Origin of the sequence: Desulfofustis glycolicus DSM 9705, from assembly GCF_900130015.1 — a bacterium.
In the GTDB taxonomy this organism is placed as follows: domain Bacteria; phylum Desulfobacterota; class Desulfobulbia; order Desulfobulbales; family Desulfocapsaceae; genus Desulfofustis; species Desulfofustis glycolicus.
On record NZ_FQXS01000016.1, the window covers coordinates 1 to 115343 of the forward strand.

Genomic DNA, 115343 nt, shown 5'->3' on the forward strand with positions numbered 1-115343 from the left:
AACACCGAATCGTGTTTACGACTGGTGACGGCTGTGGCCATGGAGATCTCTGACGAGTGGGAAGCTGGGAAAGCATATTTAACCTTTGAATAATTGCTGGAACTTGGTGCTGGCTCTGCTCCACAGCCTTTTTGTTGGAGCCCCGTCGGAGACGCCTCTCCGTCATCGCCATCTTCAGGTCCAGCGCTGAAGGTTGAGGTTGTCAAGGCTGCGAGGAACGAGCACCCGAAGGGCTTGGCCTGGACGATCTCAGCTGTCCGCGCTACTCAGGAGTGCATGTGTTGAAAGAATTGAAAGGATAGTGAATTTACAGAAAGGATGTTGCTTTATCGGTGAGGGAATATGGCGAGTGTATTTTCGGCAAAAGTTGTTAGGATACTTTGACGAAAAGAGCCTTCGAATCCAGGATGAAAAAGGCCGTTTAAAGAGAAACTATGTGTAAGCGATGTGGTGACATAGTTGTAAATGATGTCCAGTACTGAACATTGGGTGCGTCACTACTAATCACTTTTTATAGATTTTACTGCGGAGAAAACATGACAAATTCCATCGTTCGCCTTAATCCGCCGACATTGCCTAATGCCGGCGAAATGGGATATTCACAGATCTCGATAGTCGAGCCGGGTCGTATAGCTTATATATCGGGGCAAGTGGCTTGGCAGTCAAACGGCGCGCCTGTACCAGAAGGTTTGGTAGAGCAAATGAAGATAGTTTCAAAAAATGCGCGCGCGGCTTTAGATGCTGTAGCTGCAAAACCTGAGCATGTGGTGGTGGCACGTATTTATATGGTTGATCTCACGGCCGAAAGATTAGAGGAACTGATGCCACCGTTTATAGCCACCTTCGACGGTGCTCAACCTTGTGTTACTGGTGTTGGCGTTGAAGCGCTGGCAGCCCCGGATCTACAAGTCGAAATGGAGCTGGTTGTCAGACTCCCTGATTAACAAACTATTGCTTTCAGGGCGCGGAAATTGTGAATATTTGTAGGGCTGAGTTGTATGGCCTGGCAAGTCAATGAACTACGCACCTTCGGCGCCGGACGGCTTACACTGCACTTCGCTTCGTTCTAGACACCGGTTATTGAAGCGTTGGCCTTGAAAAGCGCGATGTAAACAGAACTAATACTGAAGATTCAAAACCAAAAAGATATTGAAAGCGATCTGGTTAAGATTGATGACATTGGAAAAGGATATCCTCACATGCTGCCATATCTGATTCGACGGAAACTGGCGCAGGCCTGGCGGGATCTGGATGTGACGGTTGAGGAAGGTCTAAAAAAGCTGTCGACCTTGTTCACGATGGAGCATGAAATCAACGGCAGCCAGACCGGCGGCATGCTCAGCATATCGCAGCCACGGCCGAGCCTAGCTCAGTTATTCTCAGCCCTGGCGATTACTCCGCCCAGTGCTCTGCCACGTCGAAACGATCGTGTAGGCAGCAGGAAGAAGCTGATCGACAGGAGAAAAGCGAAATAAATTCGATTCCTTGGGTGCCAACTGTGGCTGCCCTATATGTGGAACATCCGTCTCAAGTGGCGCGAGTGTTTATTGCGCCAGAAAAGCAAACTATTATGGCGCGATTCCGAAAATTGCGCCATAATAGTTTTATCATGCCAGCACAAATCTCTCCCAAAGACCTTGATAGTATCGTAGAAGCCGTGAGTTCCTTTCCGAATGGTGGTGGAATTGAAGAAATTAATTCGGCACTAGAAGGGAGGATACCTCGTCGAACCTTGCAGCGACGTCTATCACTGCTTGTCGAACAGCAACGTCTCATAGCAGAAGGCAGAGGTAGAGCTCGTCGCTATCGAGTGCCAAATACCATTGCTGCCGAAATCTCTGCCCCAATTCCGGTCATATCTAGTGAAATAGAAACGTACATCCCTATATCTCCCGAAGGTCAAGAGATAAAAAGGCTAATTCGTGCACCAATCCAGAGTCGGAATCCAGTGGGGTACAATCGCGCCTTTCTTGATATATACCAACCAAACCAGACATTCTATCTTGCTGAGGACATTCGGCATAGGCTTTACGAGCTGGGACGATCGTCGGATGATCAGCAAGTAGCCGGAACCTATGCACAGCAGATATTCAATCGATTATTGATCGACCTTTCCTGGAACTCAAGCCGATTGGAAGGAAATACCTATTCGCTATTAGAAACAGAACGACTTCTTGAGCAAGGTGAAACGGCGGAAGGCAAAAATGCGATGGAAACACAGATGCTTCTGAACCATAAGGATGCCATTGAACTTTTGGTTGAGCAGGCAGCTGAAGTAGGTTTCAATAGATATACTATTCTCAATCTGCATGCCTTGCTGTCCAACAACCTTTTGGCAGACCCACAGGCATGCGGTCGATTAAGAACCACTCCGGTAAAGATCGGAGGGAGTGTGTATCATCCTTTAGAAGTACCTCAACTGATTGATGAATGTTTCAGGCAAATACTTACCCTTACATCAGAAATTGAGGATCCTTTCGAACAAGCCTTTTTTGCAATGGTACATCTGCCATATCTGCAGCCGTTTTTGGATGTTAACAAACGTGTTTCGCGCCTTGCCGCCAATATCCCCTTGATTCGTCGGAACCTCTGTCCCCTCTCCTTTCTCGATGTGCCAACTCAGGCCTACATTGACGGCACTGTGGCCGTTTATGAGGTGAATAAGGTTGAACTCCTCCGTGATGTCTTTGTGTGGGCTTATGAACGATCCTACAAGAGGTACTCTGCTATCCGGCAGTCCATGGGCGAGCCTGATCCTTTCAGGCTGCAGTACCGGCAGCAGATCAAAAAACTCGTGGCTGAGGTAGTGCGTGATGGCATGGACAAGCGAAGGGCCGCTAACTGGATAGCAAAGATGTCTGGAAGAGAGATCCCAATCAACGATAAGGCCCGCTTTGTAGAAGTGGTCGAGACAGAGCTTATCAATCTGCACGAGGGGAATTTTGCTCGCTACCAATTGCGCCCCTCAGAATTCTCGGATTGGAAAAAGGTATGGTCTTGAGAAATGGTACAGGGGTCAGGTCTCAACACTTAACATATTGAACAGTGCGATGCTTAAAGGAAGCTGAAGTCAAAAACTTGATGTGTCAGATGTTGAGACTCTTTATTAACTGGGTCATAAATCTTTTCGGAGCGGGAGTTGCTACAGATATCTCCGAGGTCTTGCGGGGGAGGGCAGCTGGAGCGGACGGGTTTTCGCTATTGGTTGCGTTCAAATATCGTACGGCGGATCTCACCTGAAGCGTTCTGTTTACGAAGGATTTGATCTTCATCTTTGTCAGGGTTTCAAACCGAGCGGTGACGAAAGAGCCAGGCAGCCAAAGGCAGGGTCACCGCGGCCATCAACAGCAGGGGCCAGAGCTGGGGCCAGACCATGGCACTGTTTGCCCCTTCAAGAAAGATAGTGCGAAGGGCAATGATGATGTAGCGTACCGGATTGATGAGATCTGCATTTTGCAGCCAAGAGGGCATATTCTCGATAGGTGTGGCGAATCCTGAAAGGGTGACGGCGGGCATGATAAAGAGAAACGAGCCGAGCAGTCCCTGCTGCATGGTCATGGCCAGCGATGAGACAAGCAAGCCGACACCGACAATGGTGATGATAAAGGCGAGCAGGGAGAGGACGAGTGCGGTGATCGTGCCGCGAAACGGCACGCCGAACCAGTAGATGGCACCGACCGCAAAAATGAGCGCATCCAAGAGGCCGAAGACGATACCCGGCAGCGATTTCCCGATCAGGATCTCTCCGGCGCTGAAGGGGGCGACCAGCAACTGGTCGAAGGTGCCGAACTCACGCTCCCTGGCCACCGAGAGGCTGGTCAGGATCATGACCACTACCATGCTGATGATACCGCCGAGTGCTGAGACGAAAAACCACCGCGAGCGCAGGTTCTCGTTGAACCAGGCCCGGTCATCGAGCCGCAGGCCCGGGCCGGTGGTGGCGACCATCCCTCGTTCAACCAACTCCTGATTGAACTGCTCGACCATGGAGCTGAAGTAGCCCATGGCGATGAGCGCCACGTTGGGATTGCGGCCATCGGCGATAACCTGAATGGTTGCCGGTCTGCCGTTTTGCAGGGCGTTGTCGAATTCCGGTCCGATATGGATGGCCAGGCGGGCGTCTTGGTTGTCGATGATTTCGTTCAGCTGATGCTGGTCTTCGAGGTACCCGGCCGGCCGGAAGATGCCGGATCCCTCGACATGGACCAGCAACTGCCGGGAGAGGGCGGTGCGGGATTCATCAAAGACCGCATAACGGACATTCTGCAGGTCATAGGTGGCGGCATAACCGAACACGAAAAACTGGATGAGTGGCGGGCCGATGATGACAAATCGGCTCTTCTTGTCTTTTAATACCATCATGAATTCTTTCTGGACGATGGCCAGTATCCTGAGGAGAAATGCTTTCATTTTTCCAGCCTCTTGGTGATGTTGCCATAGGCCAGACGGAGAAAGATTATTGCCATCGCCGCCAGGACCAGTCCACCCGGGACGAGTACCGGCCAGACGTCGCCGGCCATGAACAGGGTGTGACTGATATCGACAAAATAGCGGGCAGGCACGATATGGCTGATGACCTGAATCGGCAGCGGTGTGGACTCCAGATCAAATATCAGGCCGGAGAGAAAGAATGCGGGCAGAAAACCGGCGACAATCGAGACCTGGGCCGCAACGAACTGGATGCGGATCGCTGCCGAAAGCAGCAGGCCGAAGCCGAGCGATGCCAGCATGAACAGCGAACTGAACAGGAGAAGGGCTGGCACCGAGCCGCGAAAGGGTACCTGGAAAACCAGTATTGCCACCAGCACCGACATCCCCATGCCGAGCATGCCGAGAATATAGTAAGGGAAGATCTTGCCGATCAGGATCTCGATGCGCCTCAGAGGGGTGACCAGCAGAGCCTCCATGGTGCCGCGTTCCCATTCCCGTGCCACCACCAGGGCGGTGAGGAGAATACCGATCAGGGTCATGATGAGCGTGATAAGACCGGGAATGATGAAGTTGCGGCTTTCCGTGCTCTCGTTGAACCAGACCCGCGGCGAGACCATCACCGCCGGCAGCCCGGCCGTCTCGCCGCGTGCCAGTCGCATGGATGACCAGTTGCCCAGTGCCGTCCGCACATAACCCTGGATCAGCCGGGCCCGGTTGGCGTCAATACCGTTGACGATGAGCTGTACCGGCGCCTCTTGTCCACTGAGCATTTGGGCACTGAAATCGGACTGCAAGCGGATAATGGCATGGGCCGTGCGATTTCTGATCAGTTCCTCCGCCTCGGCCATGGTGCGGGTCGGCAGCAGTTCGAAATTGGGAGAGAGATCAAACCGTGCGATCAGCTCCCTGGCAACACTGCTGCCGTCATCATCGACCAGGGCGGTGGGAATATGGTCGGCGTCCAGCGTTACCCCATAACCGAAGAGAAAAAGCAGGACCATCGGCATCACGATTGCGAGGGCAATGCTGCTTGGATCACGCAGAATCTGTAACGTCTCCTTTTGCAGGATACCGCGGAGCCGCATGAGAAAAAGGAGTTTGCCCTTCATGGCCTCTTGCCCTCCCCCATGGGTGTCGCCGGGGCGGACTGCGGCGTGATCACCGTTCCTTCGGCCAGAGCGATAAAAGCGTCATCCATGGTGGGGTGCGGGGTGTCGGCGGTTTTTGCCAGTTCGCGAATTTCTGTCGGTGTGCCGAAGGCGAGCGTGTCGCCCTGGCTCATGATCAGCATCCGGTCGCAGTATTCCGCCTCTTCCATGAAATGGGTGGTGACCACCACGGTGGTGCCCTGTTCGGCAAAGGTATTGATGCGCAGCCAGAATTCACGGCGGGCGAAGGGGTCGACTCCGGAGGTCGGTTCATCGAGAAAGAGGATATCCGGCTCATGCAGCAGCGCCACCGCCATGGCCAGACGCTGTTTGTTGCCACCGGGCAGGGCCCCGGCCGGGGTGTCGGCCCATTTGGCCAGCGAGAATTCGGCAAAGGCCCATTCTATCCTGGTCTTCAACCGTTTACCGGAAAGCCCGTAGGCCTTGCCGAAAAAACCGAGGTTTTCCCGGGTGGTGAGCTGGCCGTAGAGGGAGAACTGCTGGGCCATGTATCCCAGGCGGGACCTGGCCCGGGCACGGGAGCGGCGCAGGTCGTGACCGGCCACGGAGATTTCCCCACCGCTGGCCGGCAGCAGGCCGCAGAGTATGCGGAAGGTGGTGCTCTTGCCGGCACCATTGGGGCCGAGCAAGCCAAAGATTTCCCCACGCCTCACGGTAAAGGTGAGTTTTTTCACCGCTTCGAACGTGCCGAACAGCTTCTGCAGGTTATCGGCACGAACGATCTCGTCTTGATCGTGACCGGGGTGCGTTGATCCCACCGACGAAGGTCGGTGCTGATGGTCTGAACGGGGAATCAAGGCCATGAAGGCATCTTCAAAGGTGGGTTGTGCCTGGTGGGTGGTAATCGGCCCCAGGGTATCGGTAAGTGTCGTTGCGTCCACCTTTTCGGCAAGGACGGTTCGTACTTTTCCGGAACGAATAGTGACATCGACAACATCGGCCCTGCCGGAAAGGTGCGTGTAGATGGTACGTAAGTTCCTGTCGGGTGAGGCGTCGAGCAGCAGCGTCCGGCCGGCCATGGGCTTGATGAATGCGTCGGCGGTGCCCTCGGCGAGCACTTTCCCTTCGTGGAGTACCACCACCTGGTCGCATTTTTCGGCCTCATCGAGGTAGGCGGTGGAGACCAGCACGCCGATGCCATCTCTTTCGACCAGCTCATTGACGATCTTCCACAACTCCCGGCGGGAGACGGGATCAACACCCACCGTCGGCTCATCAAGGAGCAGAATTTCCGGGGATTTGATCAGGGCGCAGGCCAGGCCCAGCTTCTGCTTCATCCCGCCGGAGAGCGCCCCGGCCCGCCGACCTGTGTAGGCGCCCAGACTGGTCATCTGCAGCAGCCGGGTAAACTTTTCCGTGCGCTCCGTGCCGGCAACACCCTGCAGATCGGCGTAGAGAGTCATATTCTCCGCCACGGTCAGGTCTTGGTAGAGTCCAAATTTCTGCGGCATATAACCGACCCGGCTCTGGATCTCCAGGGTGTCGGCGATGCTGTCCCGACCCAACACCGTGACGCTGCCGGAGGTGGGTACCAGAAGGCCGGCGCTGATACGGATAAGGGTCGTCTTGCCGGCACCGTCCGCCCCGACCAGTCCGGTGATGCAGCCACGGTGAACAACGAAACTGACGCTATCCAGGGCCTTGACTTCCGGCTTGTTTTTGTCGGAGAAAGATTTGCAGAGTTCCCGGACCAGCAGTATGCCCTTTGCCTGTGTTTCAGCGGGCTGTGGGGTTATTTGCGGTGGGCTGCTCATTATTGCCGGTTCGTCGCAGGCGAGGCCGAAACTGCATCGCTCGGTATGGTTTCCGTTTCGAGAGTGACGGTGACCGGCATGCCGAGGCGAAGCCGATTTTCCGGATCAGGCACCATGACCCTCGTTTCGTACACCAGCTTGGTTCGCAGGTCTTCGGTTTGCACCGTACGCGGAGTGAATTCGGCAATCGGTGCAATAGAGCCGATCCAGCCTTCAATGGGTTCACCCGGCCAGGAGTCGCCGGCAATGCTCGCCTTCATGCCGAGTCGGACCCGGCCCAGCTGCGGTTCGGGCAGATAGGCCCGTACCCATTTGGGATTGGTCAGGGCCAGGGTAAAGACCGGCCGGGTCGGGCCGGCCATTTCACCCGGTTCGAGGATCCGGCTCTGAATGATGCCGTTGGCGGGGGAGATCAGGGTCCTGTCGGCAAAACGGATGGTGAGGAGCCGGAGGTTGGCCTGTAAGGCTTCAAGTTGATGCTCGGCGGCGGCAATGTCTTCCTTGCGTGAGCCTTCGACCAGCAGATCGAGCTTTTTCTCCATCACCTTGAGCCGGGCCTGGGCCATCATGAAGCGGGCCTTGGCGTCATCGAGATCCTGCTGGCTCGAGGCGCCGGTCCGGGAGGTGTTGTTGACCCGGCGGAGGACCTGTTCGGCATTGGTCACCTCTACCTGGGCCGCCTCGACCTCTGCTTGCGCCTGGGATATTTCCTGGGGGCGAAAACCGGTAGTGAGTCGGGCAAGCACCTGTTTCTGAGCGGCTATTCTGGCTTCCGTTTCGGCGATGGAGGCTTCGAGGCGATAGGTGTTCAGCCGTGCCACAACCTGGCCTGCCGCCACGCTGTCCCCCTCATCCACCAGGACTTCGGTCAGTCGTTCCTGTTCGGTGAAGGCCAGGCTGGCATCACGGATATCGATGGTGCCGTAAATCTTCAGCGTTCCGTTGTCCTGTTGTCCATCCCGTCCTTTCCACAGGTTGCTCTGGTAGCCGGCTAATGCCAGGCCGGCAATGAGCAGCAGGAGGATGATTCGTTTCTTCATCTTAAGACACCATTGTTATTGTTGGGCGTGAGCGCTGGGCGCACTGTTATCCGGAGGATTGACTGTTGTTGTCTGTTCCCAGCCGCCGCCAAGAGCGCGGTAGAGCTGGATCACATCGGCGAGGGCCTGATGCCTGGCAATTTCCAGGGCCTCCTGGCTTGCGACCAGCTGCTGTTGGTTGTCCAGCACCTGGAAGAAATCCACCAAGCCGCTCCGGTACAGTGTTGCAGACATGGTGACGCTCCTTTTCGCAGCGTTTGCCGCCGTTTTCAGCCGTTCAACCTGCTGCAGGCTGGACACGACCCCGTGGGTGCTGCTTTCGACCTCGGCCAGTGCTTCGATAATACTTTGTTCAAGAGCGAAGCGGGCCTGCTCCGTTTGGGAGGCGCGGACGGCGATGTTGCTCTCGATGCGACCGCCGGAAAAAACGGGCACCTGAAGGCTGGGGCCGAGGGTGTAAAAAAAGGCATCCGGATCGAAGACGCCGCCCAGGGTATCGCTTGAAATGGTGAGGGTGCCGGAAAGGGTCAGGGTCGGGTATCGTTCCGCTTCTGCCGCAGCTGTCCGTGCCACCGCCGCCTGATAACGGTACAGTCCCTGCCGGATATCGGCGCGACGGGTGAGCAGGTCGGCGGGCAGGCCAAGGCCTAAGATCGGTGGTACATCGGGCATCTTTCCCGGCTGATTGATTTCATAACCGGGCGGTTTCCCGAGCAACACCTTGATACGGTTGCCGGTTTTGATGATAGCGCGTTCCAGTTCCGGCAGGCGGGCTCTGGTACTTTCCAGCAGCCGCTCACTGCGCGCGACTGTCAATCCTGCGGTGCTGCCGGCCTGGTAGAGGTCCCGGGCGAGGTGCAGGCTTTTTTGCTGCAAACCGATATTCTCGGAGATAATGGCGGCTCTTGCCTCAAGAGAGCGCATCTCCACATAGGCCAGGGTTATCTCGGCGGCAAGAGAGACCAGCATGGCCTGATGGTCGCTGTAGGCACTCCGTACATCGGCTTCGGCCGCCTCGATGAGGCGGGCGGTCCGTCCCCACAGTTCCAGTTCCCAGCCGGCAACAACCCCGGCAGAAAAGAAATCCATTGTTTTCCCGGGCACGTTCATCTGCATCGATACCGCTTCATCGCCGGTCTCGGCCCGGGTGTACCCGAGGGCGGCCGCCAGCTGCAACTGTTTGTCGGCAGAGACGATTCCCTGGCGGGCCATTGCCTCGGCTACTCGCTCCCTGGATGCCTTCAGGGCGAGATTTGAAGAGAAAAGCTGATCGATCAGAGCCGTCAGGTGCGGGTCGTTGAACTGGTTCCACCAGCGGCTATCCGGCTGCTTTGCCGTATAGCGATCGTTTTTTGCGGTCTGCCAGCTGTTCTGCATGAACGGCGAGAGGTCCGGAGGTGAGTAATCCGGAGCCACGGCGCAACCCTGACCACAGAGCAGGAGGGCGAGGTAAAAAGAGAGTAAAGGTTTCTGTGAATGAATGGTCATGCAGTCTGCTCCTCGGAGAGAAGGCCGTTCAATGGGACTGGAGTGCAGCCATCAGGGAACGGGTTTGTTCGATAATTATGTTTTGAATCTCAGCCGTCTCGATTCGGGTGTAGCCTTTCATGGCAAGTCCACGGACGACGGTCTCCCGCGCCACCCGGAAAATGAGGACCTGGCCGATCAGGGTCATGGCCCGGATTTTGGCGGTGCGTTCCGAATCGTTTTCGCTGATCACCTGAATGAGGGTGGTGAGTGTATCGAGTGCTGCTTCCATGAAACCGGCGAAGATCCGGTCGAAGGCCGCGGAAGGGTCGAGCTGTTCCCGCAGAACAATCCTGGCAACCCGATGGGCTTCAGGTGAGCCGATCATGAAACCGACGATGCCGGCAAGGAACTGCTCCAGAAGACTTGTCGCCTTTTCTTTTGCATCCGGCCCGGAAAATGAACTGGCGGAAACTATTGCGATGATGGGCTGCACCTGGCGCAAAACGAGGCCAACGATGTGATCGATAACCGCAAAATACAGACCCTCCTTGCCGTTGAAATAGTAGGGAATGGCGGCAATGTTGACGTGTGCTTCCCTGGCTATCATGCGGGTGGTGGCTGTGTCATAGCCATAACGGCCAAAGATATCGGTTGCCGCTTCCAGCAGCCTTTCCTTGGCACCCGGTAACGGTTCGTCCTGAATTGTAGGTTTGGGCATAACGTCTCCTTATTGTATGTGCCGCATTTTAATCAATCGATTGATTAAGTCAAGCGATTATCTGCAGGCGTATTTGACATAATCTCCATGGACGGGGCGTCACAACGAAGCATGAAAATCAGCACCATGGTCGGAAGATCTGGTCAATGAAAGTGAGCGGGGGACAGGTTAAAACCTGTCCCGCCGATTTTCGTATAAAAAATTCCTAGGAGATGCGCTCTTCAACTCGGCTGAGAGGAGGCGTGGCTGTTTCCCTGCGGGAATAGATCCTGCCCTGCTCAAGGGTGACTGAAGGGGGTAGAACATTACGAGTCCCTCCAGATTGCTGACATTTCCGGGGGGTTGGGTCTATGAAAACAAAGGAAAAGGAACAATCACAGGGTTGGCTGCAAAACAAAATCGGGGACAGACCACGTTTTATGCATATAAAACGTGATCTGTCCCTGATTGTGCTTGATGATTTCCTGGCCGCTATTATTTTCGCGCTTCAAAAATCAAATTAAACGGAGTTTGGGCAGCGCGGCGAAACTTGTTGAATCCGGCCTGAAAGACAATTTCAGCGACCTTGGACTCACCCGCCTGCGCCCCGAGGGCCGCCCCTCCTTCCTGCGAGAGTGAATTGGGTGTGCAGAATGCCGTTGACGCGGCGTAAAAGATCCGGCCGACGGGGTTAAAGTTCTGCTCGACCCGGTCTCCGGCATGCGGTTCGACCAACAGGACGCTGCCTCCATCCGCAACGGCCTGTCGGGCATGGCTGGCAGCTCCGAGAGGATCTCCCAGATCGTGCAGACAGTCCATGAAACAGATCAGATCATAATCCTTACCGGGAAAGTTTTTTGCCGTAGCGACCTCGAAACGAACTCTCTCCGCAACTCCCGCCTCCCGTGCACGCATACGAGCCACCTGAACCGAAGCCTCATGGTAATCAAAACCGATAAAGGTGGAATTGGGATAAGCCTCGGCCAGGATAATGGTCGAGGCGCCGTGACCACAGCCGATGTCCGCCACTTTGCCCCCTGCCTTGAGTTTTTCGTCCACACCGGTCAGGGCCGGAATCCATTCTGATGTCAGATGTGCCCGATAACCGGTGCGAAACAAATACTCGGTACCGTAAAACAGACTCTCATGATGTTCGTGCCAGCCGATGCCTTCTCCCGATTTGAAGGCCTCGACCAACCGATCCTCTATCCCGTAAATGGCTCTGAGGCCGCCCATCCCCCCGGCCAAAAAGATCGGGCTGTTCTCATCGACCAAAACGGGCGCGTGCTCGGCCGGCAAATGATATGTCTGATCAGCCGGGTTATAGTTTACATACCCTCCCGCTGCCTGATTGTTCAGCCATTCACGAACGTACCGTTCGCTGACTGCAGCCTTTACTGCGAGTTCAGCGGCACTCAGCGGCCCATTTTGGGCGAGTACCTTGTAGAGCCCCAGCCGGTGTCCCACCGTGGTCATGGCGCATGAATAGGCGGCGGCGACATCGTTTACCACCTGGCCAAGAAAATTCTCGATTTTCTGCTGTTCACTGACGGTATCGATTAAGGTGTTCATGGTTTTTCTCCTCGTGCATTGATTTGTTGCTTTGTAAAAAAAACTTCCACGGGCGATGTTTATCGGTCCTTGCGAGAGGTCCAGGTAAACCACCAGCACCGATTACCTTATCGCTGCTTTCTTGAAGCCGGCAGGTGCCGTTGAAGATACTCCTGAAAAGCAGGATTACCTGAGATAACGCAACATGCGTGCCAAAGCGCATCATTATTCCGGATATGGAGCAATTCATGTTTGATATTAGGCTGTTAAAATGATCCGGTAAATCAATCCACCGTTTTATCGCTGGGATTTGCAGGAAATAAAAAGAAGAAAATGCTGGCATATCAGCACGTGCCGAGAATTCGGCACCACGCTCACCAATTGCGGCAGGCTGCTATCGATGCGGGTTCTTGCAACTCAGAGAAGAGGGCGGCACAGGGAGCGGGCCAAACGGTTCCGGCAAGTCGGGGAGATGGGCGCCTACTCCGGGCCGGAGCAGATAAGCGACAGATCTATAAAGGTGGGTCCGGAGACAGGCAGAACAGGCATCGGTTAGCTGCAAGCTCCTGCCGGCTCGTCACCCAATTTTTCTGGAGATGTCGATTCCTAACTTGTGCATGCGGGACCAGAGGGTGGATCGATTCACTCCGAGTATTGCAGCGGCGCCTTTTGGTCCCGATAGCCGTCCGTCACATTTTTCAAGGGCTCGCAGTATCAGGCGATACTCGCTTTCAGCCAACGTCGGCACGTCGTCATCGAGCTGAACCACACCCGCATCCACTCCGATATGCTGCGGCTGCAGTGTCCTCCCCGGGCACAGGATCACCGCCCGTTCGAGAATGTTTGCCAGCTCGCGGACATTGCCCGGCCAGGGATATGAAACCAGTTTCTCGATAACCTTCCGGTTGATGTTGGGAATTTTTTTCCCGATATGCTGTGCGAATTTGTCGACAAAGTGGTTGGTAAGAAGCGGAATGTCATCAATTCTGTCGCGTAGGGGGGGCATCCGTATTGGGAAAATATTGAGTCGGTAATACAGGTCGGCCCGGAAATTCCCTTTGCTCACCTCCACCTCCAGAGGACGGTTGGTGGCGGCGATGATACGGACGTCGATGCCGACGGTTTCTGTTCCTCCGACCCGTTCCACTTCCTGTTCCTGAAGCACTCGCAAGAGCTTGCTCTGGGCCTCGAGGGAGAGTTCGCCGACTTCATCAAGAAAGATGGTGCTGTGGTCGGCCAGTTCGAAACGACCTTTTTTGGTGGTCAACGCCCCGGTAAACGCTCCTTTCTCGTGTCCGAACAATTCACTTTCCACCAGGTTCGGCTGCAACGCCGCGCAATTAACCGTGATCATAACGGATTTGCTGCGATCGCTTCGTTCGTGAATAGCACGGGCAGCCAGCTCCTTGCCGGTTCCTGTCTCACCGAGCAGCAAGACAGTGGCATCGGTGCCGGCTACCATGTCAATTGCCTGGAACACCTCCTGCAGCGGTGGCGAGTGACCGATTATTTCAGCGAAATCGGCGGCTCCGCTCAATTCCTCGCGCAGGAAGACGTTCTGCGATTCCAGACGTTCGGCACGCTTGCGGTCGGAAATCGGCAGGATCATCGAAAGTGTTCTGATAATGTCCCCATCACTGTCCCGCTCGGACACTGCTGTCAAGGCAACGTCGAGAACCTGGCCGTTTTTCTTCACCATTTGGTATTCGAAATCATGAATACTCCCTGACTCGAGAAGAACCGGAATGACACGGTGAATGACATTGTCGCGCGAAGCCTCCGTCATGAACTCTCGGGTTTGTCTGCCTTTGACCTCCTCCCACTCATAGCCGAGCGTTTCAAGCCAATACTTGTTCGCGCTGTAGAGCCTTGTCTCATGATCGCAGGCCTGCAGCATGACCGGGGTGTTATTGTAAAGGGTGCGAAACCGTGCCTCGCTTGCCCGAAGCTCGGCCAGCAGTGGCTCTGTCTCCCGATGCGGGTCGACCAAATCACGCACGAAAGCGCACATCAGCTGATCTCCATCGATAGGCAGCAGACAAGCCCTGATCTCGACAATGACGCTTTCCTGCAGCTTCGTGGCGAGACCGCCTTCATGGCGAAGGCCGCCTGGCTTGCCCGCTTGCCGCCAGAAAACGTCCCACTGCGCCTTTTCCAGATCAATTGCAACGTCGCAGACATGCAGGGCCCGCAATTCCTCCTCTGAATAACCCAGCAATCTATAAAACCACTCATTGGCCTGGTAAAAAAATCCGGTGGCCCGAACCCAGAAAATTCCTTCCGGTGCTCTCTCAATTGTGTTGACCGCGAGCCTGTTGCGAGCAGTATTCGATTTCGATGAGATGGTCACATGAGGCCTCAATTCACTTCGGGCCACCCGCCGGAAGAACTCCATCCTCCTGACACCCCGGGCATTGCCGAAAATGCCTTTCTTGCTACATTGCTCACGAAACCGTAAATCTCAAGAGTGCGAAATCGGGACCCGACATTGACATGCCGTGATCGTCCCGCTCTAAAATAGTAGGCTTTTATCTAACGTTAATTCCACAACAGAGCCGAGTAACCGGTGGCAGCGGGGATGATCAAGTCGAGAAACTGCTCGACTGCGGTGTAGCTTGTGAGAATTACATTCAGTACTGTTCCGAAGCACATTTCGTGAAAGGTTGACAATGGGAAACCGGGAATTGTCGTTGCGTTCACGATGTTGATTCATGCATGCGTCGTCATGGCACAGGAGAGGAAAACGCCAAACCTGTCGTTCAACGGCTTCGGCACGGTGGGCATGGTCTGTTCCGATGAAACCCAGGCCGGATTATGTCTCCAATGGGTTTGTCCCTGACGGGGCCGGTTACACCCGTAGCTGGAGTCCCGAGGTCGACAGTCGGCTTGGACTGCAAATGGCTGCCAATCTCCTGCTCCGACTCACCGGCATCGTGCAGGTTGTTGCCGAACAGCGTTACGATGATACCTATACACCAACCATTGAGTGGGCCAATCTCGCGTTTGCTATCACTCCGGACCTGAATGTGCGCGTCGGGCGTATGGTTCTGCCCGTTTCCATTGTTTCCGAGTGCCGTAAGGCAGGGAATGCGAATCCGCGGGTCCGTCCTCCCGAAGAAGTGTATCGTTTGATACCGGTTACCAACTTTGACGGTATCGATTTGAGTTACCGTTGTAATGCCCTGATAAATCAGTAACTTAGTATTTTTTTACCAGTCGAAACAGGACATGAATACCGGCCGTATTGCCGGAATTGAAGCACTGCTGCGCTGGCAACATCCTGATCTTGGATTGATTATGCCAAGGCAGTTCATCCCGCTGGCTGAAGAAAACGGACTTATCATTTCGATCGGGCGTTGGGTTCTCAACACTGCTTGTCGCCAGAATGTCGCCTGGCAGCAGGAGGGGTTTCCGACGTTGACCATGGCCGTGAATCTTTCCAGACGCCAGTTCTTCGGTAAAGATCTTCTGAAGGATATCAAAGGGGCGCTCCAGGAGTCCGGCATGGCGCCGTGCTGATCCCGCTCGAAGTTCTTAACCTTTCAGCTTCAAGGCGATACGTGCCACATGGGCGGCCTGGTAGCGGGCGCCGGCCAGTTCATTTTCACTTGGCATCCGTTCTCCCTGGCCACCGGCGATGGTTGATGCACCGTAGGGCGAACAGCCGGTTATCTCGGTAACGCCCATCTGCCCGGCAAAGGAATACGGCAGGCCGACCACCACCATGCCCTGATGGAGCAAGGTGATGTGAAAACTGAGAATAGTGGATTCCTGGCCGCCATGTTGCGTAGCCGAACTGGTAAAGACACTGCCAACTTTCCCGACAAGTGCTCCCTTCAGCCAGAGCTGACCGGTGCCATCCAGGTACTGGCGCATCTGGCCGCACATGTTGCCAAAACGAGTCGGTGTGCCGAAGATAATCGCATCGGCATCCGCCAGGTCGTTCACCGTGGCTATCGGGATATCGGCCAGTTTCTGTTGCGCTTCTACGGCGCCCATGGCTTCCAACACCTCGCCGGGCAACGTTTCCGGTACGCGTTTGATGATCGCCGAGCATTCGGTCACTTCACCGACCCCTTCGGCAGCGGCTTCGGCCATCTTGTAGATATGTCCATACATGCTGTAAATGACGATCAATACCTTGCACATGGGTTCTTGTCTCCTGTCAGGTTAGGTTGTCGAGGAAAAGCCCCTATCCGCCCAGTCGGAAGAGGACATTTTCAATCCCTTCCGGATTATGGCTTCTCGCCCCCTGCTGAAGAACTGAGGGGCGATCCTCCGTTGCCGCCGTCAGGCAGGTTGGGCCTCCCTTGATTTAGTACTACAAAGTAGTTATCAAGAATATTGATGGGCGGCGGATATTGGTTCTGCGCCCGGGATTTTAACGAAAACTCCATTACTTTGATTAAGGAGGTTGCCATGAAGCACTTTGCCAGATTGGTATTGAAGCCATTTCCTGCGGTACTTTTTGTTATCTTGCTTGTCTCAGCTGCCCCCTCTGGAGCAGAGGAGTATGCAGCCCTGGAAGGGGTGGACAGGGTTCAAGCTGTCTTTGACGTGACCCTTGGATCGGCACAGGCAGCTCCTGTTGTTTTCTGGGCGGTGCGCAATGTGTATGAAGATCAGAGTGTTCGGGGACTGTCCGAACCTCCACGCATTGCCGTCGTCTTCCATGGTCCTGCCGTGAGGCTCATCTCTGCCAACCGGGATGGGTACACTGATGAGGAGAATAAGGCTCTTGACGAATTTGCCGAAATGCTTCGGCAGATGAAACGTGACGGGGTTACGCTTGAGGTCTGTCTTTATGCGGTCAAGGTGCTCGGTGTAGATCCCGCTTCCATTCTTCCGGAAATCGATCAGGTCGGCAATGGCTTCATTTCCGTGGCTGGCTATCAGGCTCAAGGATACTCGGTGGTTGGCATTCAGTAATTCTTTTTCTTCTGTGGGACCGTATCCGGCGACTTCCTTTGAGGATGCCTCCAAAAACCCCGCATGCGGAGTGCTTTGCCGATGGAGGCATTCTCTCTGTTCCCGGAGATGGGACTGCTCAATGATAACCACAACGGCTTCTATCGCCGAGTTAGTAGTTTATCCATCAGAGAGAGAAGGGACATGAAGGAAAGGAAAGTAATCACAGCCAAAGAAACAACCGGTTTTGACTTCGGGGGGCTGGCTGTCCAATGGAAAATAGAAGGTGGTGATACCGGTAACCGTTTCGCGGTCGTACATCACCCGATGCAACCCCACGCTCTTGCGGCTCCATTGCATTACCACCATAATGAAGATGAGATATCCTATGTTCTTCAGGGCAGGCTGGGGGCGCTCCTGGGGGATGATGTCATCTTTGCCGAAGCAGGCGCCTGGGTTTTCAAGCCGCGGCGACAATGGCACACCTTCTGGAATGCCGGAGAAACAACATGCGAGATCATCGAAATCATATCACCGGCAGGGTTTGAGAATTATTTCCGAGAGGTTGCCGCCTCCTGGGGAGATGTCCAAAAATTTGCCGAAATCAACCGGAAATACTCACTGGAAATGGATTTTGAAAGCATTCCGGGTCTCTGCGATCGCTTCGGTCTGACCTTCCCACAGCTCTAGAAAACCCCTCTGATACGCTGGGGGCAACACGGGATAACAAGAGCAACAAGACGGTCAAATCTCTATTCTTGACAGTCGGTACAACAAAAACGGACGGATCGGCCCTGAAGGTCTGCGGATTCTGAAGATTCTGTCGCTGAAGCTGACCCGTACAAGGCCGAGGCGTTATCCCATGATCTTGGACTGCCTTTTCCGCGGCCGCGGGAGCTGTCTATTTACCTGCCGGATCACGATTACCTTCAGCCCCGCTTGTTTTGTTGCCCAGCAATGCACTGGAACAATTACCGCTGACCTTTGTCCGTGAACTGCACGCACTGGAATCAACCGGCGCATACGAAAGGCAATTGCTTGACGAACTGCGTGATGAGCTGTTCCGGTTAGTCCAGATCTCCCTCGAACGGCGAGAGAGCCTGACAGAAGGTAGGTATGGGTCAGGTCTCAACACTTGACATGCCGGACGGTGGGATACTTAAGGGAAGCTGAAGTCAAAAACTTGATGTGTCAGATCTTGAGACCCTTTATTCACCGGGGCACAAATCTTTTCGGGGTTGGAGTCTCTATAGATATCTGCGAGGTCTGTTCCCGATTTTCGTTACGATTTTTTTCTTAAATCCATCACCTTATACGCACAGTATTCACCGCACATGGTGCAGGCTCCATGGTCGTCTGCAGCGAGCGTTTCACAGCGTCTCTTTCGTGCGAGTGCCGGATCCAGAGACAGGGAAAATTGTTTCTCCCAATCAAGAGCCCGCCGGGCTTTGGACATTTCTCCGTCCCGCTCCCGGGCGCCTGGGACTTTTTTCACGATATCCGCTGCATGAGCAGCCAAGCGGGCAGCCATGACGCCATCATGAACATCCTGTATCGTTGGTAGGCAAAGGTGCTCACTGGGCGTCACATAGCAGAGGAAATCCGCCCCGGCACTCCCCGCAATCGCACCGCCGATGGCACTGGAGATATGGTCGTAGCCGGGCGCGATATCCGTCACCAATGGACCGAGTACGTAGAAAGGTGCTCCGTGACAAAGGCGCTTCTGCAGTGTGATATTGGCTTCAATCTGATCGATCGGCATATGGCCGGGTCCTTCTATCATGACCTGAACGCCGGCCTCCCAGGCTCGCTGGGTGAGTTCTCCCAAGGTCAGTAACTCATGAATCTGCGCTCGATCGGTGGCATCTTCAATACATCCCGGACGAAAGCCATCGCCGAGCGAAAGTGTCGCATCATACGGTCGTACCAATTCGAGCAAGCGATCGAAATGTTCGAACAAGGGATTCTCCGCGTGATTATGCTCCATCCATGCGCAGGTAAACGAACCGCCCCGAGAAACAACATCCATGACCCGTCCCTCGCGGTCCATATGCTGCAGGGTGCTCCTGGTCACACCGCAATGTACGGTTATAAAGTCGACACCGTCCTCGAGATGACGTTCGATGCCGGCAAAGATCTCATCAACTGTCATATCGACGATCGCCTTTCCCCGGTTCACCACGGCATCGCACGCTGCTTGGTACAACGGCACGCTGCCGACGCAAAGATCGGTCTCAGCAATAATGGCCCGGCGGATGGCATCGATCGGACCGCCGGTCGATAGATCCATGATGGCGTCGGCCCCTGCCGCCAGGGCCGCCCGCGCTTTCGCCAGTTCCCGATCGATACTCGTGTCGTCTCTGCTGGTGCCGATATTGGCATTGACCCTGGTACGGATTCCTTTGCCGATCGCCAGCGGACGGCCGTCCGCATGGCGATTGTTATGACAAATAATTGCCGTTCCCTCCGCTATCCGCTCGCACAATTGCCTGGCAGAGACACCAGCGTCGTCAGCGGCAGCAGCGCCAAGATCACTGATTCGACCCTCTCGGGCCAGTTCCATCGTTGTCTGGTACATGAATTTCTCCGGACAGAATTTCCGCAGGAAGCGGACCGGAAATACAGGAGAAGCGAGATACAGGTTCTCGGTCCGTTCCCTCCGCCGGTATTAACCGGATCAGGTTCAAAGGGTCATCTCACGTAGGTGAGATTCTCAGTCGGAAGACTCCCCTCGGCCACCGTTGTTGAGGCGGGACTCTAAAAGGATAGCGCCGTGCTGTCAAGGGTTTTCAATCCCGGCACCCTTCACACGTCACTCGAAAACCAGGATTCAGAGGCATCCGGTGCAACGAGATCTTTGATCTCCCTTGACTTTCGTCAGGATGCCTGCTGTTAATATGGGTAAGGCACTATTTCATTGACTGTATTTGATTGCAAAAAAAGGCGGAGAATTTCATGGGAAACGACCGCGATCCGGAAGCGATCGACGATAACCGAGAAGGAAGACTGGCTTGGTATTGCCTGGAGCATGCAACGGTTTGTTCCTTCAGGCTGGACCGAGAAGGCAACATCCTCTACGCCAACCACAAAGCGTGCGATTCCCTTGGCTATGTGAAGACAGAGCTTTTGGAAATGTCGCTTTATGATATTGATCCCGTCATGGATCGGGAGCGGTGGTTGCACGCGTGGAAGACGTTAGCCGATGACGGCTACCTAACTATCGAAAGCCGGCATCGTCGGAAAGACGGCACCATCTCTCCTGTTACCATGACCGCGACTCTGATCGATTTCGAAGGGTGTCAGTATTGCATGGCCCTCAGCAGTGACATTACGGAACGAAAACAGGTTGAAGATTCGTTGCGCATTACTCAGTTTATGTTCGACAAGGCTCCGCTCGGCATTTTTCTGATCAGGAGCGGCGGCGACATCGTCAACGTCAACGATCATGCCTGCCGCTATCTCGGGTACACCAGGGAAGATCTGTGCCAGATGAATGTCGTGGAACTCGACCGGGGCTACACGCCGCAGGAAATCGACCAGATATGGACCCGGCAGCAGCAGATCAGTGGTATAAACACGTTTGAGACCACTCACCGCCGGAAAGACGGCACCACTGTCCCCGTCGAAATCAGCGGAATCGTTTTGGAGTTCGACAACGCTCCCTATAGCGTCTCTTTTGTCAAGGACATCTCCGAGCGAAAAGAAGCCGAGAAGCATCGAGCCAAAATGGAAGCCCATCTGCGTGAGGCCCAGAAGATGGAGTCGTTGGGAACGCTCGCTGGCGGAATTGCGCACGATTTCAACAATATTCTGAGCGCAATTGTCGGTTATGCAGAGCTTTTGCAACTCACCTGTCCGGTGGATTCCACCCACAGGAATTATGCCGCCCAAATCACCAAGGCAGGTCATCGTGCGAGGGAACTGGTTCAGCAAATCCTTTTGTTCAGCCGTCAGGGGCGTTCGGAGAAGGGGCCGATGGATGTCGGTCGGGTTGTCGAGGAGGCTTTAAAGCTTATCAAAGCCTCGTTACCGGCGAATATTGAAATCCAGGCAAACATCTCAAATAATCTTGCTCCGGTGTTCGCGAATGAAACCAACATCCACCAGATTGTGATGAACCTATGCGCCAACGCCTATCACGTAATGAAATCCGCCGGTGGCCTGCTGAGTGTGAGCCTGACGGCTGTTACCATCCAGGATCATGATGCGCTGAGCTTTCCTGAGATGAAGCCGGGAGGCTACCTCAAGCTTTCCATTGCCGACAACGGATGTGGCATTCCCCCGAATCTGATCAATCGGATTTTCGATCCATATTTCACAACAAAACCAACCGGAGAAGGCACCGGTCTCGGGCTTTCCACCATACACGGCATTGTCAAGGACCATGGCGGTTATATCAAGGTGTATAGCGAAGTGGGGATCGGTACGGCGTTTCACGTATTTCTGCCGTCAGTCGAGTCGCCCGCTGCAACCACGAGCGAAAAAGCGGAGGAACTCCCAAAGGGCAGAGGGTGCATACTCTTTGTGGATGACGAACAAACGCTGATCGACCTTGGTCGTGTTTTGTTGGGGAGGTTGGGGTACCGGGTGGAAACTAGGGCTAGCGCTCTTGACGCTCTTGAAGCCTTTCGAGTCGATCCCTCAAGGTTCGATCTGGTCATCAGCGATATGACTATGCCGAAGATGACCGGTGATGAAATGGCTCGACACATGAGGGCAATCCGGCCCGGTATTCCGATTATATTATGCAGCGGATTCAGTGAACGGCTTCACACCCGGGCATTGGAAGCCCTTGGCATAAACGCAGTGCTCATGAAGCCGGTACTCTATATGGACTTGGCCCATACTGTTCATCGGGTGCTGAACAACGATTAGCCAATGAGCATGAATGCCTGAAAGTTTCTAATATCTCTGTAGGCGGTCCTGAGAATTGACGCTTTGTTTTGCTTTTCCTCCGATTATGATATCCTTTAAGCCTGTTCTGATCGGTTTGCTTTCCAGCTAACCGATGGACAACCATCGGATGGAGGTCAGCGTCGCGGCAGCGCAGTTTTGTCCGTTGCCAGCCAATACCCTGGAGCAGACGATCATGCCACCACATCCCCATTCAGGAAAATGGATGGTTACTGCGCCTGCCGAGAGCGATCTGCGGCGGGGTAACTATTCGCTGGCTGACATTATCAGCATCGACGATCTGCAAAATCTCCAGGACTCTTTTGCCAAGGCCAACCGGGTCGCTTCGACCATCATCAATCTCGATGGGTCACCGATCACCAGCTTCAGCAATTACAGTGCTGTTTGTGCACTGGTTAGACAAACCGAAAAGGGCAATGCCAATTGTGCCCGTTCCGGCAGGATTCTCGGAGAGCTGTCGTTGCAGGGACAACAACCGGCCTGCCATTTTTGCCACAGCATCGGCTTTATGGACGCCGCCGCCCCCATTGTCATCGACGGGGTCCATCTGGCCAACTGGTTGATCGGGCAAAACTGTATCGGCACGGTTGATGCCGAGCGGGTTGCCGCCTACGCTGAAGAAATTGGTGCCAACAAACGGCAGCTACTGGCCGCTTTTGACAGCATGGAGAAAATCTCCGAGAAGGAGTTCAGGGACAAACTGGATTTTCTCTGGCTCATGGCCAACCAGATTTCCAACCAGGCCTACCAGCACCTCAGATACCAGACCATGCTGGTCTCGCTCGAACAGTCCAAGGAAGAGCTCACCGTCTATAAGGATAAACTGGAGGAGTTGGTTAACCAACGAACTGCAGAGCTGGAAAAAGCCATTGAAAAAATCCAGCAGATTTCCATAACCGATGCATTGACCGGATGTTTCAACCGGGGCGGCATCAACAGCAATCTTCCCCGTGAGATCAAACGAGCACGACGCTATAACAATCCGCTGTCGATCCTGCTGTTTGATCTCGATCACTTCAAGAAAATCAATGACACCTACGGCCATCAGTCCGGGGACACTGTCCTTCAACAGGTTGTTGCCACTATCCAGCCGTTGGTTCGTGACGGAGTCGACTGGCTGGCTCGCTACGGAGGGGAAGAGTTTCTGCTGGTCATGCCCCTGACCAGCCGCGCAGAAGGCAGGTTTGTCGCCGAACGATTACGGCAGGCCATAGCCGACATTTCGTTAGCCTGCGTCGAGGAGCAGGTATCCATAACCGCAAGTTTTGGGATAACCGGCATTGATTCTTGGGAGGGCATCGACACGATCTCACATGAGACCCTCTTGCAAAGTGCCGACAACTATCTATACAGAGCCAAGAAGGGTGGGCGCAACCAGGTGGTTTCCGGTCCCCTGGTCATCAATAGTCAAGATTAACGGGCAAAACAACGCTGCGAGTCAACCGGTCCATCCCCTCGGTTCGTTGTCCATGTCTCTGGTGCCATTTCAAAGTGGATAGTCCTTCTCCAGTCAGAGAAGAAAGCGTTATAGAAATGATCGAAGACCAGGAATATCATCGATCACCGGCGAGATAGGCGACAGTGATGGTCAAAGACAATACGGTTACTACGCTTTGATAATATAAGGAATAATCGGACAAGAAGTGATCGATTTGCTACACTGCAGGTACAGGAAAAGGACGGTTTTGCGGGTCCTGGAGTTGGAAGTACAGCGCTACACGCAGCGGAAGAGGTCTCTTCTATGACGGACAAACCCACCTATGAAGCCCTGCAGGAGCGTGTCCGGGAACTCGAGGCGGAAAATCACCGCCTGGCCGGCATGGAGGCGGAACTCAAGAGGAACTTGAAGTTCACCGATTCCCTGCTGGCGGCCATTCCCACGGCGGTATTCTACAAGGATGTTCAGGGTCGCTATCTGGGCTGCAATCCGGCCTTTTCCGAACTGATGGGCTTTACCCCGGAGCAGCTGTCCGGCAAGACTGTCCAGGAGCTGTGGCCTGGTGAGCATGCCGCTGTCTATCATCAAAAGGACCTTGAACTGATCCGGAATCAGACCCGTCAAATCTACGAGTTTGAGGTCCTGGATCGGCACGGCATCAATCGCCCGGTGATTTTCTATAAAGATGTCTTCCGGGATGAGCAGGGACGGGTGGCCGGTCTGGTGGGCGGGTTTGTTGATATCAGTGAACTTCGCCAGGCCGAGGCGGAGTTTCAGGCTATCTTCAGCATGTCCTTGGACATGCTCTGCATCGCCGATATCCAAACCGCAACCTTCCTCAAGGTTAATCCTGCTTTTATGGCGACCCTTGGCTACAGCGAGACCGAGTTGCTGGGACAGCCCTTTTCCGCTTTCATCCACCCGAAGGACGTCGCTTCCACCCAGGCAGTCGTGACAGAGCGGCTGCAGCAGGGCGAGAAGGTCATTAATTTCAGGAATCGCTACCGCTGTAAAAACGGCACCTACCGTTGGCTGAACTGGGCCTCCCACCCGTTACCCGAAAATGGAGTGACTTACGCCGTGGCTCACGATATCACGGCGGAAATTGAAGCTCATGAAAATCTGCAACGCCAGCACGATCTTCTGGACAGCCTCTTTGACAACATAGCACTGGGGATTACGGTTTGGAGCGCTGATGGTCGGTTACTGATGGCCAACCGGGGATTTTGGACGTTGACCGGCTACACCCCTGGGGAACTCAGCGGATTGGACGATTGGCTTGCCAGGGCCTACCCTGATCCGGACTATCGCCGGCAGGTGATGGCCGACTGGCCCGTGGCCCACAGCGCGGCCAACGCGGTGCGTGAATTCAAAGTCGTATGCAAGGGGGGCGTCGTCAAGGAGATCGAGTTCCGCAGCACTTTTTTGAAAGACAAGCGGGCGCTCGTCACGCTTGCGGACGTGACCGAACGTCGACGCATCGGGGAGGAGCGTGAAGCAGCACACCAACTGCTGCAAAGCGTGCTGGATGCCGTGCCCGACCTGCTGATAGTCGTCGACCGCGATTTCACTATTCTCTACACCAACAGCAAAGGGCATGATCACATCTCGTCTCCGCCGGAGGCGGGCCGGCAAAACACCTGCTACGGCCGCTTCAAGCATCTGGACGCCCCGTGCGAAGATTGCAGCGCCCAGCCGGTTTTTGCCAGCGGGACCAGTATCAGCCGGGAGATAGTCAACCCGGCCGATGGGTGCCTCCGTGAGGTGCGCGTTTTCCCCATCCGCGACGCCTCCGGCGACGTGACCCGCGTGGTCGAGTATGTCCGGGACATCACCGAGATTCGCCAGGCCCAGGAGGAGATCCGCGAGCGCCGAACGTTTCTCGAGTCGGTACTCTATCACGCCCCCGATGCCATTGTCACCATGGATGCCCAACACCGGGTGATCGATTGGAATCCCGGTGCGGAGAAGATGTTCGGCTATTCCCCCGCCGAAGCCTTCGGGCGACAGCTGGACGATCTGGTGGCCGACCAGTCTCACCAAGACGAAGCGGGTGCCAAGACGAGCCAGGTGCTATCCGGCCGGCGGGTCGAGGCTTTTGAAACGGTCCGCCGCCACAAGGACGGTACGCCGCGGCACGTGATCGCCGCCGGATCGCCCATCGTCGTGGACGGAGTCTTGAAAGGCGTGATGGCCGTTTATACCGACATTACCGGCCGTGTGCAGGCCGAGCAGGCGCTGCGAGCTACTCACCAGCGCTTTCTGGCCGTTATGGACAGCATCGATGCCACGATATACGTGGCCGATATGGAGAGCTACGAGATCCTTTACATGAATCGCAACATGATTGCGAGCCTTGGGCGAGACGTGACCGGCGAGATCTGCTGGCAGGCCTTCCGTAGCGGCACCGGTCCCTGCGCCGACTGCACCAACGCCAAATTGCTCGATGCCGAAGGTCAACCGATGGGGGTCGTGACATGGAAGGGAATAAACCCCATCAACAAGAGATGGTACATGAATTATGATCGTGCCATCGAATGGGTTGACGGCCGCCTGGTTCGGCTCCAGATCGCTGTCGACATAACCGAAAACCAAAAGATGGAGGAAGCCTTCCAGCGGGCCCAGAAAATGGAGGCCATTGGCACGCTTGCCGGCGGTATCGCCCACGACTTCAACAACCTCCTGACTGGTATTCAGGGGAATGCTTCCCTGATGTGGATGAATCCCGATATTCCTGACCTTTGCAAGGATCATGTCGTGGCTATCGAGAGCTATGTCAACAGCGCCAAGGACCTGACCGCACAACTGCTGGGCGTCGCTCGTGGCGGTAAGTATGAAATCAGCCCCGTTGATATCAACCATCTGGCCTCCGGTGTTATGGCCATGTTCGGCCGCACCCATAAAGAAATTCGACTTCATCATCAGCTCCGAGCGTCTCCGTTGATCGTGGATGTCGACCGACGGCAGATCGAACAGGTTCTGCTGAACATATTCATCAACGCCATGCATGCCATGCCGGCAGGCGGTGATCTCTACCTGAAAGCCACTTCGGTCAGCCTGGACAAATCCTTAAGCCAGGTACACGGGATTGCAGTGGGCCGCTATGTCAAGCTTTCAATTACTGATACGGGTATCGGTATGGATGATGATACCCGGCAGCGTATCTTTGACCCGTTTTTTACCACCAAGGAGAAGGGCCGCGGCACAGGCTTGGAATTGGCGTCGGCGTTCGGTATTATCAAAAACCATGGCGGGACGATTACCGTCTATAGCGAGCTGGGTCGCGGGGCGACGTTCAATGTGTACCTCCCGGTGTCCGACAGGACACCGGAACCGCAAGTGGTTGCCACCGATCAGATCATCACCGGTATCGAGACGATCCTGCTGGTGGACGACGAGGAGATGATTCGGACGGTAGCGGACGCCATGCTGACGAAATTGGGGTACCGAGTTCTCGTAGCCACCGGTGGCAGTGAAGCTTTGGCGATCGTTGCCGAGCAGGGTGACGCCGTCGACCTGGTCATTCTGGATATGATCATGCCGGGAATGGACGGGGGGCAAACCTACGATCGACTGCGAGAGTTGCATCCCCTGCTAACGGTTTTGCTTTCCAGCGGATATGCCATCAACGGTCATGCCATTGAAATCATGCAGCGGGGCTGTGACGGCTTTATCCAAAAACCTTTCAGCATCGCCGAACTGTCACAGAAGATACGCCGTGTTCTGGATGGGAGTAACAACTCCGGGTAATCGCGAAAAAAGGGGGCAGTGCCCATTTTTCGCGAATGCCTTTCCGCAATCGCAAAGGCGATCAGTTTTTGGTCAGGCGATTTCTTCATCATTCAGCGGGCGGCCCAGAAATAAAGCAGTCGGGCGACGCGATACGCCTCGACGGCCAGGACAACCGCCCAGATAAGGATGCTGATACCCGCAGCGGCTGCGGATATGTCCTTTATTACTTTGATTTTGTGGCTCTCCCGGGTGGTTATGAAGTCGCAGACGGCCTCGATGGCACTGTTGAACAATTCGGCCTGCAGCATCATCGCCGTGACGGCGAGCAGCAGCAGGAAATCGATCCATTGCCGGAAAAAAGAGAAAAAAAGCAGCACGCCCAATGAAGCGACAAGCTTGTAGGTGACGCTGAAATCATAACGGACGGCAAAGGCGAGACCGGACAGAACGACCTTGATCTTCCTGATCGGATGATAGCCGTCTTCACCGGTGCCGAGGAATTTATTTCGCATTTTCTTTCCTTTTTCCGAGTAGCCCGGAAACCTACGATCGCGGCAGCCAAAGTCCGAGCAGGCGGGAGAGCAACAGCACCCAGCAGCCACCGAGCAGGGCCCCGACCAGGACGTCGGAAAGGTAGTGTACCTGGAGGTATACCCGTGAGACGCCAACCAAGACAGCAAAAGCCAGCAACATTCCCCATATAACGAGTGCACCGGTGAGCTCGTTCTGCCGCGAGAGAATGAGGGCGCAGGCGATCGAGAAAGCGACGGCTTGGCCGGTGTGGGCGCTGGGAAAAGAAAAGTCCGGAGGCATTGCCACCAGCAGGTTCTCGACCTCCGGTCTCGGCCTGGCAAAAAGCCGTTTGAGAATGTGTACGAAAAGCGATGCCCCGAGGAGTCCGCCGAGCAGCAGGGCGGCATCACCGATCCTGCCCCGGGCGTAAAAAAGCAAGGATATGAGCAGTGCCAGCGGCAACAGGACCATCAGCGAACCGCCCCAGGTTATCGTCCTGAAAAACAGATCCATCATCACCCTCTTTCTCTTTTCTTCCCTGGTCCTTACAATGACGCCACCATATGGTTCTGTCAAGTCGAAGAGCAGTAATGGATGGCGCGTGCCGAAGAGCGCACGGCAAGGAAAAACAGGTGTCAGCAATAGCGGTTGTCGCCGGATCGCCTGTCGTCACCGATACCGGGGTACTGCAAGTCAGGTAATATCGTGTTTATTCGTATCGATCTCGGAGATCAACCGCAGAATTGCCAGTTCCTTGGCCTTTGCTTCGATATCGACGGTCATCGCTCGATCAAACCAACTGGACGGAATATCCTCCGGCTCGATGTAATCGGCGTGCGGCTTGGGATCTCGCCCGTTCCATCCGGCCTTGGGCGATGACAGGTGGCAATATTGCTCCCTACCGAGTCGGTGCCATGTCTCGCCGGCGAGCCGGGTTGCCTCTTCGACGGATAATCCGTCGGGAAGACAGCGATGGTGGTGGATGTCGTAGACGAGCGGCAGAGAAAGATTTTCGCAGACCGGCAGCAAGTCGCTGACGCTATAGCTGATATCATCATTTTCCAAGGTCAGGCGGCTCCTGACCGGTTGCGGCAGGTCGTCGATAACACGGCGGAGACGTTGCAGTGCCGACTTCTTGTCGCCATAGACGCCGCCGGCATGCAGGTTGATCACATCGGCACCGACCGCCTCGGCTAAAAACGCCTGATACTCTAGCTCCCGGATGGAATTGGCAACTACTTCCGGGCGTGGCGACGACAGCACGACAAACTGATCCGGGTGAAAACTGAGGCGGATGTTGTGATGCCGGGCATAACTGCCAGTTGCTGCGAGCAGTTCGGCGATGGTCTCGCCATCTACCAGCTGATCCAGCCGATAACCGACAAGCGGGTGGGTCATTCTCGGAAAGAGCGGGGACATGATACGAAAGGCGCCGATACCAAGACGCTGTGCGGTCTGCACGGCCAACAGCAGGTTCTCGGCATTGTTGCGGCAGATCTCGGAGAGCTTGCGCAATTGCGCCGGGCGCTCCAGTCTGGCCAGCACCGTGGCGGTGGTCGTGCGAAACCGGACCGGTTCATCTTTGAACAGGCAGCAGAGACCCAGGCGCATCTTCACAAGGTTACCTCGATGATGGTTTGTTGGGCCGCAGCGTAAGACCGTTTTCGCCACAGACCAGGACAGGACGTGGCTCAAAGGTCTTGTATCACACCTCCGATGACCGGCACCATGTCTGTGAAACGGTGCAATAACCATCCTAAAGGGATGCTCGCCCCGGTGCCGGGCGGCGCGAGCACACGTTCAGCCAGCGCGATGGCAGGCGGGTGCCGCTGCTTCGTTATGCCGGGAAGCGGCGGTCCAGCTCCCGGCGACGAAAGGCAAAGATCCTCTCCAGTGTCCCCCGCACGACGAGTCGATGGAGTAGCTCGCCAAGCGGCCCGTAGGGGAGTTGGTAGTGGACCCGGTCGATCATTCTTGTTGCCGCACCTTCGGGCTGCACTTCGTGATAATGGTGCCAGAACCGATACGGCCCGATTCGCTGCTCGTCGACAAAATCTGCCGCTCGGTGGGATCCTCACCCCGTTTCAATTCAGAGCGTAATATCGTTTTGCGCAAAGGCAAGAGAAACCTTGACGGGCATGATTTACGCCGCCTGCTGGTAGCGCTTTCTTCCACGATCGGGAAAACCGGTGGCTGCAATACTCCGTGCGGTGAGGTCATTACCATATCCTTGGCGAGGAAAGCGTACCGGTGGTTCAGGTGGGCAGCTACCGTCACCGGTGCCATGAAAATCAGTAATCAGCGGCATCAACACAGATCGGTCATTCGGCCGGGATTTGCTGCCGAGAGATTGGGGTGCTGGCCTTGTCCCGTAGGTGTAGCTTGTGAGGGGAGACGCTGCAGATTATACTTTACGATGGCGTACAGAACACGCTTTCCCTGGCGATCGGAATGGCTGCCGCCTGGACCCTATCGACAAGAGCTGCTAGGGTCCTCCGTTCATTGTAGACCGGGATGACAATCGATAGGAGATGATGTTTCGGGTTCTGGTTGTTCATAGTGCGGAAGGGTGCAGACGATAGATGTCTATGGCGGCCGAGTCGTCGTAAAAGATATGCTCGAGCCTCTGGTCATCCCTGTACCTGCTCTGGACAAAGGCGCCTTGCGGGCTGTTCCGGTTGACGACAACCAGCTCGACACCGAGTCGATGAAGGCGATAGACGGAATCCCCGGTTGGAAAAGCGGCCATGGGCCATTTCAAGTCAATGAAGTGGAGCGGGAAGAAACCGGAATAACCATTGACCAGTGGGTGCTCATGAAATGTCTGCCAATACATCCACAAAGCTTGCCGCTCGTATGACGCTACATCCGGTTTGTAGGCAAACGGGAGGCAAACGACGGGTTCGTCAACCGCAGGGATGGTATTGAGGTATTCGATCCAACCGCTGTCGGTGGAGCTGCCGGGCGGTTGATAGAGCGGCTGGGCGGGCGGCAGCTGTTCGATTGCCGAAGCCAGGCCGAGCAGCGTGGCCATAATGAGGCAAGCTTTTCGGACCGGGGGATGCTTCCGGAGCCAGCGGCCGAAGATCAGCAGCGATTGCAGACCGAGGGCGGCGAACAGGGCGACCATCAGGTTTGTCAGAAGGGCGAAGCGAAAGACATTCCGGGCCTGAGCAAAGCCGGGAACCCCTTCCACCAGCAGCAGATAGGGGCGGATTTCGCCGATTTTCAGGGTTGGGCCGAAAGACAGCAGGAGCGCGACGGCCCCTGTGCCGACGAGCAGCCCGGCCCAGCGTCGCCGGAAGGAACGCAGAGTTGCCCAGATGCCGATTGCTGCCAGCGCCATCTGCAGATATCCACAGTTCAGCCGATAACCGGGGTTGTTGTCTCCCGTTTCTCCTGGCGTGGGCAGCACGGGTGACGGCCAGACCGGTTTCAGGTAGTCGGTCGGCCGGGCGGAGAGGCTGGCGAGGTACGAATGATCGAGGGTCCGGCTGGTGGCGGTCAAGGCGTGTGCCTGCCCGAGCAGCACCGGCAGACAGCAGAACAGAAAGACGAAGGCACCGGCCCCGAGGGACAGCCAGAGCCGCCGGCTTTTCAGGTGTGGCGCCACCAGCCAGAGGCCGGGGACGACCAGTGCGGCTATCAGGAAGAGTCCGTAATAGGAGCAGAGCAGGTAAGTGAGCGCCAGCGACAGGCCGAGTCGGACTCCCCGGGCAATGGTCGGTCGTCGGCCAACCAGTTGGAGCGCTCTGATGGACAGGAGGATGCCGAACACCGGAACCAGCTGCAGCACGCCGAGCCAGGAATGGATCAACGGCAGCAGGGAAACAAAGGCCCCGCCGGCAATCGCGGGCAGCGGGTGTAGGTGCATGGTGCGCAGCACCCGGCAGGCGATCCAGCCGTTCATCCAGAGAGCGAGTAGCAGCAGAGCGTTGTAGGCGAGAATTCGGTTGCCGGTCAGCCAGATGATCGGCGCGGCAACGACGGTCAGCGGTTGGGGCTCGGAAAAGGCGAAGGCACCGTGTGCCGGGTAAAAAATTGGGGCGTCCCAATAGTCCCGATAGGCGGCAGCGGCCCGCTCGCTGTTCCACCAGACGGTCCAGACGTTGAACAGCGGTACCGTTGCCGCCGGTTCGGTGCCGAGCGGCAGGTGGTCGAGCCCGTGGCGGGCCAGCGGCCAGGTTGAAGCGATGGCCAGCAGCAGGAAGAGGCAGCCTTCCAGGATTGTTCGGCAAGCCCGGCCGCTCAGCCGGGCTTGCCGAACAGCTGCTGTTCCGGAAGGGTCCATCAGGGTTGGTGCGCTTTTTTGTCGTGCTGGCCGGCCGCTGTCACCGGACGACGGGCAAGGTACCAGCCGAGCAGACCGGTCAGGCCGAAAATGATGCCAAGTCCGGCCAGGATCCGGCTGGTCCGGTCCCCCCCAGACACTGCCGGGTCCGCCGTTGTTGTCACGGTCGGAGCGTCGCCCAGGAGATCGCTGACTGTTACCGTTAGTTTGTGCTGGTGACCCATCCCGTCGTTGGCCGTGACCAGCCAGTGCCCATCCCGGTCCGGGGCGAAGCAGAACAGTCCGTTGCGATCGGTGGCGCCGGACTGGAACGGCTGGTCTAACCCCGGCGCGGTAACGGACACCTTGACATAGCCCATCGGTTCACCGTCGTCGTAGGAAAAAAAGGCGCATGATGTATTCCGGTCAACTATGGCGCCGATTGTCCCCGAGCCGTTCGGGCCAATGACGGCCATGTTGCCGACACCATCCGCTCTCATCAGGCCGGACAGCGGGAAGCGGTGCCCCCAGCCGACCGTCCATTTCAGGTTCCGGCCGGCGGTCAGGGCGCTGTCCTCCATGTTGATCCACGGGAAATGGGCCTGGGCGGAAAGCGCGGTGCCGGCGATGATGGCCGCCGCAGTCAGCAGGGTAACAAGGTGTTGTTTGCAGTGTTTCATCGGAGTTTCTCCTGGGTCGCTAAAGAGCGATATCGAGTTTGACAATAAAGGTCTGGCCGGTGCGGAAGTAATAGTCGCTGCCTTTGTCCGAATCGAAGATATTGTCCGCCTGGAAGGTGATTTTTCCCTTGGTCCCGAGACGTTTGTAGATGTTGGCGTCGATAGTGACGTGGCTATCGATCTCTATGGTGTTGGCCGTGTCGGCCTACTGCCGCGAATTGTAGGAGAGCAGGGCCGAGCCGCCCAGTCCCCACGGCGCGTACTCGTAGGTTGGAGCTATGGTGATCTGGTGGTTAGGGGTGTAGGTCAATTCATTGCCGCTCTCTTTGTTTTCCGAATCAGTGTAGGTGTAGGAGGCGGAAACAATGAAGTCGTTGCCCAGCAGCAACCTGGCGGTCAGTTCGGCCCCCTGGGTCATCGCCTGCTCGACGTTGCGGTAGATGCGCAGTTCCTCGCCGTTGAACATTTCGTCCGCGGTTTCGCTGACCACCAGATCGTCCACGTCGTTGCGAAACAAACCGAGATTGACGATCAGGGTATCGTTGAGCAGCCACTGCTCGACACCCAGGGAATACCCGATCGATGTCTCCGGGTCGAGGTCGGGGTTGGACTGGATCCAAAACGGACTGTGATAGAAGGGGACGTCGTAATAGAGCTGCCGAATGGTCGGCGATTTGAAGGCCCGGCCGACCGCTCCTCTGAAGGTGGTGCTGTCGGTCAGTCGATACATCAGACTCAGCTTTGGATTGACTGAGCTGCCGAAAGTGGAATGATGATCAAGTCGGACCCCCGGTATTAGGGTCAGGTGGTCGAACAAGGTGATTTCATCCTGGGCGAAGATACTCCAGGTGACCACGTCCTTGTTGACGGTGGTCCGAGTGCCGTCGCTGTTGTCGATCATGGCAACCGGGATTTGGTTCAGGCCGACGGCGTATTCGCCGTGGGCGCCGCTCTGGCCGCTGCCGTGGACGCGCTGGCCGTCGATCAGGACCAGCCCATAGCCGTTGTTGAAGTCCAGTCCCTGCAAGCGCACCCGTGAGGTACCGTCGCCGAACACGTCATCGATGCCCGAGGTGTTGATGCCGGGAACCGCTTTGAGCATGTCGCCGATCGTCTGGGCGTTGGTTCGCTCGATATCGGCACGGTTGATCAGAATGGTTTCCACCGGTGCGTCCTTAAGGGCGTGCGGTGTCCGCGTGCCGGTGACGACGATCTCCTCAGGCCGGTCGATCGGTTGCCCGGTCTCCGCCGCGGCACTGCCGGCAAAGAGCACGGCGGTCAGCAAGCAGGATATTGTGAAGCATTTTTGTGGCATGAACAGATACCTCCTCGATTGGTTTGAGGCGTCCGGTCAGCGGCACCACAGGGCGCTGCTGTCGATACTCGCTGGAGCGGACAGGATGAGAATGTCCCTGCCGGGCGAGGAGGCTGGTTAAGTGGTAAGCGGTCCGTTAAGAAACCGGGCCGCAAAAAACGTGCACGGTTGACTTTTAGCGGAACGGTTTTGACATCGTCGTAACACAAAAAATTGATTTGTATTATCAACCATACCAGTTCAGCAGTGTCAAGGTGTTATTTTCTCGGCAATGAGCCGGACTATTGCATGGTATTTGACGACGTTCGGCATGAATTGTTCGATCTTTGTCATGTGTTTGGGGCGTGTGATAACAACAGCTGTTTCTCTCTACAGGTGCGTTCGGGAACATCATTTCCCTCACTCTTTCTACTTGAAGTCCCGAGTAGTATTACATAATTAAAAATCGTAACACATTTTACTTGAAAATCAGACCGTCGGGTGTATGGTGTTACGAAAATTTGTTTCGTGTTCTTTGGTCGTTTTCCAATACGATAACCTGGAGGGTGAAATGCAAAACCGACTGAACGGGAAGAAAAGGATCAGCATCGTCTTCGCCGCATTCACTGCCGGGGCGTTCGCTGGCCTCATGCCATCAGTTGCGACAGTCGATGCGCTGGCGGATACGAATCTTGAACATATGACGCTGCAGGAAATCGTCGTGACCGATTCGATCATCACGGAATCCGCCACCGTTGTCGGGGCCAAGACCATTGAGAAGGGTAAGAACACTACCATTCCCGATGCCATCAAGGACGAACCGGACATCACCATCAGCCGCCGGGCGGTGGTCGGTGACACCAAAGACATCGTTTCCATACGCGGGTTGTCTACCAACCGGATCGAGTTGGATATCAACGGCCGACCAGTCAATGCCTCAGGCGTGGTTGGCGGGTATTACATCGACTGGGGCACCATCCCGCTGGATAATATTGAGAAGATAGAGGTTATCAGGGGAGGAAGCTCCGCGCTCTATGGCAATAACAACCTGGGCGGCGTTATCAATGTCATCACCAAATCGCCGACGGAAAGCCCTACGTTCACACTCTACGGCAACGTCGCCACGGCCGATGGGTTGGATCTGGCCCAGAATTACCGGTTCAGCCATTCCTACAAGATCGGCGCGTTTGGCTATTCGTTGGGAGGAAGCTACCAAAAAGCGGATGCTTTTCTCTGGAATAATGATTTCGAAGGGAAGAATGTCACGGTCAACACCGAGATCGATATGCCGCTTTCCGGCCTCTTGACACTCGGGATGCAATATTCCGAGAATAATCGGGGGTTCATTGTCAACAATCGGCGGTCCAGCGACCCCGATGACCCGGGCTTTACCCAGAAAATCAACCCCGATTATCCCCTCTCCCTGGGGGAGAACCTGGCGCCACCGTTCGGCAGGGCCTATCTCGCGTCGGCGGGGGCTACTTCCGAGAAGACCAAGTACTATCTCGATCTCGGATATGAGCAGCTCATCGGTGATGCACTGGTTGAGTTCAAGCTCTACAAAAATATCGAAGATCGGGACGAGGAAAACTATTCAATGAACGGTCTGGTTCCCGGATACTCGGCGGGAACGCTGGTGGTCGACCAGTCGGTGGCGTCGGACAGGTCGTACGGCGGTAGCCTGAAGGCTACGGTCCCGTTTGGCGATCACGAACTGATCGGCGGTGTCCAGTACAAGGTTCTCTCCTACGGCGACATTACGGTTAACCATATCGATGTCGCGTATAACGGCAGCCCCAATTCCAGTTCGGAGCCGAGCCAGGAGGCGGAGATGATCGGCTATTTCCTCCAGGACACCTGGAACATCTCCGATAAATTCATCCTGACCGCCGGACTCCGCTACGACACCTATGAGCTCAAACCCATCAACAACGCGCCGCTTGCGGAACTGAGCGATGAGACCTTGGCGCCGAAGCTGACCGGCACCTATGCCATCACGGATGAGGACACGCTCACTGCTTCAATCTACCAGTCGAACCGAACACCGGGTCTGCCGGAAATGTGGTGGTGGGCCAACGGCATGACCCGGGGTAACCCGACGCTCGTGCCGGAAAAGAACAACGCGGCGGAAATGATTTATCAGCACCGGTTTTCCCCGACTACACAAACTCGCGTGTCGGGCTATTACTATGATATTGACGATTACATCATGATGCGTTTCGACCCGGACTGGCGAGGCGTCTACAACATCGATCAGGTACAGATCTATGGTGCGTCCATCGAGCAGCAACTCGGGTTGACGTCCTGGCTGTCGGCTCGAGCCTCCCTCACCTACCAGGAAAGCAAGAAAGAAGGGGATGTCTTCGATACGGCGCGCCTGACCGATGAACTCGATTTTCTCCCGCAATGGAAAGCCTCACTGGGGCTGGAATTCAAGCTTCCCTACCAGGCGACGGTGACTACCGATTTTCATTACAGCTCAGATCGGTCGGGCATTTACGCGTATACCAACAGTTCGGGCCGGGCGTTGAAGCGGCTGGTAACCGTCGATTCGAGCCTGACCTGCGATCTCAATGTGAAAGTGCCGGTTCTGGAACAGGGTGAACTCAGCCTGTTTGCCCAGAATCTGTTCAACGCCAGTTATGAAGAAGCATACGGCTATCCGCTCCCGGGCATACTCGTCGGGACATCGTTCAAGTGGAATTTTTAGGGGTTCGTCACCATGTCCAGTGATACCGCCTGCAGTGAGAGCCAGGAAAAAGGAACCGCTCTGTTTGATGCAGCGACGTGGCAGGAATGCGTAAAATTCCACGGTCATTCCTGCCCTGGTCTGGCTATTGGCTATAGAGCGGCACTGGCGGCACGGAATCGCCTCAATGTGAGCTTTTCAGCTGATGAAGAAATCGTCTGCGTTACCGAAAACGACGCCTGTGGCGTCGATGCCGTCCAGGTTTTGACCGGGTGCAGCATCGGCAAGGGCAATCTGATCTATCGCGGCACGGGGAAAATGGCTTTCAGTTTCTTTGATCGGAAGAATGGGACCAGCATCCGAATCCTCTTCCACAAACCGATGGGGCAAGGAGAAACAAGGGACAGGGAGCAGGTTCAGCAGGACATTCTCTTGGGGCCGGAGGAAGAGCTTTTTTCTTTCAGCACCCCGTCGTTCACTCCCCCGTCGGGGGCTCGGCTCTTTACCAGCGTGGTCTGCGAGGACTGCGGGGAGGCAGCGCCTGAGCACAAGGTGCGTCTGCATCAGGGCAAGAGGGTCTGCCTCGATTGCTTTCCCGACTATTCGAGAGGATGGTAGGCAATGGTCGAGCAAGAGTCGATTGCAGGGCGGAATTCGCAACAGGCCTTTTGGGAGGAGATGGCCGAACGCTATCCGCGCCCTTTTGACCGGAAAACCTTGACCGACAGTCAACGGATCATGGCAATCACCGAAGACGCGGGAGTGATTATCGATCGGGCGGAAATTCTCGACATCGGCTGTGGCACCGGAACCTACACGTTGCCGCTGGCCCTGAGAGCGAAACGGGTGACCGGGATCGATTCGTCGGCAAAGATGCTTGCCATCTGTATGAAGGAACAAGCGGCTGCCGGCCTGAATAATGTCCGGACCCTGCTGATGGAGTGGGGTGATGCGGATGTTGAGTCGCTTGGTTTCACAAGGCGATTCGATGTGGTCTGGGCAGCGATGACGCCCGCCCTCCGCACTGCTGAAGATCTTGAGCGAATGCGTCGTTGTGCTCGAACGTCATGCGTCTTTGTGGGATGGGGATCGATTCGGAAAAACACCTTTCTGGAAGAAATTTTCACTGCCCATAACCGGAGTTTCGGGCCGCCTCCTGGAGCTGCCGCTATCACCGGCTTGCTGAAGGCCCAAGGCATCCGACCGCGGGAGGCCGAGGTGCGGACCCATTGGGACTGGCAGGGAACTTTTGCTGAAGCGTGCCGGAACGCGACCGGGTATCTGCAGGTCTCGGGCGAGGATGAGATTTCCGCCGAGACCATTCAAACGATCGTTTCCAGATATTGCCACGACGATGTGGTGCACCACAGGACCTATGTCGAAATGAAAGTATTGGTTTGGGACGAGACATGATGTGCTGCGTGGCCACGGATCGTTGTTACCGGCTGGCCACGTCAATCTTTTACTATGTTGGAGGGAGATGATGAGTAAATTGATCAACACGAATCTTCGACTCATGGGGGTAGTGTGCTTCCTGTTTGTCCTTTCGGTGCAGCACGTGTTTGCCGGACCTGACGGAGAGAAGCCATGGATGGGCAAGGCCAGAGACACACTGGCAGCCATGATGGCGGAGGTGGGTGCCGCGAAGGATGCTTCCGGCCTCCTGGTACTGACCAATGCGGGTTACGGTCAGATCGGCGGCGATACGACGGAGCGGTTCCTGGATATTGCCCAGGAGGTGACCGGCTGTTCAACCGGCAAACGATCCCTTCTGTCTGTGCATAAATCAATCGACGACCCGATGTGGTTTTCCCTCTATGCAAAGGGCAGCAACAAACTTGCGTACGCGCTTTGGCAAGCAGACGCCTTTGGCCAGCAAGTGATTGATGCGAATCCTGAACAGCTGTTCTTACCGGACAATTGGCAGGCTGCTGCTGCAGGTTTGTTGAAGGAAAACATGTTTTCCGTCGTCAGCCTCAGTCTGACCTGGGCGGCCGATCCTCCGTGGCCGCTCCTGCTGGCGGCTACCTTTCACGATCATTTCTGCCCGGGTGTGAATGCCGGTTATTATTTTGGCCGATATCTCCAGCAGCATCTGCCGCTCAAACAAGGAGAGAAATTCGTTTTCGTCAACGCCCCAGGTATCTGCCCGGCTGATGCCCTGCAGATGATGTTCAACACCACTGCGGGAAAATCTTCGATGTACGCACGCTCCGTTCCCGGCGAAAGCCTGAAACAGTATGCTCTGAACGGGGTGACTCCGTCGAGTGTGGCCATGCGGGTCAATGCCGCAGCGGATACTTGCGACGGGCTGGTCCTTGGCTTTGACTGGAACAAAGCATACGGCTTGGCCGGCATGTCACCAGAAGAGATTGCCCCGCCCGGCGGAATGAGCAACCCGGTCTTCTTCATCTCCCGGGCGAAAATGTCTCAAGCGCTTGCGCAGGTACCTGAACAACAGCTTCTCGATCTGGTGGTGGTTATGAAAGAGTTCTCCGGCAAGGCCTCGCTGGCGGATGATCTGGGCGGAGGCGATCCTTATGGCCAGGTGCTTGCTCAGTAATCGGCGGTGTCATAGACCTGACGACGATTTACCATAGATGCATCCCCTGGTTATCTTTTCTCCCATTGAGACGATCGAAAAGTGGAACTTGAGATATGGCTGTCTGTCGGTAGTGCAGGAAGCAAATATTGTTGCTTCCTGCACTCAGCTGGTCTGTCAAAGAACAATAAAGGCACACCGTTTTTTGTGAAACGTATAACGAGTTGAAAGGTCATGATATAATTCAGTGAAAAATCTGTAGTGGTATCTCTCAAGCAGACGGCCACCACAACAGGGCCATCAATGAAGGACTTTCATAGATGCCGTTTTTGCTGCGGGCTAGGACATGATCACGGATGATTGCCAGGTCTGTCTCCTCCGGCCTCCGATATTTTTCAAGTACCATGGTCCACATTGCCAAGGCTGAGGCCACACTGCGTCGTGTCGTCCAGGGGATATGGGTAAGTTGGGGGCGGCGGTTGCTGAAATACAATTGATTGAAAAGATATGGCACTCGATCGATGCCGGCGGTAAGTGGGAGGTTCAGTTGACGGTGGATGATTTCAGTATCGGGGTCTGCGAGACCTGATGTGTCGGCGAGGCAACAGTATCCGCGACTGATTTTTTCCATCGATTTGACAAGTTCGATAAAGTCGGGAAAATGCCAAGCGGCGTGACACAGCAGTATCAAATCACAGGATTTTGGGGCGCAGTCCGTATTGCTGTCGAATGATTCGCGTCGAATCTCGATATTGGTAAGCCCAAATGCCGAAATATTTGCGCCAAGAAAATCGGCCATTGTCGGCGCTGGCTCGAACGCTGTCACGTGCGCTGATCGGCGTGCTAGGGGAATGGTTACGGCGCCAACACCGGCGGCGATTTCAAGGACATGGTCCGTGGCAGACAGGCAGCCGTTCGCAGCTAACACAGTGGTGATAGCTTCACCATAAGAATATTCGCTGGTCAGTATGAAATCATTGTAGTCAGGTGCTCGGCGGTCCCAGTAGGTTGTATCACTCACTTGGTGCATTTCTTGTATCGCTTCCCGCCAGGCGGTTGTCCATGCGGATAACTCTGTCAGCATTTTCTCTCCTTCATTGCTCCTTGGCCGTCTTGTTTGTTCATTGGGATGGTATCCTCTCAAAGAGCGAGCGATATGAGGATGTTGGATCGAAAAATCGGCCCGAGGGCGGTTTTTCGGCCTGCAGATATTCTTTCCTCAGACGATGATGTGTCGAGTGCCTGTGTCGTCGATGCTTTTCGAAAACCTATCGTCTCGCTGGGCGTGTCTCATACTGGCATGGTTGCTTTCAGACTATGATCTCGAGCGTCAGGTCTTGAAAACGCACCCCTCTCGAAAACACTGTCATAATACCACAAGGTCTGGTACTTTGCCTGGATAAGTGTTACGTATTTTAAAAATGTATTCTTGTGCTGGCTAGAATACTCCTATGAAAAATTTAACATGCTGATAAAAAACAGCATATTTCTAATTGTCGATGTTGGTAAAAGAAGATGCAAAGGCGTTGAAGAATGTGAAGATGGTGCATTTTGCCAGGGATACTGAAAGATTATTGCAGGTTGGCAGGTGTCCTTCCAGATTGTGGCTGAGTATCAGAAGGCAACCTTAGAAGAAAAGAGGGCATTGAAATGAGCACCAGTACAGCATTAGATGCGCGAGAAATTAAGTCGATCATGAGAGACGAACGCTGGAATCAGCGACACGCCCTTGCCTATGACCGATATCGCTGGCTTTCAAGCCGGGATCGTTGGCGGGATCTGCTCTCCCGGGAGTTGACCGATGTTGCCGCCGGCGCTGAGATCTTCGAGGTTGGTTCTGGTACCGGATTCCTCACAGAGATTCTGGTAAGCAACGGGTATCGTGTGAACGGTATCGATCTGTCTCCCGCCATGCTGGCGCGCGCGAGCCGCAACCTTGCCACAGCAGGGTGTATGAATCGAGTTCGATTATCTGTTGGTGATGCGGAAGCACTGGAGGCTCCCAGTGGACAGGTTGCGGCAGTTGTCAGCCGCTGGGTGCTCTGGACGTTGCCACAACCCCGTCGGGCTCTGGCTGAAATGGTGCGGATTCTTGCTCCGGGCGGGGTGCTCGTTTGTATCGATGGGCAGTTTCTGGAAATGGGAACGTTTGCTCGGTGGAGATCGGCTCTCGTTGATATGGTCATGACCGGTCGCTTGCCCGAATGGCGGAGCCCCGGATATTGCCAGGTGAAGGCGGCGCTTCCCTGTCTTGATGGTCCGGGAATTGTTACTGCATTGCAGGAATTTGGACTGGTAGATTTGTCTTTCAGGAGGCTTACCGCAGAGGAAACCGACGGAAAGATGAAAAACTGGCTTATGGGGGCAGGTTGGAATTCCTTTCTGGTCTCCGGAAGGAAACCGAAATGATGCCTGTTATGCCCGACGATCTGCAAATCATCTCCCGTTTCGAGGCAGGTGTTTGGCAGAGGTTTTGCTTCAGCGCCAGCGCTCTCCACTGGCGCTGAAGATAGTATGAAAACATATATCGCACATCGGCTCCTGCAACTCATTCCTATTGTACTTGGCATAACATTCTTCTCCTTTGCCTTGATGCAGTCGGTTGCCGGCGATGCGGTAGACGCTCTCTATGACAATATATCCGGAGGCGTATCCGAGGAGATCAAAGCGGAAAGAAGAGCGGAACTCGGGTTGGATAAGCCGTTTCTCGTCCAGTATGCAAACTGGTTGAAAGGGTTGGTCCAGGGCGATATGGGGATCTCCTATCTGTCCGGCAAAGCGGTTTTCCCCACTTTCATGTCCAAATTACCGGCTACCCTTCTTTTGATGGTTTCGTCTATTTCGCTGACCGTTACTGTCTCGATACCGCTCGGCGTTCTTGCTGCGGTGCGACAGAACCGGATCCTGGATTATGTAGTCCGGGGTCTGACATTTGCGGGAAATTCCCTGCCGGGGTTCTTTACTTCTCTTCTGCTGATCTATTTTTTTTCGCTGAAACTCAGATTGCTGCCTGTCATGGGCGGAACCATAAGCTTGAAGAGCATTATCCTGCCGACCTTGACCCTTGCCATTGCAATGTCATCAAAATATATCCGGCAAGTCAGGGTGACTGTGCTTGAAGAGTTACAGAAGGATTATGTGACGGGAGCGCGGGCAAGAGGTGTCAGGGAGTCGGTGATCATGTATGCCAATGTCTTGAAGACCGCCATGTTGACGATCATCACGCTCTTGGCTTTGTCAATTGGTTCATTGTTGGGAGGGACGGCGATCATTGAGACGATCTTCATGTGGGACGGCGTGGGAAAGCTGGCCGTGGATTCCATTCTCATGCGGGATTACCCGATGATACAAGCCTATGTCATCTGGATGGCCCTCATTTATGTTGCTGTGAACCTTGTCACCGATCTCCTCTATCATTTCCTTGATCCGCGCATTCGCAGAGCGCACAGTGCGTGAGCATCAATCCATGCTGTGAAATGGCGCAAGATATCATTGATGAAAGCCGGATTCAGGATCTCCAAAAGCATTCGATTCAGGATACTTTTGTCACTGGCAGGAGTTTTGCTTGTTGTTTCAGCTCTGTCCCCGCTTTTGGCTCCGTACGATCCGTATGTACAGGACTTGTCCCAGGCATTACAACCACCGAGCGGTATGCACTGGCTCGGTACCGACCGTTACGGGAGGGACATGCTGTCACGGGTGATGGTGGGAGGACGGACAACTCTTTACACAGCGCTGTCGCTGGTGGCTGTCATATCGGTTTTCGGGACGCTGGTGGGCATCGTCAGCGGATATAAGGGCGGCAGAATTGATACGTTTCTGATGAGAGTTTCAGACATTTTTCTGGCCTTTCCCGGGATGGTCTTTGCCATAGCGGTTGCCGGTGTGTTGGGAGGCGGGTTGATAAACGCGGTGATGGCGTTGGCGTTCATCTCCTGGCCCAAGTATGCGCGACTGGCAAGAGGGCAAGTTCTTTCCATAAAAAGCCTTTCTTATTTCTCGGCTGCTCGGCTGAGTGGCTCGGGCACGGTGAAAATCATATTCAGGCATATTCTACCGAATATCACGGGTATCATTCTGGTGACAGCAACTCTTGATATCGGCACGATGATCATGGAACTGGCTGCTCTTTCTTTTCTCGGATTGGGAGCAACCCCGCCGACTCCGGAATGGGGTTCGATGATGAGCAATGGACGGAGCATGCTGCAGACATCACCATGGGTGATCTTGGCTCCCGGTTGTGCCATTTTCATCTCGGTGGTGATTTTCAATTTGCTGGGGGATACCGTACGGGATGTACTGGATCCGAAGAATAATCAATAAAAGAGAGTGACAAATGAAAAAGGCACGAGGAATCGGATCGCTGCTTGCAGCAACAATGCTCGCTTTGAGCATGGTGGTATCAGGAGCGGCAAACGTAGCGGCTGCTTCTTCCGGTACCGGTGAAGCAAAAGGGAAGGTGTTCAATTACGGGACCATGGCATATGGCGTTGCCATGGGCAATGTGGGGGTGAATCCCCACGAAGGATACAGTGGCTGGTCCACCATCCGCTACGGCGTCGGCGAGACATTGTTCAAATTCAATGCAGCCATGGAACTGGAGCCGTGGCTGGCAAAAGGGTATGAACGGATTGACCCCTATACGATTCGGATCGATCTTCGGGATGACGTCTTTTTCTCCAATGGCGAGAAGATGACCGGGGAATCGGTGAAAGCATGCCTGGAGCATTTGCTTGCCGCACATAACCGTGCTCCCAAGGATTTGCAGATCAAGTCGATAACGGCGCACGGGCAGAGCGTCACGATCACTTCAGAGGCGAAGGTTCCGGCTCTTCTGAACTACCTGAGTGATCCGTATGGAGCGATTATCAATATGAAAGCAGGTATTAGCGAGGACAAGAATGTCGTGGGGACGGGCCCGTATGTAGCAACCCAAATCTCCGATACGGAAATCAGTCTCGTTGCCAATGGCCAGTACTGGAACGGTACCCCCAAGATCGACAGGATCAACATCAAGTCCATTACCGACGGAGACACCTTGACGATGGCTCTGCAGTCCGGGGAAATCGATGCGGCGCAGGGTTTACCGTATGCGAGTCTGCAATTGTTCAGAAGCGATGACAGGTACAAGATCAATTCGGCTAGTACATCAAGGGTGTATCAGGCCTGTATGAACTATAAATCCGAGGTCATCCAGGATGATGCGGTTCGCAAAGCCATCGCCATGGGGATAGACAAAGAGGGATTCACTTCGGTATTGCTGCAGGGCAACGGATCTCCCACTGTCGGACCGTTTCCCGCCAACTTCAAGTTTGGTGGGGATGCGGTGAAGGGTGAGCCGTACGATATCGAAGGGGCGAAACAAGTTCTTGAAACTGCGGGCTGGGTGGACAGCGATGGCGACGGTATCCGGGAAAAGGGCGGGCACAAGCTGACCATCGATTGGCTCACCTATACGTCGCGTCAGGAGCTGCCATTGCTTGCGGAATCGGTGCAGGCGACACTCAAACTGGCCGGAATGGATGTGAAGGTCAATGCGACGGACAACTCCAAAGATTTCTTGAAAGCGGGGAAATGGGATGTGTATGCCAGTGCCTTCGTGGCTGCACCTACCGGGGATCCGCAGTATTATTTTACCACCCATGTGGTTGCGAGTTCTGACTATAATCGCGGTGGCTATTATAATGATATGGTAGAGAAATTGGTCGAATCGCTGGGCAACGAATTCGATCCGGCCAAAAGGGGTGAGCTTGCCGTAAAGATTTCACAGCAGATCCTGGATGATCACGCCTATGCCTATGCGTCTCATCTGAAGATGTCTTTGGTTATGAAAGAAGGGGTGACCGGCTTTGTCGCGCATCCCTCTGACTACTACGAAATCACCGCCAATCTGGATAAGAATGAGTAGTGTTCCACCGATCCCGCTGCTGGAGATCAAAAATGTAGAGATCTGCTACAGTGGAACACCCGTTATCTCTGAACTGAGCCTCAGCGTTCGCAAAGGTGAGATTTTGAGTATCGTCGGGGAGTCGGGAAGCGGAAAGAGCACCCTGATCAATGCGGTTATGGGCTTGTTGGGCAGCGATGGGCATGTCTCGAAAGGGAAAATTTTTTTCAAAGGGAAAAACCTCTTGAGCCTGTCCCCGGAGGCCCGACGGAGAACGAGGGGCCCGGAGATGGGCATGGTTTTTCAAAACCATGCCTCGTCTCTGTGCCCGATCCGAACGATTGGCGCTCAATATTACGAGGCTGTCAGGGCGCACCGTAAAATCAATAGAAACGAAGTCGAAGATATGGCCGCGGCAATCTTTGAGGGAATGAATCTCAAAGACGCCTCCCGGATCCTGGCAAGTTATCCTTTCGAACTGTCCGGCGGAATGAGCCAACGAGTCGGGATTGCCATGGCTATGCTCTTGGAGCCGGATCTTCTCCTCACCGATGAGCCGACTTCAGCATTGGATGTCATTGTCAAGGCGATGGTTTCAAACGAATTGAAAACACTCCGGAACGAGAAAGAGACTTCAATTGTCATGGTGACGCATGATATCGGCCTTGCCGCCATTTTTTCTGACAACATCGCTGTTCTTAATAAGGGCCGCCTGGTGGAATACGGGGCAACGTCGTCGATAATTAATGATCCGCAAGACGACTACACCAGAGAATTGATCCGGGCGGTACCCAGAATATTCAAGAGATGAAAGCATGGGAGCGTTGCTGACAGCGACAGGGATTTGCAAGCACTACCGTGTTGGTCGCGAACGGGTGCATGCTGTTCATGACGTGTCATTGCGGATTGATCGTGGGGAATGTGTTGGCCTCGTTGGTGAAAGCGGCTGCGGAAAAAGCACTGTTGCCGGGATCGTAACATCTCTGATACAGGCCGATGCTGGCAGGGTCCTGCTTGAAGGCAGAGATATAAGCGCTGGATCCGGCAGGAGGCGAAACGTATGCACAGCTATCCAAATGGTTTTTCAGTCACCAGCCGATTCTTTCAACCCGCGTCTGACACTTGGTGACAGCATAATCGAGGGGTTGATCAACCAAGGGATCGCAAAACAAGAGGCGAGAAATTTGACGCTTGAGTATCTCGGTTTATGCGGACTGCCAAAAACGTTTGCCGATCGCTATCCCCATCAGGTCAGCGGAGGGGAGTGTCAGCGGGCATCGATAGCGCGTGCTATTGCGGTACAACCGAAGCTTCTCATTTGCGACGAGGCGACGAGCGCCCTCGATGTGACGATACAGGCACAAATAATTGATCTCATAGCGAAGTTGAGAAGAGAATTGAGCATGTCTTGTTTATTAATAAGCCATGATATAGCGTTGATCTGGGAAATATGCGATCGCGTGATGATTATGTGCGAAGGTGAAATTATCGAAGACGGCATACCATCTGATATCATCTCACACCCGAAACAAGAGTATACAAGAAGTCTTATCGAGGCTGCTTTTCTGTCAAGCGCTTGGGGTGGGTGCTGCAGTTGAGTTCCCTCCCATCTATTTTCCCCCAACCTGAGAAGTTCATTGACACTTTTGACACGCTTTGCTATGTGTATTACGAAAATAGAAAAAGTAATACTTGGCGGTACGATTAATCACTCGCTTGATATCCGGCTCGCAAAAGCAGACCCTGAGAATGGAAAAAGCAGAGGCACTCCGCTCCATTTATCATGATCACCTGGTCTATATTCAACAGAAGGTTCGGGTTGATTACGACAATTGGAAACAGCAGCCGGTACGGTTCTATTTTACCGGCAGATCGTTCGAGGTCGCGGCTGTCATCTGCCACTTCAGAATACGGCCGGATCGGCCGGCAAGCGGCTATCTCATCCAAACGACCGACCGAACTGTTTTCTGTTTGTACTCCCAATTGGAAACGGATGAGAGGCGTCATGCCGTGGCGCGCGGTTTCTGGGTGCTCAGTTTCCGTATTCAGAACGACGACGAATTGATGTCATGGTTTGTGGAGGATCGAAAAGTGCTTGGCAATCTTTCTCTGAAACGAATCACTTCGTTTCATGGTCATGTGTGTCCGGAACTTGTTGTCGGGGCGAAATTTTGCGAGTTTGCCCAGAATCTCTTCAACAACGGTATCATCCCCGTTACCGGATATTCGGTGATTGCCGAAAACTACACCTCCGCCTTGGACGCAATCCAGGTATTGCTCGGCGCCACGTTGGGCAATCAGCGCTTATCGGTGATAGATAATGGCAAGCACGTGTATACGCTGTTCAGTCATTACGAAAAGAGAGGGTGGAAGGTAAGGCTGCGGTCATTGCCTTTTGATGACCGCAGGTTGTTTGACTCGTTGCAGGATTCAATCAGCAGAGAACAAGCCTCTCTTGATGACATCGTTTCATTTCAGCGTATGTTGGACGATCGTGTCGAACGGCTTCTGGCAATGAGCGTTGAAGAGCTTTTTCATATCGAAGAAGTCACCTATGAAACGGTGCCGCATGAATCGGCCGTTGCCTATCGTTTCTGCTCAGTTTGCGGAGATTTCGTCCAGGTCAATCATAGCATCATGAAAGACGAGGCCATCGTGTGTTCGCCTTGCTTTCAGAAAATGGCTCTCAGCGGGCTGGGAGCCACCGATGTTCATTGATGCCAATGGTTGTCCCCTCGTCAATGATCGTGGCTGTGCTCTTCTGTGTCATGATCGGCATGTTCGTGCCGATGCGGGTTAGATCGAGGTTCATGAGAATGGTCGTGTCCGGTATCTGCATCACCATGCGGGTGCTCGTGGGTATGCTCAAAAGAATGAGCATGGGTATGTCGGTGGTGATGGGGATGGCTATGCGCTTCTTCACCATGTTTGATAAGATTACCTTATGGGCGAGAAGAGTTGAAAGGAGGTTACACGATGGATAGCCAACGTTTATGATCTCATCAAAAACATGATTGACTCGAAAATGTAACTGAGGTAAGTGTACGAAAGATTTTCAGGTTCCACCCCGGTGGATAAAAAGGGAACCCGGTGTAAGTCCGGGACGGGCCCGCCGCTGTAATCCTGCCCTCATGCCAGTTTGGTGAGGGAACTCTCTCAGCCAGTTGTGCGCCACTGCATTTCGCGGGAAGGCCGCCGAGAGAGCAGGAAAGTCAGAAGACCTGCCTGAAATGAGCTGGTGAAGCCCCGTGGACAAGGGTTTCATGCATCGTTTCTGAGGATAGAACAGGGCATCCCCGGATCATTACATGGTCCGGGGATTTTTTTCTCCCCGGGCGCCCGCTAACCTGGAGGAGGGAATCACATGTTCAAGCATTGCCAAGCCGCGCTCGTACTATCCGTTATTGCTCTCGATGCCTCACCGATTGTTGCCGCAGAACAGGCCGCCCGGCCGACCATGATGGATACGGTCGTGGTCACCGAGAGCAGAATCGAGGAAGCCAAGAAAGAGGTCAGCGCCAATATCACCGTCATCTCCCGTGAGGATATCGAGCAGTCGGCCAGTCGTGATCTTGCCGGATTACTGACCGAACATGGTCTCGGGCACATCCAGAAATATCCCGGGAGTCTCGCTTCGGTGGGTATCAGAGGGTTCAGGACGGACAGCCACGGCAACGATCTCCAGGGCAAAGTGCTCATCCTGCTTGACGGACGGCGAGCCGGTTCGGGCAATGCCACCAAGATACTGACCGAGAATGTCGAACGGGTTGAAGTGATCCGAGGTCCGGGGGCGGTTCAGTACGGATCTGCCGGCATTGGCGGTGTTATCAATGTCATTACCCGCCGGGGATCAGAGAACTCCATGTTTGTCAGGAGCGGGGGAGGATCGTACGAACGTTGGGAAGCTGCTGCCGGAGGCACTGCTGTGGAAGGTGGTTTTGATTTTTCAGGTGCGATCCATTACCTGACGTTTGGCGATTATGACATCGGCGGCGGCGACACCTTCGCCAATACCGGAATCGACGGCCAGTACGGCATCAGCCTGCAGGGCGGCTATTCGTTTTCGGAGCAGCATCGGCTCGGTCTCATCTTCACCGGTTTTGACGTCAGCGAGGCCGGCACTCCGGGTTACTTGAGTGCCAATGACTTGGACGATTATACCGATAAAAGCAACTATTCACTGGATACACGCTACACGGGTGCTACCAAAAACGGCAGGCACCAGTGGATGGCCCGCTATTTCTTCGGCCAGGATGAAGATACGTGGTTCACTCCGGTCGAATCCAATCCGGATTTCTGGGATACCGGTGAAACGACGGTGCGGACGACGGATCAGCAAGGCGTACAGGCCCAGGTTACCGGACTATTCGGCCCGTATTCGATGACTGCCGGTTTTGACTGGGTGGACTACGACGTCACCTATACCTATTCGCCGAAGGAGGCCACGTATACCAACCCGGCCTTATTCCTGTTGGGCAAAGGCTCCTTTTTTGACGATACGCTCATCGCCAATTTCGGCCTGCGCCATGACTGGTTTGCTGTAGAAGTACTGGATCCGGTTGGCAGGGATGAGGACCAGACCAACCTGGCCCCGAAATTCGGGCTTGCCTGGCTTGTCACCGAGAATCTCAAACTGCGCGCCCAGTATGCCCAGGGATTCATGATGCCGTCAGCCGACCAGCTGGCTATCGATACCTCCCATTTCGGTTTGCGTGTCGTCGGCAACCCGGATCTTGGTCCGGAGAAAAGCTCCACGATCGAAGGGGGCGTCGATTACTCCGCCAACGGCTTTTCTGGATCACTCAGCTACTTCCACACCAAATACGAAGACAAGATCACCGTTGCGTATCTTGCCGACGGCAGTCAGAGCTGGGCGAATGTGGGCGATGCCACGGTGGCCGGATTCGAGGTTGAACTCGGCTATGATATCGGCGAGTTATTTGACTTGACCTGGGAATTTCGCCCGTATCTGAGTGCGACCCTGCTAACAGAATATGATGACGAAGAAACCGGTGAGGATCTGCCCTACATCAACGACGCTGCACTCTCGGCAGGTATTGCCGCCAGCAATGGCATGGGGACCTATGGTCGATTCAATGTCGCCTATTACAGTTCGCAGGACGTCGATGATTGGGAGTCCGGTGCCTACCCGGCCCCGGTCGTGAGTCTCGGCAGCGTCGTCGTGGCCGATATCGTCGGGGCCTATCGTTTCTGGCAGGACGATCGTTACGGCTCACTGACCGTACGGGGAGAGATCAGAAACCTTTTCGATGAAGAATATGCCTATGTCAAAGGCTACCCGATGCCCGGCATCAATGTCTATCTCGGCCTGCGATGGGATTACTAGGGTTGACCCATCGTCTGGGGTTGATCTGTCAGCCGTGTGAGGAGACGGGTGTGTTACCGATTTGCCGTATTGCCCGGCTTCTGACTCGGCTCTCTGCCTGACACAAACGATTGAGGTCTGCCATGTTTATCAGGACGCTCACGCTGTTCATCTTCGTATTCCTGCCACAGGCGGTTGCCGCAGGGGAATTTCCGCTTGTCTTTAGCGACTCCGGTGGAGCTGAGATCGTCATCGAGAAACCGCCGCAACGGGTCGTGTCCCTGGTGCCGTCAATCACCGAAATACTGTTCTCCATCGGGGCGGACAGTGCGGTTGCAGGTATCACCCACCATTCGCTACTGCCGCACGGTATGGCCGAAAAACCGGTTGTGGGCGGCTTTCTCAGCCCTGATCTGGCTCGAGCCGCCGCCCTTGAACCGGATGTGGTCTTCTATACCGAACTGCAACAGGGGGTGGTCGAAGCATTCGGCCGGGAGGTGATACTGATCGATCTTTCAGCCAATTCGGTTGAACAGGGTTTTGCCCATATACGGCTTCTTGGCCGGATGTTTGAGAGGGAAGCGGAATCGGCCGCAGTCCTTGAGGAACAGCAGCAGTTGCTGACACTCGTCGAAATGAAAACGGCGGCTCTTTCCGCTGCCGAGAGACCGAGGGTGATCAGGTTGATGGGCAGCGATCCGGTCATGGTACCGGGTGACGATTCGTTCCAGAACGAGTACATCCGCCGTGCAGGCGGAACTGCTCCTCTGTTCGGTAAGAACGGTTCGATTGTTTCGCTTGATCTTTCTGAGTGGCAGGATTTCAACCCGCAGGTCATCTACGCTTGCGGCGACGGCGCGAGTATTTTTCCACTGCTCCAGCTGCCGGGCTGGAAAGATGTTGATGCCATTCAAGACAACAGGGTCATGTTTTTTCCCTGTGACTTGACCTGCAGGGTTGCCGCTCACCCCGGCTCGTTCGTGGCATGGCTTGCCGCACGGCTCCATGAAGAACGGTTCAGTGACCCGCAGCAACAATTATTGGCCGACGGGATAGTTGTTCGCCGACCGCTTCTCCTGCCGCTCACGTATATCTCTTCGGCCTGGGTGGTGGAGAGCAACATCAAGGATTTTAACAATAAGAGTGTGTTGGTCGAGTTTGCTGAGCCGATGAGGATCCTCTCGACATTGGAAGGCTGGCGTGAAAATATCCGATGGGTCGGCAATCATTATTTCCCGCCGCCCGCCTGGGGGCTTGGACATCAGGAAGGAGTGCAGGGGCTGCGCCGCACGACGCTGGCCGCTCTCGGTCGCGAGGCGGTCGATACGGCGCTGCTTTTTACCGGTGCGGATATGGGCAACCTAGCCTTGGTCAGCCGATCCTACCGGGACCTCCAGGTTACCGCACTGGTTACCGCCGGCGTTCAGGGAAATGCGATGCGCGCGGCGTTCGACGAAGGACTCTACTACGAACTCGATGATCAGGGGCAGGAAAAAAGTTCGGGTACCATAAATATCCTGCTGCTGACCAACGCCACGCTTTCTCCGCGAGCGATGTCCCGGGCGCTGATCGGCGCCACCGAAGCAAAGAGCGCAGCTTTACAGGACCTGGACATTCGTTCGTCCTACAGTGCATTGTTTTATCCGGCGACCGGAACGGGGACCGACAACATACTCGTCGTACAGGGCAGCGGTCCGCCTGTTGACGCAGCCGGAGGCCATACCAGGCTGGGCGAGTTGATTGGAAAAGTCGTCTATGACGGGGTGCGTGACGCGGTACTGCGGCAGAATGGCCTTTCGGCAGGCCGAACCGTTTTCCAGCGACTGAGAGAGCGGAAAATCGATCTGAGTGAGATCTGCCGGTCCGGAGATGATCATCTGTGTGAAGCCGGTATGCTGGAAAAGCTCCTCCTTGAGCCGCGCTACGAATCGTTTGTGCACGCTGCCCTGGCGATCAGCGATGACCATGAACGCGGTCTCATCAAGGATCTCTCCTCGTTCAACGATTGGTGCCGGGTAATTGCCGCTGAAATTGCCGGGCAGCCGGTTGAGTTGAAAACGATCGATAACGAGTCGCTGCCCGCGACCCTCCGCTTGGCCTTTGGCGCTCTGACAAGCGGATTCAATGGTTGTGGCGGCACTGAAGCCTGTTACGAAAACGGAAAAGATTAGAATGAGGCTGCCAGAGCACAAGTTTTCCACGAATAGCATGCACCATATGTCGGCCAGGAGCACGGCGCTACGTGGAGGCAGGTGGCGTATTCGAGACACACCGTCCGGGTATCTTTGCGGAAAGCCGAGGTTGCGATCATTGCCGGTGAAAACCGTATTACCTGATTGACTTTAACAGAGATAGCGTCGATGAAATCAGAAAACGTTCTCACTGTGTTAGATAACTGGCGCGGACGTATTGAGTGCGGACCACCAGTCTGCCAAGTTACATGTATCCGCATATTGGTTCTATTCTCTCTGGTTTTTGGTGTTTTTCCGTCAGACAGTTTCGGGGAACAGCTACCTGCCGTGCCGCAGCGGATTGTATCGCTCGGTCCGGTTAACACGGAAAATCTCTATCTCCTCGGTGCCGGTGATCGTCTCGTTGGCAATACGATGTATTGCGTGCGACCGGAGCAGGCAAAAACGGTGAAGAAAGTAGGCTCGGTGATGCAGGTCAACATAGAAAAGCTTGTCAGCCTTGAACCGGATCTTGTTCTCACCACCGGCTTGACCCAGCCGATGCAACTCGAGAGTCTGCGCAAGTTTGGGGTCACGCTTGCCCATTTCGAGCAGCCGTCATCGTTTGCCCAAAGCTGTGTCCAGTTTATCGAACTCGGCCGCCTGCTTGGTCTGGAGGAGCGAGCAGGCGGCATCATCGCGCAGATCCGGCAACAGGTATCCTCGCTGGGGGCGCAGGTGAGCGATCGGTCAAAGCCGAGCGTGCTGCTGCAAATCGGGGCAAATCCGCTCTATGTCACCGGCGGTGATACGTTTCTCAGCGATTATATCAGGCTTGGCGGCGGCCGGAACGTCATGGAGCAGCGAAACTCCGGACGGATCGACTATGAAGAGGTCGTCGCGGTTAATCCGGATGTCATCATTATCGCGATAATGGGCTCAGAAACCGGGGTTGCCGGGCAAGAGCTGGAAAAGTGGCAAAAATTCGTCACGGTTAACGCGGTCAAGACAGGCCGGGTTCATATCATCGATCCCAATCTCGCCTGCAGCCCTTCTCCTGCCACGTTTACTCAGGCCCTGCGCCTAATCACCGGTTTTATTCATCCGAACACATTACGTGAGACGGAACAATGACACTCTATGACATCATGCTCAGTGGCGGCCCGGTCATGTGGCCTTTACTCGGTTGTTCGGTTCTTGTGCTTACCGTTGTAATCGAACGTGTTTTGTTCTGGCTCGACCTTGAAAGAAGACGGGACCGGTTGCTGATGGACGAGGTGCTTCAACTGGCCGAGTCAGGAAATTGGGATCAGATAAAAAAACGGGCTGAGGGCAGTCGCGATCATGTCATACGCATCCTGGTTGTCGGTATTCTGCATCGCGAGTTCGACATTGGGCGAGCCATGGAGGCAGAGACGGAGGTTCTGCTGCAGCGGATGAGCCGTTTCATGCCGGTACTCGACACGATGATCACCGTGGCGCCGCTGCTTGGCATACTCGGGACTGTGCTGGGAATTATCCATTCGTTCAAAATGCTGGGAGTGGAAGGACTTGCCGACCCGAAGCTGGTGACGGCAGGGATTGCCCAGGCCTTGATCACCACGGCGGTCGGTCTCAGCATCTCGATTGTTGCCGTGCTTCCATATAACTATTTCAATACCAGAATCGACAGGGGGATCCATGTCGTGGAAAAGTACGCCACCAGCCTGGAGGTCGTCTTTAAGCGGTTGAAAAACGGATCCCTCAACAGACCATGAAACTGGCTCGTCGTGGGAAAAAAGGGGTTCGGATCGAGATGCTGCCGCTGATCGATATCGTTTTTCTGCTCCTGGTCTTTTTCATTTATGCCATGCTCTCGATGGCGGTTCATCGGGGGCTGGTTCTCGATTTGCCCGAGTCGTCCACTGCCGGCTCGAGCGAACAGAGTCCGTTGTCGCTCTCGATCAAGAGAGTCGGAACGAATGACGTAGCCTATTATCTCGATGATCGGGAATTGGGTGCAGGCGACCTCGAGCGGGAGCTGCGTGCCTTGCAGGAAAAGGCAGGAGGTGCCCCCGTGCTTGTTTTTGCCGAAGAAGGCATCTCCTACCAGCAATTGTATGCGACCCTTGACCTGTTGAAACGGGCCGGCGTTTTAAGCATCTCCCTGCAAGCCAACCGGGAATGAAGCAGAGTCGCCTCACCGTCGCTTTGACATGTGCCTTGGCGATCCACGTGTTTATCTTTACGATCCACCTCCCCGCCCCATCTGTTTCTCCTCGCCTGATCAGCAGTGACTCAATCACCGTTACCCTCGCCGTGCCTTCAGTAGCAAAGGATGAAGAACATCGTGAGCATGTTCGTGAGCAGAAACCACCACTGCGTAACGAACGAAACACAACGGAAAGAAACGAAAACCACACAATCGGGAAACAAGAAAACCACCGTCCTCCGCCGGAATCAGTCGAGGAAGCGGTGAATATCAGCCCGGATGCCCGAAAAAAGATCTTTAGATCCCGGACAGAAACGAACCGCGCTCAAAAAACGACGCCGGATCTCGAACATGAAAAAAATCGATCCCAAGAGGGTCCTGTGATGGGGAGCCAACAGAAAATGGAAACTTCTTCGTCACGATCTCTTCAGGTATCGGCTGCTTCTGTTGTCGAAGCTTTGCCGCTTTACGAGCATAACCCGAAGCCGATCTACCCGGAGATTGCCAGAAGGAGAAAATGGGAAGGAATCGTCATCCTTGAAGCTGGTGTAGATTCGAACGGTAATGTCGTTTCGTCTTCAATACATCAGAGCAGCGGGTATCCCGTTCTGGATGATTCCGCGCATCGTGCCGTCAGAAAGTGGCGCTTCATTCCGGCAAATAGAAATGGGGTGCCAATAGCCTGCACGATCATGATACCGGTTGCCTTTGCTCTGGAAGGAACACATTGAAGACACCAGCTACTATTCAGGCAGCAGTTGCCGGATGGTGGCGCTATATCATCATCTGCTGTGAAAGTAAATTGTAGAACTTGACGCACGCAACTGCTTCCGTCTTTTCCTGGACCTTTGCAAAATGCCCGGCCGTTTGGATTTCCTGATATTTATGTTCAGTATTTTTGTTTCAGCAAAGGTTGCAGAACAGCATTAACCATTTCGGTCAGCGCAGGGTGATAATTACGCTTTTCCATGTTAATCAGGTCGACGGTTTCGACGATCGTCCTTGCAAGAGAAACAATGCCCAGAAAAAAGAATCAATCCTACTGCTTGGCGGGGCCGGTCCGGCAGTGAAATGATCATCGGTGATTGTTGCCGGGAAAAAGATTGTAGCGGAGAATACAGATGAGAACTCGCAGTCCATCCTGCCAGCCGATTTTTTTTCCTTCTCTGTATGTACGGCCGTTGTAGGAGATACCAACTTCGAAGATACGGCAGTGGAGTTTCGCGATTTTTGCTGTTATTTCGGGATCACAGCCGAATCGTTCCTCGCGCAGGGTCAGCTTGTCTATTACCGGCCTCGTGAAGGCTTTATAGCCGGTTTCCATATCGCTGAGATTAATATTGGTACACATGTTGGATAGCAACGTCAGCAGCCGGTTGCCGATAAAGTGACGGAAATAGAGCACCCGGTGGGCATCGCCACCCTGGAAGCGCGAGCCGTAGACCACATCGGCCTGGCCGGAGAGAATGGGCGTCAGCAGTTTTGGGTAATCCTCTGGATCATATTCCAGATCAGCGTCCTGGATCAGGATGATGTTGCCCCGGGCAGCTTGGAAACCGGTGCGCAGTGCGGCCCCTTTGCCGCGGTTTTTCGGGTGGAACAGTTTGACGATGTTGTCGCCGGGGATGGAGGTGCGGAGAAGCTCCGTAGTGCCGTCGGTGGAGCCGTCATCGACTATGACAATCTCCTTGGCCGGGATCGCGGGGGCGGCTTGAACCTGCTCGACGAGCGCCGCTATCGTTGCTCGCTCGTTATAAACCGGTATCACGATCGACAAGATATCGGTGGTGTGGTGGTGAAGCGACGGTGCTGTGCCGGTGGCTTCGTTCATGATCGTAAGAGGGCAGGTGTGGTCGTTTGCCGAGCTTGAATTATGGCGCGGCACCCGCCGGAAAGCGGGGCGGGTGCGCCCGGATGCGGTAGATGTCAACGGCGGCCCGGTCGTCTTGGAAGACCTTGACAATTCGCCGGTGCTGCCGGTAGACGTGATTGATATAGGCGCCCTGGGGCGAATCGCTGCGCACCACGACCTCGGTGACATCGAGCTGCAGGAGAAGATCGACGGAGGCCTTTGCCGGGAACTCGGCCATCGGCCATTTGAGGTTGATGAAATGGGGCGGAAAATAACCCGAATAGCCGTTGAGCATCGGCCGCCGATGGTACGTCTGCCAATACATCCAGAGCGCTTCCTGTTCGTAGGAGGCGGGGTCCGGCTTGAAGGCGAACGGGAGACAGACGATGGCGCCGTTCTCGGGCGGCAGACCTGCTACATGTTCCGTCCACGCCCGATGGGTGGTGGCATCTGGCGGGCGATAAAGCGGCTGCGCGGGCGGCGGTTGTTCCAAGGCCGCCGCGATGCCGACCGCGGCGATCAGGGCTGCCAGCGCCTTTCGCACGGCCGGCGCGGTGCTCAGTCTCCGAGTGGCGACCAGTGCGGCCTGCAGGCCCAGGACGGCAAGCAGGGCGATCATCAAGTGTACCAGTATGGCGAATCGAAACACGTTGCGCGCTTGGCCGAATCCCGGCAGCCAGTCGACCAGCAGCAGATAGGGACGATGACCGGCGATCTGCAGTGTCGGCCCCAGGGACAGTAAAAAGGCGACCACGCCGATCGACAGGCAGACCATGGCCCAGCGCCGCCGGCACGACAACAGAGCCCAGCAGAGGCCGACCAGCGCCAGGCCAACCTTGAAAGAGCCGGGATTCAACCTGAAACCGTGACCGGTGGCGGTCGACCCCGCACCGTTCGAACCGAGGAGGGTGGGCCAGACCGGGCTCAGGTAGTCCGCCGGGCGTGCCGACAGTTCGGCCAGATAGCCCGGGGCGTGGACCAGCCCGGCGGACCCCAGCGTCTGGTAGTGAGCGAGGATCACCGGCAGGCAGCAAACCAGGCAGACGAGCCCCCCGGCCGCGAGCGATATCCAGGTCCGTGCCTGTCCCAGCAGTGGCACCGTCAGCCAGAGGCCGGCGATGGCCAGGGAGGCGAGCAGAAACAGCCCGTAATACGAGCAGAGCAACAAGGTCAGTGCCAGCGATGCCCCGAGCAGGACACCCCGACCGATTTCCGGTCGCCGGCCGAATCGGTACAGCGCCTGGACAGCCAGCAGGATACCGAACACTGGGATCAATTGCAGCACGCCGAGCCAGGAGTGAACCAGCGGCAGCAGGGCGACAAACCCACCGCCGGACCAGGCGGCCAGCCGGTGCAGGTAGAGCTGGCGCAACAGGCGGCAGGCGATCCAGCCGTTCAGCCAGATAAAGAGGATGACAAGCAAGTTGTAGGCGGCGATCCGATTGCCGGTCAGCCAGATGATCGGTGCGGCGGCAACACTCAGTGGTTGCGGTTCGGAATAGGCGAAGCTGCCGTCGGCCGGATAAAAAACCGGCGCATCCCAATAGCCCTGATAACCGGCGGCGGCCCGGTCACTATTCCACCAGATGGTCCAGACGTTGAACAGCGGCACAGTGGCCGCCGGTTCTGTGCCAAGCGGCAGGTGATCGAGGCCGTGACGGGCCAGCGGCCAAGTCGAAGCGATGGCCAGCAGCAGGAAGAAGCAGCCTTCCAGCAGCGTTCGGCATGACCGGCTGATTCGCCGGGCATGCCGAACTTCCGGTGCCCGTTGTTTATCACCCATCAAGGTTGTCGCGGCGCTCCTTTGTGCACTCCTGCGGGTCTTGCCGGACGGCTGGCCCGATACCAGCCGAACAGGCCGGTCAGGCCGAAGATGATACCAAGTCCGGCGAGAACCTGGCTGGTCCGGTCACGGCCCGTCACTAAAGGTCCCTCCGTTGCCGTGACGGTTGGGGATTCAGCCTTGGAATCGCTGACGGTTACCGGCAATTTGTGCTGGTGCCCCATACCGTCGTTGGCCGTGACCAGCCAAGGGCCGGCCTGGTCAGGTGAGAAACAGAATATCCCGTGGCGATCAGTGGCGCCGGACTGGAACGGTTGGTCCAGTCCGGGGGCGGTGACGGACACCTTGACATAGCCCATCGGTTCTCCGTCGTCGTATGAAAAAAAAGAGCACGACGTCTTCCGGTCAACAACGGCACCGATAGTCCCGTGAGCCAGGGCAGCAGAGGCACCGGTGAGGATGAACAGCAGTGCGGCCAGTACACCGCCGCCGAGCGCCCGGCAAACGGGCCGGGTGCCCGGGGGTGCTGTCGTGTCGTTCGGGCCGTTCATGGGATTTCAAAGGTCAATGCCGAGCGAAACGATTCCACATCGCACTCTTCGGGGTCGGCGAACGGTTCCTTGAGCGAGACGGTGACCAGCCAGGCGCCGGAATGAAGGATCTTGACGGTGCCGTAGCCGTCTTTGTCGGTGCCGGCGGCATAGGCAAACACTCCGTTGTCGTTGGAAAAGCCGGCATAGGTCGCATAAAACTCGGTCTTCAGCGGTTGGTCCTGGTAGAGGACGCGAAACGGCAGGAAATCACCGACCCGAAGCTTGGCCGGGTTGACGAGCGGCACGATCTCGATTGCATGACCGACGACCGTGTCGACCGTTCCATTCGATCCGTCCACGTTGGCAATGGCTTTCATGAAAGAGTTGGAACGAGAGCAGCTGAGGACATTGTCCAGCCCCTTTTTCGACTGGCGTTTGCTGCCCTCCGTGGTCTTCGTGTAAAAGCTCGTCGCCCGACTCATGGCGATGATATAGGCGCCGGGTTGGCTCGGTCCTTCGATCGATTGAAATTGCAGATCGTTGACCGCTTCGGCGCCGATTTTCCCGGCGCCGTCGGGACCGATGATCGCCATCTCGCCGACGGCGTCCGCGCTCATCAGGCCGGACAGAGGGAAGCGGTGGCCCCAGCCGATGGTCCATTTCAAGTTCCGCCCGGCGGCCAAGTTGCTGTCCTCCATGTTGATCCACGGGAAATGGGCCTGAGCGGAAAGCGCGGTGCCGGCGATGATGGCTGCCGCAGTCAGCAGGGTGATAAGGTGTTGTCTGAACTGCCTCATGGTATTTTCTCCTTTTTGTTAAAGAGCGATGTCGAGTTTGACAATAAAGGTCTGTCCGGTGCGGAAGTAATATTCGCTGCCCTTGTCCGAATCGAAGATATTGTCGGCCTGGAAGGTGAGTTTCCCTTTGCTGCCCAGTCGCTTATAGATATTGGCATCGACGGTGACGTGGCCGTCTATCTCATTGGTATTGGCTGTATCGGCGTACTGCCGGGAGTTGTAGGAGAACAGTGCCGACCCGCCTAATCCCCACGGCGCGTACTCGTAGGCCGGGGCGATGGTGATCTGGTGGTTCGGGGTGTACGTCAGTTCGTTTCCGCTCTCCTGGTTTTCCGAATCGGTATAGGTATAAGAGGCGGACAGGGTGAAGTCGTCGCCCAGCAGCAGTCGGGCGGTCAATTCAACCCCCTGGGTCATCGCCTGCTCAATGTTGCGATAGATGCGCAGTTCCTCGCCGTTGAACGTGGCGTCGGCAATCTCGCTGACCACCATGTCGTCGATATCGTTGCGGAACAGGCCGAGATTGACGATGAGGGTGTCGTTGAGCAGCCACTGCTCAACACCGAGCGAATAGCCGATCGAAGTCTCGGGGTCGAGATCGGGGTTGGACTGGATCCAGAAGGGGCTGTGGTAAAACGGAACGTCGTAATAGAGCTGTCGGATGGTCGGCGACTTGAAAGCCCGACCCACTGCCCCTCTGACGGTGGTGCTGTCAGTCAGCCGGTACATCATGCTCAGCTTTGGATTGACTGAGCTTCCGAAGGTGGAATGATGGTCCAGGCGAACCCCCGGTATCATGGTCAGGCTGTCGAACAGGGTGGTTTCATCCTGGGCGAAGAGACTCCAGGTGACGACATCCTCCTTGACCGTGGTTCGAGTGCCGTTGCTGTTGTCGATCAGATAATCGATGCCTTGCTGCTGCACCTCGGCGCCGACGGTGATCGCTTGCCACTTATTGAAGTACAGGGTGTACTGTGCCTCCGCCTGGTCGTAGCCGATGCTGCCGTGCTGGTGTGAAGCAGTGCTGATGTTGTCGAAGTCGTCGATATAATGATAGCCCTTCACGTATAACACCTGGCTCTCCGAAGGCGTCCAGGTGCCTCCGGCGGAGATTCGGTAACTGTCTTCGGTTCGCGGACTGGCTCCCTCTCTTTCAAAAACCGAAGCCTCTCCCTTGAGCCAGACATCGACGACCTCACTGACACTCATATCGGCTTTGGCCATCAACGAATGGCGATCCGAGTCGATGGGGTCTTGGCCGACACTTTCCCCGCTTTCGTAGGAATAGCTGGCCAGGTAACCGATTTTCTCGTGAGGACGGTCACCGATATAAAGCGAATACTCGGAAAGGGTGCGGCTACCGTCGTCGCTGGTCGAGGTGACGACGCCGTCACGCACCTGGTCGTTGATCGTGTACCAGCCGTAGGATGCAGAACCGCCGGCGAGCATCTCCCCAGGAGTCTTGCGGGTGATGACATTGATGACGCCGACCAGTGCATCACTGCCGTAGAGAACCGAACCGGGTCCTTTGACCACCTCGATGCGCTCGATCATGGCCACCGGGATCTGGTTCAACCCCACCGCGTATTCGCCGTGGGCACCGCTCTGGCCGCTGCCGTGGACGCGCTGGCCGTCGATCAGGATCAATCCGTAGCCGTTGTTGAAATCAAGGCCTTGCATACGTACCCGTGAGGTGCCGTCGCCGAACACATCGTCGATTCCCGAGGTGTTGATTCCGGGAACCGTTTTGAGCACGTCGCCGATCGTCTGGGCATTGGACAGCTCGATGTCGGTACGGTTGATCAGAATGGTTTCCACCGGCACGTCCTTGAGGGCATGCGGGGTGCGCGTGCCGGTGACGACGATCTCCTCGAGCCGGTCGACCGGCTGCCCGGTCTCCGCCCCGACGAGGCCGGCGGAGAGCATAACTGCCAGCACGCAAGACGCTTTGAAGCATTTTTTTGACATGAACAAATACCTCCTCTTTTGGTCGGTGACGTCCGTCCAGCAGCGTGGTCATGGAGCTACCGTTGATAGTCACTGGAGCGGACAGGATAAAAACATGTCCCTGCCGGTAGAGGAGGCTGTTGCAGCGGTGAGCGGTCCGTGAAGATACCGGGCGGTAAAAACCGCGCGCGATTGACTTTTAACGGAGCGAGTGCTACCAAGGAGACAGGCTTCCTCTTCAAACCAGGGGGCTGACTGGGGGAAGGCGACCAATGGCTCTGGCCGGAGCGGGTCACCTTCCCCCCTTTTTGTCGTTTCGTTCTCCTCGTGATTGAAGTGGTGCACAAAATATTTTGTGTTATCGACTCTCGCCGGTCAGGCTCTACAAGTCCTTGTTATGTCGCTGCTTGTCCTCACCAAGCTGTTGCGTTGCGGTAATCACCGGCAGGTGATTGCTCGTCTGTTCCGGTGCTGATGAGTGCGCCCCGGGCAGCGCTGTCAACCTTCAATGGCTCTTGCTGGTTTGTTGTTCGGACAGCAGGGTTGCATACTCGGCCATTCGGGCAGCCTGGGCATGTTGCTTGCCATCTCTTTCGGCAAGCCTGCGGTACAGCAGGGCCGCCTCTTCGTAACGTTGCAGTTCGTAGAGCAGATCGGCCCGGTGGGCGAGTAGCCGCGGATCCTCGGACTGTGCCGTACACGCCTCGATCTCCTCAAGTGCCTGCTCGTTCCGATCAAGCTGGCGCAGGGCGACCACCAGGTTGAGAAGAACCTGTCGGTCGTCATCTTTCAGCAGGCGTCGATAGCGCGGGGCGGCCTGGCTCGGAATTCCTAGCTGCAGGAACAGATCGGCGACGATCTTGGTCTCCTGCTCGGAAAGCGGTTCCAGGTAGCTGCTGATCACCAATGCCGCCAGTGCTGGCTGGTAGGCACCATCTTGAAGGTGGATATGGGCGCGTGCTTTCCACCATTTGACCTGGGTCGGCGCCGATTCCGTCAGCAAGCAGGCATAGTCCCGGGCCTCGGCGAGCATCTCCAGCTGCAGGTAGAGATGGAGCAGCATTTCCTGCCATTGTAACTGTTTATCGCCCGTGAAAGCGCCGGCGAGATGGCGTATCTGGGGCAACGCCTGACGGCTGCGGCCGGCGGCGAGCAGGGCGTGGACGTACTGCTCGAGCCAGGTGTTTTCAATTCGGCCGGGAAAGGAGGCCAGCAGCCGTTCGAACTGGTTGATGGCGCTGTCGTGATCGCCGGCCAGCAGGAAGGCGACACCGCTGTAGTAGAGGTAATCGGGACTGGCGTCAGGATCGCCGGAAAAGGCCTGGTCAAAAGCTGTGGCGGCACGGTGATAGTCATCGAGATCGTAAGCGGCCTTGCCGAGATTCGCCCAGGCCGATCGATGGCCGGGATCTCGCTTGACCGCATCTTCCAGGGCCTTGACGGCCTGCCGGCAGTCGCCGGTCAGCAGATAGCAGGTACCCAGCGTGTACAGGATTTCTGCATGATGAGCAGCGGCGTGTCGTGCTTCCTTTTCGGGTGCGGCCGTCCGGGCGATAAACGCGTTGAGGATATCAATGGCATCGGTGTATCGGTCTTCGTTCATCATCGCTCCGGCCTTGGCCAGCACTGCCCGGACCGGTGCCGGCAGCCCGTCGCCGGCTGTCAACGCCGGGCTACCGGGAGCTAGGAGAAATGCGCTGGTCAGCAATAACACGGACAGGAGTTTGACGACGGCAGGGATGAAGGCTGCGTGGCTCTGCTTGGTCAATGGTTTACTCATGGCGACGGGGGGCGATGTCCATTGTTTTTATTGGTCCAGCTGGAAACGAACCGTCGTTTCTGCTTTGGCTTTGACCGGCACGCCGGCGATGGTACCGGCGCGGAAGCGCCAGCCGGAAACCGCCGAGATGACCGGAGCGTCGAAAATCCCATCCGGCTGGCTTTCCTTCACCACGACTTCGCCGACACTGCCGTCCTCGTGCACGACAAACTCGACCCGCACCCAGCCTTCGATACGACGATGTCGTGCCCGGTGGGGATAGACGGGAGGAATACGGGTGGTTACCAGCAGCGGGGCATCGAGCTGCGCCGCAGAAAAGATGTCGCTCCCGCCGGTAAAGCTGATCTTGGCCAGGTCCACCGATAGGGAAAGTTCCGGAGGCCCCTCCGGCAGCAGCGGATTGACGGCAAACGGTAGTTTCGGCTTGCTGAGCAGCGGTTTCGGCGGCGCCGGTTCCGGCGGTTTGGGCTGTGGTTTTGGTTCGGGCGGCTGGGGCGTCTGTTTTTTGACCGGATCGTCGGGTTTGGGCAGGCGAATGACGGTGATCGCCGGCACCAACTCGGTGAACTGGGGTTCGTCTGTTGGCAGATGCAGCAGGGTCGGCATCAGGATGAAGAGCACGCCGTTGATGGTCAAGGCAATGATGATGGTGCCGAGACGATGCAGCCAGACGTGCCGTCGGCCGACTACTTCCTGATAGCCACGGGAGGTGTTGATCAGTGTCGCTTCCATCTGTCAGTGTTGCGGAAGTTGTGCAGCCAATGACACCTGATCGGCACCGGCCTGCCGGCAACCATCCATGACCGCGATAGTGGTACCGGTGGTACTGCCCTTATCGGCGACCACCACCACTGCTCCCTCCGGGTTCTCGGCCAGGGCCCTTTCCACGTTGGCCCGCACCGTCCTGATGTCGATTTCCCGGTTGTCGAAAAAGACCCGATTGTCGGCGTCGATACCGACCAGGATGGTCGCTTTGGGTTTGCTCACTGCCGTAGCCGCGGTCGGGCGGCTGATGTCGATACCCGTTTCCTTGACAAAGCTGGTGGTGACGATGAAAAAGATCAGCAGGATGAAGACCATGTCGATCAGCGGGGCGATGTTGAGCTCCACGGTTGACCGGTTGGCGCGTCGGGTAGTAGCAATAGGTAGCATGGGTATCAGCTCCGGCCGGCTTGTTGCGCCATATGCGCAGGTTCTTGATTCACAATTGTCGTCTCAGGTACAAACCGGCAGCACCAAGGTGTTTGGCGAGATTACCAGCCCGGCGGTCGAGAAATCCTTTCATGTACAGGCCGGGGATGGCGACCAGCAATCCGGTCTGCGTCGAGATCAGTGCTTCGGATATGCCGCCGGCCATGGCCCTGGCGTTGCCGGTACCGAAGATGGCCATTACTTCGAAGGTGGCGATCATGCCGAGCACCGTGCCGAGCAGGCCGAGCAGTGGGGCGATCGCGGCCAATACGCCGATAACCGGAAGGCGAGCCGAGAGCGAGCGCTGCAAGGTGGTCACGGTCTCATCAAGGATGTAGCGGTCAACCTCCGTTCTGCCGCTGCGGGCGGTGAGGAACCGCTGCACCAGCAGACCGGTGATCCCGCCGGACGCCCCGGACCGCGGCAAACGGCCGCTGCGCAGGTGTTCCCCGGCATCCTCGAAACTCATGCTGCGGCGCTGCAACCGCCTGATGAACAGGGCCCGTTCGACGATGAGCAACCACATCAAAACGCTGACCGCGATCAGCGGCAGCATCACGATACCGCCGGCTCGCAGATAGTCGGCCAGTTGCTGGCACGGGGCGAGGAGTTGTTCAGGCAGCGTCATGACCGGTTTTCTGGACCAGGTTGATCAGCGCCATTGCCTTTTCTTCCATGTGGGCGATGCGGTTGTCGATGGTGCGGTTGAGCAGGGTGTGTACGAGCATGATCGGAATAGCGACCGACAGGCCAAGCATGGTCGTTACCAGGGCCTCGGAAATGCCGCCGGACATCATGTGCGGGTCGCCGGTCCCGTAGCGGGTGATCACGTCGAAGGTGCTGATCATGCCGGTCACCGTGCCGAGCAGCCCGAGCAGCGGGGCGATGGCGGCCAGCATGCCAAGTGTTGACAGGAATCGTTCCAGCGGCGGGATCTCACGCAAAATCGCTTCCTGCAGGGCATTTTCCATGATGTCGCGCTGTTGCCGGTAACAGTCGAGACCGGCGTCCAGAACGCGGGCCAATGGTTTGCCGAGCCGCCGCCGGCACTCCTCGCGGCAGGCCTGCCAGTTGCGGTCGACGGCCAGGGCAGCCAGTCGTTCGGTGAAGGCGTCGGCGGGAAGTCTGGTGCGCCAGAGAAACAGCAGCCGCTCGCCGACGATAAGCAACGCGACCAGGAGAATGCCCAGGATCGGCCAGATCAAGGGCCCGCCCGAGCCGATCTTCTGCCACAGGTTCAGCTGATGGGCAAGCTGGCTCAGGGCTGCGCCGCGGGTGATATCCAGCGGCACCGCCTCGGCCGCACCATCCAGGTAGCTGCCGAGTTGCCGGCGGAGACCGCGCGGCGGCAGGTTGGCCAGAGCGAACAGGGCGCCGCCGGCTGGGGAAGGGGAAAGATAGCCGATTTCCTGACCGACGCGATAGGCGGCGGTGAAATCGCCCAGGATCAGGATGTCCGCCTCGACGGCGGTCCCCGATCGGTCGACGATCGGGCCGCGTTGCAGGCGGACGCTGGCGGCCCCGGCGATCTGCTGCCAGAGTAGGTCAATCATCCGATTGATGTCATGGAGCCCGGGAAACCGACCTTGCTCAGCGATGTCGTTGAGAAGTGCCGGTGTTCCTCCCGCCAGGGCACTTTGCAGACTGGTGCTGAGGTGGCTGGAGATGTCTTTGGCGAACATCCTGATGACGCCCACGAGTTCGCGGATTATCGCGTCGGTCGCCGCCAGTCGCTCGGTGAGCAGGGTTTCCTGTTCAGCGAGTTGTTGCCCCTCCTGCTCCAGGGTGGCCACCGCTTCTTCCAGGGAAACAACCTCCGCTTCGAGCCGGGTGATTTCCTGCTCCAACGACGAACGGTCGCCGGTGATTCTTTCCCGGCTGCGCCGGGCTTCTTCCCGGGCCGTTTCTTCTTCCATGCGGGCCTGTCCTTCTAGGGCGAGCACCGCCTTGCGCACGGCAATTCGCTCCTCCCGCATATCCACGGCGGCGGACGAATCGCTCGTCGTGGCGGCTGCTGTAAACGGCGCCCAACAAAACAGGAAAAAAAGCAGCACGGAGTGCGAGCCAGACAAGAAAGCCTTTATCATAGGTGGATCCTTCCCAGCGGCAAGGTGAGCAGATCTGCCGGGCGCCGTTTGAAACCGATGTGCATGGCCGCTTCGATAGATTTGTTATAGCGTTGCGGCAGCTCTGTCCAGGTCGTTTTTGCCAGGTTGAAATAGCCGCAGGTGTGTGCGTCGATGCTCTGGAAAAACAGAGCGATCCGGCCGAGCCTGAAGATGTTGACCAGCAGATCGCGATCATCCAGCCGAATGGTCTGCTGGGACACTTCGATGGTGGTGCCGTATTCCGCCTCGATCAGCAGCGCTTCCATGGCCTTGCGGAAATGTTCGCTGACGCTGATCTCCAGATCGCCGGACAGTTCCTGGAGACGATCGAGCCGCCGCCGGCGTTCATCCGGCAGGAATGGCAGGTCTTCGACGACAAATCGCTGCAGATCGGCGGTCAGCTCGGCGATGAGCGGCTTTATTTCGGTCTGGATCTGTTCGATATCGTCGATTTCCTGCTGCTTTCCGGCAATGCGCTGACCGGTTGCGTCATTGCTGGCCGTCATCTCCTGCCGACGGGCGGTCAACTGCTCCCGTCTCTGCTGCAACTCCTCATAGCGGAGCATCAGTGTCTGTTTCTCCGCGCGCCATTGTTCTTCATGCTGCTGTGTGTCCTGTCGGATCTGGACGGATTCGACCACCGGCTTCTCGATGGTTTCAAGAGAGGGTGCAGCCTGTGTGATTCCGTGCGGGTCGATTAGATGTAGCAGAATCGATAGAAACAACAGCCAATGAGGACGGGAAAAAACAGCAGGCATGGAATCCTCCATTTAGTAATACTAAAAATTGAAATGTGTTACTGTGACTCCGAAGTTTTGAATTGTCAAGATAAATTCCTGAGACATTTGAAAACCTTTTTCGTACTCGATCGATCAGTGGGGTACGGGGAGAGGGTCCTGATATTCCGTTAACATTTCCCTTGTTCTCCGTAATTTGAAGTTCCGTGACAACGGTCATGCCCATCACGGCCGGCTTGTCGACAAGCTCTGCCGCTGCTTGAGATGAGGCAACGATGATCGGCAGGCAAAGAAAGATAGGAAAATGCCTGGGCATACAACCCCCTCCTTCAGGTAACACTTGCGGCCGGGGGAAAAGAAAAATCCCCGGACCATGTTAATGATCCGGGGATGCCCTGTTTTATCCACAGAAAAGACATGCGAAACCCTGGTCCACGAGGTTTCGACGGTTCTCTTCAGGCAGGTCTTCTGACTTTCCTGCTCTACCAGCGGCCTTCCCACAAAATGCAGTGGCACCCAAGGCTGGGAGAGTTCCTTACAACAACACGAAGGACAGGATTACAGCGGCGGGCCCGTCCCGGATTTGCACCGGGTTCCCTTTTCATCCACCGAGGTGGAACCTGAAGATAATGACGCATCAATAGAATAGATTGTTTCCAGTGTCAAGACTATTTCACGCTTCTTATCGAAGGGTTTTCCGTTATATCTCCCTCCTTTTCTTGCCCTGATGGTCGGATCAATTTTCCAAATTAACGGGTCACTAGGAACAAAGGGGACAGCCATGCTTCATCTTGGCGCCCCCCTTAATTCATCACCTTAACAATGCAGTTTTATCCACCGAAGTCGTAATCGAACCCTACTCCCGTGGTGTCGTTAAAAGTATTGGAGAAGAAGGAGCGGTCGAGTCGGTGGGCAAGGATTGTTAACAAGCACCGCCTGGCCTGGTTTCCTGTGTCGTCTACCCAGACCCATGGTGCCATGAAATTGGGCTTCGGAGCAGATTTTGGCTGGAGGGTGATAAAGTGTTGTACTCAATTCCTGAATAGAATACGTTTTACGATGAATCACGTATCCGGATGGTTTGCATTCCAGCTCATTCTTGTAAAATCAATCTGATTCATCAGCGCGAAGAATTCCAGGAGAACTGTGATGATCCGACCAGGATTTGCGAGAACTTCATTCAGTAGAAAATTACACGTGTTTCTCTCCGTTTTCTTGATTTTTGCCGGACCAGTGGTGCCGGTTGTTACCGGGCAGGTCCTGTCTTGGGACGAGGCGGTCAGCGGTGCCCGTGGTCAGACGGTCGATTGGTACATGTGGGGTGGCTCGCCGGCGGTCAATGCGTATGTGAACGGCTATCTGGCGGACGAGGTGAAACGGCGTTACGATATCACCCTGCGCCAGGTGCCGGTCAAGGATATCGCCGAGGTGGTCAGCAAGCTGGTGGTCGAGAAACAGGCAGGCAAGGATGACGGGGGGAGTGTTGATCTGATGTGGATCAACGGTGAGAATTTTCGCACCTGCCTGCGGTATGGTCTGCTTTATGGTCCGTTTGCCGATGTCTTGCCGAATCAGCGCTATGTCGATTGGACTAACCCGACGGTAAAAAACGATTTTGGCACGCCTGTGGAGGGGATGGAGTCACCGTGGGGCAGTGCCCAAATGGTGATGGTCTACGATCGTGCTCGAATCGCCGAACCGCCACGCTCGGTCGGTGCACTGCTCGAGTGGATCCAGGCCCATCCGGGACGTTTCAGTTATCCGGCACCGCCTGATTTCACCGGCTCGGTCTTCATCCGGCACATCTTTTATCATGTGGCCGGCTCGGTCGATCGCTGGCAGGGTGACTATACCCAGGCCGAACTGGAACAGGCCGCCGAAAAAACGTATCTAGTCCTTCGTGAGCTGCAACCCGCTCTCTGGCGGGGTGGTTCGACCTATCCGGAGTCGCCGGTTCGAATGGACACGTTGTTTGCCGACGGCGAGTTGGACTTTTCCTTTTCCTATCATCAGGGGGACGCGTCGCGTAAAATCCTCGACGGGTTGTTCCCTGACACGGTGCGAACCTACGTCTTTGACGAAGGGACGATTGCCAATACCCACTTCGTGGCGATTCCTTACAATGCGGCTGACAAAGCGGCGGCGATGGTGGTCGCTGACTTTTTGCTGTCGCCCGAGGCGCAGCTGGAAAAAGCGAAGCCCGGGGTCTGGGGTGATTTTCCGGCGCTGAGCCAGCAAAAATTGCCGCCGCAGTGGCAGCAACGGTTTGCCGATCTGCCGCGCGGACCGGCAACGCTTGACGACGTCGAACTGCAGTCCCATCAACTTCCCGAGCCGCCAAGTGAAATCCTGATCCATCTGGAACAGGGCTGGGAACAGCAGGTCTTGAAGAACCGCTAATGCTCCATCCCGGCACGTCGTCCACTCCTGCCGTCCGGCCGACGGGTAGAACGACAACGGCGGGAACGCTCTGCCTCCTGCTCGGTCCCGCGCTGGCGGTGGTGCTTGTCTTGTTCGCCGGCGGACTGGTGCTCGGCATGCTGCAGGCCGGCGGTTATGTGCCGGGCCGCGGGCTTTCCTCGCTTACCGTGGAGCATGTCGGAAACGTCCTGCTCGATTCCGAACTGCTGCGCAGTTTCGGCCTGACCTTCTACATCTCGGCAACCTCGACGCTGATCGCCTGCCTGGTCAGTGTGCTGCTGGCGATGGCCTTGGTCAGGCTGGCCGGCCGTAGCCGGACCATCTATTTCCTGCTGCAACTGCCACTCACCGTTCCCCACCTAGTGATCGCCATATCCGTGTTGCTGCTACTTTCCCCTTCCGGGCTGATTGCCCGGCTGGGCGTGACAGTCGGCTTGATCGACGGAGCCTCGTCGTTTCCGCTGCTGGTCAACGACCCGCTCGGTATCGGCATCCTGGCGGTATATGTGTGGAAGGAGATACCGTTCATCACCTTTATGCTGTTGGCGGTCCTGAAAAATATGGGAACCGAGCTGCTCGAAGCCGGAGCGACCCTGAAAGCGACCAGGCGCCAACGCTTTTTCCATATCACCCTGCCGATTATTGCTCCGGCTCTGGGGGCTTCCGGGCTCATCGTCTTTGCCTTCACCTTCGGCGCTTTCGAGGTTCCCTATCTGCTCGGTCGCACCCATCCGCTGCTGCTGCCGGTCTGGGCGTATCGCAACTACAGCGATATCGATCTGCTTTCCCGACCCGAAGGAATTGCGATTGGCTTGCTGATCACGGTGATCATCATCGTCTCTATCGTCCTGTCGCATCTGCTTCTCGGCTTTGCCCGCAAACGGGGAATCACCGTATGAACGGGCGGGGGCGATTGTTGTTCTGGACGATCGTGCTAAGCGTCGGTATGCCGTTTGTGCCGCTGCTGCTCTGGTCGTTCAGCGAGCGCTGGTTCTTTCCGGCTCTGTGGCCGCAAGATTTCGGCCTGCGGGCCTGGGGCTATGTCTTCACCACTGCCGGCAGCCAGATTCTCGGCGGCCTGACCACCAGTTGCCTGCTGGCGCTGACCACCGCAGCAATCTCTCTGCTCGTCGGCATTCCCGCCGGCCGTGCCCTGGGGCTCTACAATTTTCCCGGCAAACGGTTGGTGGCCTTGGTGCTGATCATGCCGATCATCGTACCGCCATTGGCCGTGGCGATGGGACTGCATCTCTGGTTTATCCGGCTCGGACTGGCTGAGACTTTTGCCGGTGTGGTGCTCATTCATCTCACCTTTTGCGTGCCCTATGCGATTTTTGTGCTCTGGGGCGTATTCAGCGATTATAACCCGGAAATCGAAGAACAGGCGCGGACCCTGGGCGCCTCGGCCGGCCGCGTGGTTTGGTCGGTCATGTTGCCGATGATCCTGCCCGGCGTCACGGTCGCGGCCTTGTTCTCCTTTCTGCTCTCCTGGTCGCAATATCTCAGCACGTTGATCATCGGCGGCGGCAAACTGCTGACCCTGCCCATCCTGCTCTTTGCCCTGATGGACAGCGGGGACCGGCCGGTGGCCGCGGCCGTCAGCTTGGTCTTCGTGGTGCCGGCTTTTGTTGCCCTGGTGGCCAGTGCCCGGAGCATCGGCCGCCGCGGTCTGCAGGGGGTGCGTTGATGGGCCGTCTCGAACTGCGCGAGTTGACCATCCGTTATGGTGCCAAAACGGTCATCAGCGAACTCAATCTGCAGTTGCAGGACGGCGAGATCCTCTCCTTGCTCGGGCCGAGCGGTGCCGGCAAGAGTACGGTGTTGAAAGCTGTTGCCGGTCTGCTGCCGCCGTTTTCCGGCTCGATCGCGATCAACGGGCAACCGGCGGACCACCTGCCGGCCGAGCGTCGCGATACGGTGCTGATCTTCCAAAAGCCACTGCTCTTTCCCTTTCTCAATGTCGGCCAGAACATCGCCTTCGGCCTGCGCATGACCGGCCACAGGGGAGCGGCCGCCCGGCAGCGGATCGAGCGAATGATCGCGATTACCGGTCTGCAGGGGCTGGAGCTGCGGCGGGTCCACCAATTATCGGGTGGTCAGCAGCAACGAGTGGCACTGGCGCGGGGGCTGGTCCTTGAGCCGTCCATTCTGCTTCTTGATGAACCGTTTTCCTCGCTTGATGCCGAACTTCGCGAACAGATGCGGGAGTTGATCCGCACCATTCAGCAGCAGACGAAGACCACCATGCTCTTCGTCACCCACGACCAGAGCGAGGCCTTTGGTGTCAGCGACCGGGTTGCGCTGCTGCTCGACGGCAGGTTGCGCCAGACCGGCCCGCCGGAACAGGTTTTTTACCGGCCGGCCGATGTCGACGTGGCCCGCTTTTTCGGGTGCAATAATGTGCTGCCCGGCAGTATCCGTGACGGCTATTTCCACGGTGCCCGGGTTCGGGTGCCGACTGAGCGTGCCGATTGCAACGAGGCCGTGGCGATGATCCGGCCGGAGGATGTGCGGCTGTATCCCGCCGTGCCCGGCAGCGACCGACCGACCGGCCGGATCAGCGGTATTCGCTTCCAAGGGGCCATGAGCCGGCTGACCGTGACGACCGAAGACGGTCCGGTATCGGTGCTGTCCATCAGGCCGCACTGGCATCTCGGTGAACTCGTCGGCCTTGAATTCCCAGCTGATCGACTCCATGTTTTTCCCGCAGGGCAAGAAAAATGATACGGCATCATTTTCCGAGCCCGCTTCCAGGCCTTAAGCGATCAGGCTTTTCAGGCCGGGAAGAATCTCGTCTCGGAGTTCCGGACGATCGAGGGCAAAGGAAATATTGGCCAGTTGAAAGCCGGCCTTGTCGCCACAGTCGAATCGTTTGCCGGCAAACGTGTAGCCGAAAACCGGTTGCTCCTCCAGCAGGGCGGCCATGGCATCGGTGAGCTGAATTTCCCCGCCGGCGCCTGTTTTCTTGCGTCCCAGATAGGAGAAAATCTTCGGCGTCAGGATATATCTGCCGATAACCGCCAGGTTGGACGGGGCCTTTTCAGGTGAGGGTTTTTCCACCATCGACCGTACGCGAAAGGTATTGTTGAATGCCGGTTCGGCATCGATTATGCCGTAGCGGTGCGTCTGGTCCTTCGGCACCTCGATTATGGCCATCATCGAGGCCCGGAGTCGGTCGAATTCCTGGATCATTTGATACAATACCGGAACCTCGCTCTGAATCAGGTCGTCCGCCAGCAGTACCGCGAACGGCTCGTCGCCGACGATGTCACGGGCGCACCAGATGGCATGTCCCAGACCGAGCGGTTCGCTCTGCCGGGTATAGACGATATGGCTGCTTTCCGGTATCATCGACCGTACCGTATTCAGCAGGTCGCTCTTGCCCCGCTCCTCAAGGACTTTTTCCAACTCCAGGTTGGTGTCGAAGTGATCCTCCAGGGCGCTCTTTCCTGAGCCGGTGACGAAAATAATCTGTTCGATGCCAGCCGCCAGGGCTTCCTCGACCGCGTACTGGATAATCGGCTTATCCACCACCGGCAGCATCTCCTTGGGCATCGCCTTGGTAGCCGGCAGGAATCTGGTGCCAAGTCCGGCTACCGGAAATACCGCTTTTCTGATTTTCATAGTTATACCTCACAGAGACGGTCGTGCCGTCAGGTTTGGGCAGGCGCTGTGATGCGGCTACCGGGAGCAGGGAAACACGTCATCGTCAAATTCCTGCTTGTTAACCCATTTCAGGGTGTTTACCGTGAATAATATCATTCATTTGGAATAGAACAACCTGGAAAAACACCATCATGGCACCGACACGCAGCGACAGCGAAGAAGCCCTGCAGCGAGCAATGGCGCTGGTCCGCGAATGTATGACCGATCACGGTTTCGTGGCCAGTCAGACTGACAATCATAACTATCGTAGAATCTGGGGACGCGACGGTGTCATCGTCGGCCTGGCGGCCCTGATGACGGGAGAGCCCGATCTGCAGAAGGCAATGCGGAACACCCTGAAAAGCCTGGCTGATCACCAGGGGCCGCACGGCGAAATTCCCAGCAATGTCGACATGGTCAGCGGCCGGATCAGCTACGGCGGCACCACCGGGCGGGTCGATGCCGCCATCTGGTTCGTCATCGGGGTTGCCGAATACTGGCAGGCCAGCGGGGACGAGAGCTTCATCGAGCGGTTGTTGCCGGTTATCGATCGAGTCATGTTCCTGCTCGGCGCCTGGGAGTTCAACAACCGGGGACTGCTGTACATCCCGGCCACCGGCGACTGGTCTGACGAGTTCATTCACAATGGGTACATCCTCTACGATCAGCTGCTCTACCTGCAGGCGCTCCGCTCCTGTTGTTTCCTTTACAATCGCTGCAAGCAGGAACAGCGTCCCGACCTGGCAGAAAAAATCAGCCGGTTGGAAAAGCTGATTCAGGACAACTACTGGTTCGGTGCCCAGGACAAGATCCCGGAACATGTCTATCACGAGGTACTTTTCGAAAAAGGCCGTAAAGCCGCCGATCGCTGCACCCAGCGCTACTGGATGCCGTTCTTTACACCCCACGGCTATGGCTATCGCTTCGACGCTTTTGCCAATATTCTGGCCTCGCTCCTGGATGTTGCCAGCGATAGCCGTCGCCAGGCGGTGGACGCGTATCTGGAAGAAAACGTCGTCCCCTCACGGTTCAAACTCCTGCCGGCCTTTTACCCGGTTATCAAGCCGGTCGACGACGATTGGAAGGACCTCAAGGTCACCTTTTCATACAATTTCAAGAACAACCCTTACGAATATCATAACGGTGGTCTCTGGCAGATGCTGACCGGTTTTTATGTGGCCGATCTGGTCCGGCGCGGTCACCGTAATCGGGCCGAGATGTACCTGCAAGGAATCAACCAGGCCAACCGGTTGCCGATGAACGGAAGGGACTGGGGGTTTGCAGAATATGTCAATGGCCAGACGTTCCGCCCCGGCGGCAATATCGCCCAATGTTGGAGTGCTTCCGCCGCGCTGATGGGGGGGTACGCCCTCAGGGGAAAGCCGGTTTTTTCGATCAATGAAGATCAGGCTCCTCTGCAGTGAGACGGCCTGGAACCTGATCCCCAGCAGCCACGGTACCCGCACGAGTCGGTTTGAGCGCGGGCATCTCATCGGCCACGGCTATTAGAGATTGACCGAAAAAATCAGGTTATGCCGCCGCAACCTGAAACCGAGCACGATCAATACCATCCCGAACAGGATGGCATACAGGCCGATCAACCAGGCCATGACCACCACACCGGCTTCCGGACTGCTGAAAAGAATCAGGCTGAACAGAATGGAGATGATGCCGGAGAGGCCGAGCAGCCACTGGGCGGCCGTCTCTCCTCGCAGGCTGAAGGCCGCCGTCAGTTCCAGCATCCCGGTAAACAGGGCCCAGAAGCCGATGAATAGGATGATGGCCAATACCGTAAGTCCCGGCCAGGCAAGTGCCACGGCGCCGATACCGATCCCCATCAGGCCTTCCAGCAGCAGCAGCCACCAGCGTTGGTCCAGGGACTTGCCCCAGACCGAGGTGGCCAGGGAAAAAATGCCGTCTACGATCAGAAATGCGGCGAACAACAGCGCCAGGACATGCAGGGTTATCCCCGGCAACAGCAGTGCCGCAATACCGAAGAGCACTGCCAGTATGCCGCGGGCCACGAACGCCCACCAGTATGTTCCGTACAGTTTCAGCATGTCCTTCCTCCTTCCTTGCGGTTTTCATTCTGAGCAACAGGGTATAACTGTCTGACCCCTCGCACCCGGGGTATCCGTGCGGTTGATGGTCCTGAAGTTCTTCTCCGGGTTGTTCTGCAAGGTGGCCACAGCTCTCGGATTCAGTTTTTCAAAAACCATGCCACCGATGTTCGATTGCCGTTCAGGAACGGCAATCGAAACCAGGTTCTTCCGGGCAACTAATTTCTTGCGGGCAGACTGAGAGCTGATTCACGGTTGACAAGGCGGCCGTGAATCAGGCCTGGAAAACGGTGAGGGGCTGGCACGGTTGAGCTCGGCACAGGGATGGTTCTGGGGGCTCGGGCCTGCGGGGATTTCCGAAAAAGCAGGACGGGTCTGAAATTTCCGGACGGCAGCATGCCCAGGCTGTCTGCTGAGCGAGCGAAGAGCTGCCGGAAAGGGGGGCCGCCGCCTGTTCAGAAACCTCCGGCGGCAGGTATCGTATCAATCTGGTACCGCTGCCGACCGATGCCGACCAACAGCGGGAGCAGCTGGCAAGACGGCTTGCGGCACCATACTCGAAAACCAGGAGAGCGTGGCGCTCGATGATGAAGCCACTCAAAAAGCGCTTGCCGTCATGCGGCGAGTCGCCCTCTCGTCGGCTGCCCCGGTGTCCCTGTCCACCAGCCGCGAGGATCAGTCGCGGCTCGCCTTTGAGACCGGAGCGTCCACGTTCATGGTCAACTATACGTTTGTCTGGCCCAGTGCCCGGGAGAATGCTCCGGAAATCGCCGACAACATGGGTTGGGCCCGTTGGCCGGCGGTATTCGGGGACCTCCCCAGCCGGGTGACCATTGGTGGTATCAATCTCGGCATCGGTGCCTACAGCGACCACAGCGAGCTTGCCTTCGTCGCCGCTTCCTGTCTGAGATCGGAGTCGAACCAGCGGCTGGTAGCGCGCAAGGGCGGGTTGCCGCCGACTATTACCAAGCTCTATCACGATGAAGAAGTGCGGAAAACATTCCCATTCGCAGATGTCCTGCTCGAGACACTCAGGGACGGCGTTCAACGGCCGCAGACTCCTCTCTACAACGACGTTTCCATGGCCATCAGCCACGCCCTGCATCCCCTGCGCGACATAAAGCCGCAAGAGGATGTCGAGACCCTGCGCCGAATAATCGAGCGTGCCCTGCGCTCGGAGGGACTGCTATGAAAGTCTCGTGCCTTTCGCAGCAAAAACTGGGATGGCTCCTCTGCACACCGGCGCTGGTCGCCATGATTACGGTGACCGCCTATCCGATCCTCTACGCCTGCTACCTCAGCCTTTTTCGCTATGATCTCCGTTTTCCCGAAAAGCGATCTTTCACCGGCATCGACAACTATATCTCCGTTCTAACCTCGTCGGTTTGGTGGGAGGCACTGTTCAACACCATCGTCATCACCATCCTCTCCGTCAGTATGGAACTGCTGCTCGGCATGATCTTCGCGCTGATCATGCATCGAGCCATTATGGGCCGCCGTCTGGTGCGCTCGGCTGTGCTCATTCCTTACGGCATCATCACCGTCGTGGCGGCGCTGATCTGGAAATTTGCTTTTCTGCCCAGCACCGGCTTCATGGGTAGCTTCACCGGCATCAATATCGCCTGGTTCAGTCAGCGTTGGAGTGCATTCGCTGTTATCATTTCGACCGAAATCTGGAAAACCACCCCGTTTATGGCCTTGCTGCTGCTGGCCGGGCTGACCCTGGTCCCCGAAAACCTGCTGCGGGCGGCACGGGTCGACGGCGCCGGCGCCTGGCAACGTTTTACCCTGATAATACGGCCGATCATGAAACCGACCATCGTTGTCGCTCTGCTCTTCCGCACCCTGGACGCCTTTCGTATCTTCGATACCGTCTTCGTCCAGACCAGAGGGGCGCAAAGCACCGAATCGGTATCCATCGTCGGCTACCATGCTCTTATTTCCCAGCTTAACCTCGGCCTGGGATCGGCGGTTTCCATCCTCATTTTTATCTGTGTTCTTCTAATCGCCGCCGGCTACCTCAGAGGATTCGGTATTGCCGGGGCCCTCACCGGCCAGGAGGAGCAATGAAACACAATCGTCTGCGTGCAGATCGTCTCTGGTGGAGCGTTGGAAGCCTTCTGGCAGTCTGTTACGCCCTCACCCCCATTGTCTGGATCGTATCCCTGTCGCTCAAGCATCCCGGCGATCTCGGTGATAACCGGTTCTGGCCGCAACGGATTACCTTCGAACATTACCGTGCCATTTTCGCCGATGCGCAGTTTCCGGCAGCGCTGTGGAACTCACTTGGCATCGCCTGTATCTCGACGCTTGTGGCGGTCACTATCGCTGTGTTTGCCGCTTATGCCGTGGTTCGGGTCAAGTTCAGCGGACGCAGGATCTTTCTCGCCCTGGCCCTGGCCATCGCCATGTTTCCGCCGGTATCGATCATCGGGCCGCTCTCCAATATATGGCGCCTGGTCGGGCTCTACGACACCTGGCCCGGACTGATTCTGCCCTATATCACGCTGACGTTGCCGCTGGCGATTTGGACCCTTGCCGCCTTTTTTCGGGAAATTCCCTGGGATCTTGATAAAGCCGCCCGCGTCGACGGTGCCACGGCCTTTCAAGCCTTCACCAAGGTGATCGTTCCCTTGGCCGCCCCCGGGGTCTTCAGCGCCGCCATCCTGGTCTTCATTTTCGCCTGGAACGATTTTCTCTTCGCCCTCTCTCTCACCTCCACCAATGATGCCAGGACCGTTCCGGCGGCCATCGCTTTCTTCACCGGCAGTTCCCGATTCGAGCAGCCCACCGGTTCGATCGCCGCAGCGGCAGTGGTGGTTACCATCCCCCTGATCGTTGTCGTTCTCAGTTTTCAACGGCGTATCGTTGCCGGATTGACTGCCGGAGCGGTCAAGGGCTGAAGGCGGTGTCTCAATAGGGAAGTGAAAAGCACAGATTTTGCGTTGAAAGGTAAATAATGGCTGAAATACAACTCGATAATATCAGCAAACGTTTCGAGGACGGTACCGAGGTGCTCAAGGACGTTTCCCTGACCATCGGTGACGGCGAGTTCTTTATCCTGCTCGGACCTTCCGGCTGCGGCAAATCGACGCTGCTCAACATCATAGTTGGGCTGGAGACCGCCACCACCGGAGAAGTGCGCGTCGACGGCCGCTCGATCAACGATCTCGACCCCAAGGACCGCAACATGGCCATGGTCTTCCAGAGTTATGCCATCTACCCGCACATGTCGGTGGGTGATAACCTGGCTTTTCCCTTGAAACTGGCCGGTATGGGCAAGAAGGAAATTGAGGAGAGGATTGCCACGGCGGCGCATGTTCTCGAACTGGGTGATCTGCTGCACCGCATGCCGCGCAGTCTCTCCGGCGGACAGCGGCAGCGGGTGGCCATGGGGCGGGCCATCGTCCGTCAGCCGGACGCCTTTTTGCTCGACGAGCCGCTCTCCAGCCTCGATGCCAAGCTGCGCAACCAGATGCGAGGTGAAATAGCCAGGCTGCATGAACAACTGGCAACTACCATGGTCTATGTCACGCACGATCAGACCGAGGCCACCACCCTGGGCCAGCGGCTGGCGGTACTGCATCGCGGGCGGCTGCAGCAGGTGGGTACCCCACGGGAGCTTTACAATACCCCGGCCAACCGCTTCGTCGCCGGGTTCATCGGCTCCCCTCCGATGAATTTTTTCCCCGGCAGTATCGACAAGGGCCGGTTGCGGTTCCCGGTGCTGGAAAACGACATCGATTTCGGCGATAACGCCGCAGATTTGGCGGACGGCCGACAGGTGGTGGTCGGCCTGCGTCCTGAACACCTGGGCATTGCGGATGAAGATGATGAGGCCGTGTTGGCCGCCACGGTAACCATGGTCGAATGGCTCGGAGCGGATGCCTATGTTCATTTCTCCTGCCGGGCAGGCGACCAGGCGGGACAATCCGAAAGATCTGCAGGCAAGGAAGCGGGAGAGGGCGGGGACGGCGGGAAGGTCTCGGGAATTGTCAAAATCGACCCCTCGCATCGTCTTTCCCGTGGCGGCGAGGTGCATCTGCAGGTTGCTATCGACCGGCTGCATATCTTCGATCGCGAGCATGGCGGCTGCCTCCATCGAACCTCCAAAGAGTAGTGATGGTACTCTTTCGCCGTACCTGTCTTCCCATTGGCATGATGTCGTGGCCGGCACAGTAATCAGATGCGCAGAGAAAAGGATTGTGCCCGCCCATCTGAGCGGAGACGGGGAGCGGGCGATTTCTTCCTCGGCTTCAGTCAGGCATGCCGAAAGCAGCGCTGTTGTCGGAACAGCCCGAATTAAATACGTAAGAGCTGGAGAAACGTGGTTCCCTGGGCAGGGGCCGTTGTCCAACAATCCGGGGGCTGACAAACTCCGTCACGGAACGGGATCAAGCCCGGTTCAACCCTGGTCCGGGGGAGTAACGCGAGTCCCGTTCTGCAGGATATCGGTATCGATCTTGCAACACGACACAGTGATAAGGAGCGAAAAGAATAACAGGGGTTGCGGGAGGGCAGTCCTGATTCATGACCCATAGTGGAGAAAAAGATGGAATGGTATGTTCACCTATCGTTGCGTGAAACGAAACAGGGAGGAAATCAAAATGGCCGTTAGCGAAGAGCTTGTCCAACGGGTTCAGCGGATCGTCACCGATTGGGAAGGGGTTACCATCAGCCGCATGTTCGGGGGGATCTTTTTCCTGCTGCACGGCAATGTGTTTTGCGGCATTCAGGACGATTTTCTGGTAGTGCGTCTTGGTGAAGGCAGTGCTCGATTGGCGCTCGATCTGGAATATGTGCAACCCAGCGATATCACCGGCAGGCCGATGACCGGCTGGGTGAAAATCCCGTCGCTGGCCCTGCATTCCGACGGGATGCTCACGGACTGGCTCAGCCACGCACACGATTTCGCCAAGACCTTGCCGGCCAGGAGATGACCGGTGTCATCGCTGCCGGCAGCCCGGGCTACGAAAAGTCGGTCTTTCGTCTTTCAATGCAGCCTGCTGGCCTGTCGGTGCGTTGTCGCCTCGTCTTAATCCGGGTCGCGTCCGGCAAGGTGGCGCCGCACCCCAATCACCGAATCGGGGTTCAGGGATATGGAATCGATGCCAGCATCCACCAGGAACCGGGCAAAATCCGGATAATCACTGGGAGCCTGACCGCAGATCCCGACTTTTCTGCCCTTGCGGTGCGCCCGTTCGATGACCTCGCATATCATTCGTTTGACCGCCTCGTTGCGTTCATCGAAAAGTTCTGCAAGCTCGGCAAGATCACGGTCGATTCCCAGGATCAGCTGCGTCAGGTCATTTGAGCCGATGGAGAAACCGTCGAACCGGTCGGCAAAATCCTCGGCGAGGATGACATTGCTCGGTATCTCGCACATCACGTAGACTTCAAGCCCGTTCTCGCCTCGCCGTAAACCATTTTCGGCCATGACTTCCAATACCTTGTCGGCTTCTTCGAGCGTCCGGCAGAACGGGATCATCACCACCACGTTGACGAAACCGAGTTGCTCGCGTACCCGTCGGATCGCCGCACACTCCAGGGCGAAGGCGGCACGGTAGCGGTCACTGTAGTAACGCGAAGCGCCGCGAAAGCCGAGCATCGGGTTCTCCTCTTCCGGTTCGAACCATTCGCCGCCGATCAGCTCCCGGTATTCGTTGGTCTTCAGGTCGCTCATCCGGACAATTACCGGGTCCGGGTAACGCGATGCGGCAATTTTCCCAATCCCCCGGGAAAGCGTATCGATGAAAAATTCCGGTAGCTCCTCGTACCCGTCGGCCGCTTCCTCGATCTGCTGGCGCACCGCTTCGTCTTCAATCCGATCCGGCTCCACCAGGGCCATCGGGTGCACCCCGATCAGATTATTGATGATGAACTCCATCCGGGCCAATCCAATACCGTCGGCCGGCAGCCGCCACCAGCGGGAGGCCGCCTCGGGGGTGGCGATATTGAGCATGATCGGGACATCGACCTGATCGATGTCCTGGATATCTATCTCCTGCCGCTCATAATCCAACCGCCCTTCGAAGACGAACCCCTTGGAGCCTTCGGCACAATCAACGGTTGCCTCGTCACAGCCGCGCAGTTTGTCCATAGCTCCCTCGGCGCCGACGACTGCGGGGAGGCCAAGTTCCCGGCTGACAATGGCGGCATGACTGGTCCTGCCCCCGTGTTCGGTAACGATGCCGGCAGCCCGCTTCAAGACCGGCCCCCAGTCAGGATCCGTCATCTCCGTCACCAGGATGGAGCCCTCCTCGAACGAACTCATCTCATCCTTGTGCTCCAGCAACTGTACTTTGCCGGCCGCGATGGCATCCCCTACAGCCAGCCCGGTGACCAGCGGTTCGGCCGTTTCCTTGAGCCGATACCGTTGCAGCGGGCCTTCCTGTTTCTGAGACTGGACCGTTTCCGGACGCGCCTGGACGATAAACAACTCGTCGGTGTTGCCGTCTTTAGCCCACTCCAGATCCATGGGTTTGCCGTAATGTTTCTCGACAATGCAGGCCCAGCGGGCGAGTTGAAGGACTTCTTGATCGGAAAGTACGAACTGCTTCCGTCGACGGGGCGGCGTATCGATATTCCGGGTGGACCCGGTACCGCCACGGCCGTATATCAGGGTCTTTTCCTTGGTCCCGAGACGCTTTTCAATAATCGGAACAACCCCTTCCTGGTCCAGGAATGGTTTGAACACGCGGTATTCATCCGGGGTCACTGTCCCCTGGACGATGTTCTCGCCCAACCCCCAAACCGCATCGACCATGACAACCTTCGGGAACCCGCTTTCGGTGTCGAGTGTAAACATAACTCCCGAACCGGCCTTGTCGGACCTGACCATCCGCTGGACGCCAACCGAGATAGCCAAATCCATATCATCGAACCCTTTGTTGTGTCTATACGCTATGGCTCGGTCGGTAAACAGGGAAGCATAGCAGCGCCGGCAGCTGTTGAGCAACTCCCGTGATCCGGAAATATTCAGAAACGTTTCCTGTTGACCGGCAAAACTGGCTTCCGGCAAATCTTCCGCCGTGGCGCTGCTGCGGACCGCCACATCCAATTTGTCGCCGTCTGCCCCTTGTTGTGTGTCGCGGCCGCTGCCAAGCTGCCGGTAAGCTTCTTTGATTGCCGTACCGATTGATTCCGGAAATTCACCATCGAGAATCAGTTCCCGGGCCTGTTCGCCGGCGGTTTTCAGTTCAAGGTCACCCGCGTGGTACGATTTCAGAATTTTCCCGAGTTGGTCTTTGATTTCATTGTAATCGAGAAATTCACGGTAGGCCGCGGCAGTTGTCGCAAATCCGTCCGGCACTCGTACTCCGCTTTCTCCAAGCTCGCGTATCATCTCCCCCAGCGAACTATTCTTTCCCCCAACTGTATCCAGATCGGCGCTGGAGATATCACTGAACCATTTGATATAGTCAGTTTCACTCATACCATCCCCCTCTATTCTGAATGATTGGTATTCTCATCTTCTCCGGGATTGATCAAATGCTGCGGAATGCATGGAGGCAGTATCGCCATGAAAAGGATGCTTCAATTTTCGTGCCTGCCTTCTCCTAGAGCAGCCGTTCGCTCGTGTCAATCAGCAACCAGACTCGGGCAGGCACACCATTCGCCACACAGAGCACACAGACGAGGGCTGACCCAGCAGTTTCTTCTCACGAGAGATCACCATTACAAGACCCCGACGGAATAGTTCCAACGCTTCCCGAAAACCGATCCGGGTGCATCAGTCCTATCGACAACAGGAATTGTCCTGCTTCATCGGACAATTCCACAGGAGGCTTTTTTGCCGATCCGTTGCTGATGCAGCCCGTTGCCCCACATTTTCTATGCTTGGGCGACCGACGGCCCCCTTTTTGGAGAGTGGCTATTTCTTTGTCATGCCGAAGCTAGATCTTCTTCGTTGAGCGACCAATTTTTCGCCATGCCCTAAAAAGATGGGAAAGAAAGCGTCTTGCCGGATCCGTGATCATCCGGGGTACGTCCGGGGCGTGACGTTCATAATATGGTGGCACGATACTTGAAAAGACTAGGTCTGTATAAACGGGTCCCGGCTGCGATGTGTACTTTCAGCGGTAAAGACCAGCAGGGGATTCGATGAAAGCCGGGACGGGCCTCACTCCCGTTCCGGCGATATACTGATTGAATTCGAACTCGAGCATGGAGGTATTTCATGGAAGTAAAAGATTATTGCCGCAATGTGGAAATGGAACTCACTATCTGGAAATCGCGTCTCTACGATATCATCCGTAAAATGGATCGGGCAAGTACCGCAGACAAGGAGAAGATGTACGAAGATATCAACGGCCTGCACATTTTGATGAGCGAATTGGAAGAACGGATCGACAACCTTCGGACGGCCTGTCCTACCGATTGGAAACCGGATGATGAAGAGATCAAGGTAAAACTCGATGATCTGCAAAGCCGCTACAAGGAAGCCCAGAACGTGCTGGTCGATTACGACTTCGGTGGCTGATCGGTTCCCGGCGGACGACCGAGTCGTTCGTATCCGGTCCTGATAGTAGCTGGCACCGAACGGTTGGCTCCGGTCCTGAATCGAGAGCGACGGTTCGGCGATGAGACAAATCAACCGAAAAGGAATACAAGACATGGAAAGACAGTTGAAAATCGAGGAATCGTTTCTCCAAACCCACCGTGATTTTATAGCAAATCTCCAGAAATCTCTGGATGTCCTCGAGAAAGACATCAACGAGGCGAGAGAAATGCAGAGTATCTGCACCGATGAGTGGTGCTATGCAACGGAATCTTATCTTGATGAGTTGTACAAGATGATCTATTCAATCAGCGAGCCTCGCTGGCTCGCTGATGAAGACTCGAAAAAAATCAAAGAACTGCGGCAACGCGTTCATGATCTCTACGCCGCTTACAAACAGGCGGCCTGAGAGCGAGGGATCGACTAAGCTGCTGAAGGCCCGGACCCGGTTCTTCAGGATTCGGGCCGCAGTTTTTTCGTAAACAGGTTGTCCGAAGCTGAAAAACGCAAATCGGTTCTGGAGGCAGTCACTCGCCCGGGTCTGAAGCCGGCTTGTAATGCCAGCTCCCCCCGGCCCCAAAGGTGAAACCGAGATGCATCGTTGAAGCTTGAAAGAATAGACGTCCGGTCAGGCTGGACATCTGTCTTGTTTAATTGGAAGGACATCATTGTCCAAAAAGCTGGAAACTTCTCACCTTGTTTTCCCTGAATCTGTTGAGTAGCACCGTGAACAGATCAAAATTGCTTGAAAGTACGGATTGGAGCAGATAACTTATTCATAATTAATGAAGTATTGAAGGAAACAGGTACAAACGCCAGGACCAGCTTACATGGCGATGTCCTCTTCCATCGTCACCCGCGACCAGAGCGGGACCTCTGTCGTCAACGACCGGTCCGACGGTCGACTGTGCCAGACTGTGACGACAGAAGACGGACGGTATCGGTGTTGTCCATCAGGCCGCACTGGTGCCAAAATGAGATCGTCGGCCTCGGATTTCTGATCAGCTCGATGTTTTTCCTCAGGAAAGGGATAAAAAACGATGGCGAAGCATCATCTCTTGGAGCAATATCGGAGTCAGGTTGCGTCATATCTAGCGATATGCGACTGGGGGGACGTGCCGCTGCTCGCCGGCCGCCGCTTTCGTGTGGAACCGCTGGCCGGCGGCGAGTATAACCTGAACTACCTGCTGGTTGACGAAGGGCGACCACTGGTCTTCCGGGTCAATATCGGCACCCAGATCGGCCGGGACGACCAGATCGTCTATGAATACGAGGCGCTGCGACTGCTCGAGGCTTCCGGGGTCACCCCGGTACCCTATTTCGTCGACAACAGCCGTCGGCAGATTGACCGCGGTATTGCCATCATGCAGTATCTGCCGGGCCGACCGCTCGATTACCGACGGGATCTCGCCGATGCCGCCCGGACGCTGGCATCGATTCACCGGGTGCGGCCAGCGGGCGACCACCACCTGGTCGTTGAGCGGCGGCCGCTCAGTTTGATTTTCAAGGAATGCAGCGGATTGTTGCAGCACTACTTCGAGTCGCCGCTCGGCTCTGCCGAGATCAAACGGCTGCTGGAGCGAATCATCGTTTGGGCTGCCGACCGGACCCGCCAGGAGAAATACTTTCAGGACGAGCCCTGGTTCTGCATCGTCAATACCGAGGTCAATTCCGGTAATTTTATCGTCAACGACGCCCTTGGTACTACCCACCTGATCGACTGGGAGATGCCGCGGTGGGGTGATCCGTCCACCGATCTCTGTCACTTTTACTCTCCGTTGACGACGTTGTGGAAGAGCGACTTTCGTTTCAGTGAACCGGAGCGGCGCGGTTTCCTCGATTGCTACCTCAGTCACCTTGGCAGTGTGCATCTGCGCCGCAGTCTCGACGAGCGGCTGCGCATCAAGTTTCCGTTCGTGCTGTTGCGCGGCATATCCTGGTCGGCCATGGGCTGGGTTGCCTACCAGACCGATTATCAGGGGGTGCGTAATGAAGATACCTGGCGGACCCTGCAGCGTTATCTCGATGCCGATTTTATCCGCTCGCTATTTCAGCCATTGATCGAAGATGCATTCTGACCAGCCGACAATGTCTGCCGACTATCTGCTCATCTTTACCCGCTACCCCCGGCCAGGTCGCAGCAAGACCAGGCTGATCGGCGAATTGGGGCCGGAGGGGGCGGCCTGGTTGCAGCGCCGGCTGACCGAACGCGTGGTCGATGAGGCAAAGCGGCTGGCTGCGCAGTATCCGGTTCAAATTCAGGTCCATTTTTATGACGGCGACGAAGAGCAGCTGAGCGACTGGCTCGGTCCGCTGGTCTACCGTCCCCAAGTGGAAGGGGACCTTGGCCGGAAGATGGGAGCGGCGATGCGTGGCGCCATCGAGGAGATGGGAACGGCGCCCGGCTCAGTGGTGCTGATCGGCAGCGATATCCCGCAGATCGATGTGTCGCTGCTTCGGCAGGCTTTCAGAACCCTCGCCTGGAATGAGGTAGTGCTCGGTCCGAGCCGTGACGGCGGCTACTATCTCGTCGGCCTGACAGCAGCGGTTGGTCCCCGGGTGCTGCCGCTGCTGTTTGACGAGATGCGCTGGTCGACCGAGACGGTGTTGTACGAGACCCTGGGCCGACTCGGGGCGAATGGCTGTTCGGTCCAACTGCTGCCGACTCTGCGCGATATCGATCGGCCGGAAGACCTGGCATTGATCAAGGAGTTGGGATTGTTGTGAGGGCAGCGCTGGCCGTGATCATTCCGGCACTCAACGAAATGGAACAGTTGCCGGCCACGCTGGACGCGCTGTCCGGTGAGCCGTCTCTGGAAATCGTGGTTGCCGACGGCGGCAGTACCGATACTACCGTTGCCCTGGCCCGGTCGGCCGGTTGCCGGGTGGTCGCCGGTCCGCCCGGGCGCGGGCGCCAGCTTAACGCCGGAGTGGCGGCTAGCACCGCCGAACTGCTCCTCTTTCTTCATGCCGATACGCGGTTGCCGCCGGGGTTTGCCGCGATCGTCGAGCAGACCCTGGCTCGCCGGGAGGTGGCACTCGGAGCCTTTTCCCTGGCGATTGACAGCTACGCCCGCAGTCACGCCCTGCTGGCCCGGCTGGCCAATCTCCGTTCCCGCTGGTTGTCGCTCCCCTATGGCGATCAGGCGCTGTTTACCACCAGAATGCGATTCGAGCAGGTGGGCGGTTTCCCGGAGATCGAGATCATGGAGGACTTCGTCTTTGTCCGGCGGATGAGACGAACCGGCCGCATCGTCACGCTCCCCGAACGCGCCACGACGTCGGCCCGTCGCTGGCACAACCTGGGGGTCGTGCAGACCACGCTGATCAATCAGTTGATCGTCTGCGGCTATGCTGCGGGTGTTAAGCCGGCGCGCCTGGACCGCTGGTATCGTCGGCTTCGAGGAGTAGCCGGGCCGGTAGACAGACAATGAAGAGAAAAGCATTTTGGCCCCGTTGTCGCTGTTCTATAACGGTCCCGGTCATGGTATAATGAAATGCATGAGAAACGCAACCGATGATACGAACCAGACCTGCCCACGGATGAACGAGACGACGACTCGACCATACAGCTCCGCTGAAGAGCTGATCAACAGCCTCTCCCATGGTTTCGGCCTGGTGATTAGCGCTCTCGGAGCAGGCGCGCTGATCACCCTGGCGGCACTGTACGGCGACGCCTGGCAGATTGTCTCCGCCAGTATCTTTGGCGGTTGTCTGATCATGCTCTATGCGGCTTCGGCCACCTACCATGCGGCCCGCGATCCGCGAACCAAACGGGCCTTGAAAATCTTCGATCATATCGCCATCTATTTCTTGATCGCCGGTTCCTATACCCCGTTTCTCCTGGTGAATTTGCGTGGTCCCTGGGGGTGGAGCCTGTTCGGCGTCATCTGGGGGCTGGCGTTGCTGGGGGCCGTCTTTAAGCTGTTTTTCACCGAACGTTTCAAGGTACTGTCGCTGGTGGTCTACCTGATGATGGGCTGGCTCGTGGTGGTTGCCGTCAAACCTCTGTTCGCCGAGCTGTCGCTGAAAGCCGAGGTCTTTTTGGTTCTCGGCGGCGGGCTCTATACGCTGGGCGTTGTTTTCTACGCGCTGAAAAAGATCAAATTCATGCACGGTGTCTGGCATTTCTTCGTTCTCTCCGGCTCGGTGATGCACTATTTTTCCATTCTTTTCGGCTGTATCCTGCTCACTCGAGGGTAGCGGATCGATAAGAGTCTGACGGTTGACCGGATTATCAGGCAAAGATCAGATCGCTTTCCTGCCGGCGCAGGGCTCTTGCTTCCGCCTCCATTTTTTCGGTGACGTCACGAAGGTCTTCGCTTTGTCCTTCGATTTGTGGCAACAGCGCCAGGTTGAAGGCGTGCTCTGCCTGGGTCAGGCGATTGCAGAACAGCAGGTAGTTCGACTTGCTGTGGTAACCGGCCCTCACCAGTGCGGCGTGATTGTTGCCGCGAGTTGTGAGCAGAGCAGCGTAATGATCGGTCAGCAGAACCATCCACTGGCGATAGAGGGGTTTGGCAGGATCAGGCAGCGACTCCGCTCTGGCAAGCAACGCCTCGATATCCACGGGTTGGCTTCGTTGTTGTGCTTCGATTGTCGCCTCCAGGGCCCGGCGGCGGGAGATAAGGTAGTGATCGGCGAAGCTTTTCAGCCCGCTGGTGTATTGCTTCAGTTGCCAGGCGTAAAAGACAAAGAAAATCGGGATGAAAATCATCCAGATAGGGGGAGTCGGTTTGTCCAGCACCTGGAGGGCGAGCTGTCTGGCCAATTCTTGCTCGCTGTCCCAAATATGCTGTTGCTTTTCCTCAAGAGACAAGGTGGTCATCGATGTTTCCCGTTGGTGTTTAGGGCATCTGCTTGGGTTGAATGGCCGCGATACGAAGCGACATCAATCCCGAGTCTGGCAAAAATTTTCTGCAAAGCTACCCGTGACAGGCCGGCGATCCGCGCGGCCTCGGATACATTGCCTCCGGTTGCAGTCAGAAGCTGTTCGACATAGTTCAAGGTGAAAGCGTTGACTACCGTGGCCTTGGCGTCTTTGTAGGAGGCCGGCGGCTGCCCGCTCCTGTGCTCGTCGGTGGCTTGGGCCTGCGGCATATGGCTGGTATTGAATACCCTGCGGACCAGGTCCATGTCTATCAGCTCTCCGTTACAGAAGACCGACAGCCTTCTAATAACATTTTGAAGTTCACGGACATTTCCCGGCCAGGGGCGATTGCTCAGCCATTGCATGACGTCGGGAGTCATCTCCGGTTCGGAGATACCGGCTTCTCTGCAGGCGCAGTTCAGAAGGTGCCTGGCCAGCAGCGGGATATCCTCGATGCGATCACGAATCGGAGGAATGGTAATGGACAACACGTTGAGCCGGTAGAAGAGGTCTTCGCGAAACAAGCCGCTTTTCATGGCCGCTTCGAGATCTCGATTGGTTGAGGCGATGACCCGCACATCGACATGACAGGTCTGGCTCGAGCCGATCGGCCGAACTTCTCCGTGCTGCAGGCAACGGAGCAATTTGGCCTGGATCGGAGGACTGATATCGCCGATTTCATCGAGATGAATGGTGCCGCCATCCGCCGCGACGAACAACCCTCGATGGTCTCGATCGGCACCGGTGAAAGCCCCTTTGACATAACCGAAGAGTTCACTCTCCAGAAGATTTTCCGGGATCGATGGACAATCGACAGCCAGAAACGGTTTGGCCGCTCGCGGTCCGAAGCGGTGAATCAATCGGGCCGTCACTTCCTTACCGGTACCCGATTCCCCCCGTATCAGGACCGTGTATTCTGAACGGGCGACGGTGGTGATGGTGCTTCTCAAACGTTGGATCGCCGGCCCTTCTCCGACCAGCTCTTCACGCGTATCCTGGCGAATGACGACCTGCTGCAGCCGACTGTTTTCCCTGAGCAGCCGGCTACGCTCCAATCCTTTTTCGACGACCCGAAAGAGGTGTTCGGGTTCGATCGGCTTGGTCAGAAAATCGTAGGCACCATTGTGCAGCGCCTGCACTGCCGTTTCCACGGTTCCATAGGCACTCAGCACGACGACGCTGATGTCGGGATGATGTTTCAGGGTTTCGGCCAACAGATGCATGCCGCCCATCTCCGGCATGCGCAGATCGGTGATCATGAGTTGCGCCGGTCGCTCTGCCATCTCCTGCAGGGCCTGTTTCCCGCTGGTGCAGACAGCGACCCGGATGCGGGGAAAGTTTCCGGTGATAAGCCGGGCCAACCCCTGGGCAAAATCCTGCTCGTCGTCGACGATTACCATCCTGATGGCAATGGCTTCTTCGGAAGTTTGCGGTGATTTCATTTCGCTGCCTGTCATACCGAGGGGTCGGCAGATGGGATTAACACGGTGAACTGTGCACCGCCCAAGGCGGCCGACCGGCCGATTTCGATCCGGCCACCGACATCGCTGACGATACCATAACAGATCGTCAAGCCAAGTCCGGTGCCGGCGCCGATGTCCTTCGTCGAGAAGAATGGATCGAACAGGTGCGGCGCATCGTCGGTGGCGATCCCCGGGCCGTTGTCCGCAACGGTTATCGCAATCATGGTTTTCGACCCTTTATCGACGAAAATGGCTAATTTGCCGACCTCTTCGTCGACGGCGTCAATAGCGTTGATGATCAGATTGCTGATGACCTGTTCGAGCGCTCCGACGCCAAGCCGGACTATCAGAGGTGTATCCGCGCATGTTACCTCCAGTTGGACCCCCTTTTTCGCGGCCTGGACGGAGAATACCTCGCTGACCGATCCGGCCACCAGGCAGGCATCGGCAGTCCCGGAGCCGGCGGCTTTCGGACGGGCGAAGTTGAGCAGATCCTGGAGAACCCGTTGCGCCTGCTGGGTGTGACGCTCAATAATAGCCAGATCGGTGAGTTGCTGCCGGTCGCTGACGGTTTGTCTGAGCAGGCCGGTGTAGCAGCGGATTACACCGAGCGGATTGTTGATTTCATGGGCAATACCGGCGGTCAGTTTGCCGACGGTCGCCATCTTTTCGGTCTGCATCATCTGTTGTTGCATACGCAGCTCCTTGGTGATTTCACGCAGGTAGACGACGGCCTGATCGGCTTCTTCCGACGAGCTGCGGACCGGATAAAGAGACAGAGAGAAGGTGCGCCCGCAGGGCAGGCTGACTTCGCGCAGATCGGGCTCGCCGCGGGCGATCGCGTCCTTCATTGGACATTTCTCTGTTTCGGCGGGAAAAAACAGGGAGAGGATATTGCCATCCGTCCTCTCTCCGTCGGTCAATTCCGCCGTCAGTTTTTTTGCGGCGCGATTGACGGTCAGTGATGTACAGCCGGTATCCATGAGCATCAGCGGATCGGTGATTCCCTCAACAATGGTTTCCAGGATATTCATCTGTCTCGCCAGGCTGTCAAGGGCCGTCAGGTTCTCCGCGGCAATACCGAGCTGTCTGCCGAGGGCCTGCAGGACACTCAGGTCGTGGCGAGCGGCTTCTTCCGGGGTCTTCCAGGAGAGGCAGAGCAGCCCTTCGGCGTTTCCGGTGCCGGATTCGACCGGGACATAAACGGCCGGACCACGGGCGACACAGACACCGCCGGTGACAATCTCGACGAACTGCTCCGGTTGCGGCAGAGGACTGTGCGTCTCCGGCCAACTGTAGGATCCTTGAGAAGCCATCGTGCAGATATAAGCGATTCGTTCCGCCCCGAAGCGGCGGCAGATCTGGGGCAGGGCATGCTGCCAGAGCTCCGAGCGCGATCTGCTCTGGTACATGTCCTCGAGGAGTCGGACAAACAGGTGAACGTCCGCCCGCCGGGCTTCCATCTCGTCGGAGAGGGCATCGGTGCGTTCATCTACCATCAGGCGCAGGTTTTCAGCGTAATTCTGCAATTGTCGACGTGCCTCAAACAGATGTTCGCCCATCTGCTCGATACCGTCCACCAACTCGTCGATCTCATCTCCCTGTTCGAGCTGACTGAGCAATTGCGCGCTCTCGATATCGGTTGCGTTGCGTTGAAAGACGCTGGTCAGGCGCTTCAGGTTGTTGACCACGAGCAGCCTGAAGAGCACATTGCTGGCGAAAAAGAAGAGCAGAACTCCAAAGGCGAAAAAGGCGAAATAGGTCAGTATGGTCTGACGCAGACGGCCGACGCTCTTTTGTACCGAAGTGGCAACGAAATCAAGCCCGGCTATGGCTCCGAGTTCCTTGCCGAAGCCCCGGTCGCCATAGCGTTGTAGCAGGTCGGCAGGGGCATCTTCCGGTTTGCCGTGACAATACATGCATTGCTGCTCGAAGCGTACCGGTCGCGCCATCACATAATGTCTATCACCGCCTAGATCCTGATACCCGTGCCATAATTGATGGTCTTCGTTTTCTCTGAAAAAGGTGATGAGCTGCCGCTCGAGATCATTGGCTTCATATTCGGGATTGCGGGCATCCAGTGCGACACGGCGAAAGATGCTGCCGATTTTCGGTGTACTCACCGAAGACATGACCTTCCGAGATATATAGGAAGAAGACATTGCCTGGATGAGAAAGGCGTCCGGGAAATGTTCGTACATTGCCGGCCGCAATATCTGCCTGACGTACTGCTGCACTGAATCGAGGTGGGCAAAAATCAGATTGGCCCTGTCGTGGACTTCTTCTTCCAGGACACTGCGCATGTGAAAGTAGGAACCGGCAGAGAAGATGGAGCCGAGCAGGAGCGCGGCTACGATCAGACCGAAGATGAATTTGGTCTGCAGGTTATAAGGCTTGGGAATGTGCATACCACTCCCCAAAGTTATCGAAACATCCGGTCGTCGGGAAGTGACCGGCAAAGGATGGATACAAAGACGGTGTTCGTACTGATGGCGTCATTGTAACCCACGGCAAGGATTGCTTCAATAAAACGGGAACCAGTTGTCACTCCGATCCGGTTATCGATCGGCTAAAACTGTTTCCAGGTATTGCTCGCCCTGCTCGACCTGCTGAACATCGGTGTAGTAATAGCGGGACGGGTCAATGTTGTTGTCCTCGAGCAGAATAGACATCCTGTCGAGGACGTCTACCGAGTCGGTGAGCAGCGGTAGCACCCCATAGACAAAGGATAACAGTGCGCACAAGGAGATGGCGAAAGCGGTCAATCGGCGGGGCAGGCTTGTTTGGGTTTGTGTTTTCATGAGTAGTGGTGCGCCGGGGGGGCTCCCCCCGGCGCCGATTATCCTTTGAGGACACCTTGTGTTGATGCCTTATATCATAGCGGTGATTTCCGGGAATACCAGATAAAACATGATGTAGGCCATAGTCAAGGTCAGGATCAGGTTGAAACTCTGGCCGCAGACGTAGAGGATCAAGGGTTTTCCTCCCTTGAAATAGACGGCCAATTCACGGAAATTGGTGGATAGTCCGATAGCCGCGAACGACAGCGCGAAGAACCAGCCGCGCAGCAGCCGGGTGCCGCCGCGAACCGCGCCCTGATCCACCAGGGCGGCGCTCAGGTCTTTGCCAAGGTTGCTGTCCAGAATTGAAAAGAGAATCGATGCCGCAAGAAAGCCGAGTACGAACTTCGGGAAACGATGCCAGATCTCGCCGGCGCCGACGGAGCGTCCGGCAACCCGTTCCACTCGCATGGTCCAGTAGAGTGCGACACAGAAGGCGGTGACACCGATCATCACGTTCTGGATCATTTTAATCGTTGCCGCGACGTACATTGCCTTGTCCCCGAGGAAGGCACCTGCTGCGGCAACCGCACCGGTTGCATCGATGGTGCCGCCGATCCAGGCGCCGCCGAGAATTTCCGGCATGCCCACCGCCTTGATGAAGGCAGGCATGGCAATCATCATAATGGCGGTGAAGACCAGTGAGAGTCCGATGGACAGCGTCAACTCCTCCTTTTTGGCTCGACAGGCCGCTGCGGTGGCTATGGCGGCCGAGGTACCGCATACGGACATATCGGCGGAGATAACGATGTTAAGCGTTTTGGACGGCATTTTCAAAACGGTCTGGCCAAAAATATAGGTGGAGATGAGAACCGTCGGTGTGACTACCCAGGCCACGAAGATACCAGGGGTGCCGATGGCCATGATCTTGCCGAAAAGCACTTCCGCACCGAGCAGGACCAGACCGGTTTTGATGAAAAATTCGACCTGGCAGGCCGGCAGGACCCATTTGGGCGTGCCGAGGGTATTGGCCAACAGCATACCGATCAGGATGCCCCAGGCCTCGGCGCCGATGCCGTATTGCTTGGAGATTGCCTGGCCCCCGAGCATGAAGGCGAGTACCGTGACCAAAAAAACGATGACGAACCCTTTGGCAAAGGCGGTATAACTCTTGCCCATCATTTTTATCCCGATGCCGAAGATGATCATGAAAAAGATGCCCAGCCCAATCAGCGTCGGGATATAGTTGTAGGGTTTGTTGGTCGCCTTTGCCTTGGCTGAAGACTCTTTTTTTACAGCGGCCTGCCAGGCGGCGATCTTGGTTTTGGTTTCTTCGTTGAGTGTCTCATCGCCAAATGCTGCCGCCGCTGCCGCCTCTTCTGCCTGCATAGCCGCAGCTAGAGCGTCGGCGGTGGCCGTCTTTGCCGCCTCGTAAGCGGGCAGCGCCTTTTCGTTCATGGCCTGTGCTTGCGCTTCGGTGCGGACAAAGGAATCGACCGGGTTGCTTTTCCAGGACCCGGGGTGCTTGGTCCAGTGCGAGACAAATTTGCCGAAAGCAGTGCTGCTGGATGCCTTCAAGCTCTTCTTGGTCTGGTTGGCTTCGTGCCAGGCGATGGTTTTAAACGGTGCCCGGGCCGCCTCAACCTGCTGAATCTGGTTGGCCGCCTCAATTTTTCGGGCAAATTCTTCCTTTGGTCCAAAACCGAAATAGGCGATCAGGCAAACGGCGATAACGATAAAACCGAGCCAGATCGCCAGGTAGTCCTCTTTGGTCCATAAGTCGGACCAGCGACTTTGGCCGTGATCGACGACAACATTGGGGTCTGTTTGAGCCATTGCTCTCCTCCGTGATAAAGTGATTGTGCCTTCTGGCGGGTGCGCCAGGTGGTATTTTAGTGAGAGCGAAGCAAGTGTCGTGCCAGTCAGGAACCCATGGAGCGGTTAGCTTAAGTCAATAAATATCAATATGTTATAGAAAACGGAAAAGCGAGTGCCGATGGGAGTTGGCGAGAGGTGACAACCCGGGTTTGCGTCGATGATAACTCAGGTTTGCAGGAAGGTGGTGTCAGATGATGAACTTCATGCCGCTCTCAGCGGAAAGATCGGAGAGCTCCTTGAGGTGGGCGCGTTGTACCATGGCGACGATCGATTCTATTTTTGCCGCGATGGCCCGGGTGGCCAGGTCGAACTGGATGCCGCAGATGAACTCGGTTCCCTTTTTGCCCCGAACTTTGGAGATATGGCGAACCTTTGCGTTGAGCCTGACGAGCATCATGTCGTCGTGCACGAATTCAATGGTTCTGGTCTCGTCAATGCGAAACAGTTCCTGCTGCTCCTTGGCGATAGAGAAGGCCATGCCGCTGGCGCTCATATCCACAACCCTGGTGCGGACGGTGCCGTGCTTGCGCTTGCCCATGACCAGGACAATCAATTTCATAGTTTCCGGGACCTTGGCCCGGAATTCCCGGGCGCCGCGTACCAGGCGGCCGATGGCCGGATAGGTTAGCCGAAGGACAGGCAGGCCGCGAACATCGGCCAGATCCTGGAAGACGGTGCCCAGTTCGACGGCATAGGTCGTGGTGAAAAACCGGATCAGGACCCGCTGTGAATGACGGATAAAAAGATTTCCGATCCCAGGTTCAAGGGGCAGCAAAATCAGGTGTGACATCTGTTTGAGATAGTCGCCCGGCGAATAGTCAGGGGGTGGTGCTGTGGCACCGCTGTCGTCTTCTTCCGGCAGGGATGGCAGGTCGTCGTAAAGACGACTGAAGTAGACTCTGGTCAGACCGTCGAGTTCGACCTCGAGAATCTTTTCATCCATCAGTATCGTCTGCAGGTAAGGGAGCATATCGGTCGGCTTGTAAAAAATATCGCCGTCCTCGAGCGCTTCCTCGATCATCGCAGCGGTGAAAATTTCCTCGGGGAAAAAGATGTTGAGGCGTCGCTGGGTACGCTGTACGAGTGTTTCTGTGGTGGTGTCTGACATCGTAACCGGGTTTAGGGCGGTGCCGGGGGATGATCAGCACTGCCATTGTTGTGATCTGCTGAGATTCGCTTGGGTCCTCCTGTCCGAACTATCCGGTAGCGGTTGCGGTTCATGCCAATGATATAGTAAATCAATCAAACATGGAAATGCTATTTATACAAACAAACACCGGGCGAGCGGCGCCTTGCGCGCTGCTGAGCTACCGTTATTACGGTATCGGCTTCGTTGTCCGCCGAAGAAACAGTGGCGTCGATTGTTTTCGGAGATCCTTATGAAAAGCGGTATGTGTCGAATATCAGGTGTTTTACTGCTCATGGTGCTGGTGCTGTGTGGTTCGAGTAGGTCCAGCCACGCCGCCGATGTCTCGTTTCGCTGGGCGATCCTGGCCGAGGAGGACGGCGTTATGCAGCCACTCGATTTTTCCTCGCCGCCGGTGGTCCATTCGGGCACTCCGATGCAGTTTTATCTCGAACACCTGGACAATTGTTACATCTATCTCTACCTGCTCGATGCCGGCAATCAGGTGGCGGCGCTGTTTCCGATGACCAGTGGTTATTACACCTACGGATTTCCACGCGGGCAGAAGTTCTTTCCGCCCGGGAACCGGACGTTTACCTTTGTCCCTCCGGGCGGCATGGAAACGTTTATCATGGTTGCTACCGTGCAGCGTCCCTTTCAATTGGAAAAACTGACCGATGAACTGCTGAAGAATCCGGGAAGCCGCTCACAGCAACAATTACTGCTCGGTGAGATCGAGGCCATGATCGGCAACGGCAAGCGAGAAAAGAGATCGCAAAAGGCCGAGGACCTGGTCGCCGTCGAGCGCCGCAGCAAGGCCGCCGACGGGAGTGTTACAACGGTTTCATTTCAGGCCGTCGAAGTCGATATCGCCGATTTTTACGGACGTAAACTGCTCATCGATCATCGTTAGGGAAACTTGAACAGGGCGGGGCTGAGCGTGATCGGTATTGAGCCGATTGCAGGAACACCGGATCGATGGGGCCTAACCGAAACAGGGAACGATGAAACCATTGACCACACCGCGCATGGATCGCTGTATCGGCTGTCATTCGTGCTCGCTCGCCTGTGCCCGCCTGGTGCATAAAAAGCTTTCCTGGGCAACCTCGGGTATCAGGATTCATTCGGCCGGCGGGCTCTCCACCGGCTTTATTTCGGTGGTCTGTCTCGGCTGTGACCCGGCACCCTGTGTGCAGGTCTGTCCAACCGGTGCTTTTCGGCAACGCAAAGGGGGCGGTGTGGTTGTCCGTAAGAGCGACTGCATTTCCTGCGGAGCCTGCGTCACCGCCTGCCCCGTCGGGGCGATTTACCAGGACGGCGGCGGGGAGGTCTATGTCTGCCTGCATTGCGGGCGCTGTGTCGAATTCTGTCCCCACGGTTGTCTGGAGTTAACGCAGCGCGCCGACCTGCAGAGGAGTTTGGACCATGAATGAGCGTTTCAAAGTATTTGTCGTCGATTTGGAGGCTGCACAGGGCCGGGTTGAAACGATCGATGGTCGAAACGATGTCGCCGGTGGCAGCGGGCTGGCCGCGTTACTGTTCCTGCGCTACGGCAGGCCGGAGCAGCCCTGGGACCACCCGGAGCAGCCGATTATCCTGGCCATCGGCCCGTTGACCGGCCATTTCCCGTTGATGAGCAAGACGGTCTGCGCCTTTGTTTCTCCCTATCACGACCAGTATACCGAGAGCCACGCCGGCGGCCGGCTGGCGCTGGCGCTGTTTTTCGCCGGCTACGACGCACTCGTTCTGCTCGGGCGAGCCAAAACACTCAGCTGTCTGTCGCTCGGCTCCCAGCACCTGAGTCTTCGTGATGCCGGGTTTATGGAGGGAATGAATGTCGCCGGCACGGGCAAGCTGATCCGGAGGATGTTTCCCAAATCGTCAGGCCATCGATCGATTATCAGGATCGGCCCGGCCGGTGAGATCGGATCGGCGATGGCCTGCATCAACGTCGACTCGTATCGGCATTTCGGTCGGCTCGGCGGCGGTGCCGTATTTGGCGTCAAGAACCTGAAAGGGCTGGTGGTCTGCGGCGATGCCCAGCGGCCAGTGCCGCCGGGCAAGGAGTATGCCGGATTGTTCAAGGAGGTACACCGGCAGGTATGTTCCACCGACATGATGCGCAAATACTATCATCTCGGTACCGCCGCCAACCTCCGCGGTCTTAACGATATCCAGGCGCTGCCCTGGAACAACCTGCAGAAAACCGCTGATCCTGGCATCGAGGGGGTGACCGGTGAGATCTTTGCCGACCGGACCTTGCTGCGTAACGGTGCCTGTTCCGGCTGCCCGGTGGGCTGCATACATCTCGGCTTTTTCCGGGATCGGTTCAAAGAGGATGCCCGCTATCTCTACCACCAGGTACCCTACGATTATGAACCGATCTTTGCCGCCGGGACCATGCTCGGAGTTACCGATTGCTTTGACGTCCTGCGCATCCTCGAGGATTTCGAGCGGGTCGGTCTCGATGCGATGTCGGCCGGCGTGGCGCTGGCCTGGGCCACCGAGGCGACGCAGCGCGGACTGCTTTCAGAAAAGCAGACCATTGTCCGGTTGTCGTTCGGTGATGCAGGCGCCTATCAACAGGCGGCCCATCATCTCGGTCTCGGCAGCAACGAGTTCTACCGGCTGCTCGGCGGCGGTACCCGGAAAGCGGCAGCGGAATACGGCGGCGACGATTTTGCCTGTGTTCTCGGTCAGGAGATGGCCGGCTATGCCACCGGTCCGCTTTTCTTCACCGCTCAGTCGCTCGGGTTTCGCCACTCCCATCTCGACACCGGCGCTTACTCGCGGGAGCAGCAGGACCCGGCCAAAGATGTCACGACGGCGGTTGATTTTCTGTTGGCGGATGAACCGTATCGGGCGCTGCTCACGTCGATGACTGCCTGCCTGTTCGCCCGCTCTGTCTATCAATCGGAGCAATTGGTCAAATGCCTGGACTCGGTCGGCTACCGGGAATTGGCTGCATCGATCGAGCCGGTGGCCGAGCGCATCCGGGCGTTGCGCTGGCAGGTTCGAATCGCCACCGGTTTTTGCGCGGAAGAGATTACCATCCCCAAACGGTTTTATGACGTGACAACCTGGCAGGGCCCTGTCGATGGGGAGTATTTCGATCGGCTCAGGGAAGCCTACGGCCGGAGGATCATGGAGTTTGCGCTGCCTGAAGCAGCACCTCTCTGATACCGCCGTTACCTAACCGAGCAACCCTTCAGCCTTGAGCAGTTTGTAATTGACGCTGTCGATCAGGGCCTGCCAACTGGCCTCGATGATATTGATCGAGACACCGACCGTACGCCATTGACAGACATTGTCGGTACTTTCGACAAGAACCCGGACCTTGGCCTCGGTGCCGTGTTCTCCGGAAAGGACCCGGACCTTGTAGTCCGACAGCCCCATCTCCTCGAGGCAGGGGTAGAAGCGGGTGAGTGCTTTTCGCAGCGCACGGTCGAGGGCGTTGACCGGGCCGTCGCCCATCGAGGCGGTGTGGACCTCATGGCCGCCGACATAGAGTCTGATCGTCGCTTCCGTCAACGGTGGCCGATCGATCCGGTACTTGTTGTTCATCACGCGAAAGCCTTCAACCCGGAAAAACTTGCGTTGCAGGCCGAGTGCCTCACGCATCAGCAGCTCGAAACTTGCCTCCGCCGCTTCGTATTTGTAGCCCTGGTTTTCTTTTTCCTTGAGGTCGAGAATGATCGCCGACAACAGCGGATCGTCCGGTTTCAGACGCAGCCCCCATTGCTCGGCTTTGTGCAGGATATTGGCGCGGCCAGCCTGGTCGGAGATCAGGATGCGGCGGTTGTTACCGACCTTCTCCGGCTCGATGTGCTCGTAGGTGAGCGGATTGCGCTTGACGGCGCTGACATGGATGCCGCCCTTGTGGGCAAAGGCCGATTCGCCGACATAGGGCTGGTAGCGGTTATGCGGCAGGTTGGCCAGTTCGTTGATCAGCCGGGATGTCCGGTAGAGTTCGTCGATACGGGCGGCGGCCGTGCAGTCATGTCCCATCTTGAAGATCAGCGCCGGCAGGATCGAGGTCAGGTTGGCGTTGCCGCAACGCTCGCCAAAACCGTTCATCGTCCCCTGAACATGGGTGATTCCGCAATGCACGGCAACGAGGGCGTTGGCCACCGCTGTCTCCGAGTCGTTGTGTGAATGAATGCCGAGTTTGACGGCAGCGTCGTCACGGTCGAGTGTATTCTTTACCGTCTTGATGATGGCCGGCAATTCGTGGGGCAGGGTGCCGCCGTTGGTGTCGCAGAGGACCAGGGTACCTGCACCGCCGCGCACGGCGCTGGCCAAGGTGGCCAGCGCGTAGTCCGGGTTGTTCTTGAAGCCATCGAAGAAATGTTCGGCATCGTAGATCAATTCATCCACGGAAGGCTTCAGGAAGGCCAGGGTGTCCTCGATAATCTCCAGGTTTTCTTCGAGCGAGATGTTCAGGGCATCGGTTACGTGGATATCCCAACTCTTGCCGAAGATGGTGATGACCGGTGTTTCGGCCTGCAGCAAGGCCTGCAGGTTGGCGTCCTGCTCCGGGTTGTTCTTGATGTGGCGGGTCGAACCGAAGGCGGTAAGACGTGCGACCGTTAATTTGTGGCGTCTGATCTTGTTGAAATAATCGACCGACATCGGGTTTGCGCCCGGCCAGCCCCCCTCGATATAATCAATACCGAGTTGATCCAGGGCGAGCGTGATGCGGACCTTATCCTCGACGGATAGATTGAAATTTTCCGCTTGGGTTCCATCCCGAAGCGTGGTGTCGTAGATTTCGATGGCTCGCGCCATAACAATTCACTTCCTGGTTGAAGGGTGACCGGTTATCCGTCCGGCATATGCTGTCTCTCTGCCCGGCGCTCTTCCAAAGGTATCGTGAAGCGGGGAGCAGATTCCGGTGCCTGTCCGGTCGACGTTGGCCCGACCGCCGGTCAAGCCGAGCGGGAGCGTTACATGCCGGAGCATAGCGTCAGATAGTAAGCGGTCGGCTGGAAAATGCAAACATTTTGACCATGGGCGCCGGGACTCGCCGTTTCCGTGCTTCCGGCCACGGTGTCTGAACCGTATCCGGTCTTGCGATAACACGATTTTCGATGTACATAGAGCCCATTATCACCAAGAGGGAGCGACGGTCGCGGCCGCTGTCCCCTCGCACCCTGTCTGCTGCATTACACCAGAGAACCCATATTCGGGAGGAAAACGGATGAATCGTCTGGCACGAATGACCCTGTGTTTTGCCGTAGTACTATTTCTTGCCATGCCTGCGCTGGCGCAGGACCAGAAAGTGAGATGGAAACTTGCCATGACCTGGACGAGCACCCTGGAGCCCCTTGCTCTGGCCGGCCCCTGGCTCGCCGAGATGGTCAGCGAGATGACCGATGGCAATTTCGAGATTCGTTTCGAGGGAGCGGAAAAACATAAAGCGGCACTGGAAATTCTCGACATGGTCAAGGGCGGCCAGTTCGAGATGGGACACAGCGCCTCGTACTACTGGAAGGGCAAGGATGTGACGACCACCTTTTTCACCACCGCCCCGTTTGATCTGAATGCCGCCGAACAATACGGCTGGTACTATTACGGTGGCGGCCTGGAATTGATGCAGAAGGTCTACTCCAAATTCGATGTCTACTCTTTTCCCGGAGGCAACACCGGTGTTCAGATGGGCGGCTGGTTCCGCAAGGAGATCAAATCCCTTGACGATCTGCAGGGCCTGAAGATGCGGATCCCCGGGCTGGCCGGTGAAGTGTTCGCCAAACTGGGGGTCAATGTCACCAATATCGCTCCCGGCGAACTCTACACCGCTCTTGATCGTGGCACCATCGATGCCCTCGAGTGGGTCGGTCCGGGCATGGATATCAAGATGGGCTTTCACAAAATCACCCCGTACTACTATGCCGGTTGGCAAGAACCGGCTTCGGAATTGCAGTTTCTGGTCAACAAGGCTGCTTTCGACAAACTACCGCCTGCCTACCAGACGGTGCTGACGACGGCCATGCAGGCTATCGCCTTCAAGATGACGGCGGCCAATTTCGAGGCCAACGCCCGAGCCTGGGAGCAGATGAAGGCCGAATTACCCGATATCAAGGTGATGACCTTCCCCGAGCCGGTACTCAAGGCAATGAAGGCGGCAACGGATGAAGTGATGGCCGGGTATGCCGCCGAGAATCCGGAGTTCAAGGAAGTGTACGAGTCTCGCAAGGCGTACCTGGCGGTGGCTCGTCCATGGACCAAGGTGTCTGAACAATACTATATCGAGACATCTGACGTCGTTGCCGAATAGGCTGGTTTTTTGAGTCCGTCTGCCAACCGGCGCCCGGACCGTTCACGCGGTCCGGGCCTTTTTTGTCATCGCTCGTTGTCGCGGGCACTACGATCAGGTAAACATCGTTTATAGGAGGCAGGGTTGTTGCGAAGAACCCGTGGAATCAGCTGATGTTGGTGAAAATCGAACGGGCCTTCATGCGTCTGAACCGCTTTACCGGCAAGATCCTGGCGGTTCTGTTGTTATTGATGGTGATCAACGTCTTCTATGATGTGGTCATGCGCTATTTTCTGCATAACAGCTCAGTGGCAATGCAGGAGATGGAGTGGCATTTGTTTTCCGTCATGTTTCTCTTCGGCATATCCGTCGCCTTGCTCGACGAAGGTCACGTCCGTGTCGATTTCCTCTATGACCGATTCTCCATTCGTCGCAAAGCACTCATCAATATCGTCGGCACCGTCTTATTTCTCGTACCGCTGGCCCTGCTCGTCTTGTTCGGCTCGCTTGATTACGTTGTCGACTCTTACCAGATCCAGGAGATTTCCGAAGATCCAGGCGGTTTGCCGTACCGCTGGCTGATCAAGGCGATGATCCCGTTGTCGTTCGGTTACCTGATCTTCTGCTCGCTGGGGTATACGGTCAAGCAAATCAATTTACTGCGTACCGCCGGTACGGATAGGCGGGCGGAGGGCAAGCGATGACCGGTCTCGTCATGTTCTGCGCCGCCCTGGCGATGCTCGTCGTCGGCTATCCGGTCGCTTTTACCTTCGGGTCGGTGTCGATTTTTTTCGGTATCATCGCCGCCGTCGTCTACCTGCAAGGAGATCTGTCGCCGGCCCTGATCGCCGGCGAGTTTTTCCAGATGTTCTCGATGATGCCGTTTCGCATTTACGCCATCATGAAAAACACCATTCTGATGGCCGTACCGTTGTTTATCTTCATGGGCATCCTGCTGCAGCGCTCCGATCTGGCCGAGCGGCTGCTGGAGGCGATGGGCAGCCTGTTCGGCAGGGTGCGCGGTGGGCTGGCGGTCAGCACCGTGCTGGTCGGAACGCTGCTTGCCGCTTCAACCGGAGTGGTCGGCGCTTCGGTGGTGGCGATGGGGGTCATCTCGCTGCCGGTGATGCTCAAATACGGCTACTCGAAACGATTGGCCACCGGGACGATCTGTGCCTCGGGCACTTTGGGACAGATCATCCCGCCATCCATCGTGCTGATCATTCTCGGCGATGTGTTCCAGCAGCCTGTCGGCGACCTGTTTCGTGCAGCGGTCGGGCCGGGGCTCATCCTGGTGGGCTGTTATATCACGTATATTCTCATTATCTCCGTTATCCACCGACGAGTGGCGCCGGCGATGCCGATCGATGAAGATCTGACGCGGCGGCAGAGCCTGGCACGGGCATTGTTTGCCATTGTCCCGCCGTTGACCCTGATCGTCATGGTGCTCGGTTCGATTTTTGGCGGTATTGCCACGCCGACCGAGTCGGCCGCGGTTGGTTGTGTCGGCGCCGTCGTACTGGCTGCGCTGTATCGCAAGCTGAGCTGGCAGGTAGTAGAGGAATCGGCCTTGGAGACGGTGAAAATTACCGCGATGGTGTTTGCCATCCTGATCGGCGCGACCGCGTTTTCGATGGTTTTCGTCTACACCGGTGCCGATTATCTGGTCGAGGATATGCTGACCAATCTGCCCGGCCAGAAATGGACGTTTCTGATCCTGTCGATGCTGGTCATCATGGCCCTCGGGTTCTTTATCGATTTCATCGAAATATCGTATATCGTCGTGCCGATCCTGTTGCCGATCGCCGATATTATCGGCATCAATCCGCTCTGGTTCGCGATCCTGATCGCGATGAACCTGCAGACCTCGTTTTTGACCCCGCCGTTCGGTTTTTCCCTGTTTTATCTCAAGGGGGTCTGTCCCCCCGAGGTGCAAACCGTCGATCTCTATCGCGGCGTCATCCCGTTTATCACCATCCAGGTCATCGTTCTCTGCTCGATCGTTATCTTTCCGGACTTTTACGGATTCCACTGATTCCCGTTTTGCCTCCATCTCGGTTGACACCGCCTCCTTCCATGATGATATCATGAATGGAGGTGTGTTTGTGCGCCACTGTGTTTTTTTCAGAGATTCGAGAGAAGGAGAACATCAATGCTGACCAAGCAGGAGTTTACCGAGAAAGTGCAGCAGCTGGTTGCCGAAGTCCGGGGAATGACCGGTATCGATGATCCGCAGAACATCGCCGAGACCGCGGCCCGCCTCAAGGGCCTCAATTACGCGCCGCCGGTCGGCGGCGGTCTCGACACCTTCCTGTCCTATACGACAAGCGAGCTGGCCCAGGAGATCGAGCGACTCGCGGCACTGCCGGATGATCAGGTCGATCCGCCGCCGGCACCGGGCGAGGGCGTGCTCGACATCAAGCTGCAGCAAATTTCGGTACTGGTCTTTTACTTTCGAGAGCTTGCCGAACTGCGTCGCGGGGTGCCCGAGGCCTGGGACGAGATAGACGAACTCTACGTCCACGATTAACGGTCACAAGATCCGCTTGCCGAACAGGGATGAGGCCAGCGAGACGGCTGTCTGCGCGGTCCGGTTGCTGATGTCCAGGATCGGGTTAGTCTCCATGATATCGAGAGAATTCAGCCTGCCGGTATCGCAAATGGTTTCCATCAGCAACTGGGCTTCCCGGTAGGTTAATCCCCCCGGTACCGGCGTGCCGACCCCCGGCGCCTCGTTGGCGTCCAGGCCGTCCATGTCCAGACTGATATGGATCCTCTCGAAACGGGACAGGATCTTCATCGTCTTCTGCAAAACACCGTGCATACCAATTTCGTCGATATCGCGCATCGTGAAGATGATGCAGCCCGATTCGCGAATGTGCTCTCGCTCCCGCCGGTCGAGATCGCGGACGCCGATCAGCACGACCTGGTCGGCCTTCAGCTTGGCGCCGAGCCGGCCGACATCGACCAGTTCGCGGGGCCCCCGGCCAAGCAGGATAGCCAGGGCCATGCCATGGATATTGCAGCTCTGGGAGGTTTCCGGGGTATTGAAATCGCCGTGGGCGTCGATCCAGACGATGCCGCAGGCCGCATCATGGGTGACGCCGCCGATACTGCCGATGGCGGCCGAGTGATCGCCGCCGAGAAAGATCGGGACGGTTCCGTCCCGGATAGCGTCACGGGCCAGCCCATAGGTCGTTTCGCAGGCCGCGCGGATCAGCGGCAGCCGTTCGGCGTAACTGGTGCCGACCAGCGTGTAGTGGCCGGGTACATCGATATTGCCCAGATCCTCGGTTCGGTATCCGAGATTGCGCAGCGCGCCGGCCAGGCCGGCATAGCGAATGGCCACCGGCCCGATGTCGACGCCGCGGTGCTGCTGGCCAAGATCGATCGGGATGCCGATAATTCTGACGGTCCGCTTCTCCATCAGGTTTGCAGGTTATTCCAGAGATTGACGATGAAATCCTGGGCATTGGTCAAGATAGCCTGGGCCTGTGCCGAACCGCGGTTGGCCAGTTTGTCGGCGCTGAATTCGGACATGTCGACGATAAAGAAGAAGACCGGGCGTACGGTGCCATCCGCCTCCACGCGATAGCTCGGCACCATGTTGCCGAAGGCGATGGCATGGAGTTGGGTGGCCATGGCGATCACCGTGGTCGCCCGGCGGGCATGCTGTCGCATGGCGTCCTGGGCAGCGTAGGCATCGCCGATGACCCCGGGCAGGGGGCCGTCGTCACGAATGGAACCGGCAAGGACGTAGGGAATGGCATGTTTCTCACAGGCGTGCATGATGCCGTCGGTGAGGCCGGCCTGGTGCAGGTAGGCCTTGATCGAGCCGGCGGCCCGGGCGGCGCTGATGACGTCGAGATGGTGGTAGTGGCCGAGCGGGACGAGTTGCTGGTTGTAGATGTCCTGGCCGAGTCCGGTGCCGAAGCGGGCCGCCTCGAGATCGTGGGTGGCCAGTGCGTTGCCGGCCAACAGCGCGTGGCAGTAACCGTTTTCGATCAATCCCTGCATGGCGTTGCGGCTGTCCTTGTCAAAGGAGACGGCCGGCCCGAGAACCCAGACGATGGAGCCGTGCTCCCGGTCGTGGCGCAGGATCCGGTAGAGATCGTCGTAGGAGCGGGAAAAAGGGGTTTCCCTGGTGCCGCGGGAACGGAAAATGAACTTGTCTGCAGAAGCGTGGTGCCGGCTGAACCCATCCGGGTGGACGAAAATCCCTTCCTCGCCGTTCTCACTGCGTCCGACGACCACCAGGTCGCCGGCACGCAACCGGCGCGGCTCGGTTACCGCGAGACTTCCCTCGCTGACCACGATCACTGCATCCATCCGGCTTTCCGGGGCTAGGGTCCAGCCGTAACCGGCGAGGTTGACGTATTCGGGAAAGTTCGAGGTGGCGTGAAACAGCTCAGGGGCGATGCCGTCGGCGGGAGCCGGGACGAGCCGGGCACAGGGGCTGTCGCACAACGGCGGCCTGTCAAACGGTGGCGGCTGGTAAACCATGAGCGGGTCCATTGGTACCTCCGTGGGCAGGTAGGTCGTGGATGGTCGAAATGATCATACGCTATTTCCCGGTAATTGACAAAGCAGAAGCGGTGGAATAAACGAAGGAGTGGGTGGTGCGCGTGCCGGCCCCCGGTTGGTCGAAAACGAAACAAGCAGCAGTGGAGAGCCCATGCACCTGTTGATCGATATCCTGTTGATCGTACTGCCGGTATTTCTGGTGGTCGGTCTCGGCTTTTCCCTGAAAGGTTCCGGCCTCGTCGATGCCGAGTTCCTGTTCCGGCTCAATCGCCTGATCTATTATGTCGCGCTGCCGGCGCTGCTCTTCTATAAAATCGCCACGGCCGACTTTTCCGCCAGTTTCGACCCCCGCCTGCTGCTCGGCATGGTCGTCTCGATCTGCACCGTGTTCCTGTGCAGCTACGGCTACACAGTCTTGCGGGGATACTCGCCGGAGGCCCGCGGCGCCTTTACTCAAGGAGCCTTTCGCGGCAATCTCGCCTATGTCGGGCTGGCGATCGCCTTTAATGCGTATGGTGTCGAAGGCTTTGCCATTGCCGGTATCCTGGTCGGCTTCCTGGTACCGCTGCTCAACGCCTTGGCCGTATTGTCGCTCCTGTTGCCGCAACGACAGACAAACCACAGTTTCAGCAAGGCCTTCTGGGCATCGCAATTCGTCTTCAATCCGCTCATTATCGCTTCATTTGTCGGCATCATCTGGAGTTTTTTCAATCTGCCGTTGCCGCAGGTCGTCGATCGGGCACTCGATATCCTGACCGGCATGTCGCTGCCGCTCGCCCTGATCTCGATCGGGGCCTCCTTTTCTCCACGAAATCTGCGCGGGGAAGTCGTCAAGGCGGTGCTGGCCAGCGGCATTAAAATAGTCTGGATGCCGTTGTTGACGGCCTTCATCCTGCTGTTGCTCGGCATCCGGGGAATGGAACTCGGCGTCGGGGTGGTCCTGGCGGCCAGTCCGACAGCGACCGCCGCCTATATCATGGCCCAGCAACTCAAGTCGGATGCCGAATTGTCCGGCTCGATCATCATGCTCTCGACGCTGCTGTCCGTGTTCACCTATTCGGCCGCCCTGTTTTTTCTTCGTTACAGCGGTCTGTAAACGAGGGGAGAACCTCTCCGCTCCTGATTTCCTCGGTCGGGCCAGGTCCCCAACGTCGTCCTTCCGCTTTGCCATGGAGCAGGTAATGGGTGCGTGCGCCATTAGTGCCAAGGACGCCGTTTTCCCCGAAGTAGGAGTGGCCGGAAACATCGGGATAGCGATTCCAGTAGGCCTGTGCCAGCGCAAGTTCGGCCGGGTCCTGGTCGCCGGATCGGGGGGGTGCGTGCCGGTCCGGGTGGAACAGTGGAGAGCCGGCCAGGCCGACCAACCAGGATCCGAACGAGACGACACAGATGATGACGATCACCCTGTCGATCCATTTATTACCGTTGGCGCTCACCGGCACTCCTGCGGAACGAGTCTGATCACGATCGGGACCGGCCGGCGGACTTTGTCCGGTCCGGTCGGGTTAATAGAAATGAAACGTGCCGCCATTGGTTAAAAGCGGGTAGAGATTCAGCGGCAGTGAAATGCTGCCGGCGGCGACGATGCCGTGTCGCCAGGCCGGGGGAAAACGGTGCAGCCAGAGGCCGGCACCACCAACCGCGCCAATCAGCGGCAGCATGGTCCACAGGGGAATGACCGCATTACGATACCAGGATGCCGGGACCACCAGGGCCAGGACGCCGGCCAGCAGCCAGAGGAGATAGAGTGGTATCAGTCCGGAGCCGGCGACTATCGGGTTTGACCGCTCGGGGCCGGCCGGCCGTTGGAACAATGCGCAGGCATGCCAGATCAGGCTGCCGCCGCAGCCGCTCAGCGTGTTGACCAGCATGTCGCTGAGTCCATAGGTCCGCGCCGGGTGCAGCCCCTGCAAAAACTCGTCATGGATGCCGAGCAGTGTTGTGAAACAGGCCGAGCAGACCAGCAGCGCATGCCCCTGCAGGCGCGGCGCCATGGCAAAACGAACGACCAGGGAGAGAAACATGTATTCGATGACGTGGATTTTTTTTGCCGGCAGATGTGCTTCGGGCAGCAGCAGTGCGATACAACACAGGCCGATGCCGGTCAACAGCGCTGCTCTGCCGAGCGAGGCACGCTCGCGACGCCTGGAGAAAAAGAGGCAGAGAGCAAGCAGGATCGCCAGGGTCAACGCGACCGGCAGGCCGGCGATTGTCTTCTCCGGCAGGTGCGCGTTGACCAACTGCCAGACCGGGAACATGCTGACATAGACGGGGACGAGCAGCAGGCTCAGCAGGTAGCCGGAAACGGTTTTTGCGGTGGCCTTGTGTTGGCGTGACATCGCTTATCAATGCTTAAATCCGGGATCGGAGAAGGGGCGCCGGGCACTGGTGATCCTGCACCGCTTTTGACCAAAATAGCCGGTTGCGATCGTCAAGACAACCCTATTGGCGGCAAATCGCAACCATTGCGGGACCTACGGGCACATGGAGCAGAAATTTTGACCGACAGGGCTGACGAGCGGGCGATTTTTCGCTATAATTGTGTAGATACACAAAATCACAAAATCATCGCGGCTTCGTATCAGCCGCAGCCATATCGATGAAGGGAGGGAATCCATGGGTTGGAGACAATTTTTTACCCCGGTGCGGTCGATGAATGCTTCTGAGGCAAAGGCGTACATTGAGGAACTGGGTGACGAGGGCTTCCAGCTGATCGACGTCCGACAGCCGGCTGAATATCGAGCAAGCCATCTTCCCGGGGCGCGCTTGATGCCGGTTGCCGACCTGGGCGAGAGCAGCGGCGATCTCGATCCCGACAAGCCGACCCTGGTCTATTGCGCGATCGGCGGCCGGAGCCGTGTCGCCGCGCAGATGCTTGCCGGCAAAGGGTTTTCAAAGGTGATCAACATGTCCGGCGGCATCAAGGCCTGGCGAAGCAAAACGGCAGTCGGACCGGAAGACAGCGGGCTCGAGCTGTTTTCCGGGAACGAGGCACTGACCGAGGTATTGTCCGTCGCCTATGGCCTGGAGACGGCCTTGCTGGAATTTTATGAATCGCTGGCCGGGCAGGTTGATCGCCAGGACGTCAGGGAGATGTTTCAGCGGCTGGCGGCCATCGAGGCCAAACACCAGCAGCGTATTGTCGACTACTACCGGCAGGCCCGGGGCGGTGGAGACGATGAGGAAAGCATTGCCGGGCGAGACCTCGGCGACACGCTGGAAGGCGGCCTGACCACCGGGCAGTATCTCGACCTGTATCAGCCTGATCTGCAGGACGTCGGCGACGTCCTGTCGCTGGCCATGGCCATCGAGGCGCAGGCCCTTGATCTGTATCAGCGGGCGGCCGACCGTGCCGCCACCTCGGAGATGAAAGAAGCACTGTCGACCATTGCCGGCGAAGAGCGTCAGCATCTCAGACAACTCGGCGAGTTATTCGCCGAACAGACCGGCAGCGGGGAGGGGGCATGAATAAGCGTCTGGTCATAGCCGGCGGCGGTCATGCGCACATGATGACCCTGGCCGGTCTCGGCGACTTTCTCGATCGGGGCTGCGAGGTGACGGTAATCGGGCCGTCTGAGTATCACTACTACTCCGGGATGGGTCCCGGTATGCTGGGCGGCACCTATCGGCCCGAAGAGATACGCTTTGCCACCAGGGCTCTCACCGAAAAGCTTGGCGGCACCTTTGTCCGGGCCATGGTCACCGGCATCGATCCGGAGCGGCGCCAGGTCCTGTTGGATTCCGGCGAATCGATCGCCTACGATGTATTATCCTGCAACCTCGGCAGCCAGGTGCCGGGCGGTATGGTCGACGGGCCCCTGGACGATATTTTTCTGGTCAAGCCCATCGAGCGGTTGCAGGCCGCCCGGCGGCGGATCGTCGAGCTCGGCTCGCAACGAGCGATCCATATCGGCGTTGTCGGCGGCGGCCCGTCGGCGGTGGAGATCGCCGGCAATATCTGGAGCATCGGTCGGCAACCCGGCATGCAGCCGCTGTCGATAACGGTGTTTGCCGGCAGTGGTCTGTTGCCCCACCATCCAGCCGGGGTGCGCCGTCGGGCAGAGGAGTCCCTGCGCCGGCGGGGCATTACCATCGCGGCCGGGCAACGGGTCAGCGCTATCCGGGCCGGCCGGATTGAAGACGATTCCGGCGTGGTCCATCCCTGCGATATCATCTTTGTCGCTGTCGGAGTGCGGCCTGCCCCGCTGTTCGCCGAGTCGGGGCTGCCGGTCGGGCCGGACGGCGGCATGCTCGTCAATTCCTCCCTGCAGAGTACCGGTTACGAGACGATCTTCGGCGGCGGCGATTGCATTTCATTTCAGGGGCAGTCGCTCGATAAGGTGGGGGTCTACGCGGTGCGCCAGAACCCGGTGCTGCGCGACAACCTGATGGCCGCGCTGTACGGTGGACCGCTGCAAACGTTCAAGCCGGGCGGCAGCTATCTGCTGATCTTCAATCTCGGTGACGGAACCGGGATTTTCTACAAATGGTCGGTGCTCTTCGGCGGTCGCCTGGCCTTCTGGATCAAAGACCGGATCGACCGCCGATTCATGCGGGAGTTCCAGCGTTTCGAATAGGATTCCGTGACTGGCCGGTCCGCCTGCTCACGCCTGGTAGAGGCGCTCGACCTCGTCGTGGAAGGCCGACATGATGTTTTTCCGGCGCAGCTTCATGGTCGGAGTCAATAAGCCCTGTTCTATGGTCCACGGCCGCAGGGTCAGGTGGATGTCCTTGATCCAGGCGAAACCGGGGAAGTGTTTCAGGCACCCCTCGATACGGCGCAGCAACATGGCCCGGACGGTCTGGTCGGTCAGCGACGTTTCGTCATCGGGGATACCGATCTGGGCGGCAACCTGTTTCCAGATCTCCGGGTTGAGGACGGCCAGCACCGTCAGATAAGGGCGTCCCTCGCCGATCACCAGGTTTTGTTCGAACAGCGGGTCGGCGGCGATGGCCGTTTCGACATCGGTCGGCGAGACCTTCTCACCGTTGCTCAGTACGAGGATCTCTTTCAACCTGCCGGTGATCCGCAGGTGACCATCTTCGATCCGGGCCGTATCGCCGGTATGCAGCCAGCCGTCAGCGTCGATTACGGCGGCGGTCGCTTCCGGATTGCGCCAGTAGCCGAGCATGACGTTGCTGCCACGGACGAGCAGTTCGTCGTACTCAACGTTTTTGGCGGCAATACCCGGCAGCAACGGGCCGACTCCTTCGGGGCGATTGTCTTCCAACCGGTTGACACTGATGATCGGGCTCGTTTCTGTCAGGCCGTAGCCCTGATAAATCTTGATTCCCAGACCGATCAAGGTGCGTGCCACCTCGAACGAGAGGGCAGCGCCACCGCTAATGACGATGCGCAGCCGGCCGCCGAGCCGCTCCCGGACCTTGGCGCCGACGAGCCTGTCGAGCACTGGCTGCAGCAGGAATTCGGGTGACCAGTGGGCCCGGTGCTGGCTGTGCAGGTAGCGACGCCAGCCGATATCGGCGGCAAGCGTGAACAATTTCTGTTTCAGGGCTGATTCCTGGGAGATCTTGATGCGTACCCTGCTGTGCAGTTTCTCGAAAATTTTCGGTACTGCGACCAGCACTGTCGGCCTGACTTCGGCCAGATCATCGGAAAGCTGCTGGATTGATCGGGCGTAGGCCACCGTCGCCCCGGCCATCATCGGCAGATAATAGCCGGCCGTACGTTCGAGCATGTGGGACAATGGCAGAAACGAGAGCAACAGGTCGTCGGGGTATACCGGAATGCAGGAGAGCCCGGCGGCAGCATTGCCGACGATGTTGCGATGACTGAGCATGACCCCTTTCGGCCGGCCGGTGGTACCGGAGGTGTAGACGATGGTAGCCAGTTCCTCATCGGTCGGCAGTTCGCCCGCTTCCCGGCCCTCGTCCGGCAGCCAGTCGGCGAGGGCGACGATCCGTTCCGCACCGCTATCTGCTCCGTCTGCTTGCTCGTCGTCGATGGTGATAATGCGCTGCAGCATGGGCAGGGCGGTGGTCAGCGAGCTGATTTTCTCCCGGTAGAAGGGACCGGGGCAGAGCAGCACTTTGGCCTCGGTCTGATCGACGATATAGGCGATGTTATCCGGCCGATCGTTGGCATAAAGCGGCACGACGATCAGTCCGAGCGACAGGGCCGCCAAGTCGAAACAGACCCAGTTGATGCCGTTGGGCAGCAAAACCGCCACCCGGTCGCCCCGGTCCAGCGTTTCAGCAAGTAGTCCGGCGCGCCACCGGGCCACCCTGGCTTCTGTCTCCGCCCAACTGAGGTGGTGCCAGTTGTTGTCGTGCGTATCGAAAAACTGGTAGGCCGGAGCTTCAGGCGAACGGCGAACACGTTCCCGGAACAGGCCCGGGATGCTCAGAGACGGTGTGTCGATGATGTCGGGGGGGCGGGGCATGGTGGTCCTCCTGAGCGATTTTGGTTAGTTTCGCCGCGGACGCACCGGCTGGGAGCGGGCAGGAGATGATATATGCACGAGAAAAGCTCCGAACCGGGTCGTCCGCTTTTCTGATTTCCTGAACGTCATTTCCGCGGCGGCTCAGGGGAGCAGTGTTGCTGGGCCGCCAACTCTTATCTAACAGATAATATAAGTATCAACACTATTATTTCACGTTGCCTGATTGTTTTCAAAGGATTTTGTTTTACAATGACAGACAATGCGATGAAGTATCGTCGGCGCGGCAGAGTCGATTCTTGTTGTCGATGGTGGCTGCGCCACCCCCGGTTCGGCCTGGAGGGATCATGTTTGAAAAGGATGTGACGCTTTTTCCCGTCAAGGAGCGGTACTGTTTTCTCAGCCATTGTGCGGTTTCTCCGCTCTATGTCGCGGCCGCTTCGGCTGCCGCCGGTTTCCAGCAGAGTCTGGTGGAAAGCGGTGTGACCGCGCTGGCCTCCTTCGGTGACTTACTGCCGCGTTTTCGCAACGGTATCGGCTCGTTGCTCGGTACCACGGCAGAAAATATCTCGTTTGTCCATTCCACGGCCGAGGCGCTCTGCCAGGTGGCCAACGGTTATCCGTTTCAGCCGGGCGACCAGATTGTCAGCTACATCCACGAATATCCAAGTAATCACTATCCCTGGGCGCTGCAGCAGCGACGCGGCGTTGAATTGATTCTGCTGCCGGATCGCTGTCCGGTCGAGGGGTTCGAGCCGGTCGGCCGGCCGACCGGCTGGCTGCTCGCCGACCTGGAGAAGGTTTGTGGTCCCCGCACCCGGGTCGTGGCCGTCAGCCACGTCCAGTTTGCCAGCGGGTTTGCCGCCGATCTGCAGGAGCTCGGTGCGTTCTGCCGGGAGCGCGGCATCGATCTGATCGTCGATGCCGCCCAGAGTCTTGGTTGTCTGCCGATTTACCCGGAGTCCTGGAACATCGCTGCGGTTGCCGCCTCGGGCTGGAAGTGGCTGATGGGGCCGAAGGGTGCCGCGGTACTGTATACCGATCCTCGCCTGCGGGAGAAAATTTCACCGGTACTGGCCGGTCCGGGCATGATGCAGCAGCAATTCGATTATCTCGATCATCGCTGGAATCCGTTTGGTGACGGCAGGCTGTTCGAATATTCGACCATTGCCTGGGACCACGTCGCCGCTTTTGCGGTCATCGCCGAGGATATTTTCAGCCGTTACCCGATTGAGTCCATCCGCGACGAGGTCTTCCGGCTCCAGGACCTGTTCCTGCAGCGCCTGGACCGGCAGCGCTACCGGCCACTGCTCTTCGACCGGTCCCATCGATCGGGGATCATCAGCCTCGCGGTGGACGGGGACGCCGTTCAACTGGCGCGTAAACTTGTCCGGGAGACCGTTATCGTCACCGAGCGCGCCGGCTATCTGCGGGTTGCGCCCCATTTTTATCTCGACGATGAACAGCTCGTCCAGGCGGCAGACACATTCAACCGCATTACCTGATCGGTGTTCAACGATACTCACAGGAGGACCTCATGGAAAAAACCATATTGATCACCGGGGCCACGGCAGGGTTTGGCCGGGCCTGCGCCGAATTCTTTGCCGACAAAGGCTGGAAACTGGTTTTGACCGGCCGGCGTACCGAGCGACTGGAAGAACTGGCCGACCGGCTCGGTCGGGAACGGACCCATATCGTTTGCTTTGATGTCCGCGATCGCCGGGCGGTTGAGCAGGCCATTGACGGATTACCGGACGGTTTCGCCCGTATCGATGTGCTGGTCAACAACGCCGGGCTGGCGCTCGGTATGAGCAAGGCGCACGAAGCGGACCTGGACGATTGGGAGACCATGGTCGACACCAATATCAAAGGCCTGCTCTATATGACGAGAAAGTTGCTGCCCAGCATGGTTCTGCGTAACGCAGGCCATATCGTCAATGTCGGCTCGGTAGCCGGTGATCATGCCTATCCCGGCGTCAACATCTATGGTGCCAGCAAGGCTTTTGTCAGCCTGTTCAGCGACG

The 115343-nt window shown here is 56.8% G+C and carries 101 protein-coding genes and 3 riboswitches (1 of these 104 running past the window's edge); of the genes, 55 read left to right on the plus strand and 46 right to left on the minus strand.

The features are described from left to right. Nucleotides 1-536 precede the first annotated feature (536 nt). The 3 genes from BUC26_RS13090 to BUC26_RS13100 all read left to right on the plus strand — a co-directional run bounded on the left by BUC26_RS13090 (nt 537) and on the right by BUC26_RS13100 (nt 3001). The gene (locus BUC26_RS13090; protein ID WP_073376734.1) at nt 537-944 is read left to right on the plus strand and encodes a RidA family protein; all 408 of its coding nucleotides are present in this window, start codon (nt 537-539) and stop codon (nt 942-944) included. Between the two features lie 255 nt (nt 945-1199). Then, nucleotides 1200-1475 carry a hypothetical protein gene (locus tag BUC26_RS13095; RefSeq protein WP_073376736.1) on the plus strand — a complete coding sequence of 92 codons (276 nt, stop codon included), beginning with the start codon at nt 1200-1202 and terminating at the stop codon, nt 1473-1475. A gap of 23 nt (nt 1476-1498) precedes the next feature. After that, on the plus strand, nt 1499-3001 hold the full coding sequence (locus tag BUC26_RS13100) for a Fic family protein (RefSeq protein ID WP_208609790.1): 1503 nt from the start codon (nt 1499-1501) through the stop codon (nt 2999-3001). A gap of 284 nt (nt 3002-3285) precedes the next feature. Here the strand turns inward: BUC26_RS13100 and BUC26_RS13105 are convergent, their stop codons facing one another. The 9 genes from BUC26_RS13105 to BUC26_RS13140 form a co-directional block, all read right to left on the minus strand. Continuing rightward, entirely contained in the window at nt 3286-4410 is a 1125-nt protein-coding gene (locus BUC26_RS13105; protein WP_073376738.1) for an ABC transporter permease, read from the minus strand. Next, a complete protein-coding gene (locus tag BUC26_RS13110) occupies nt 4407-5540 on the minus strand; it encodes an ABC transporter permease (RefSeq protein ID WP_073376740.1) in 1134 nt (377 codons plus the stop codon). The genes BUC26_RS13105 and BUC26_RS13110 overlap by 4 nt, the downstream gene beginning before the upstream one ends. Then, nucleotides 5537-7354 (minus strand): ATP-binding cassette domain-containing protein, encoded by a 1818-nt coding sequence (locus tag BUC26_RS13115; RefSeq protein WP_073376742.1) that lies wholly within the window; start codon nt 7352-7354, stop codon nt 5537-5539. The genes BUC26_RS13110 and BUC26_RS13115 overlap by 4 nt, the downstream gene beginning before the upstream one ends. Continuing rightward, nucleotides 7354-8394 carry an HlyD family secretion protein gene (locus tag BUC26_RS13120; protein WP_073376744.1) on the minus strand — a complete coding sequence of 347 codons (1041 nt, stop codon included), beginning with the start codon at nt 8392-8394 and terminating at the stop codon, nt 7354-7356. The genes BUC26_RS13115 and BUC26_RS13120 overlap by 1 nt, the downstream gene beginning before the upstream one ends. 15 nt (nt 8395-8409) lie before the next feature. Beyond that, nucleotides 8410-9882, minus strand: coding sequence for an efflux transporter outer membrane subunit (locus BUC26_RS13125; protein ID WP_073376745.1), 1473 nt, complete (start codon nt 9880-9882; stop codon nt 8410-8412). Nucleotides 9883-9910: 28 nt separating this feature from the next. After that, nucleotides 9911-10582 carry a CerR family C-terminal domain-containing protein gene (locus BUC26_RS13130; RefSeq protein WP_073376747.1) on the minus strand — a complete coding sequence of 224 codons (672 nt, stop codon included), beginning with the start codon at nt 10580-10582 and terminating at the stop codon, nt 9911-9913. 474 nt (nt 10583-11056) lie between these two features. After that, nucleotides 11057-12133 carry a class I SAM-dependent methyltransferase gene (locus BUC26_RS13135; RefSeq protein ID WP_073376749.1) on the minus strand — a complete coding sequence of 359 codons (1077 nt, stop codon included), beginning with the start codon at nt 12131-12133 and terminating at the stop codon, nt 11057-11059. Next, on the minus strand, nt 12105-12455 hold the full coding sequence (locus tag BUC26_RS23595) for a hypothetical protein (RefSeq protein ID WP_161949853.1): 351 nt from the start codon (nt 12453-12455) through the stop codon (nt 12105-12107). Before BUC26_RS23595 ends, BUC26_RS13135 begins: the two co-directional genes overlap by 29 nt. A 234-nt stretch (nt 12456-12689) precedes the next feature. Next, nucleotides 12690-14462 (minus strand): sigma-54 interaction domain-containing protein, encoded by a 1773-nt coding sequence (locus BUC26_RS13140; RefSeq protein WP_161949854.1) that lies wholly within the window; start codon nt 14460-14462, stop codon nt 12690-12692. Nucleotides 14463-14907: 445 nt separating this feature from the next. Between BUC26_RS13140 and BUC26_RS13145 the strand changes: the two genes are divergently transcribed. Together BUC26_RS13145 and BUC26_RS13150 are read left to right on the plus strand one after the other, a co-directional pair. Then, on the plus strand, nt 14908-15309 hold the full coding sequence (locus BUC26_RS13145; protein ID WP_073376752.1) for a hypothetical protein: 402 nt from the start codon (nt 14908-14910) through the stop codon (nt 15307-15309). Then, entirely contained in the window at nt 15302-15631 is a 330-nt protein-coding gene (locus BUC26_RS13150) for an EAL domain-containing protein (RefSeq protein WP_279626301.1), read from the plus strand. Before BUC26_RS13145 ends, BUC26_RS13150 begins: the two co-directional genes overlap by 8 nt. A gap of 15 nt (nt 15632-15646) precedes the next feature. On the opposite strand, the gene wrbA is transcribed toward BUC26_RS13150, so the two are convergent. Next, nucleotides 15647-16261 carry an NAD(P)H:quinone oxidoreductase gene (gene wrbA / locus BUC26_RS13155; RefSeq protein WP_073376756.1) on the minus strand — a complete coding sequence of 205 codons (615 nt, stop codon included), beginning with the start codon at nt 16259-16261 and terminating at the stop codon, nt 15647-15649. 270 nt (nt 16262-16531) lie between these two features. Here wrbA and BUC26_RS13160 point away from each other — a divergent pair, with 270 nt between their 5' ends. Both BUC26_RS13160 and BUC26_RS13165 read left to right on the plus strand, forming a co-directional pair. Continuing rightward, complete coding sequence (locus BUC26_RS13160) at nt 16532-17041, plus strand: DsrE family protein (RefSeq protein ID WP_073376919.1); 510 nt, start codon at nt 16532-16534, stop codon at nt 17039-17041. Nucleotides 17042-17122: 81 nt separating this feature from the next. Beyond that, nucleotides 17123-17710, plus strand: coding sequence for a cupin domain-containing protein (locus BUC26_RS13165; RefSeq protein ID WP_208609791.1), 588 nt, complete (start codon nt 17123-17125; stop codon nt 17708-17710). A gap of 592 nt (nt 17711-18302) precedes the next feature. Here BUC26_RS13165 and thiC read toward each other — a convergent pair. Beyond that, a complete protein-coding gene (gene thiC, locus BUC26_RS13170; RefSeq protein ID WP_073376758.1) occupies nt 18303-19598 on the minus strand; it encodes a phosphomethylpyrimidine synthase ThiC in 1296 nt (431 codons plus the stop codon). Nucleotides 19599-19656: 58 nt separating this feature from the next. Beyond that, nucleotides 19657-19762: riboswitch (TPP riboswitch) on the minus strand. A gap of 213 nt (nt 19763-19975) precedes the next feature. On the opposite strand from thiC, the gene BUC26_RS13175 reads away from it, so the two are divergent. From BUC26_RS13175 to BUC26_RS13185, 3 genes are all read left to right on the plus strand, one after another. Next, entirely contained in the window at nt 19976-21895 is a 1920-nt protein-coding gene (locus BUC26_RS13175) for a PAS domain-containing hybrid sensor histidine kinase/response regulator (protein ID WP_073376760.1), read from the plus strand. Nucleotides 21896-22028: 133 nt separating this feature from the next. After that, nucleotides 22029-23351, plus strand: a complete 1323-nt coding sequence (locus BUC26_RS13180; protein WP_084540654.1) for a diguanylate cyclase — start codon at nt 22029-22031, stop codon at nt 23349-23351. Nucleotides 23352-23675: 324 nt separating this feature from the next. Further along, complete coding sequence (locus tag BUC26_RS13185) at nt 23676-27122, plus strand: PAS domain S-box protein (RefSeq protein ID WP_073376764.1); 3447 nt, start codon at nt 23676-23678, stop codon at nt 27120-27122. A 92-nt stretch (nt 27123-27214) separates the two neighbouring features. Here BUC26_RS13185 and BUC26_RS13190 read toward each other — a convergent pair whose 3' ends face one another. From BUC26_RS13190 to BUC26_RS13215, 7 genes are all read right to left on the minus strand, one after another. After that, the gene (locus tag BUC26_RS13190; protein ID WP_073376766.1) at nt 27215-27616 is read right to left on the minus strand and encodes a diacylglycerol kinase; all 402 of its coding nucleotides are present in this window, start codon (nt 27614-27616) and stop codon (nt 27215-27217) included. Nucleotides 27617-27647: 31 nt separating this feature from the next. After that, nucleotides 27648-28133 carry a phosphatase PAP2 family protein gene (locus tag BUC26_RS13195; protein WP_084540655.1) on the minus strand — a complete coding sequence of 162 codons (486 nt, stop codon included), beginning with the start codon at nt 28131-28133 and terminating at the stop codon, nt 27648-27650. Nucleotides 28134-28310: 177 nt separating this feature from the next. Next, nucleotides 28311-29228 carry a UV DNA damage repair endonuclease UvsE gene (uvsE, locus tag BUC26_RS13200; RefSeq protein ID WP_073376770.1) on the minus strand — a complete coding sequence of 306 codons (918 nt, stop codon included), beginning with the start codon at nt 29226-29228 and terminating at the stop codon, nt 28311-28313. Between the two features lie 226 nt (nt 29229-29454). Continuing rightward, nucleotides 29455-29589 (minus strand): SRPBCC family protein, encoded by a 135-nt coding sequence (locus BUC26_RS24425; protein WP_279626299.1) that lies wholly within the window; start codon nt 29587-29589, stop codon nt 29455-29457. Between the two features lie 582 nt (nt 29590-30171). Continuing rightward, nucleotides 30172-31908 (minus strand): hypothetical protein, encoded by a 1737-nt coding sequence (locus tag BUC26_RS13205; protein ID WP_073376772.1) that lies wholly within the window; start codon nt 31906-31908, stop codon nt 30172-30174. Next, nucleotides 31908-32567, minus strand: coding sequence for a hypothetical protein (locus BUC26_RS13210; RefSeq protein WP_073376774.1), 660 nt, complete (start codon nt 32565-32567; stop codon nt 31908-31910). Before BUC26_RS13210 ends, BUC26_RS13205 begins: the two co-directional genes overlap by 1 nt. A gap of 205 nt (nt 32568-32772) precedes the next feature. Next, nucleotides 32773-33882, minus strand: coding sequence for a TonB-dependent receptor (locus BUC26_RS13215; RefSeq protein ID WP_073376776.1), 1110 nt, complete (start codon nt 33880-33882; stop codon nt 32773-32775). A gap of 550 nt (nt 33883-34432) precedes the next feature. Between BUC26_RS13215 and BUC26_RS13220 the strand changes: the two genes are divergently transcribed. The 4 genes from BUC26_RS13220 to BUC26_RS13235 all read left to right on the plus strand — a co-directional run bounded on the left by BUC26_RS13220 (nt 34433) and on the right by BUC26_RS13235 (nt 39113). Further along, the gene (locus BUC26_RS13220; protein ID WP_073376778.1) at nt 34433-36571 is read left to right on the plus strand and encodes a TonB-dependent receptor plug domain-containing protein; all 2139 of its coding nucleotides are present in this window, start codon (nt 34433-34435) and stop codon (nt 36569-36571) included. Between the two features lie 12 nt (nt 36572-36583). Then, a complete protein-coding gene (locus tag BUC26_RS13225; protein WP_084540657.1) occupies nt 36584-37168 on the plus strand; it encodes an FmdE family protein in 585 nt (194 codons plus the stop codon). Nucleotides 37169-37171: 3 nt separating this feature from the next. Continuing rightward, nucleotides 37172-37963: a class I SAM-dependent methyltransferase gene (locus BUC26_RS13230; protein WP_073376780.1), complete on the plus strand. Its 792-nt coding sequence runs from the start codon at nt 37172-37174 to the stop codon at nt 37961-37963. A 67-nt stretch (nt 37964-38030) separates the two neighbouring features. After that, nucleotides 38031-39113 carry an FmdE family protein gene (locus BUC26_RS13235; RefSeq protein WP_084540658.1) on the plus strand — a complete coding sequence of 361 codons (1083 nt, stop codon included), beginning with the start codon at nt 38031-38033 and terminating at the stop codon, nt 39111-39113. A gap of 250 nt (nt 39114-39363) precedes the next feature. Here the strand turns inward: BUC26_RS13235 and BUC26_RS13240 are convergent, their stop codons facing one another. Next, on the minus strand, nt 39364-40176 hold the full coding sequence (locus BUC26_RS13240; protein ID WP_073376784.1) for a class I SAM-dependent methyltransferase: 813 nt from the start codon (nt 40174-40176) through the stop codon (nt 39364-39366). Between the two features lie 566 nt (nt 40177-40742). Here BUC26_RS13240 and BUC26_RS13245 point away from each other — a divergent pair. The 7 genes from BUC26_RS13245 to BUC26_RS13275 all read left to right on the plus strand — a co-directional run bounded on the left by BUC26_RS13245 (nt 40743) and on the right by BUC26_RS13275 (nt 47697). Continuing rightward, the gene (locus BUC26_RS13245) at nt 40743-41501 is read left to right on the plus strand and encodes a class I SAM-dependent methyltransferase (protein WP_073376786.1); all 759 of its coding nucleotides are present in this window, start codon (nt 40743-40745) and stop codon (nt 41499-41501) included. Between the two features lie 105 nt (nt 41502-41606). Then, nucleotides 41607-42548, plus strand: coding sequence for a nickel ABC transporter permease (gene nikB, locus BUC26_RS13250; protein WP_073376788.1), 942 nt, complete (start codon nt 41607-41609; stop codon nt 42546-42548). A gap of 39 nt (nt 42549-42587) precedes the next feature. Beyond that, nucleotides 42588-43415, plus strand: a complete 828-nt coding sequence (nikC, locus tag BUC26_RS13255) for a nickel transporter permease (protein WP_073376790.1) — start codon at nt 42588-42590, stop codon at nt 43413-43415. A 13-nt stretch (nt 43416-43428) separates the two neighbouring features. Beyond that, nucleotides 43429-45000, plus strand: coding sequence for an ABC transporter substrate-binding protein (locus BUC26_RS13260; protein WP_073376792.1), 1572 nt, complete (start codon nt 43429-43431; stop codon nt 44998-45000). After that, the gene (locus tag BUC26_RS13265; RefSeq protein ID WP_208609792.1) at nt 44942-45790 is read left to right on the plus strand and encodes an ABC transporter ATP-binding protein; all 849 of its coding nucleotides are present in this window, start codon (nt 44942-44944) and stop codon (nt 45788-45790) included. The genes BUC26_RS13260 and BUC26_RS13265 overlap by 59 nt, the downstream gene beginning before the upstream one ends. A gap of 4 nt (nt 45791-45794) precedes the next feature. Beyond that, a complete protein-coding gene (locus BUC26_RS13270; protein ID WP_073376795.1) occupies nt 45795-46577 on the plus strand; it encodes an ABC transporter ATP-binding protein in 783 nt (260 codons plus the stop codon). A 412-nt stretch (nt 46578-46989) separates the two neighbouring features. Further along, nucleotides 46990-47697, plus strand: a complete 708-nt coding sequence (locus BUC26_RS13275) for an FmdE family protein (protein ID WP_161949855.1) — start codon at nt 46990-46992, stop codon at nt 47695-47697. Here BUC26_RS13275 and BUC26_RS23005 read toward each other — a convergent pair. Beyond that, nucleotides 47666-47905 carry a hypothetical protein gene (locus BUC26_RS23005; RefSeq protein ID WP_143166005.1) on the minus strand — a complete coding sequence of 80 codons (240 nt, stop codon included), beginning with the start codon at nt 47903-47905 and terminating at the stop codon, nt 47666-47668. The genes BUC26_RS13275 and BUC26_RS23005 overlap by 32 nt on opposite strands. Nucleotides 47906-48019: 114 nt before the next feature. After that, nucleotides 48020-48222, plus strand: a riboswitch (cobalamin riboswitch). Between the two features lie 121 nt (nt 48223-48343). Here BUC26_RS23005 and BUC26_RS13285 point away from each other — a divergent pair. The 6 genes from BUC26_RS13285 to BUC26_RS13310 all read left to right on the plus strand — a co-directional run bounded on the left by BUC26_RS13285 (nt 48344) and on the right by BUC26_RS13310 (nt 55398). After that, the gene (locus tag BUC26_RS13285; RefSeq protein WP_073376801.1) at nt 48344-50326 is read left to right on the plus strand and encodes a TonB-dependent receptor plug domain-containing protein; all 1983 of its coding nucleotides are present in this window, start codon (nt 48344-48346) and stop codon (nt 50324-50326) included. A gap of 122 nt (nt 50327-50448) precedes the next feature. Further along, the gene (locus tag BUC26_RS13290) at nt 50449-52476 is read left to right on the plus strand and encodes a helical backbone metal receptor (RefSeq protein ID WP_073376803.1); all 2028 of its coding nucleotides are present in this window, start codon (nt 50449-50451) and stop codon (nt 52474-52476) included. 348 nt (nt 52477-52824) lie between these two features. Then, complete coding sequence (locus tag BUC26_RS13295) at nt 52825-53610, plus strand: helical backbone metal receptor (RefSeq protein ID WP_161949856.1); 786 nt, start codon at nt 52825-52827, stop codon at nt 53608-53610. Beyond that, on the plus strand, nt 53607-54233 hold the full coding sequence (locus BUC26_RS13300) for a MotA/TolQ/ExbB proton channel family protein (RefSeq protein WP_073376805.1): 627 nt from the start codon (nt 53607-53609) through the stop codon (nt 54231-54233). Before BUC26_RS13295 ends, BUC26_RS13300 begins: the two co-directional genes overlap by 4 nt. Then, on the plus strand, nt 54230-54643 hold the full coding sequence (locus BUC26_RS13305; protein ID WP_073376807.1) for an ExbD/TolR family protein: 414 nt from the start codon (nt 54230-54232) through the stop codon (nt 54641-54643). The genes BUC26_RS13300 and BUC26_RS13305 overlap by 4 nt, the downstream gene beginning before the upstream one ends. Continuing rightward, nucleotides 54640-55398, plus strand: coding sequence for an energy transducer TonB (locus BUC26_RS13310; protein WP_073376809.1), 759 nt, complete (start codon nt 54640-54642; stop codon nt 55396-55398). Before BUC26_RS13305 ends, BUC26_RS13310 begins: the two co-directional genes overlap by 4 nt. A gap of 344 nt (nt 55399-55742) precedes the next feature. Here the strand turns inward: BUC26_RS13310 and BUC26_RS13315 are convergent, their stop codons facing one another. The 11 genes from BUC26_RS13315 to BUC26_RS13365 form a co-directional block, all read right to left on the minus strand. Beyond that, nucleotides 55743-56498, minus strand: coding sequence for a glycosyltransferase family 2 protein (locus BUC26_RS13315; protein ID WP_073376811.1), 756 nt, complete (start codon nt 56496-56498; stop codon nt 55743-55745). 40 nt (nt 56499-56538) lie between these two features. Next, nucleotides 56539-58302, minus strand: a complete 1764-nt coding sequence (locus BUC26_RS13320) for a hypothetical protein (RefSeq protein ID WP_073376813.1) — start codon at nt 58300-58302, stop codon at nt 56539-56541. Next, entirely contained in the window at nt 58302-58853 is a 552-nt protein-coding gene (locus tag BUC26_RS13325; RefSeq protein ID WP_073376815.1) for a hypothetical protein, read from the minus strand. The genes BUC26_RS13320 and BUC26_RS13325 overlap by 1 nt, the downstream gene beginning before the upstream one ends. Next, on the minus strand, nt 58850-59632 hold the full coding sequence (locus tag BUC26_RS13330; protein WP_073376817.1) for a DUF4198 domain-containing protein: 783 nt from the start codon (nt 59630-59632) through the stop codon (nt 58850-58852). Before BUC26_RS13330 ends, BUC26_RS13325 begins: the two co-directional genes overlap by 4 nt. 18 nt (nt 59633-59650) lie before the next feature. Continuing rightward, on the minus strand, nt 59651-61600 hold the full coding sequence (locus BUC26_RS13335) for a TonB-dependent receptor plug domain-containing protein (RefSeq protein WP_073376819.1): 1950 nt from the start codon (nt 61598-61600) through the stop codon (nt 59651-59653). 484 nt (nt 61601-62084) lie between these two features. Then, nucleotides 62085-63347 carry a tetratricopeptide repeat protein gene (locus tag BUC26_RS13340; protein ID WP_073376821.1) on the minus strand — a complete coding sequence of 421 codons (1263 nt, stop codon included), beginning with the start codon at nt 63345-63347 and terminating at the stop codon, nt 62085-62087. A gap of 39 nt (nt 63348-63386) precedes the next feature. Further along, nucleotides 63387-64091, minus strand: a complete 705-nt coding sequence (locus tag BUC26_RS13345; RefSeq protein ID WP_073376823.1) for an energy transducer TonB — start codon at nt 64089-64091, stop codon at nt 63387-63389. Nucleotides 64092-64094: 3 nt separating this feature from the next. Then, nucleotides 64095-64511, minus strand: coding sequence for an ExbD/TolR family protein (locus BUC26_RS13350; RefSeq protein WP_073376825.1), 417 nt, complete (start codon nt 64509-64511; stop codon nt 64095-64097). Nucleotides 64512-64560: 49 nt separating this feature from the next. Further along, nucleotides 64561-65178 (minus strand): MotA/TolQ/ExbB proton channel family protein, encoded by a 618-nt coding sequence (locus BUC26_RS13355; protein ID WP_208609793.1) that lies wholly within the window; start codon nt 65176-65178, stop codon nt 64561-64563. Further along, nucleotides 65165-66637 carry a MotA/TolQ/ExbB proton channel family protein gene (locus BUC26_RS13360; protein WP_073376826.1) on the minus strand — a complete coding sequence of 491 codons (1473 nt, stop codon included), beginning with the start codon at nt 66635-66637 and terminating at the stop codon, nt 65165-65167. The genes BUC26_RS13355 and BUC26_RS13360 overlap by 14 nt, the downstream gene beginning before the upstream one ends. Beyond that, nucleotides 66634-67416, minus strand: coding sequence for a DUF3450 domain-containing protein (locus tag BUC26_RS13365; RefSeq protein WP_073376828.1), 783 nt, complete (start codon nt 67414-67416; stop codon nt 66634-66636). Before BUC26_RS13365 ends, BUC26_RS13360 begins: the two co-directional genes overlap by 4 nt. Nucleotides 67417-67836: 420 nt before the next feature. Then, nucleotides 67837-68034: riboswitch (cobalamin riboswitch) on the minus strand. Nucleotides 68035-68544: 510 nt separating this feature from the next. Here BUC26_RS13365 and BUC26_RS13370 point away from each other — a divergent pair. Genes BUC26_RS13370 through BUC26_RS13385 form a run of 4 tightly spaced genes read left to right on the plus strand, consistent with a single transcriptional unit; the run spans nt 68545 to nt 72540 of the window. Beyond that, nucleotides 68545-69795 (plus strand): ABC transporter substrate-binding protein, encoded by a 1251-nt coding sequence (locus tag BUC26_RS13370; protein ID WP_073376830.1) that lies wholly within the window; start codon nt 68545-68547, stop codon nt 69793-69795. Further along, nucleotides 69795-70715, plus strand: a complete 921-nt coding sequence (locus tag BUC26_RS13375; RefSeq protein WP_084540662.1) for an ABC transporter permease — start codon at nt 69795-69797, stop codon at nt 70713-70715. The genes BUC26_RS13370 and BUC26_RS13375 overlap by 1 nt, the downstream gene beginning before the upstream one ends. Continuing rightward, the gene (locus tag BUC26_RS13380) at nt 70712-71503 is read left to right on the plus strand and encodes an ABC transporter permease (RefSeq protein ID WP_073376832.1); all 792 of its coding nucleotides are present in this window, start codon (nt 70712-70714) and stop codon (nt 71501-71503) included. The genes BUC26_RS13375 and BUC26_RS13380 overlap by 4 nt, the downstream gene beginning before the upstream one ends. Then, nucleotides 71503-72540, plus strand: a complete 1038-nt coding sequence (locus BUC26_RS13385) for an ABC transporter ATP-binding protein (protein WP_073376834.1) — start codon at nt 71503-71505, stop codon at nt 72538-72540. Before BUC26_RS13380 ends, BUC26_RS13385 begins: the two co-directional genes overlap by 1 nt. A gap of 33 nt (nt 72541-72573) precedes the next feature. On the opposite strand, the gene galU is transcribed toward BUC26_RS13385, so the two are convergent. Further along, nucleotides 72574-73440 carry a UTP--glucose-1-phosphate uridylyltransferase GalU gene (gene galU / locus BUC26_RS13390; RefSeq protein WP_208609794.1) on the minus strand — a complete coding sequence of 289 codons (867 nt, stop codon included), beginning with the start codon at nt 73438-73440 and terminating at the stop codon, nt 72574-72576. 173 nt (nt 73441-73613) lie between these two features. On the opposite strand from galU, the gene BUC26_RS13395 reads away from it, so the two are divergent. Continuing rightward, on the plus strand, nt 73614-74885 hold the full coding sequence (locus BUC26_RS13395) for an amylo-alpha-1,6-glucosidase (RefSeq protein ID WP_073376838.1): 1272 nt from the start codon (nt 73614-73616) through the stop codon (nt 74883-74885). Between the two features lie 81 nt (nt 74886-74966). Here BUC26_RS13395 and BUC26_RS13400 read toward each other — a convergent pair whose 3' ends face one another. Then, nucleotides 74967-75521 carry an HdeD family acid-resistance protein gene (locus tag BUC26_RS13400; RefSeq protein ID WP_073376840.1) on the minus strand — a complete coding sequence of 185 codons (555 nt, stop codon included), beginning with the start codon at nt 75519-75521 and terminating at the stop codon, nt 74967-74969. Between the two features lie 574 nt (nt 75522-76095). On the opposite strand from BUC26_RS13400, the gene BUC26_RS13405 reads away from it, so the two are divergent. The 5 genes from BUC26_RS13405 (at nt 76096) to BUC26_RS13425 (ending at nt 80461) form a co-directional block, all read left to right on the plus strand. Continuing rightward, a complete protein-coding gene (locus BUC26_RS13405; protein WP_073376842.1) occupies nt 76096-76713 on the plus strand; it encodes a type 2 periplasmic-binding domain-containing protein in 618 nt (205 codons plus the stop codon). Next, nucleotides 76710-77591, plus strand: coding sequence for a carbohydrate ABC transporter permease (locus BUC26_RS13410; protein WP_073376843.1), 882 nt, complete (start codon nt 76710-76712; stop codon nt 77589-77591). Before BUC26_RS13405 ends, BUC26_RS13410 begins: the two co-directional genes overlap by 4 nt. After that, entirely contained in the window at nt 77588-78424 is an 837-nt protein-coding gene (locus BUC26_RS13415; protein WP_073376845.1) for a carbohydrate ABC transporter permease, read from the plus strand. The genes BUC26_RS13410 and BUC26_RS13415 overlap by 4 nt, the downstream gene beginning before the upstream one ends. 56 nt (nt 78425-78480) lie before the next feature. Further along, nucleotides 78481-79641 carry an ABC transporter ATP-binding protein gene (locus BUC26_RS13420; RefSeq protein ID WP_073376847.1) on the plus strand — a complete coding sequence of 387 codons (1161 nt, stop codon included), beginning with the start codon at nt 78481-78483 and terminating at the stop codon, nt 79639-79641. A 487-nt stretch (nt 79642-80128) separates the two neighbouring features. Then, the gene (locus tag BUC26_RS13425) at nt 80129-80461 is read left to right on the plus strand and encodes a TfoX/Sxy family protein (protein WP_073376931.1); all 333 of its coding nucleotides are present in this window, start codon (nt 80129-80131) and stop codon (nt 80459-80461) included. A 95-nt stretch (nt 80462-80556) separates the two neighbouring features. On the opposite strand, the gene ppsA is transcribed toward BUC26_RS13425, so the two are convergent. Continuing rightward, on the minus strand, nt 80557-82956 hold the full coding sequence (ppsA, locus tag BUC26_RS13430) for a phosphoenolpyruvate synthase (protein WP_073376849.1): 2400 nt from the start codon (nt 82954-82956) through the stop codon (nt 80557-80559). Between the two features lie 744 nt (nt 82957-83700). On the opposite strand from ppsA, the gene BUC26_RS13435 reads away from it, so the two are divergent. From BUC26_RS13435 to trhA, 6 genes are all read left to right on the plus strand, one after another. Beyond that, nucleotides 83701-84003 (plus strand): hypothetical protein, encoded by a 303-nt coding sequence (locus BUC26_RS13435; RefSeq protein ID WP_073376851.1) that lies wholly within the window; start codon nt 83701-83703, stop codon nt 84001-84003. Nucleotides 84004-84136: 133 nt separating this feature from the next. Further along, complete coding sequence (locus BUC26_RS13440) at nt 84137-84430, plus strand: hypothetical protein (protein WP_073376853.1); 294 nt, start codon at nt 84137-84139, stop codon at nt 84428-84430. A gap of 631 nt (nt 84431-85061) precedes the next feature. Beyond that, nucleotides 85062-86099, plus strand: a complete 1038-nt coding sequence (locus BUC26_RS13445; protein ID WP_073376855.1) for a phosphotransferase family protein — start codon at nt 85062-85064, stop codon at nt 86097-86099. 10 nt (nt 86100-86109) lie between these two features. After that, on the plus strand, nt 86110-86748 hold the full coding sequence (locus tag BUC26_RS13450) for a TIGR04282 family arsenosugar biosynthesis glycosyltransferase (RefSeq protein WP_161949857.1): 639 nt from the start codon (nt 86110-86112) through the stop codon (nt 86746-86748). Next, the gene (locus BUC26_RS13455; RefSeq protein ID WP_143166006.1) at nt 86745-87455 is read left to right on the plus strand and encodes a TIGR04283 family arsenosugar biosynthesis glycosyltransferase; all 711 of its coding nucleotides are present in this window, start codon (nt 86745-86747) and stop codon (nt 87453-87455) included. Before BUC26_RS13450 ends, BUC26_RS13455 begins: the two co-directional genes overlap by 4 nt. 67 nt (nt 87456-87522) lie before the next feature. After that, nucleotides 87523-88224: a PAQR family membrane homeostasis protein TrhA gene (trhA, locus tag BUC26_RS13460; RefSeq protein ID WP_208609795.1), complete on the plus strand. Its 702-nt coding sequence runs from the start codon at nt 87523-87525 to the stop codon at nt 88222-88224. A 34-nt stretch (nt 88225-88258) separates the two neighbouring features. On the opposite strand, the gene BUC26_RS13465 is transcribed toward trhA, so the two are convergent. From BUC26_RS13465 to BUC26_RS13490, 6 genes are all read right to left on the minus strand, one after another. Then, nucleotides 88259-88849: an NF038143 family protein gene (locus tag BUC26_RS13465; RefSeq protein WP_073376861.1), complete on the minus strand. Its 591-nt coding sequence runs from the start codon at nt 88847-88849 to the stop codon at nt 88259-88261. Then, nucleotides 88846-90333: a sigma-54-dependent transcriptional regulator gene (locus tag BUC26_RS13470; protein ID WP_073376863.1), complete on the minus strand. Its 1488-nt coding sequence runs from the start codon at nt 90331-90333 to the stop codon at nt 88846-88848. Before BUC26_RS13470 ends, BUC26_RS13465 begins: the two co-directional genes overlap by 4 nt. A gap of 11 nt (nt 90334-90344) precedes the next feature. After that, on the minus strand, nt 90345-92762 hold the full coding sequence (locus BUC26_RS13475) for a c-type heme family protein (protein ID WP_073376865.1): 2418 nt from the start codon (nt 92760-92762) through the stop codon (nt 90345-90347). 150 nt (nt 92763-92912) lie between these two features. Continuing rightward, nucleotides 92913-93155 (minus strand): hypothetical protein, encoded by a 243-nt coding sequence (locus tag BUC26_RS13480; protein WP_073376867.1) that lies wholly within the window; start codon nt 93153-93155, stop codon nt 92913-92915. Nucleotides 93156-93224: 69 nt separating this feature from the next. After that, nucleotides 93225-94970: a YeiH family protein gene (locus BUC26_RS13485; RefSeq protein ID WP_073376869.1), complete on the minus strand. Its 1746-nt coding sequence runs from the start codon at nt 94968-94970 to the stop codon at nt 93225-93227. Between the two features lie 229 nt (nt 94971-95199). After that, nucleotides 95200-96120, minus strand: a complete 921-nt coding sequence (locus BUC26_RS13490; protein WP_073376872.1) for a PilZ domain-containing protein — start codon at nt 96118-96120, stop codon at nt 95200-95202. A 271-nt stretch (nt 96121-96391) separates the two neighbouring features. On the opposite strand from BUC26_RS13490, the gene BUC26_RS13495 reads away from it, so the two are divergent. The 3 genes from BUC26_RS13495 (at nt 96392) to BUC26_RS13505 (ending at nt 99318) form a co-directional block, all read left to right on the plus strand. After that, a complete protein-coding gene (locus BUC26_RS13495) occupies nt 96392-97051 on the plus strand; it encodes a DUF4384 domain-containing protein (protein WP_084540665.1) in 660 nt (219 codons plus the stop codon). A gap of 91 nt (nt 97052-97142) precedes the next feature. After that, on the plus strand, nt 97143-97571 hold the full coding sequence (locus BUC26_RS13500) for a 4Fe-4S dicluster domain-containing protein (protein ID WP_073376876.1): 429 nt from the start codon (nt 97143-97145) through the stop codon (nt 97569-97571). Next, the gene (locus BUC26_RS13505) at nt 97564-99318 is read left to right on the plus strand and encodes an aldehyde ferredoxin oxidoreductase N-terminal domain-containing protein (protein WP_073376878.1); all 1755 of its coding nucleotides are present in this window, start codon (nt 97564-97566) and stop codon (nt 99316-99318) included. Before BUC26_RS13500 ends, BUC26_RS13505 begins: the two co-directional genes overlap by 8 nt. 12 nt (nt 99319-99330) lie before the next feature. Here BUC26_RS13505 and cimA read toward each other — a convergent pair whose 3' ends face one another. Then, the gene (gene cimA, locus BUC26_RS13510; RefSeq protein ID WP_073376880.1) at nt 99331-100926 is read right to left on the minus strand and encodes a citramalate synthase; all 1596 of its coding nucleotides are present in this window, start codon (nt 100924-100926) and stop codon (nt 99331-99333) included. A gap of 412 nt (nt 100927-101338) precedes the next feature. Between cimA and BUC26_RS13515 the strand changes: the two genes are divergently transcribed. From BUC26_RS13515 to BUC26_RS13530, 4 genes are all read left to right on the plus strand, one after another. After that, nucleotides 101339-102415: a TRAP transporter substrate-binding protein gene (locus BUC26_RS13515; RefSeq protein WP_073376882.1), complete on the plus strand. Its 1077-nt coding sequence runs from the start codon at nt 101339-101341 to the stop codon at nt 102413-102415. Between the two features lie 152 nt (nt 102416-102567). Then, nucleotides 102568-103098, plus strand: coding sequence for a TRAP transporter small permease subunit (locus BUC26_RS13520; RefSeq protein ID WP_073376884.1), 531 nt, complete (start codon nt 102568-102570; stop codon nt 103096-103098). Further along, nucleotides 103095-104429, plus strand: coding sequence for a TRAP transporter large permease (locus tag BUC26_RS13525; RefSeq protein ID WP_073376886.1), 1335 nt, complete (start codon nt 103095-103097; stop codon nt 104427-104429). Before BUC26_RS13520 ends, BUC26_RS13525 begins: the two co-directional genes overlap by 4 nt. A gap of 117 nt (nt 104430-104546) precedes the next feature. After that, the gene (locus BUC26_RS13530) at nt 104547-104924 is read left to right on the plus strand and encodes a hypothetical protein (RefSeq protein ID WP_073376888.1); all 378 of its coding nucleotides are present in this window, start codon (nt 104547-104549) and stop codon (nt 104922-104924) included. A gap of 3 nt (nt 104925-104927) precedes the next feature. Here the strand turns inward: BUC26_RS13530 and rocF are convergent, their stop codons facing one another. Together rocF and BUC26_RS13540 are read right to left on the minus strand one after the other, a co-directional pair. Next, a complete protein-coding gene (rocF, locus tag BUC26_RS13535; protein WP_073376890.1) occupies nt 104928-105821 on the minus strand; it encodes an arginase in 894 nt (297 codons plus the stop codon). Continuing rightward, nucleotides 105821-106909, minus strand: a complete 1089-nt coding sequence (locus BUC26_RS13540) for a putative NPN-dependent ornithine cyclodeaminase (protein WP_073376892.1) — start codon at nt 106907-106909, stop codon at nt 105821-105823. Before BUC26_RS13540 ends, rocF begins: the two co-directional genes overlap by 1 nt. Before the next feature lie 160 nt (nt 106910-107069). Between BUC26_RS13540 and BUC26_RS13545 the strand changes: the two genes are divergently transcribed. Next, entirely contained in the window at nt 107070-108014 is a 945-nt protein-coding gene (locus tag BUC26_RS13545; RefSeq protein WP_073376894.1) for an AEC family transporter, read from the plus strand. Here the strand turns inward: BUC26_RS13545 and BUC26_RS13550 are convergent. Together BUC26_RS13550 and BUC26_RS13555 are read right to left on the minus strand one after the other, a co-directional pair. Continuing rightward, nucleotides 107968-108354 carry a hypothetical protein gene (locus BUC26_RS13550; protein WP_073376896.1) on the minus strand — a complete coding sequence of 129 codons (387 nt, stop codon included), beginning with the start codon at nt 108352-108354 and terminating at the stop codon, nt 107968-107970. The genes BUC26_RS13545 and BUC26_RS13550 overlap by 47 nt on opposite strands. 69 nt (nt 108355-108423) lie before the next feature. Further along, the gene (locus BUC26_RS13555; RefSeq protein WP_073376898.1) at nt 108424-109257 is read right to left on the minus strand and encodes a VanZ family protein; all 834 of its coding nucleotides are present in this window, start codon (nt 109255-109257) and stop codon (nt 108424-108426) included. Nucleotides 109258-109534: 277 nt separating this feature from the next. Between BUC26_RS13555 and BUC26_RS13560 the strand changes: the two genes are divergently transcribed. Both BUC26_RS13560 and BUC26_RS13565 read left to right on the plus strand, forming a co-directional pair. After that, nucleotides 109535-110386, plus strand: a complete 852-nt coding sequence (locus tag BUC26_RS13560) for a rhodanese-like domain-containing protein (protein WP_073376899.1) — start codon at nt 109535-109537, stop codon at nt 110384-110386. Further along, a complete protein-coding gene (locus tag BUC26_RS13565) occupies nt 110383-111495 on the plus strand; it encodes an NAD(P)/FAD-dependent oxidoreductase (RefSeq protein ID WP_073376901.1) in 1113 nt (370 codons plus the stop codon). The genes BUC26_RS13560 and BUC26_RS13565 overlap by 4 nt, the downstream gene beginning before the upstream one ends. A 27-nt stretch (nt 111496-111522) precedes the next feature. Here the strand turns inward: BUC26_RS13565 and BUC26_RS13570 are convergent, their stop codons facing one another. Continuing rightward, nucleotides 111523-113322: an AMP-dependent synthetase/ligase gene (locus BUC26_RS13570; protein ID WP_073376903.1), complete on the minus strand. Its 1800-nt coding sequence runs from the start codon at nt 113320-113322 to the stop codon at nt 111523-111525. 344 nt (nt 113323-113666) lie between these two features. Between BUC26_RS13570 and BUC26_RS13575 the strand changes: the two genes are divergently transcribed. Together BUC26_RS13575 and BUC26_RS13580 are read left to right on the plus strand one after the other, a co-directional pair. Beyond that, nucleotides 113667-114824 carry an aminotransferase class V-fold PLP-dependent enzyme gene (locus BUC26_RS13575; protein WP_073376905.1) on the plus strand — a complete coding sequence of 386 codons (1158 nt, stop codon included), beginning with the start codon at nt 113667-113669 and terminating at the stop codon, nt 114822-114824. Between the two features lie 32 nt (nt 114825-114856). Then, nucleotides 114857-115343, plus strand: the 5' portion of a protein-coding gene (locus BUC26_RS13580; protein WP_073376907.1) for an SDR family oxidoreductase. It continues 269 nt past the right edge of the window; the window shows 487 of its 756 coding nt (coding positions 1-487); it begins with the start codon at nt 114857-114859; its stop codon lies off the right edge, out of view.

Bases quoted from the DNA above. Each gene is read 5' to 3' on its own strand.
- trhA (WP_208609795.1), top strand. From the start codon at position 87,523: ATGAGAAACGCAACCGATGATACGAACCAGACCTGCCCACGGATGAAC.
- BUC26_RS23005 (WP_143166005.1), bottom strand. From the start codon at position 47,905: ATGGTGAAGAAGCGCATAGCCATCCCCATCACCACCGACATACCCATG.
- BUC26_RS13450 (WP_161949857.1), top strand. From the start codon at position 86,110: ATGTCTGCCGACTATCTGCTCATCTTTACCCGCTACCCCCGGCCAGGT.
- BUC26_RS13235 (WP_084540658.1), top strand. From the start codon at position 38,031: ATGATGAGTAAATTGATCAACACGAATCTTCGACTCATGGGGGTAGTG.
- BUC26_RS13375 (WP_084540662.1), top strand. From the start codon at position 69,795: ATGCTCCATCCCGGCACGTCGTCCACTCCTGCCGTCCGGCCGACGGGT.
- BUC26_RS13395 (WP_073376838.1), top strand. From the start codon at position 73,614: ATGGCACCGACACGCAGCGACAGCGAAGAAGCCCTGCAGCGAGCAATG.
- BUC26_RS24425 (WP_279626299.1), bottom strand. From the start codon at position 29,589: ATGATCGACCGGGTCCACTACCAACTCCCCTACGGGCCGCTTGGCGAG.
- BUC26_RS13185 (WP_073376764.1), top strand. From the start codon at position 23,676: ATGACGGACAAACCCACCTATGAAGCCCTGCAGGAGCGTGTCCGGGAA.
- BUC26_RS13195 (WP_084540655.1), bottom strand. From the start codon at position 28,133: ATGATGGATCTGTTTTTCAGGACGATAACCTGGGGCGGTTCGCTGATG.
- BUC26_RS13575 (WP_073376905.1), top strand. From the start codon at position 113,667: ATGTTTGAAAAGGATGTGACGCTTTTTCCCGTCAAGGAGCGGTACTGT.
- BUC26_RS13435 (WP_073376851.1), top strand. From the start codon at position 83,701: ATGGAAGTAAAAGATTATTGCCGCAATGTGGAAATGGAACTCACTATC.
- BUC26_RS13300 (WP_073376805.1), top strand. From the start codon at position 53,607: ATGACACTCTATGACATCATGCTCAGTGGCGGCCCGGTCATGTGGCCT.
- BUC26_RS13410 (WP_073376843.1), top strand. From the start codon at position 76,710: ATGAAAGTCTCGTGCCTTTCGCAGCAAAAACTGGGATGGCTCCTCTGC.
- BUC26_RS13545 (WP_073376894.1), top strand. From the start codon at position 107,070: ATGCACCTGTTGATCGATATCCTGTTGATCGTACTGCCGGTATTTCTG.
- galU (WP_208609794.1), bottom strand. From the start codon at position 73,440: ATGAAAATCAGAAAAGCGGTATTTCCGGTAGCCGGACTTGGCACCAGA.
- BUC26_RS13120 (WP_073376744.1), bottom strand. From the start codon at position 8,394: ATGAAGAAACGAATCATCCTCCTGCTGCTCATTGCCGGCCTGGCATTA.
- BUC26_RS13525 (WP_073376886.1), top strand. From the start codon at position 103,095: ATGACCGGTCTCGTCATGTTCTGCGCCGCCCTGGCGATGCTCGTCGTC.
- rocF (WP_073376890.1), bottom strand. From the start codon at position 105,821: ATGGAGAAGCGGACCGTCAGAATTATCGGCATCCCGATCGATCTTGGC.
- BUC26_RS13380 (WP_073376832.1), top strand. From the start codon at position 70,712: ATGAACGGGCGGGGGCGATTGTTGTTCTGGACGATCGTGCTAAGCGTC.
- BUC26_RS13110 (WP_073376740.1), bottom strand. From the start codon at position 5,540: ATGAAGGGCAAACTCCTTTTTCTCATGCGGCTCCGCGGTATCCTGCAA.
- BUC26_RS13475 (WP_073376865.1), bottom strand. From the start codon at position 92,762: ATGCACATTCCCAAGCCTTATAACCTGCAGACCAAATTCATCTTCGGT.
- BUC26_RS13135 (WP_073376749.1), bottom strand. From the start codon at position 12,133: ATGAACACCTTAATCGATACCGTCAGTGAACAGCAGAAAATCGAGAAT.
- BUC26_RS13225 (WP_084540657.1), top strand. From the start codon at position 36,584: ATGTCCAGTGATACCGCCTGCAGTGAGAGCCAGGAAAAAGGAACCGCT.
- BUC26_RS13515 (WP_073376882.1), top strand. From the start codon at position 101,339: ATGAATCGTCTGGCACGAATGACCCTGTGTTTTGCCGTAGTACTATTT.
- BUC26_RS13555 (WP_073376898.1), bottom strand. From the start codon at position 109,257: ATGTCACGCCAACACAAGGCCACCGCAAAAACCGTTTCCGGCTACCTG.
- BUC26_RS13350 (WP_073376825.1), bottom strand. From the start codon at position 64,511: ATGCTACCTATTGCTACTACCCGACGCGCCAACCGGTCAACCGTGGAG.
- BUC26_RS13355 (WP_208609793.1), bottom strand. From the start codon at position 65,178: ATGACGCTGCCTGAACAACTCCTCGCCCCGTGCCAGCAACTGGCCGAC.
- BUC26_RS13530 (WP_073376888.1), top strand. From the start codon at position 104,547: ATGCTGACCAAGCAGGAGTTTACCGAGAAAGTGCAGCAGCTGGTTGCC.
- BUC26_RS13500 (WP_073376876.1), top strand. From the start codon at position 97,143: ATGAAACCATTGACCACACCGCGCATGGATCGCTGTATCGGCTGTCAT.
- BUC26_RS13505 (WP_073376878.1), top strand. From the start codon at position 97,564: ATGAATGAGCGTTTCAAAGTATTTGTCGTCGATTTGGAGGCTGCACAG.
- BUC26_RS13345 (WP_073376823.1), bottom strand. From the start codon at position 64,091: ATGGAAGCGACACTGATCAACACCTCCCGTGGCTATCAGGAAGTAGTC.
- BUC26_RS13270 (WP_073376795.1), top strand. From the start codon at position 45,795: ATGGGAGCGTTGCTGACAGCGACAGGGATTTGCAAGCACTACCGTGTT.
- BUC26_RS13230 (WP_073376780.1), top strand. From the start codon at position 37,172: ATGGTCGAGCAAGAGTCGATTGCAGGGCGGAATTCGCAACAGGCCTTT.
- BUC26_RS13465 (WP_073376861.1), bottom strand. From the start codon at position 88,849: ATGACCACCTTGTCTCTTGAGGAAAAGCAACAGCATATTTGGGACAGC.
- BUC26_RS13095 (WP_073376736.1), top strand. From the start codon at position 1,200: ATGCTGCCATATCTGATTCGACGGAAACTGGCGCAGGCCTGGCGGGAT.
- BUC26_RS13310 (WP_073376809.1), top strand. From the start codon at position 54,640: ATGAAGCAGAGTCGCCTCACCGTCGCTTTGACATGTGCCTTGGCGATC.
- BUC26_RS13125 (WP_073376745.1), bottom strand. From the start codon at position 9,882: ATGACCATTCATTCACAGAAACCTTTACTCTCTTTTTACCTCGCCCTC.
- BUC26_RS13190 (WP_073376766.1), bottom strand. From the start codon at position 27,616: ATGCGAAATAAATTCCTCGGCACCGGTGAAGACGGCTATCATCCGATC.
- BUC26_RS13365 (WP_073376828.1), bottom strand. From the start codon at position 67,416: ATGCCTGCTGTTTTTTCCCGTCCTCATTGGCTGTTGTTTCTATCGATT.
- BUC26_RS13145 (WP_073376752.1), top strand. From the start codon at position 14,908: ATGAAACCCAGGCCGGATTATGTCTCCAATGGGTTTGTCCCTGACGGG.
- BUC26_RS13445 (WP_073376855.1), top strand. From the start codon at position 85,062: ATGGCGAAGCATCATCTCTTGGAGCAATATCGGAGTCAGGTTGCGTCA.
- BUC26_RS13105 (WP_073376738.1), bottom strand. From the start codon at position 4,410: ATGAAAGCATTTCTCCTCAGGATACTGGCCATCGTCCAGAAAGAATTC.
- BUC26_RS13330 (WP_073376817.1), bottom strand. From the start codon at position 59,632: ATGAGGCAGTTCAGACAACACCTTATCACCCTGCTGACTGCGGCAGCC.
- BUC26_RS13215 (WP_073376776.1), bottom strand. From the start codon at position 33,882: ATGCCACAAAAATGCTTCACAATATCCTGCTTGCTGACCGCCGTGCTC.
- BUC26_RS13470 (WP_073376863.1), bottom strand. From the start codon at position 90,333: ATGAAATCACCGCAAACTTCCGAAGAAGCCATTGCCATCAGGATGGTA.
- BUC26_RS13115 (WP_073376742.1), bottom strand. From the start codon at position 7,354: ATGAGCAGCCCACCGCAAATAACCCCACAGCCCGCTGAAACACAGGCA.
- BUC26_RS13370 (WP_073376830.1), top strand. From the start codon at position 68,545: ATGATCCGACCAGGATTTGCGAGAACTTCATTCAGTAGAAAATTACAC.
- BUC26_RS13385 (WP_073376834.1), top strand. From the start codon at position 71,503: ATGGGCCGTCTCGAACTGCGCGAGTTGACCATCCGTTATGGTGCCAAA.
- BUC26_RS13415 (WP_073376845.1), top strand. From the start codon at position 77,588: ATGAAACACAATCGTCTGCGTGCAGATCGTCTCTGGTGGAGCGTTGGA.
- thiC (WP_073376758.1), bottom strand. From the start codon at position 19,598: ATGTACCAGACAACGATGGAACTGGCCCGAGAGGGTCGAATCAGTGAT.
- BUC26_RS13560 (WP_073376899.1), top strand. From the start codon at position 109,535: ATGGGTTGGAGACAATTTTTTACCCCGGTGCGGTCGATGAATGCTTCT.
- cimA (WP_073376880.1), bottom strand. From the start codon at position 100,926: ATGGCGCGAGCCATCGAAATCTACGACACCACGCTTCGGGATGGAACC.
- BUC26_RS13490 (WP_073376872.1), bottom strand. From the start codon at position 96,120: ATGTCAGACACCACCACAGAAACACTCGTACAGCGTACCCAGCGACGC.
- uvsE (WP_073376770.1), bottom strand. From the start codon at position 29,228: ATGCGCCTGGGTCTCTGCTGCCTGTTCAAAGATGAACCGGTCCGGTTT.
- BUC26_RS13565 (WP_073376901.1), top strand. From the start codon at position 110,383: ATGAATAAGCGTCTGGTCATAGCCGGCGGCGGTCATGCGCACATGATG.
- wrbA (WP_073376756.1), bottom strand. From the start codon at position 16,261: ATGTGCAAGGTATTGATCGTCATTTACAGCATGTATGGACATATCTAC.
- BUC26_RS13205 (WP_073376772.1), bottom strand. From the start codon at position 31,908: ATGGACCCTTCCGGAACAGCAGCTGTTCGGCAAGCCCGGCTGAGCGGC.
- BUC26_RS13285 (WP_073376801.1), top strand. From the start codon at position 48,344: ATGTTCAAGCATTGCCAAGCCGCGCTCGTACTATCCGTTATTGCTCTC.
- BUC26_RS13315 (WP_073376811.1), bottom strand. From the start codon at position 56,498: ATGAACGAAGCCACCGGCACAGCACCGTCGCTTCACCACCACACCACC.
- BUC26_RS13485 (WP_073376869.1), bottom strand. From the start codon at position 94,970: ATGGCTCAAACAGACCCCAATGTTGTCGTCGATCACGGCCAAAGTCGC.
- nikC (WP_073376790.1), top strand. From the start codon at position 42,588: ATGAAAGCCGGATTCAGGATCTCCAAAAGCATTCGATTCAGGATACTT.
- BUC26_RS13495 (WP_084540665.1), top strand. From the start codon at position 96,392: ATGAAAAGCGGTATGTGTCGAATATCAGGTGTTTTACTGCTCATGGTG.
- BUC26_RS13320 (WP_073376813.1), bottom strand. From the start codon at position 58,302: ATGGGTGATAAACAACGGGCACCGGAAGTTCGGCATGCCCGGCGAATC.
- BUC26_RS13290 (WP_073376803.1), top strand. From the start codon at position 50,449: ATGTTTATCAGGACGCTCACGCTGTTCATCTTCGTATTCCTGCCACAG.
- BUC26_RS13480 (WP_073376867.1), bottom strand. From the start codon at position 93,155: ATGAAAACACAAACCCAAACAAGCCTGCCCCGCCGATTGACCGCTTTC.
- BUC26_RS13335 (WP_073376819.1), bottom strand. From the start codon at position 61,600: ATGTCAAAAAAATGCTTCAAAGCGTCTTGCGTGCTGGCAGTTATGCTC.
- BUC26_RS13175 (WP_073376760.1), top strand. From the start codon at position 19,976: ATGGGAAACGACCGCGATCCGGAAGCGATCGACGATAACCGAGAAGGA.
- BUC26_RS13420 (WP_073376847.1), top strand. From the start codon at position 78,481: ATGGCTGAAATACAACTCGATAATATCAGCAAACGTTTCGAGGACGGT.
- BUC26_RS13220 (WP_073376778.1), top strand. From the start codon at position 34,433: ATGCAAAACCGACTGAACGGGAAGAAAAGGATCAGCATCGTCTTCGCC.
- BUC26_RS13130 (WP_073376747.1), bottom strand. From the start codon at position 10,582: ATGCCCAAACCTACAATTCAGGACGAACCGTTACCGGGTGCCAAGGAA.
- BUC26_RS13305 (WP_073376807.1), top strand. From the start codon at position 54,230: ATGAAACTGGCTCGTCGTGGGAAAAAAGGGGTTCGGATCGAGATGCTG.
- BUC26_RS13210 (WP_073376774.1), bottom strand. From the start codon at position 32,567: ATGAAACACTGCAAACAACACCTTGTTACCCTGCTGACTGCGGCGGCC.
- BUC26_RS13240 (WP_073376784.1), bottom strand. From the start codon at position 40,176: ATGCTGACAGAGTTATCCGCATGGACAACCGCCTGGCGGGAAGCGATA.
- BUC26_RS13440 (WP_073376853.1), top strand. From the start codon at position 84,137: ATGGAAAGACAGTTGAAAATCGAGGAATCGTTTCTCCAAACCCACCGT.
- BUC26_RS13160 (WP_073376919.1), top strand. From the start codon at position 16,532: ATGAAGCACTTTGCCAGATTGGTATTGAAGCCATTTCCTGCGGTACTT.
- BUC26_RS13090 (WP_073376734.1), top strand. From the start codon at position 537: ATGACAAATTCCATCGTTCGCCTTAATCCGCCGACATTGCCTAATGCC.
- BUC26_RS13260 (WP_073376792.1), top strand. From the start codon at position 43,429: ATGAAAAAGGCACGAGGAATCGGATCGCTGCTTGCAGCAACAATGCTC.
- nikB (WP_073376788.1), top strand. From the start codon at position 41,607: ATGAAAACATATATCGCACATCGGCTCCTGCAACTCATTCCTATTGTA.
- BUC26_RS13400 (WP_073376840.1), bottom strand. From the start codon at position 75,521: ATGCTGAAACTGTACGGAACATACTGGTGGGCGTTCGTGGCCCGCGGC.
- BUC26_RS13360 (WP_073376826.1), bottom strand. From the start codon at position 66,637: ATGATAAAGGCTTTCTTGTCTGGCTCGCACTCCGTGCTGCTTTTTTTC.
- BUC26_RS13245 (WP_073376786.1), top strand. From the start codon at position 40,743: ATGAGCACCAGTACAGCATTAGATGCGCGAGAAATTAAGTCGATCATG.
- BUC26_RS23595 (WP_161949853.1), bottom strand. From the start codon at position 12,455: ATGCCAGCATTTTCTTCTTTTTATTTCCTGCAAATCCCAGCGATAAAA.
- BUC26_RS13570 (WP_073376903.1), bottom strand. From the start codon at position 113,322: ATGCCCCGCCCCCCCGACATCATCGACACACCGTCTCTGAGCATCCCG.
- BUC26_RS13520 (WP_073376884.1), top strand. From the start codon at position 102,568: ATGTTGGTGAAAATCGAACGGGCCTTCATGCGTCTGAACCGCTTTACC.
- BUC26_RS13325 (WP_073376815.1), bottom strand. From the start codon at position 58,853: ATGAACGGCCCGAACGACACGACAGCACCCCCGGGCACCCGGCCCGTT.
- BUC26_RS13180 (WP_084540654.1), top strand. From the start codon at position 22,029: ATGGACAACCATCGGATGGAGGTCAGCGTCGCGGCAGCGCAGTTTTGT.
- ppsA (WP_073376849.1), bottom strand. From the start codon at position 82,956: ATGAGTGAAACTGACTATATCAAATGGTTCAGTGATATCTCCAGCGCC.
- BUC26_RS13165 (WP_208609791.1), top strand. From the start codon at position 17,123: ATGGAGGCATTCTCTCTGTTCCCGGAGATGGGACTGCTCAATGATAAC.
- BUC26_RS13540 (WP_073376892.1), bottom strand. From the start codon at position 106,909: ATGGACCCGCTCATGGTTTACCAGCCGCCACCGTTTGACAGGCCGCCG.
- BUC26_RS13425 (WP_073376931.1), top strand. From the start codon at position 80,129: ATGGCCGTTAGCGAAGAGCTTGTCCAACGGGTTCAGCGGATCGTCACC.